This is a genomic window from Flagellimonas meridianipacifica (assembly GCF_003001695.1).
Lineage (GTDB): Bacteria > Bacteroidota > Bacteroidia > Flavobacteriales > Flavobacteriaceae > Flagellimonas > Flagellimonas meridianipacifica.
Map to the genome: position 1 here is coordinate 1,326,443 of NZ_PVYX01000001.1, position 115,343 is coordinate 1,441,785.

A 115,343-nucleotide genomic window follows, 5' to 3' on the forward strand; every position below is an offset into this window, starting at 1 on the left:
GAATGATGGCCGCAAGTCCTGACGGAAATGGTTTCAAGGCTATTTTTGAAAAGTTTAGCATCAAACATCTACCTGACTTAAAAAGGTTGGAATGGTTGGGAAACAATAAAGAATAATAATTGCCAACATTGTATATGAGATTATGCTTTCCTCTTCCTCTCCATATGTTTGATGAACTCCTCAAATTATAGAATGTAAAATGGTCGAATAGTGGTTCATATTAGTCCGATGTAATCAAAGGCTATATATTCCTATATTAGTTCTAACAATATTCATTTGTTGGCAACAATTAAAAATTTTATAACGGGAAATCTGAACAAAAATATAGAGGATCATTATCTCAAAGAGAATTTGTTCGAGGAGATATTAAATAGATTATTAGAACAAGGGATTGACCAAAGTTCAGTTAAAAGAGGTGATATTTCGTCGGTTGATGAATTCCATGTCAGAGGAGCCATGGTTTCTAAAGAACTGGCCCGGACAATCGATATTTGTGGCCTTAACGTGCTTGACGTTGGATGTGGACTGGGTGGTCCGTCACGTATGCTAGCAGATGAATTCAATTGCAAAGTAACCGGTATAAATCTTTCCAACGAGTTCATTAGAACGGCCAAAGCGTTATCCAGTTTGGTGAAACTTGACCACAAGACAAAATTTGTAGTTGGGGATGCACTAAGCCTTCCTTTTAACGATGGTTCCTTTAACGTGGTTTGGACCCAACATGTCCAGATGAATGTTCCCGATAAAGAAAAATTCTATTCGGAAATCAGACGAGTTTTAAAACCAGGGGGATATTTTCTGTACTATGACATTTTTAAATATAATGGCGAAGAAGTTCAGTATCCTATGCCTTGGGCCTCCTCTGCGGACCAAAGTTTCTTATTTAGGAGTACAGAGATGAATGAAATCCTAATTGAACTCGGTTTTGAGAAGTTGGTGATTACAGATCAAACAAAAGCAGGTATAGAGTTCTTCGAGGCACTCGTAACCAAGTTCAAAAAGTTCGGTCCACCCAAGATGGGATTAAATATTTTAATGGGGGAAAGTACCATACCTAAACTTCTAAATTTAATGAACCACTTGACCAGCGAAGCTTTGGCTCTTCAAAGCGGTATTTATAAATTAGAATAACTGTTGCCAACAAAGTATATAGTGATACGCAACATACGGGACCCGGCAGGCCACAATTTTTGCTAGTCACTTAAATTCAACCTTTTTAGGACAAGTCTAAACATGTACATTTTAAATTGTCATCCATGATTTTGAATGTTTTGTGTACATTTTAAAATATTACTGAATCTTTATAAGTAAATAAAAACCAGTTAGTTATAAAGAAATCTCGTTTTGACAGATGTACATTTTAATTTACCATTTACAATTCTATTATGTAAAATATCCCTCGACTTTTCGTCATTTATGGGAATGATGAACAGGTGTAAATGACAATTCTTTTGAATATTTCTTAGGAATTAAGTAGTCATAAACTGAAGTGGCCTTTTTGGCGAAGTTATTTTTCGATTTCGCTATCCATTTTCAATACAACTTCTATAATATGCATTATTCCTGAATATGAAACTTAGAATATAGCAGAACTTATTCACGGATTCCTCTGATCACAACTTTCCAAATGTCCTAAACTTAGCAAAACCAGGTTCTGGTTATGCGCATCAGTCGTTTACAATTGCTCTTTTTCGTTTATAAACTTATTTATGACATTCAAGGAATCTTCAGAATCTCGGCCAATCCAAAAAAGATGTCCCCATTCATTATTCAGTTCAACCAATGTTGAGTTATTTATCAATTCATGTGCATGAATAGCATGTTCAAGTGGAACACTATTGTCATACTTACTATGGATTACAAGGCATGGAGCTTGTATCTTCTTAATTGACTCACTACTTATGTTTTGATTTAAATCATTTAAGAACCCTCTTTTTGAGCGATAGGCTTTTAGTGCTAGAATGAGTTCATCAATATCCTTTTTTCCAAGCTTTTGGCTTGGAAAGGTAGAGAACTGGGAAAAAAAGCTTTTGGCAATTATTCTTGGAAAAACCTTTGAAAAAAATCTAACCATTCCCCAAGTTACTCCTTCTATTTTCGGGTGAAAGATTATTTGGGCCGTTTTGTAAATCTTGTCTTTTGAGTCGAGCCATTTTTTCGAAACTGCCGAAGCAAGTATCAACTTTTCAACATAGTCGGGATATTCTTCGGCCAGCTTGATTGCCGTCAATCCACCCGCAGAGATGCCATAGATTATGGCTTTTTCAATGGAAAGGAATTTCATCAATTCCACGATTAGTTGCGCAGCTTTACTCGGTGTTTGATTGCCCGCTAAAGGTGTATTTCCATAACCCGGCCGCGAAGGTGTGAGCAAACGAAATTTTGATAGATCAAAGCTTTTATGAGTAAGTGTTTCATAACAGTTTGAATGTCCACCATGAACAAAAACAATTGGGTGTCCATTTCCAACAGAGCGGTATTCTATAACCCCATGCCTTGTATGTATTATTGAACTACTCATTTTCTGTTTCTGTAAAGAAGTAAAACTAGTCTGTACCTGGCATATATTCGATGCTTGATTGAGATATTTTTTAAGAAGTTGAAAAATGTGCATTTCATCGAAAAAAAGTTCCAAATAAATCCGTAACCTCCCTAAATCCCGTAAGTTTTAAAAACCTACCTATGTCAAACTACCTTACTCTCCTAGGCTTTTTCGCGATTTGCTTTATTATAGGAAGCCTTTTTATTTATTTAAATGGCGATGAATCGGAAGATGGTTCTATCGAATAGATGTCGAAAATTCATGATGGCCCTAATCAACCTTTTCGGATAAAGTTGTCCTATTTTGAATTCTTTTACCAAGTACTGTGATTGAAATTGAACGGTATAAGCCATTGTCTAAAATATAACTCAATCAACCACGTTATAGTTTAGTCTTCCTCAAGACCTTGAATCAACCTACTTCCAAATGGATGCTAACCCAAAGAGAACCACTTTGATTTCATCCTTGGTCAGAATCTCCAAGGAATGTAAATGGCCTTTTCTGGTCGCCATGATGATTTTTGGAAATTTAATGGGCCAACAAAACCCCCAGTTTTCCCAATATCTACAGAATCCTTTTGTTATCAATCCGGCCATGACTGGGGTTGAAGACTATATAGACCTTACCGCTGCTTACCGAAACCAGTGGACAGGCTTTGATGGTGCTCCCAGAACGGCAACATTTAGTTTCAATGCCTCATTACATTTGTTAAAGGCCCAACTCCAAAGAAAAGAAGGCGAATCACATCAGGGCATAGGCGCTTTTATCTACACGGATGATACAGGGCCGATTAAGCAAAGCGGGTTTTACGGAAGCTATGCGTATCACCTAAAAGTTTCTTCGGACTGGTTTGTATCCATGGGTGCTTTTGTCGGTGCAAATCAGTTTCGATATGACGCAAGCGACGCAATCCTTTTACAAAACCCCAATGATATTTTAGTGAATAGTTTTTCGGATTTCAATTTTGATATGAGCCTAGGGCTTTATGCTTATTCAGAATATCTTTTCCTAGGAGTGGGAGCCAATCAGATATTTGATAATGAGATACCCTACGATGTTGACAATGGTATACTGACTACTGATGGCCGCTTACAGCGAAATTTTAATTTTTTGGTTGGAAGCCGAATCAATCTAAGTACTGACTGGCAAATTGTGCCATCAGCTTTGATCAAAACCGTATCCAATGCACCCCTTCAATGGGATTTGGGTACGAAGTTGGTCTATGATAACAAGTTATGGGGAGGTATCGCCTACCGTAACCAAGACGCGGTGGTCGGCTTTTTTGGATTACGGTTCTCGAAAAACTTCTTGGTAAGTTACTCCTACGATTGGTCGATGACCGAGTTCAGCGGGCAACAGTCAGGAACGCATGAGGTAATCCTCGGTTACCGTTTTGATTTTGGTGAACAAAAATGTGCATGTCCAAAATATTCCCTGTAGTATGATGTCAAACAAAAATAAAGTATTGCTGGGCCTTTGTCTGATTTTATGTACCGTGGTAGGCCATTCCCAAACGGATAATATGGATTTTGAGTTTGGAAACTTTGATAACTGGACTTTAGATATCGGTGTCCGAACCACTCCCAATAATGTGGACTGGAACGGTGCTCAGACCAATGAGCTCAATACCCAAATTCGTATCATGAACCCGAGTGTTCCACCAATTGATGAATACGGACTATTGTGCTCACCCTCTCTCAACATTCCAACGGTCTTTCCTATGGGAGCCTTTTCTGCCCGAATTGGTGACAACCCTGGTGGGCGAAGAGCAGCACGCATCAGCCGTACGTTCACTGTCACCCCTGATGAGTCTTACCTACAATATAGTTATGCGGTAATATTGGAAGAGCCTGGCCATACCCAAGAGAGCCAACCCAAGTTTGTGGTCAACATTAGGGACGACAATGGCAATATTGTCAATTGCGGTCAGTTCGAGGCCTTTGCGGGCCCAAACGCGGCAAGTCAGGGTTTTGTGGGATGTAACTATGACCGGGCCTATCGATGCGATTTCCCAATTAGTGACTGCTCGGATTCCAACGCTTTACCTGGTTTTAATTTCCCTGTTCAAATATTGCCATGGACCAGTGGAGGGGCAGATTTGACCCCCTTTATTGGCCAACAGATTACCATAGAGTTCATTGCATTGGACTGTATGCTTGGAGGCCATGGCGGAACAGCCTATGTTGAGGCAACTGTGGAACCTCTTGAGATACAGGTGGAGGGACTCTGTTCCATGGGCCCCAATAACATTACGCTTACGGCCCCAATTGGATTTTCAGCATATGAATGGTCCACGGGTGAAACTACAAGAAGCATTACCGTGAACGGGGCACAATTCGGGGACACTTTCTCTGTGGACTTGACGTCAAATACGGGCTGTGATACTTCTGCAAGTATTACCTTAGGTCCAGTTGCTGCTGCAACCATTGACCCCATACCAAACCAAGAAATTTGTGAGGGAGGGAGCGCTGTTATCTCTCCAACCGGAACCAATGTGGGTGATTTTTCATTTCCAGATATTGGGGTTACGGGTAACTCTGCCGTGGTATCTCCAACAACCACGACCACATATACGGTTATCGCCCGTGACGAAAATGGATGCGATGGGGAATCAACCACGGTCACCATAGATGTAATTCCATCCACAGAACCCCCTTTTCCAAACGCAGACTTTACCTTGGAACCGATTATCACCCAACAGTCAAATCCGTGTAACACGGTTCAGCTGAACAATCTATCAGGTTATTGTAAAAGTGATTTGACCTATCTTTGGGATTTTGGTGATGGCAGTCCTACAAGCACTGAACAGAATCCACAACACACATTTCCCACTACCAATACGCCAACAACATATTATGTGACCTTGACGGTCACCTCGGCCAGTGATGGTCTGAGCGATACCATGACCCTTCCATTCACCACCTCCACCATTTTACCGAATTTCTATCTTTTGGAGGACTGCGGGACAGTGACCGTCACCAACATAAGTACAATCTGTGGAGCAACTTTTGACAATTACCCTACCTTTTCCTATTCGTGGGATTTTGGGGATGGAACTCCTGTTGTTACCACCGATTCGGATACGGCTGAGTTCACCCATACATATACTGCTTCCGGTAATTATACCATAGAAGTAACAATGACGGACTCCAATAGTGGATTAGAGCTGACAGCAGAGCGACCGGTTAGGGTTACTGTGGGACTCCAGGCCGATTTTCAGTTTTATCCTGATTGCTACGACGTACAGTTTATAGATTTGTCCACCACTTGTGACCCAATTCAGACCTATTTGTGGGATTTTGGGGATGGCAATACCAGCAATGAAATGTCGCCATTGCATACCTATGCCACCGTGGGGCCTCATACAGTTACCTTGACCGTGAATGATGGGACGAATATTCTGAGTTATATGGAAACCGTTCTTCTTGACCCGGATAACCCAGCTGCGGAGTTTGATTTTAATGTAGTATGTGATGTGGTCACTTTTACTGATTTTTCAAATAGTTGTGTACCGCTTACTTACCAATGGGATTTTGGCGATGGTAGTGCAATTGACACTACAGAGGACCCCATTCACATCTTTGAATATGGGAACACGTATGATGTAACCCTTACCATCAATGATGGCACCCAGGACTATTCCATTACAAAGCAGATTTCAGTATTGAGTGCATTTGACTATCAAGACCCTCAGGATATGCAGGCTTGCTCGGATGTTGGTAACCCAGATTCTGGTGCTTTTGATTTCGCCCCGCAATCCGATTATATATTGGCCAATGTGGCCGCATCTGGACCTTTTGCTCCAGTGGTAACGTTTCATGGCACTCTTAACGATGCCGAGAACAATGCAAACTTACTTTTCAATGATTTTTCCAACACCGTAAATCCTCAAATCATTTATGCCCGTGTAGAAGACAGCCAAGGGTGTTTTCAGACATTCCCTTTCAGTCTAAGGGTAGATGTATCACCAGTGGTCAATGCTTTGGATGATGTGGAACTTTGCTATTTGAGGGAGAACAGCATTGGTTATGATCTTTCCCAGCTTAATGCAAGAGCCTTTGAAGGGTTGGACCAAAGCAACATTGAACTGACCTATCATCTTGATGAACAGGAAGCGCTTGATGATTTGAACAGTATTTTGAACATCGACCTTATTGCAGGTACCGATACACAAGTTTTTGTAAGGGCCGAAAATCGAGTAGCGCCTGAATGTTTCACTGTGAGTTCGGTCAACTTGCGAATGGATAATGAAAACACCGATGTGGAGGACAGGTGTATGCCCTTTTTCTCGAATACCATGACCCCGAACGGTGATGGGGCCAATGATGTTTTCTACATTGAGAACATAGAAACCTTTCCGAACAATCAGCTCACTATTTATAATCGCTGGGGGCATGTAGTATTTGAAAGAGCGGGTTACTCAAACGACTGGGAAGGCACATACAAGGGTAAACCTTTACCTGTAGGAACCTATTATTACTATATCAGATTGAATGACCCGGACAACCGTTCTCATTCCGGATATGTGACCATTTTGAGGTAACTCCCTTCCTTCATAAATACAATTCTTTAAGGTCAACTAGTGTTGAAGACCTAAGGTTTCTATGGTACTAAGGATGCCATCATGGTCATCATCAATAATTAAGGTACAGAACGTTAAAAGCCCATCACAACTTTAGGCTTTTCATTTTTACCTAAAGATGACTATGCAGGAGACATTTAGTATGACCAAAAATGTATTGATAAATATCAGATGAGTCCACACCAAGGGTTATTATATTTGATGGAACCTTTCTTTGTCTGATGTTGTTCGTAACCCTAATCGTTGTTTATATCCTTGTCTCCCTTGTATTGGTTATAGGCATATTGATAAATGGTGTTAGACCTGCTAAAACTTTGGCTTGGCTATTGGCAATATTTACCATACCCGTTGGTGGTATCTTGTTTTATCTCCTGTTGGGAAGAAATCGTAGAAAGAACAAATTGTTTCCATTGCAAAACGATTTCCTTAAGGAAATCAATTTTGATGATACCCCACCTGAAGATTCTCGTTTGGATATTGAGGGGAAGACAACGGAATTAATAAAAAGAACAAGCGATTATCCCTTAACTCAACGAAATAGGGTTACCATTCTTAATAATGGCCAAGAAACATTTGAGTCCATATTTTCTGCCTTAGAAATGGCAACAGGACATATCCATATTCAATACTACATTTTTGAGGAGGGCCAGTTGGCGAGTAGATTGTTAGAGGTTTTTAGAACAAAGGTTCAAGAAGGTGTTGAGGTTCGCCTTTTGTATGATGGTATTGGAAGTTATTCCTTAAGTAAAAGCTACATAAGGGCTCTGAAAAATACGGGTGTTGAGGTCCATCAGTTCCTTCCTTTTCGATTTGGCAGGTTTTTATCTTCACTCAATTATAGAAATCACAGAAAAATAATCATTGTTGACGGTGAAATAGGATTTACCGGAGGGATAAATATTTCCGATAAATATCTTCGGGGTGAAGATGTTGAAGGAAACTGGAGGGACACACATCTCAGAATAGATGGTGAAGCGGCTTTTTTACTGGATACGGTATTTGCTGTGGATTGGTATCTGGCTTCGGGTAATAAAGTGATTATCAAAAAGCAACCGAAAGATATACAAGTAAGTTCTGGAAACAATCTTGTACAAATAGTGCCCAGTGGCCCTGATGATGATTTCGCCACAATGGAACAGGTATATTTATCAATCATCAACAACGCCAAACAAAGTGTATTCATATACAACCCATACATCATCCCTAATTATGCAATGTTGCAAAGTTTGAAAACGGCTGCTTTAAGCGGATTGGATGTGAGATTGATAATGTCGGAGAGTACGGACATTAAACTTGTGGATTGGTGCGTACGGGCATATTTTGAATCGTATTTAAAGGCTGGAATCAAGCTTTATTTATATCCCAAAGGTTTTATGCACAGCAAGGTTGTGATTATTGACGATAACTTGGTCAGCGTGGGAACAGCAAACCTGGACGATAGAAGCTTACATCAGAATTATGAAGTAAATGCCCTGGTTTATGACAAACGGATTTGTCAACAAATGAAGGAACAGTTCTTAGTGGATTGTGAAAAATCCATTAGGTTGAATTATGAAGAGTATAAACAGAGAGGTTGGCCAACTAGGATACTGGAAGGGACGGCAAAACTGATGAGTCCGTTGTTATGAGATTATGGTTTCAAAGCCCAACTCGTTTCTGCATCCTTTGTTTTCTTCCCAACAATTGATGTTATAGATTGTGGTTTCAGCTATATTACCAATGGCTTCTTTGGTCATGAATGCTTGATGTGGGGTCAATAAAACATTTGGTAGTTCCAATAGTTCCAACAACAGAGGATCATTGATACCATTCTTGGTGTTGTCTCTAAAGAAAACACCCCTTTCGGATTCGTAAACATCCGTTGCGTAGGCTTTAAGCGTTCCATTTTTAAGTGCTTCAAGAAGTGCCCTGGTCTTCACAACTGCCCCTCTAGCCGTATTTACCAAAGTAGTTCCCTTCTTCATTTTTTGGAACAACTTTTCGTCAAACATATAATGGGTTTCATAGGTCAGTGGAACATTGATACTAATAATTGACGCAGTGCTACAGAGTGTATCCAAATCCATATATTCTAAATCGTATTCACTTTCCAAATAGTGGTTGACCTTGAGGTCATTGGCAATTACCTTACAACCAAAGGCGTGAAACAGTTTTACCAAAATAGAGCCAATTCTTCCTGTGCCCACCACACCAACTGTTTTACCATGAAGGTTACTTCCCATGAGTTGGTCCAGGAGAAAATTGTTATTGTTTACCTGGTTATTGGCTTGTATTATTTTTCTGTTCAACGCCAAAAGCAAGCCCATGGCATGCTCTGCAATGGCATGGGGAGAGTAGTCAGGAGCATTTGCCACCCTAAGTCCTATTCGTTTTGCTGATTTTAAACTCACGTTGTTGTAACCTGTCGACCTTAGACTGATAAATTTAACCCCAAGGTCCTTAAGTATTTCTAGGACAATTAAGGAAGCATCATCACCAGAAAAAATAGAGATTACATCGTAACCAGCAGCCAAAACCGCAGTTGTACTATCCAAAGATTCCTTGATAAACCTAACTTTATGCTTACCATCATTTGCTTTTAGCAATGGCTCTTTTTCAAATTCCTTTGTGCTATAAACCAGTAATTTCATTTGCGAGCTTTTTACGAAAGATTAAATCCTGCTCCTTTAAAGCGAACACCACCAGTTTCACATAGTCGTCCACAGTTTTATCAATATCCACCGGGTCCGTGATTTCTATATTTCCTCTCCAAATGAGTTGTCGCTCTTTGCCAAAACAAATACAGTATAAGGAGGTTTCGGCTTGATAGACGGTATATTCATCGTAATACCCATTCTCGTAATAAATGGATTGATGTTCCAAATAATCATAACTGAAGGTATCAAAGAACCTATCCGTGTCCGACATTCGTTTTTTGAATGACTGCTTATTTTCGGAACCAATAATCTTCGTGAACAGGATGGCATCAAAATCCTTGTTTAGAAGTTGTAGTTCAACTTCGGACAATTCTTCTTCGGATTTTTCTGAAGAGGTGAATTCTACATCAAAAAGGTCAATACTTCGGAAAGACTCTATATTTCTTTTGTCAAACTCCTTCTGGAGTTTGGTTTCAAACTTGACGCGTGCTTCCTCATTGGCGGTCATTCCCACAATCAATACTTTGTTGGCGTCGAATATTACGATTTCAGGGTTTTTCCAGTTGTTGACCAAACTGGTAGATGTACAACCCGATATAAGTATTGCCAGTATTGAAAGAAGTCTTTTCATGTTTATGGTATTTGGTTTATCTAGGTGGGTGCAATTGTTGCCCCTAGGTTAACTAAGCAGTTTTTTCTGCTTTTTCTTCTTCTTCATGATTTCAGATATCACCTTGAAGATATACGACTTGGCAACTTGATACTTTTCGAGGTGTGTTACCATCTCTTTAGCTAATCTTTTGTGCGTTTCCAAGTAGGCACTTTCCATTTTGATTTGATCAACATCATCAACCATAATGATTAATTGATTCTCATGCAATTGTATTTTTTTGTGTAATAGTTGTGTGTTTTTCTTAGAGGTAAGAAGCGCATCAAAAGAATCTTTCACCTGATTGAAAAAGTTACCATCCAGCAAATCCAGCGTATAATCCTTTACAACATTATCCAAGAACTGTTGTTCATCTTTGATAAATTCAAGTTGGGATAACCATCGCCTTGATTCCTTATGCATTTCATCCGCACTGAACCATTCTTGATAATGTTCTCTTCTATCGATTTTTTTCATGATTGCAAGATTTAGGCGGTAAATACCTTTATTCACCGCCTTGATTAATTAAACAACCTCAATAATGCGTTTGGGCTTTTCCTTCGCCTCTTCCATTTTTAAAAGGTGCATTTTCAAAATCCCGTCTTTATAGGTGGCTTTTACCTCTTTACTCTGATCTACCGCACTGGGAAGTTGCATACTTCGTCTAAAACTATTGTAGTTGAACTCCTGTCGAGTGTAAGCTTCTTCTTCTTTCGTTTCTTCTTTGGTTTTTTGAGCAGAGACTTCAAGAAGATCGTCTTTCATAGTGATTTCAAAATCCTTTTTATCGAAGCCCGGTGCCGCAAGTTCAATTTCGAAATCATCTTGACGTTCTTTAACGTTCATTGCCGGCAACGATTTTTCCAGATTAAAGAAATCATCGTTGATGAAGGTGTCGCGATTAAAAAAATCGACTAGGTTTTCATTCCAAGGGAATCTGTTTCTGTTAAATCTAACAAGTGACATAATTATAATATTTAAGATTAATGAATTTGATTTGGAACAATGTAAATCTTACTTAAGCTTCGGCAAATGATGTAAATCAACCCGAACACTTTTATGGCTACTTGGAAGGTTTCTTACGTTTCAAAATGGAACCCGCATAGTTGTAGATATCGGACTTCAATTTGATATAATCCGTAAGATGTTTGGACACTCGTTCGCTCAGTTCTTCGTGTTTTTGGTAATAGGCCGAATCACAAGCGGTAGTGGTACATTCCAAAATACCCCCTATAGTACTTTCGTGTTTATATATGAGCCCTTTTATTTTTTCCTTCTCCCGTATTGATTTTTTGTGCGCCACCTTGAAAAGTTCCAAACGTTCAAAAAGGTTTGGGGTTCGTGGTTCAAATACATAGGAGTGCAAAAGCCCATTTATAAAAGTCATTTCATCATCTATAAACTCAATATTGGACTTCCATTTTTGGAGATCGCAGTAAAGTTCTTCTGGTTTTTTTCCTTGATATGAAGCTTCTTTTTCCAAAACAGATGCAAATTGATTAATAGGAAATGTATTGAAAGAAGACCTCAAATAAAATGACGTAAATCATGACATTTCCCCAATACCTGTTAAAATTCAATCAAATGTTCAAGGTCTCCCTGGCAAGAGCTTTGAACTGGTTATGGGTCATGCTGTCAACCCTTTCATTGCTCTTGATTTTTTTGGCCAGGTCCGGGTTGTTCTCCTTGATATCACGAAAAAACCTATCAGCAGCCTCTGCTGGGCCAAAAAGTGCAATTTGGTCCGCATCCTTGATCAAATTGACAATGTTTTCAAAGTATCGTCTTAGCTGATGCTTTTCACGTTCAAGGTATTTGCTGTCCTGGACAACATCCTGGGGACCCCACTTGGTCTTTGATCGGGCTCCTCCTTTGGGGTTAAAGAATTCAAGTTCGGAAGCAATTGTTGAAGAGCGCTCCAAACCGTTCTCAAACACGACAAAATCGCACTTTTGTTTATCCATCCATATTCCAATTTTCTTCATCTTCTTGTGTTATTTGTTATCATTTAACTCTAGAATGGGAATTTTGGGGTTATACCCAATTTCTTTTACAAGCGGATTGGATAGAATGCTACCAAAAAACAGATGTCTGCGATTCATAAATGAAATCATATCACAATTCTTGCTTTCGACAAAAACGTTTATCCCCTTTGCCACATCCACTTCAGGTAAAAAATGAGATTCATAATCTGCTCCATGCAGTATATCCTCGAGGAGTTGTTTATTGGCTTCTTCCTTGGAACTCAACTTCCCATCCTTGTTCTTATCTATATGTACTACGTGAATCAAAGCGTCATGCAACTTGGCCACTTCCAATAGGTGTTTTATTTCACTTTTCTTGAATGCGGTTTTGTAGTCCGTTGGAAAAGCGATTGCTTTTGGGTTGCAATAGAAATGGCCCTCTGGGACCGCAATTACCGGACATACCTTTATTTTTTCCATTACGGAAACCGTGTTGGTGCCAAAAATCCGATTCTTGGCTGCGGTGACACCTTTTGTACCCATTACAATAATGTCAATGTCTTTTTTGGCAATTAGGTTTCTAATGGCTTCTACCAGACTATTAAGGGTGCAGATACTGTGAAATCTGTGTTTTGGATTTTCAGGATGAATCTCTATTTGAGCCATTAACTTTTTCATCCCGTCCTCAGAAGCCTTTTTTCCCATTTCATAAAAGCGTTCACCGGGCTCTGGCACCATCATACTATCCAGATTGTATCCTGAAACTTGGTATGCGTTCAGAAGATAGAAATCACAATCTATGTTCGCGTAAAGACCTTGGGCATACCTGATGGCATTAAGTGCATTTTTGGAATAATCCGTAGGAAGCAGAACTCTTTTGTTCATAGTCTTGACTTTTCATTAAAACTACTTCAGGCGTCTTTTGTCCACTATGATTTTAGTCAATTTGACTTAAAAAAGTTTTCGCTACGGATTGGTCAATCTTAATTATGGTACGGGAGTACCATAAACGGAACTATGGTATGAAAACCGATTTTCTTTATAATAGGTTCTATGAAAATGCGCTCCATGAATGTATGCTTGTTCCGAACCATAGTTAAAAGTTCTATGTTGTGTTCGGTTTCATAACTGTTTATAGCTTCAATTAATTCTTGATCGGGCAAATTATGGTACACGTAATCTGTACCCTTCATCTTGTTGAAAAGAGCCGTTTTGTTCTTTTCTTGCTCAGCAGTAAGTCCTTTGGGTACAGCGACATGCATGATATGAAGTTTTGAACCATGCAATTTCATTACATCCCGGAGAAAATGAAGGTCGGTAAAGTTAAAGTCGATTTCAAAATCTGTTGGAAGCAAAATGTTTTTCGGGGGCTTGAAAATACTTTCTTGTGGAATGACCAAAACCGGCGCCTTGGATTTTTTTATCACGTGCACGGCGTTCGAACCTAAGAAGATTTCCTTTGCACCTGTAGCGCCTTGGGTTCCCATTATAACCAAATCCACTGTTTTGTTCCCTACCATTTCAGATACTTCATCCACCAGATGATTAAAGGCCGAATGGATGATAAACGTGTGTCTGGGATTGTTGAATTTCGCTTCTATCTCTTCCCTTATTTTCTCCAAACGACTTTCTGTGTAATATTTGTAGTCATCCGGGAAGCCAATTTGACCGGGACTTCCAAGGGCATAATCTATACGGTAAATCGCAGGGGTGTAGACATGCATTAAATGGAATACACAAGTAGTGTCTTTATAAAGTTGGAGACCATATTCAATGGCGTTCTGTGCGTTTTCCGAAAAATCCGTGGGTAAGAGAATATTTAGCATGACTTCATATTTATATTTATAATCTCAAAAATAAATGGGCCGGACAAGGTCTGCCATGATATGTGTCAATCTAAAAAGGTATTTAAGAGCAAATAGTGAGATGATGCGAAAAAAGTTTGCCGAACAAAGGATATCGCGTAAAATGAATTTTTGTTCGCACTGACACAGGTCATTTTCCAGAACTTGAGGTCAACCTAATTTGTTCAAAAAGCCAAAAAAATGGAACAAATTGAAACAATCAGAAGCACTCTAAACCCAAAAAGGTCTACAATGGAGACTTCGAAAAAACTTGAAGACTTTAGGAAAAAGCTTGGTGAGCTACAGCTAATCCTCACCAATTATCTAAACATGAATTCTACCATACCTCATCTTGAGGCAACCCGCGAGATTGCATGGTCCATCCAAGAGCTTGGATTCAAACATAAATCTTTGGTGCAACAATTTTCGGATACCATTGGGACGGGCCGAAGCTTTTCTATTTTATCCCATAGACTTTCAGTTCTTGAATCAGAATCCTATTCTTTGGAAAGGGTATTGGATAGTTTGATTAAAACCTAACTTTGAACGGTTTCTATTCAAGACCACTTTAACTATCCCTCAAAATTAGGAAGTACTAACAAAGGAATTTCACTCTTAAAGCTTACTTTTTTGACTATGGGTTCCTGAGTTAACTGTTCAAAAAAGGTGTGCTTGTAATTTGTAAGAACAATGAGATCTGCTCCCTGTTCCTTTGAAAAGTCGCGAATGGCTTTGGAAACAGTGGTTTTGATAGCTTCTTTGTAGAAACTAAAGGGGATTTCACTAAAACGTTGTTTTAGGATTTGTTTGTTGGACCTTTGTATATCGTCTAGAACAAATTCTTGAGCTACATGAAAGATTTTGATTTCAGATTTCCAATGTGCCATCAGCTCTATTAGGGGTTCAAGGATACTTTTGGGAAAGAAATGTGCATACTCCGTGGGAAATACAACCGTTTCAAGTGACTTGAATTCAAATGAATTTGGCACGGCGAGCAGCATGCAATTTTTAATGTTTTTGAGTACCCTTACCGTATTGCTTCCCATAAATATTTCCTTGGCGCCACTTGCCCCTTTTGTACCCATTATTATACCATCAATGTCCAATTTCGAAATTTGCAGTTTTATGGTTTCCACCAATTCTCCTTGTATGGAATGGGTTTGAAAATGATGTTTTGTATTATGATGATTACGTTTGATATAGGACAATATCTTAGCAAGCTCTGTCTTGGAATGTTCAGCTAACGATTGTTGTGAATATCCAGTTCTTACGGAACTTTTAAAACCTGAAATATTTTGAATTTTTGGTTCGTAAGCATGCAATAAGTGGAAGGTGCATTCAAAATCCCCATAAAGTTTTATAGCGGTAAAAAACGCGTTCCATGCGTTTTCGGAAAAATCAGTGGGCATTAAAAGCTGTTTCATGTTTTCCAGTTTAAGTGTTTTCTGAAGTGTCCCTAATCACCAAAAAAGGCACGTTTGAGCTATATCCTATAGCATCAACATTTTGTTTGACAAGTAAGCGCTCAAGGAATGCATGCTTTTTATTCATCATAGCAATCAAATCTATTTGGTTGTCTTCCACGTAACTGTGGACAATATTGGGTTTGTACTGTTCAGTGATATCTTCAAACACTACTTTTCTTCCTTCAAAAAGTTTCCCCAAATGCTCTTTGTTCTGTAATTGGGCTGAAGATTTTTCATCCCCCTCAGCCGCATGTATAATATGTATTGTGGCATCCCATTTAATGGCCAACTCTTTCAAAAGGCCTATGTCTTTTGACTTGTATTTTCTGGCATAGTCCGTCGGGAACAGGATATGTTCTATGGATTTAAATTGATAGTTTTCAGGTATGGCCAAAACCGGAGTATTCGATTTTCGTATAACATGAACTGTATTGGAACCCAAGAAGAATTCTTTGGCACCAGAAGCTCCTTGAGTTCCCATAATGATCATGTCTATGTTTTCTTTGGAACAGATTTCCTGAACATGGTCCGTTAGGGTATTGAATGCCGATACGGTTTCATATTGATGCAATGGGTTTAGGTACTTTTTAGAGATATGGTCCAAAGTCCATTCCAAGCCTTCCAGAGAGGCATCAACCCCTTTATCAGGAATAGTGCTTACCGCAGGCCCCCCAATGAGGTAATCCAGACGGTAGAAATTTGGGGTATAAGTATTCAATATGTAGAACAGGCATTTCTCATTTTTAAAAAGTTCCAAACCATATAGTATGGCGTTAAGGGCATTTTTTGAAAAATCTGTTGGCAGGAGTATTTTTTTCATGACGTATGGGTTTATCTGGGCAGATTTTGCATTACCAGGAATGGAATTTTAATCTTAAGGCCCAGTTGGTCAATCGTAGAACTGTAAAGCATATCCTCAAAGAAAGAGTGTCTGGAATTTACCATTGTAAGCATATCCACGTCGTGTTCTTTTATATATTCCAATATGGTTTCAACTCTGTTTTTTACCGGAGCTGTTTCAAAAAATAGATAGGCTTTGGTCAGATTGCCTTTTAGAAAAAGCTGGTTGTCTACTTGGCGCGCACTCAAAACATTAAAATCTGATAGATATAGAAAGTGAATTTCTGATTTGAAGTTCCCTGCAAGCTCCGATAGCAACTTTAATTCCCTTCTTTTGAACGGGAGCATATAATCTGTAGGAAACAGAATGGCCTTGGGTTGTTTATACTCAAAATCAGATGGGACAGCGAGCACTGGACATTTTACATACTTGAACACCTCTATGGTATAGCTTCCGAAGGTTGTCTTGTGTGTACTGTTTTCACCATGGGTGCCCATAATGATGAGGTCCAGGTTATGTTTTTCAACCAAGTCATTTGCCGCATCCACTAGACTGTCGAAGGCGGCAACCGTAATAAACCTGTGCAACGGATTGGGAGGTGTCCCTTCAATAGAGGAGACCAAATTGGCAAGTTTTTTTTCAACCTTTGCGCGAATATCGCGTTCCAGGGTTTTTCGCTCTTCAACCGTTGTGGTTTGGTAGGGTCCATATACTTCTTCTGCAAAGGCATGCAAAAGATAAAACTCGGCTCGGGTGCACTTATACAGCTCTTGTGCATATTGTAAGGCCTGCAGTGCATTCTTGGAAAAATCAATTGGAATCAGGATTGTTTTCAAGGTCTAATTTTAACCTTAAAAATATGGGCCGGCCTTAAGACATAAAATGATATTCATCATTCATGGAACTCTGGATACTTGTTTCTGTTCATGCACCACGTAGAAGGGAACCGTGGTATGAAAACTGATTCTTTCCACAATGGAGTCAAAGAGAATTTGCTGTAAAAAATTTAAATTTTTGGCTACCATAATGATCATATCAACATCCCTGCTCTCTACAAAACACTGGATGGCCGCCTTTACTTTTCTATTGGTAATCGTATGAAAACTGTATCGCTCCAAAAATGATTCAATCAAGAAATCCTTCAGGTATTCTTTATTTTTCAGTTGTTCAGAATTCAACTCAGTATCTCTTTTTAATACGTTCATGACCCGTATTTTACCAAAATTCAATTTCAACATTTCCGAAATGGAATTCAAAATACCATGAGTATAAAAAATGTTGAAATCTGTAGGAAATGCTATCTCCGTGGGCGTTTGAAATGCCACATCCTTTGGAATCACCAAGGTGTTGCACTGTACTTTGGTAATCACATCACCAGCATTACTGCCCACTACTTTTTCGCGTAAGCCGGAAACACCTTTTGTGCCCATAACAATAAGATCAATTTGCTTTTCTTCAAATTGCTTCTTGATGGTCTCTATAAAAAACCCTTGTTCAACTACAAAGTTGAATCTGTGATTGGCACCATTGCTCCATTTTTTGGTCCGTGTGTTTAATTGTGACATATGGAGTTTGGATGCCTCGTATTTTTTGGAGGATGCTTCTTTTTTTTGAGGATTCAAGAGCGGCTCTACGTGAAGTAGGTAGAAGTTGCAATCGTGGTCTTTAAAGATGATTTGTGCGTATCGCAATGCATTTTCAGCATTTTCAGAAAAGTCTATTGGGACCAAAATATTCTTCATCACCAAGGGAATAACATCACTAATTTAAAGTGAGTCAGAATATTATGTAATGACAAATATCAGATAATGGGAACTTTAGAGGTTAAGAAAATTATTGAATATGCATCAGGGTTTCCCTATCCAATATTCTAATGTCCCTATTTTCTACCTCAATCAATCCTTCATGTTTGAAATCTGATAGGGTACGAATCAGGCTTTCCGTGGCCACCCCTGCCACATGGGCCAGGTCGCTACGGGTAATTTGCAAAGATTTTGTGGGACCTTTTCCCATAGCTTTTTCGAACTGTAATAAAGTTTGGGCGGTTTTCTTTCTTACAGAACTGTATGCCATTTGCAATAATTGCTTTTTTATCTCGGTAATGTTGCCAGCAAGCACCTCCATCAGCTCTAGAGAGACATTTTTATTATCCTCTAGAATGGTTCTGAGTTCTGATTTTGCTATACCGGCCATTTCAACATTTTCGATGGCCACTGCGTATTCTTGATGGGGTAGATTTTCCAACAGGGAAGTAAATCCCAAAAACTCATCAGCTCCATAGAGAGCGGTAATTAGTTCTTTGCCCTGTTCATCCAGCCTGTAGCATTTTACTACGCCCTTAAGTATTAAATAGATGGTGTTTGAATGCTCACCTTCACTGTAAATTGTTTCCTCTTTTTTAAATGAAACCATTCGACCATAATCATCAAAAAAGTTTTTCAACTGATGCAATGAGCGTATTTGGTTCTTTGTTCCTTGCTTTTGGTGTTTTAGTGATATTGAAGAATCAATAAGCTTTGCTTTTTGCAGTCGAGAGTGGATCGCGTTTAAAAGCTCTTCTTCTTCAAATGGTTTTGTTAAGTAGTCATCGGCTCCAAGATTCATACCCTTGCGTACGTCTTGCCGCTCCGTTTTTGCTGAAATAAAGATAAAGGGAATGTGCCTGGTCTCAGGATGCGAGGATAATTCTTCCAAAACACCATAACCATCAAGTTCGGGCATCATAATGTCGCACAGGATTATATCGGGCAATTCCTTTTTTGCAATATCCACAGCTATTTTCCCATGGGCTGCATCAAAAACTAAAAATCCGGATAAATCAAGAAGTTCAGCTATGTTCTCACGTAGTGATGCGTCGTCTTCTACAAGTAAAATCTTTTTCATGGGTCGCCTATTTAATGGGAATCTTTACCATAAAGGAAGAACCTTTGTCCAATTCACTTTCAAAAGCTACTGTTCCGCCAAGGTTGTTCATGTGCTGCTTTACAATATTCAACCCAATCCCTGTGCCTTGAGTGGTCAATACATTGCTTGCCCTAAAATACCTATCAAAAACAAAAGGTTGTTCTTCTTCGGGTATGCCCAGTCCTTGGTCTTTGACCTTTATCGTCAAGTGATTTTCGTCTTTTTCAACCAGAAGTTCAATATTTGTGTTTTCTGGTGAATATTTAATGGCATTGTGCAAAAGATTCGAAAGGGCTAAAACCATTATTTTCTCATCAAATGAAATGGAAATTCCATCGATGTCCTTGGGATAAATTATGTGTTGACCTTCCTTTAAAAGGGTATTTGCATTGTAAACAACCTCATTGATCACCTTGCTCAAAGAAAAGTTGGTTGAATTATACTTTACCTTATCGGAATCCAAACGCTCTATGGACAGAAAATCAGTAAGGATATTGTCTAGATACCTAACTTTTGTTTTAATGGTTTCGATATGCTTATCACGTTTGTCCTGTTGATCTCCCTCTGTATACTTTGATAAAAGGGATGTTGAGGTAAGTATACTTGTCAGGGGTGTTTTGAATTCATGGGATACCAGGGACAAAAACTTGGTCTTTAACTCGTTTAGTTTTTTCTCAGCCTTTAATGCTTCGCTAAGTTGCATGGTACGCTGCTCAACCTTGTTTTCAAGAGTCTGTGTATAGTTTTTGCGTTCCGTGATATCCAAAACAATAGCAACGCAAACCCTTTTCTTGCCTATGGAAGATAACTGTAAGTGTGCCTCCACGGGATAGGTAGAGCCATCTTTTCTTTGGTGGATAGTTTCGAACTCTATCTTTTCTTTGATGCCATTGAGCATAGGCCTAATCAAACGGGTCAAACTATCATGGGTGAGCTCGGGTTTTATATCCAGAATGGACTTCTCTTCCAACTCTTCAGCGGTATAGCCCAAGTTCAATCGAGCCCCATAATTCACATCAAAAAACCTAAAACTTTCTACATCAAACACGAATATTTCGTTGCGTGATTCATTGAAAATCCGATACCAGTGATTTATTGCCTGCTCTGCCCTTTTTCGTTCGGTTATGTCCACCACCAAGGCCATTATGTAATCCTTGCGAAGTAATTTAAAGGGATTCAAACCGATTTCGAGGGGAAATTTGGTACCATCTTTCCTAATCCCTTCAAGATCTAGCCCAAGTCCCATACTTCGCTTTTTGCCTTTGGCCAGAAAATCCTTAAAATGCGACTCATGGGGTGTTCTGCTGTTTGGAGGCAATAAAATACTAAGGCACTCACCGTTTAAACCCTCCTCTGCATATCCGAACATTGCATTGGCAACAGAATTGCTGGCAACAATGGTTTGTTTGTCATTAACTATAAGAATACCTTCCGAAATGGCCTCAGATAGGATTTTGAAAATACTGTTTTGCTCGAAGAGTTTCACCTCTTAAAGGTAGTTTAAATTGCTGATCTTGGTCATTTAACAATACATTCAAAGGTGATACATTGTACATGCAATACTAAATATAACGGTCATGATGGTTACCAACAAGAATATAGGAAAAACGTTTTATCAAAGTCTTGGAAAGCTGTTTTATGCTGTGGCAAAAGCGGACCACAGTGTCCACATAAAGGAGATAGACAGGCTTAAGGAAATGGTTAGAGAGCATTGGCTGGAGGTGGATGAAGTTGAGGATGAATACGGCACCGATGCGGCTTTTCAAATTGAGACTGTATTCGATTGGTTGCTGGAGAATGAAAAGGATGCGGTTGAGTGCTACGAAGATTTTGAAAGGTTTTACACGGACCATAAAGCTCGTTTTAATGATCAAATAAAATATTTGATCATGGCAACGGCTAGATCTATAGCCTCCGCATTTTCTGGAAGAAATAAGTCCGAATTGATTGCACTGGGGAGGTTGGAGCTACTCTTTAAAACCTGACTAAATCTTAATGGTCATTAAGGGTAGTTTTACCGTGTTGGCCATTTTTTCACCTATGCTCCCTTTAAAGAAATGGGCAATACCTTTTCGGCCATGCGTGGGGATCACTACCATATTTGCAGAAATGGATTCCGCAAAGTTGAATATGCCCTGCTCAACACTAAAATCATGATAGATGTTCACTTTGTGCGAGTTCCCGATTATCGATGTGAAATCAGCCACTTTTTCCGCAATTTGTCTGCTATTCAAAAAATTCGAACCCTCCGTATTAATATAAACTAGTTGGAGTTCAGCATTAAAAAGATTGGAAAAATCAAGTGCCTTTTGAAAGGCGGCACGATTTTCAGCTTCAAGATCGCAAGCGAAGACCACATTTTCTACTTTAAAGTCATGATGAGGTTTTTTAATGACCAACACAGGCACTTCTGCAGAACGGACCACTTTTTCCGTATTGGACCCAACAAATAGCCTGCTGAATCCCCGAGAACCGTGAGAGCCCATTACAATCAAATCTATTTGCTGTTCTTGTGCTACTTTGTTTACTTCCTCAAAAACCTTGTAGTTTTGAATAACCGTTTTTACAGGAATCCCCATTAAATAAGACTTGTTGGTGTATTCATTTATTTTTTCCTTGGCCAAATTCATATAATATTTGGCCTCTTCCTGTTCATACAATTCAGATTTGGCCAATACGGATTCCGAAACACCCATCATGTGAAAAATGGTAATAGTTCCGTTAAGTTTCCTGGCTAATTGGGCGGCGACCTCCAAAGCATATTCCGAGCAATCGGAAAAATCTACAGGGACCAATAATTGCTTCATTTCCATTTTTTTGGCGTTTTATCTAGGTTACTTAATAGAGACTCAACGCATTTTCGGTATGGGACATGTAGAGTTATTGAGTCTAAGAATACGTTGGATTAAAAGTAATAGTGGATTATGGTAGATACTATGACCCACGTCATTTTGTATGAAGTGTACTACTAGCATATTTGTTCTTAAAATACTAGGTTATGGCACTAAATTTCAATCAATATGCTTCGGAAGGTAACAAGTTCTTAAAGGAATATGCCAAACAGATGAATTTGGGAGATAATACGGATAAAGCAGGCAGAATATTGACTTCAGTTCTGTATGCTTTACGAGATATCATCCCAATTCAGGAGTCGTGTCAGTTTATGGCGCAATTGCCCATGTTCTTAAAAGGGGTTTATGTGCATGGCTGGAGTGTCGGAAAGAAAAAACCAAAAATCAAGCGTATGCCTGAGTTCATCGATTTAGTGCGCAAACACGACGGGGCAGCGGCAATAAATGATTTTGAGTATAGCGAGGAGGTAGCGGAACAATACATCAAAACAACCTTTATTTTTTTAAGAAAGTATGTATCTCTAGGTGAATTGGAGGATATACGGGATTCGCTGCCAAAAGATCTTAAGGATATGATCTACTCCAATATCATGTTTTAACAAAAAAATCAGAACAATGGAAATGAAAATCAAATCAACCTTAGCTGCATTCTTTGTGTTATCGGGTCTTATGGCTCAGTTGCCTGAAACTTTTGATAAAGTAGCACCATTTAACGAAGGTATGGCAGCGGTACAAAAAGGAGACGAATGGGCCTTTATTAATGATTCGGGAGCCCTTGCCATAGATTTCCGTAAGGATGTTCATTGGAATATGCAAGCAAAAAAACATTCAAATGGGATACATGCAATCGAATACCCACATTTTTCTGATGGCCTGTGCATGGTAATGACCTATGTTGAGGATATTCCCCTATATGGCTTTATAAACCCCAAAGGCGAATTGGCAATTGAACATCAGTTTTTAAATGTGAATCCCTTTAAAGATGGGTATACCATTGGCATTGTTTATGAGAAAGTATTGAGAGGACAGAACGAGTTTAAATTGAATATTTATGAATACAAGTTTCACGAGGTCTTGATGGATACTTCTGGTGATATTGTGAAATTTCTAAGAAGACGATATAATATTCAAATGAGAAAGGATAGGTACAAAGTGCCCATGATTAATTCTAAGCTGTTAAATAATCAGTTGATAGCTGTCAAAACCGATAATGAGTGGCAGATACAAAAGATAGATCTTTAGCTATCATTAAATCTTGACCCAAGTTTGATGCCTATTTGGCGGTTAATTTGTCAAGGAGCAGATACCAAACAACAAACGAAAGAAGTGTGAACTTTTGTATCATTGGTAATAGGTCTACCCAAAAATCAAGAAGGTACAAGAGGTTGTTGGAAGTGAGTGCAATCAAAAACAATATACCTGCCCATAATTGTTCGTAGCACCTGTTTTTCGCAAGGTCCAAACACACAAAAAGAACGGAAAAAATACCTGACATTCCTGAGAAAAAAATGATACGATCATGATTTCCGAAGGGTAGCAATAGCATCAAAAAAATGGAAAACAGACCAAGTCCATGCCAGATTATCTGATACCATCCAAAATTTGGTCTTAACACCGTAATCAGTTTTCTCCACAAGAACAACAATCCGAAACATATGGACCATAAGGCCACAACAGCAAACGGTCTGGCTGTATTTCTATATAGGCCTGGAATGCTGGGTTCAATCAAATCACATAGATAACCATCCCAAATTGAAATTGTATTATTTGGGGAAAGTAAAGCCAATGAATGAACATGAATAAGTATGGAAATTAAATAGAAAACAATGAAAACGGCCAAGGCCATTTTGGGAATGGTCTTTCTTGAAATAGAATTACGCCAAGAAAAAGTTTCCATAGGTTCTCAGGATTCTGGAAGGAACGTCTTCGGATAACTGGGGTGGCTATAAAAAAGAACAGGAGGTTTGCACCTCCTGTTCCGCTATGAAAAACCGATTTCATTTTTATACCATCACCCTGTTTTCAATACTCTGTTGCCAAAATACGTAAGACAAAGCATCAGTACTAGATGAGGTCAATTTTCCACTAGGCCTTTGTTCCTTATCGGTTCAAAGACCAACCGGTATGCGGATAAGCTACAATGAACTCTTCCTCTTTACACTGCCGTAAAGGTCATTCCGGTCTTTATCAAAAATTCTCATGAACGTCATTAATGGTGCTAAAATATAAAGAGTCCATAATACCTGAAATGACCTAGGTCAGTTTAAGAAAGAAATATTCAAAACCAATAATTCCTTTCAAACAATCCAATTAAACCGTTTCTTTTTCTGCCTGTTGTTTCTTGGTAACGATTTTTTCTATCAGTTCAGGAACTTTTTCAAAGGCCGCTGCAAGTCCATGGGATTTTCCTGCTTCCAAAAAAGATATTTCGTTATCCTTGGTTACCAAAAACCCAATAGGCTCAATACCCATTCCCGCACCCGCACCAAGACCCTCGCCTTTGCGTATTTTTCCATCAACGCCTTCGCCACCTCCAGAACCAAATCCCATACCCACTTTAATTACAGGTACGCATTTGAACTCGCCCAGTTGAAATTGCTCCCCAACTATGGTATCTGTGGTAGCTTCTGTTTTAATAAAATCCGTAATCTGTTTCAGTAATTCTTCAAATTGTAAATCCATGACTTTTTGTTTTATAATTAATAAATGATTTCAACAAGTGAATTGGCCTATTTTCTATCTGCAAAATCAGACCATTGGTATCTCTAAAATTGATTTGACAGGGCAATCCGTAAAAACTGATCAAAGCGAAAACCGGATATAGTTTGGCATTGGTTATATAATCCCCTGTATCGATATAAAGCCTAAATCTTTTGAGCCTAAAAGTTCTTAGCAATGCCATTATTTGGCCCAAAGACCACCCTCTTTTCTTGTCCTTCTTCTTCTTAACTCCTTTTCTTGTTTTTTGAACTTGTTTCTTTCTTTTGTCAAAAGGGGAAAAGTAACGGGTGAAAAAGAACACCTTCAATCCAATTTTTAGTATTGAATCCTTATCCTCCTCCAACCACATTCTTGCCAAACCTTTAAAGGTTATTTGGTACTGATTGTTGAAGGTGTTTATTGTCAACTCCATGGGCAGGAATAAAAAACCTATCAATACCAGAATAAACAAAGACAAAAGAATAAGGAATATCATGTCTTTTAAAGGCAAAAGAAGTATAATAATCACCCCTGCACAATGACTGTAATCATTTTACACCTTGTGTTTGGAAAGTAGTTTTGTCAAGGTCCATAAGTCATTTTTGTCATGAAAAAAGCACGCTTGTTCGTATGGTTTATTGCGTTCGGTATTGGGATTCTTTCCGCTCAAAAAAACACTTCCAAATTGCATCTGTTTGAAACAAAATTTGACATTAATACTGTTGAAACTGTAAATGGTGTGATACATACGGTTGAGACCATTTTGACTTCGGATAAGGACTATTGTTGTATACACCTTCAATTGGAAAACAATGAGGACAAAGTAAATATCCATGTGGGACCAGATTGGTATTTGGAGGAAAAGCGTTTTGAACTGAAAAGGGGAGATGTGCTACAGGTTACCGGTTCTAGAATCATCCATGAAAGAAAGGAGCTTATCATAGCCATGCAGATTGAAAAGAACGGAAGCATCCTTCCACTTAGAGATGAAAGAGGATGTCCCTTGTGGCAGGAATGTCGCAAGGACTCCACACCCAACTAATGCTTGAATTGAAAAGTTGAATGGTTATAATCCAAAACAGTAACAAAAGGACTTTTATGAGAACCATCAGTAAATACTACCTAGTTTGTTTTATTTCATTTTTATCTGTTGTTGGCTGTACAAAAAAAGACCAAAAAACATATCCACAAAAAGTACCGCTAACGGAATCGGTCTATGCTTCGGCAACCATTCAACCAGATAGCCTTTACGAGGCTTATTCTTCTGTATCGGGGATTTTAGATTACAACTTAGTGGAAGAGGGCGAAACGGTGAGAAAAGACCAGGCTATTGTCCAAATAGGGAATTTGGAAACTGAGATGAACAAGCGCAACGTTCAGTTATCATTAAGATTGGCACGTGATAATTATGAAGGGGAAGCGGCTATTTTGAGGGAAATTCAAGACGAAATCAAAACAGCACTTCTACAGCTTAAAAATGACTCCATAAATTACTTCAGGCAAAAAAATCTATGGGAGCAAAACATTGGTTCAAAGATTGAGTTTGACAATCGCCAATTGGCTTATGACCTTTCACAGAATACCCTAAGATTATTGAAAAGGAAATATGAGCGAACACAAAATGAATTGTCCACACAAGTGATGCAAGCTGAAAACGATGTTAAGGCCGCTCAGAAGATATCAAAGGATTTTACCATAGCTAGTAAGATTGATGGTACCGTTTATGCCCTTTATAAAAATCCAGGTGAAATTGTGAGTACAAATGAGCCAGTAGCAGCGGTAGGTCATAGCAATAGATTTCTTATAGAGTTGCTTGTGGATGAAGTCGATATCGTGAAATTGGATATAGGCCAAAAAACATGGATTTTATTGGATGCATATGGTAATCAGGTGTTTGAAGCGAAATTATCCAAGATTTATCCTAAGAAAGATGAAAGATCACAGACGTTCAAAGTAGAGGCCACGTTTTTAGTACCCCCTAAAAAACTCTACCCAGGTCTATCGGGTGAAGCAAATATTGTCATCGCGGAAAAGGACGAGACTTTGACCATAATGAAAGAATATCTAATAGATGGTTCCAGAGTACTAACTGATGAAGGAGAAATGCCGGTCAAAATTGGGATACAGAGTTTGGATAAGGTAGAGATACTGGATGGAATAGATGAGAATACGGTCATACTAAAACCCAACCGATGATAAACTGGAAGGTCATTTTAGAAATTGCCAAAACCCATTTGGTGACTAAGAAGAAGTCAACGATTACAGCAACTTTAGGGGTTACCTTTGGTATTGGTGCCTACATCACTTTAGTGAGCTTTATGACCGGTCTCAATGAATTGCTTGACGATCTAATCCTAAATCAAACGCCCCATATTCATATCTATAATGAAATAAAACCCTCGGAAAAACAGCCAATTACCCTTATTGAAAATTTGGATGGAGCTTTCAATGTGGTGCACTCGGTAAAACCAAAACAAGGGCAGCGAAAAATACATAACGCCCTGCCCATATTAAACTATTTGCGAAACGATGAAAATGTTAGAGGAGCTACTCCTCAGTTGCAGGTTCAAATATTTTATTTATCTGGATCCATTGAATTGGGAGGAAATCTTGTTGGTGTAGATATTATGGAAGAGGTACGACTTTCCAATATTCGGGACAATATAGTGGAAGGGAGTCCGGAAGCATTGAAAAATTCAGAAAATGGAATTCTTTTAGGAGCTGGGCTTGCAAAAAAAATGTCACTTTCTGTTGACGATAGGGTACAGGTCAGTACCGCTGAGGGGAATATTTTTCCTCTTAAAATAGTGGGCATCTATCAAAGTGGAATAGCAGAGATAGACAATATTCAAAGCTTTGCAAAATTAAAAACAGTGCAACGTGTTCTTGGGGAAGCCGAAAACTATGTGACCGATATCAATATTAAACTTTTCCAAATCAGTCAAGCAGAACAAATGGCCAATCGGTTGGAGAGACAATTTGATATTGAAGCCGTCGATATCAATGAAGCGAATGCACAATTTGAAACAGGGTCAAACATTAGAAACCTTATTACGTATGCGGTATCCGTTACTCTTTTGATAGTTGCAGGATTTGGTATCTACAACATTCTGAATATGCTGATTTATGAAAAAATGAAGGATATCGCCATTTTGAAAGCCACGGGTTTCTCAGGACGGGATGTTAAATACATCTTCATGAGCCAGGCCATAATAATTGGCTTTATCGGAGGGGTGTTGGGCCTGTGCATCGGATTTCTATTGTCTAAGCTTATTGATGGAGCCCCTTTTGAGACCGAAGCGTTACCTACAATTACCACCTATCCTGTAAACTACAAACTTGGTTACTACATGATTGGATTCTTTTTTGCTTTGTTATCAACGATTATTGCAGGGTATTTACCATCAAGAAAAGCGGGTCGCATTGATCCTGTTCAAATAATACGGGGAACATAAACAGTTTGATATGGGCCTTATTCTGGAAGCAAAAAACATAAATAAACATTTTTACAAGCCTAAGGATTTTCATGTGCTAAAGGACATTTCATTTGGTATTGAAGCAGGTGAATTTGTATCAATAATGGGTAAATCTGGTTCTGGTAAATCGACACTTCTGTATATACTTTCCACCATGGATACCGATTATTCGGGCTCACTATTTTTAAATGGGGGCTTGATTACGGGCAAAGAGCATCAAGAGCTTTCTAGAATACGAAATAAAAACATCGGTTTCGTATTTCAATTTCATTACTTGCTTTCGGAGTTCAGCGTTCTTGAGAATGTGATGCTTCCCGCAAAGAAACTTGCGGAAAAATCATATGATGAAATAGAGCATGATGCTCTTGAAAAGCTTAATATGCTTCACATCGGACATCTGGCTACTAAAAAAGCCTCTAGGATTTCTGGAGGGGAAAAGCAACGGGTGGCCATAGCACGGGCATTGATAAACAATCCTACTATTCTAATGGGAGATGAGCCAACGGGCAACTTGGATAGTTTTAATGCGGAAAACGTGTTTCAGATTTTTAAACAATTAAAGGAAGAACAGGCACTTTCCCTTCTGGTGGTTACACATGATGGTGATTTTGCAAAACGAACCGACCGCATCATCCAAATGGAGGATGGGCGCATTGTACATCAATAAACCAATTTAGTGCCTAGGAGGGCTTTTCAATTTATTGTTTGCTCTTTTAACATATCGTTGGAATCCTTAGCGTACATGTCCACTATACTTTCTTTGTTGAAGACCAGTAGGGGAATGGATACTTTGCCTTCTATGGTTTCTACGGTATCCTTGCAGAAAAGCCTATCAAAAAAAGAAGGTTGCTCACGTTCCATCATCACAAGCATTTCGGGGATTTCTTCCTTAATACTGTTATGAATCCCTGATTCCACGTCATCGGCATATTCAATAGAGAAAATAATCTCTGGATAGTCAATCCTTTTTAATACCTCCTCCTTAAACACTTCCATTTTCTTATCAACATTGACCTCTGTTTTGAGAGGAATGTGAAAGACCTTTATCAGTGCTCCATAAGATTCGACCAATTTAGCTACCCGCCTAAGGGCGAAGACATCCGTAGACTCAAAATCTGTTGCGTAAAGCACGGTGGAAATATCATGTAGATGATAGTCGTCTGGTAGAATGAGCAATGGAGATTTAAGTTTGTCCATTAAATTCTCAGCTATATTGCCAGTGAAGAATCCTCTTAAAGATTTTGTACTTTTGACTCCTACCATGACCAAATCGGCATTGATTTCTTCTACGGTTCTTAAAATAGCTTTTGAAATATTGGTGCTTTTTACCACATGAAAATCTGCATCCACAGCTCCAAGCTCATTTTTTAACTGATTTTCACAATACGTTTTAAGTACTTCAAGTTGGTCTAGAAAATAATTTTTTTCCAAAATACCCCTCGACCTAACATTAGCCGTTGTAAAGGGCTGTAGGTCATATACATGTAATATGTGCAGATCGGCGTTTAGTACCCTGCTCAGCCTATGGGCATATTTTAATGCTGCCGAGGTAGTTGGAGTACAATCTGTGGCATAGAGTAATGTTTTCATAACACTTGTCTTTGGATTTTCATAAAGTTATTTCATAGGAGTACCATGGCAAATGACCTAAGTCAGGGTTAATGGATTTGGATGAACCAGGGCCTTTTTCTGTCGAAAATACTAGAAGAACCTCTTTCTAGATGATGTAAATCATTTTCCGGGTGGAATACATTGGGTAGGTTGTTTAGCAATGGAAACCCTATTTGATGAGGTCCTGTATTGCAAAATCAAAGAAGAAATATGATAATTGGAAGGATAAAAGTAAAAGAGCTCTCAGGTCTCAAGTCGCCAAAGAAAGTGGAGAATAGGCTGAACGCTTTAGGACATATACAAAAGGTAAGGCTAGACTTGAATCATAACACAATATTTTTTGAATATTCCACATTTAGGGATTTGGATACCCTTATTTGCGAGCTAAGAAAAATGGGCCTGTTTGTGCTCCGTATTTATCCGAAAAGTAGGGTGATTGGGAGTACTAAGCTCAAAACTTGATATTGTTTTTCATATAACTCCATTCATTCTTTGTACTGAAATACTTATTCAGTTTTGTAATCAGTTATTTTACAATTGAAATATTCAAAGTCTCCTTCAACCAAATTCCAAGTGGCACTTAATTCTGTAGGTATCAACAGACCATCTTTTTGTTCATATGCATTAAACCTCCCTGTAAATTCTTCCAGCGAATCGCCTCTATAACGATGAGTAACAAAGCGGTCTATTAACCCCTTATCGTTGAAATAAAAGACACCTTCAGCAGAAGTATGGTTCTGCACTATTTTAGCTTTGACAGATTTATCATCAAGAATCTCCCAGTTTATGTTTTCATTGAGAAAACATATTGGGTATAGAGCCAATTCTCCGAGACACCTCGCTAGGGCACTTTGATGGGTTTTGGCTGAACTATCGGAACCTAGCGAAAAAGATCCTAGAAAACTCACGTTCGTCTCACCTTCACCTTCTATACTTTTGTCCATTACAAAAATGGGAAAGCTTCGTGCTGCCCAAACAAAACCCAAGGGTTTTGCGGACATGAACTGTTTTCCGGTGAAAGTCATCCAGCGTTTATTTTTTTCCTGTCTAATGTTTCCTGATTGTTTCAAAATAGCATGGCAATCCTTACACTTTCCCAATACACCAACTTTTAATACATATTGTCGCACAATTTGTGGTAAATGGTTGAGGTCTTCTTGGGTCACTGGTTTTTCGGTATTACCACTGAGATTGAAAAGAAATTCAACTTGTTTGTTTACACCTCTGTTAAAGTGATAATACGCGTAGAAAATGGCACCCGGTAATAGAAAAACAAATAAAAAGAACAGCAGTATAAAGAAAACACTCGTTTGGGGAGTTAGAAATATCATGAGGCAAGGGTTTTATCAATTGTAAAAGTGTTGGGTAAATATTCCAGGAATATCAAAAGCACATATTTTTCCGATCAGACCCACAAATCATTCTTCGTCCAAATTAACTCTGTTGGGATGGTAGAACAATGATTTTAATCAGCTGTTATTCATGGTATCTGTGGCATTTGTAAATCCTGAATAACAATGGTCCGAGGGCAATGGGCCTATTTAAAGAAAGACTTCCACTGATTTCCATCATTTTATAGACTCGCGTTTGACAATACATTTACAAGTATTCCAAAAACACAACCTAATATGAAAACAATTACACTTTTACTAACAGTACTTTGCACTATGTTTTCTTTTGGTCAAACAGAGAAGACAGGAGATATCTTAATTAATACTACCCAGACGGATGACACCTATTGGGCTGGGGAGAATATCAAGGTGAATTCAGTTGTTCAGGGTGACTTGGTAGTAGCTGGAGGAAACCTTGTAATAAATGACAGTATAAATGGAGACTTAATAGCTGCCGGCGGCGAACTATATGTAAATGGTTACATAGCGGATGATGCACGTCTGGCGGTGGGTAGAGTGACCATAAACTCAGAAATTGAAGATGACTTAATCGTCTTTGGTGGTGAAGTTATACTTACAGAAAATGCCAAAGTAAACGGCAATCTAAAGTGTTTTGGCGGAAACGTTGAAATAAATGGCGAGGTTAATGGAAAAGCCGAAATTAAGGGCACAGATATAAGCATCAACGGGATTTTCAATGAAACTTCAAAAATAATGGGCGAGGACTTTACCCTTGGACCTAATGCAAAATTCCACTCGAAAGTTGAGTATTGGAACAGTGATGGGGAAATAGACTTTAAGGAAGCGCTTGTTAACACGGAAGCTACGTTTAATGAAACACTTGGTGATGAAAACTCAGAGTTGTCGGCAACTACATTCGGTACAAAATCCCCATCACTATGGGTATTTTATATTTTATCCGCATTTCTGGTTATCCTCATACTACACTCACTTTTTAGAAATACATTTTCAGAAGCTGTTGAAGGTTTGGAAAAGAACTGGTTCAAAAGTTTTGGGATTGGCCTGATCTATCTGTTCGGTATTCCTTTGCTGATAATTCTCGCTTTCTTAATTGTTATCGGTATTCCCATTGGACTTTTTGCTACCGGTATTTTTTTGTTCAGCCTTCTGTTTGGTCATTTAATTGCTGCACTGTTGTTGGTTTACTACTACAAGCATAAAAAGACAAGAAAATGGAACTTTTGGGGTATTACCTTTCTTGCTTTATGTGTTGCCATAATACTCCGATTGTTCACTATGTTGCCTTATGTGGGCATATTGATTTCAGTGGTTATTCTATCAATTACTTACGGGGCACTGACTTTGAAGGTTATCAACTTCAAAATAGTACCGGTGAAAAAATAATAGTATGAATGAGGAACATCCCAATATCAGAATTCTAAACAAGTTCGACCCTGCCAATCCAAAAACCATTGCAAATTTGTTAGCTGAGGATTTTGTTTGGCACTATATTAACCCTGAGCTGCCCGATGTTCAAGGAGACTATCATGGCTCTTCGGGCTTGATTGATTTTTTTAAGAAATTGGCAGTTGGTACCAATGGTTCTTTTAAAGTAAACCCCTTATCAGCTTTTCCCATGGGGGATGAATTGGTCATTACACATGTTAAGGATACCATGATTTTGGATGGTGAATCCATGGAAATTGAAGCGGTTGTTTTATGGTGTATCATTGATGGTAAGATTAAAGAAGCATGGGATATACCTATATCGCATACAGCCACTTTCAAATAAATACAGGAAAGAGAGAATGAAACTTGTTCAGGTTACACTAGAGAATGCAATGAAAGATACCTTTTGTGTATTAATGAACAAAAAGATATGAATTTAGGGGCAAGCACAAAGTGTGAGAAAAGAATCGATGAAAAGGTCAGTTTGTTGTGAGTATTTTAAAATCCATCACTGTTTCATTTGTGTAGGTTTCCCCCGGCCTTAGGATACAACTTGGAAAGTGGGGGTTATTTGGGGCATCTGGATAGTTTTGGGTCTCAAAGCAAATGGCAGGAAACACACTGTAGGTCGCATCATCTTTAAAGTCCAAATTCGGAAGTTCAATGGGCGTATAGATAACCACTGCAGGCTGTTTCGAGAGCACTTTCATGCATATTCCGCTCTTTTCTGAATAGAGGGCTGCAGAAAAAGGTTTAGGGGGCATTATAAAAACATCGTCAAGCCCAGATGAAGGTATTTTTTTGATTTTAGCTTTTGTGTTAAAGTCATATTTTGTTTGCCTGCAATCCAATATTTTTCCGGTTGGAACCTTTCTGTCGTCCAACTCCAGTATTTTGTTGCTGTTAATCTGTAGAAAGTGTTCGGACACACTTCCTTCACCATTGAGATTGTAATAGGCATGGTTCGTTAGATTGAGCACTGTGGTTTGGTCGGTTGTGGCGGTATAAACAATTCGTAGTGCGTTCGATTCAAGAAGTTCGTATTCCACTGTGACTTTCATGTTCCCTGGATAGCCACCTTCCATGTGTTTGCTGAGCAGACCAAATTTTACATTGTTGCTGCGACTGTTTTTGGTAGAAACAACCTCCCAAAGTTTTTTGTCAAACCCTGTGCTGCCCCCATGTAAGTGCACTCCGTTTTCACTATCGACAGTGTATCTCTTCCCTTCCAACTTAAAGAATCCTTTGGATATCCGGCCGGCGTATCTGCCCACTGTGCATCCCAGATAAAGATTGTGCTTCTGAAACTCCGGGGATGCATAATCTTTAACATTGTCCAGTCCTACGACCACATTGACCAGGTCTTTGTTGCGGTTGGGTACTTTTAAAGAAATCAGGGTGGCGCCGTAACTACATACTTCCATTTCCATTCCCTTGGAATTGGCCAATTTGATTACTTCCATCATGATTGGTCTATTTTCCTGTATGACATAGGAGCATTGATTATCCAGTAAAGTACGTTAGAATTCCAATAACAATGACAACCAACAAAAACGAGAGCACCAAATCAATGGTATCATAGCTTTTCCTGGCCAATTGCTTATCATCTTCACCCAAGGTGCCAAAAGACAATCCTTTGATAGTTTTATAATCTGGAGCAGTTGTTGCCAATGAGACGCCTATGCACAAGGCCAAGGAAAAAATGAACATAAAAATGGCCATGTGGGCAAAGTTTATGGTCGCAAATGTATAAGCAAAACCAGAAGCCAACTGCTCCCCAGTTTGACGAAAATGTTCAATATCCGGTTGATAGTAAATCTCGGCACTTAATCTGGCGATAAGCAAAACCAAACCCGTCATTAGAGTGGTAATGGCGGCCGTTGAGTTCACTCTTTTCCAAACAATTCCAAGAAGGAAAACAGTCGTGACCGGAGGGGCAATGTACGATTGTACATTCTGCAAGTACTGGTACATAACACCACCTCCAATCTTTTCCATTATCGGAATCCAGAAAATACCAAGAACAACAATTACCGCCGTGGCGGTCTTACCGATTCGTAGGAGTTGTTTCTCCTCCTTGTCAGGCATTATCTTTTTATAAATGTCAATTGTAAAAATGGTGGAACATGAATTGAAAACTGATGCCAATGAGCTCATTAAAGCAGCAATTAGACCTCCGGCTACCAATCCTTTTAATCCGACAGGCAATAAGGTTTTTACCAACATGGGAAATGCTCGGTCCGCTTTTTCCACACTGAAGATTTCAGGATTTTGTATGGTCAAGGCAAAAGCTATGATTCCTGGAATAAGAAATATGAAAATGGGTAATAACTTCAAGTAAGCCCCAAAAATAGCCCCTCTTCGTCCTATTTTGATATTGTTTGCTGCCAGTGTTCTTTGCACAATGTATTGATCGGTGCACCAATACCAAATACCTACAATTGTACCTCCAATCAACAATCCGGTCCAGGGAAAATCTGGGTCACTCATGGGTCGCCACATATTGAAGTGTTCCGGACTTACTTCTTTCACCGTCTCGGTCATTGCAGACCACCCGCCGATTTCTTGCAGGCCCAATACCGTAATAATGATTGAACCCATAATTAAAATAATGGTTTGCAAGGTTTCAGTATAGATTACTGCCTTCATCCCACCTATTATAGTGTAGATTCCTGTAAAAATCACAATGCCAATTGCTCCACCCCAAAAGGAAACCCCCAATAGTTCAGATACTACAATACCACCTGCATAGATGGTTACCGAAACTTTGGTAATCACATAACCTACCAGCGAGAAAATGGATAAAAACCATCTTGACCGGCTATCGAACCTTTTCTCCAGAAACTCGGGCATGGTAAAAGCGCCACTTCGAATATAAAAAGGCAAGAATAGCCATCCCAAGAGCAGGACAATCCAAGCATGCAATTCGTAATGGGCCATGGGTGTTCCAGACTCAAAACCGGTACCCGCCAATCCTACAACATGTTCGGAACCAATATTGGACGCAAAGATGGAAGCTCCTATTACAAACCACCCTACATTTCTTCCTGCCAAAAAATAGTCTTCTGTGTCCTTGTTCTTTTGTAAGATTACCCAAATTGCAACCCCAACCAAAGCTAAAAAGTAGATACCTAAAACAATCCAATCCCCAAATTCAAGAACGGACTCCATGGACTATATGTATTGGTTGATGATATTCTCAAAGAGTTCTTGCTTTCCGCTGATCAAAGGCAGTTCGCCATTTTCTTTGGCGATGGAGTACAGGCTCTCAAAGTCAAGCACTCCCTTTTCAAAAGAAGCACCATTTCCCGAATCAAAAGAGGCATAACGTTTTTCAATTAATGTATTATAAGCGGAAGAATTGATAATTTTTTCTGCGGTCAATAGTGCCCTTGCAAAAACATCGGCTCCGCCAATGTGTGCTAAAAAGATATCCTCTGTGTCCGTAGAGTTTCGTCTTATTTTGGCATCAAAATTTATTCCGCCACCCTGTAACCCACCTGAATTCAAAAAAACCAACATGGCCTCTGTAGCTTCATAAATATTATTTGGAAACTGATCGGTATCCCATCCGTTTTGATAATCTCCACGGTTTGCATCTATGCTTCCCAGCATACCTGCATCCGCTGCCACCTGAAGCTCGTGTTGAAAGGTATGTTGCGCCAAGGTAGCATGGTTGACTTCAATGTTTATTTTGAAATCCTTGTCCAAACCATATTGCCTTAAAAATGCAATGGATGTTGCAGTATCAAAATCGTATTGATGTTTCATGGGCTCCATGGGCTTTGGCTCTATAAAAAAGGTTCCCGTAAAGCCTTGTAACCGGGCATAATCCCTAGCCTTTGTCAGAAACATGCCCATATGATCCAGCTCACGTTTCATATCTGTATTGAGCAAGCTCATATAGCCCTCTCTTCCGCCCCAAAACACATAATTTTCACCATTTAGAGCAATGGTAGCGTCCAATGCCAATTTTACTTGACCCGCTGCCCTGGCCAGAACATTGAATTCAGGATTGGTTGCGGCACCGTTCATATATCTGGGGTTGGAGAAACAGTTGGATGTGCCCCACAATAACTTGATACCTGTTTCCTGTTGTTTTTGCTTTAGATAGGATACAATGGTCGCCAAACGTTCTTCGGATTCGGTAAATGTGGCCCCTTCTCGAATTAAGTCATAATCATGGAAGCAGTAATAGTTGAAGCCCAACTTAGAAATGAATTCGAAAGCAGCATCCGCTTTCATTCTGGCGGCTTCTACGGCATCTTTGGGTTCATCCCATGCATATTGTTGTGTGCCGGGACCAAAAGGGTCTGCTCCTGTACCACAAAAGGAGTGCCAGTAGGCTACGGCAAACTTGAAATGCTCTGCCATGGTTTTACCCGCGACTACCTGTTCAGGATTATAGTACTTATAGGCCAAAGGATTGTCGGAATCCTTTCCCTCAAAATTTATTTTACCTATGGATTTGAAATATTCGCTAGTTGATGCCATTAGTCTTTTTGATTTTTTAGTATTGTATTTAATGTTGTTCTCCATCGCTCATAAGCTATGGAATAGTTCTGTTTTTCGGGATTAGGTTTAAAGGTTTGCACATAATCGTTTTGGGAAACCATGGTTCCAAAATCAAAAGCTCCATCCGCTTTTCCCGCGGCCCGTGCGGCTCCCACAGCACCCGTCGTATTGTAAATCTCAATTTCTTGATCAATCAATGTGGCAACGGTTTCCGAAAATATTTCTGATCGGAACAAATTGTCATTGCCGGCGCGAATTACATTGATTTGGGTATGGTCTTTCTTCAATATTTCCATACCGTACACAAAGGAAAAAGCTATGCCTTCCAAAGCAGCACGAAGAATATGCCCCTGACTATGTGTATTGAGATTCAGATTACTGATATGACTACCAATTGTTCTATTGTCAAACATCCTCTCGGCGCCGTTCCCAAAGGGAATGAGTTGAAGGTTGTCCGCACCTATTGGTATTTGGGAAGCATATGAGTTCATCACCTCATATGAATTTTCACTGAGGTTCAATAGGTCTTTTAACCATCGGTATTGGATTCCACATCCGTTTATGCAAAGTAACTTTCCAATTCTTGGTTTTTCAGGGGAGTGATTCACATGGGCAAAATTGTTCAATTTAATGCCTTCAGAAGCCTTCAAACTATCCGTAACGGCATACAAAACCCCAGATGTTCCGCCTGTGGTTGCTACTTCACCAGGCTCAAATACATTAAGAGATAAAGCATTATTGGGCTGGTCACCAGCTCGATATAAAATCGGAGTCCCTTTTTGTAAACCACTTTCCGCAGCGCCCTTATCCGAAACTTTGGATTGAACACCAAAGGTCTCTACTATTTGTGGGACAAGATTTTTATCTATTCCGTAGTGTTCAAGAACCATTTGGGCAGGCTCTGAATTTTTAAAATCCCACAAAATACCTTCAGATAAACCAGATATTGTAGTAGTGAAATCACCTGAAAACTTGTAGGCTATAAAATCTCCAGGCAACATAAACTTATGAATCTTATCGTAGTTTTCCGGTTCGTATTGTTTTACCCAAGCCAGTTTTGAAGCTGTAAAATTGGCCGGAGAGTTCAGCATGTGTCCCATACAGCGATCTTCGCTAATATTGGAAAAGGCTTGTTCACCAATAGAAACAGCTCTACTATCGCACCAAATGATAGAATTCCGAATCACATTTCCATCTGCATCAACTATGACCAAGCCATGCATTTGATACGCGATACCAATACCGTTAATGTCTTCGGCCTTGATTTTGTTTTCATTTAAAAGCCGCCTTGAAGCCGTGCAAATGTGTCTCCACCATACTTCAGGGTCCTGTTCCGCCCAATCCGTTTGATTGCTCACAATTTGCATCTCCTCATTGGGTTCCTGTAGGGTACAAATGGCCTTGCCTGTATTGGCATCCACTAACGAAGCCTTAATGGAAGAACTTCCTATGTCAAAACCGATGTAGAACATGCTGGTTTGGTTGCTTTTGGTTACAATATTTTAAAAGATAGGGGTATTCTCTAAATTTTTACCTTACTTCCTGAAACAATTAGTTTTTTAACTGCCACGGAACCCTTTTTTACCCGGTCTGCGGATGGTTGGGCACCGCCAATTGAAATTTCATACTCCTCAGGTTCCACAACTTTCTCGCCTGGCACCTTGAAGCTATTCGCTTTAATGCAAAAAACTATAGAAATGTAGCATGAACAATACTATATTTCTTACGGACAACCCTATCCTAAGGTAAAGCACAAATGGGAAGTAGTTATTGAACTTTTGAGCGCGATTGTTTTCAAATCAGTCAAGCGGAAAAGTAAGATCATATACGTCTCCAGCTTCATTTCTTTGAATAAAGTAAAAGATACGATCTTGGTAATTTATTTCCTCTTCCCGCTTGGTAAGAGTAATTGATAAATTACCCATGTTGTTTGTAGCATTGATTGAAAACCCTTTGGCATTCAGGTTTTCAATCACCCCTGAAGGGATTTCCAGATTTTGAAAAGGAATTGAGACAGAACTACTGTTGTCATCAATATAAAATCTCCTAAATAAAATTGGATTTGGCCCCGGGCCTTCTATGTCCTGAGTCAAAACATGACTGTCATAGTCTCCGGAAACGTTCACGATATCTCCTGTTTGATTGATGGTTAAACTTGGTATTAGTGGTTCAGAAAGACCTTTAAACGATGCAAACACTTCTCTTCCGTCATTAAAATCAATAAAAAGTCTTTGCCGCATTACTTCGTAATCCAGTATTATGGGAAAGCTGTAGGAAGTTGGATTTAACCCTCCTGATACGGAATATAGTTCGTGGTCATTGTCAGTCGAGTAACGTTCTATATTTAAATATCCATCCAAAAATAAGGTGTAACTTTCAGTATCAGGTGGAAGGTTATTCGTAACCCTATCTTCCTGAGATAGGGTGTTGAAATTGTTGAAACTAATCATAGTATCTTCAAATTCGGTCAAAATAAGATATCTGTATGAATCCAAATTTGATGTTGTAGGAGAGGAAGTGGAGTAAAGAAAAATGTTTTCTACTGCTTCTTTATCATAAGAGACGCTAGAACTAAGAAAGATATAATCTTTACTGTTGGCAGTAACTCTTGTATTAACAGGAATGTCACTTATATTCAAGTTGAAACTTTCGTTTCTCATAAAGGGCCTTCTATTTAGATTGAGAGTGCCCACTGCCTCCTCCACCGTCATAATTTCTATACCCGGCTCCAAACTAGCAAAAGACTGAGCATTGTTTATATTGGGAATTGTTCCTTTTCCTAAAAAGTATTGTGTGGCAACAATCTTTTGTCTGCTAAAATTTTCTGGCGCATAAAGTGTAATATCATCAACACTTTGAACCAACATGGAAGCAACCAATTCGCCAGTTTCTTCAGAGTTTATTGCCAAGTAAACATCTAAATTATCGGTAGGGAGTAAGAACAATTCCAATTCTGTTGACCGGAATAATAATTTCTTTAATTCAAAGGTCTCACTCTCGCTTCCCTGATTATCACTGTCATCAGTTGATTGTACGGTGATAGTTGTTTCTCCAGAAGGAAAATCAAAAGGGTCGAGTTCATAAGAGAACGACTTTTGGGTTGTGGTAAACACTTCATCTCCATTGACCAAGATAGCTGTATTTACATTGTTCGAAGCATCCGTAACTGTGACTTCTAGAGTTGTCAATACCTCTATAAGGTCTTGAAGTCCAGCAATCCTAATGGTAGGTGCTGTTGTGTCCTCTTCGCCTTGGGTTGGTGGATTTGGATTGGGGTTTGGATTGGAGTTAGGTTCAGGTTGGTCAGAATCACTAGAACAGCTTAAACATATTGCTAGAAACAGCAACAGGGAACATTTTTTCATGAGGCTATTGGTTTGTAAGATTAAGATAACTAAACCTAGACCCTCTTCCTATACTTTTCTATTAAAACCTAATTTTCCCTTTTTAAAGGAACCTTAAGAATACTGTGCAAAGCGGATATTTGTTTCCTACCTTAGCAAAAAGCTTTTCTATGGAGAAGAAAGTAAAACAGGTTTTTAAACAAGGAGCTATACCTCCAAGTTTCATTGCAGATTCCATTGCCAAACAGCAGTCAAAAACACAGATTGGGGCCCACGACATTTTCTTGGGGCAAGTACGGGCGGATATCATTGAAGGTAAAACGGTCACTGCCATTGAGTATACTGCCTATGAAGAAATGGCCAATCTTAAGTTCGATGAAATCAGGGAATCTACTTTTGAAAAGTTTGATATCAACTGCATTCACATTTATCATAGTATTGGTAAAGTAAGGGTTGGCGAGATTTGTCTGTTTGTTTTTGTTTCCTCTCCGCATAGGAAAACCGCCTTTGATGCCCTGCAATATGCGGTTGAAGAAATTAAGGCTGAGGTCCCGGTTTTTGGAAAGGAACTTTTTGAGGATGATTCCTATCAATGGAAAGTGAATACATAGACTTATGGTTGATATTACAGAAAAAAAATCTACACATCGTACCGCGATAGCACAAGCCATTGTAAAGGTAAGTTCCCAGGATACCATTGAGGCTATAGAGTCTGGTTCAGTTCCTAAAGGCAATGTGTTTTCCATGAGCAGAGCGGCGGGATTTTTAGGAGTGAAGAAAACAGCAGATTTACTTCCGGATTGCCATCCGCTACCTGTGGAGTTTTGCGGTATCGAGTTTCAAGTCGAAGATTTGGAGATTCAGGTTTTGGTGACCGTGAAAACTTTTTATAAAACGGGAGTAGAGGTTGAAGCTATGCACGGGGCCAGTGTGGTTGCGCTCAACATGTACGATATGCTAAAGCCGATTGATAAGGGTGTAGAGATTTATCATATCAAATTGCTAAAAAAAACCGGCGGAAAATCGGATATTGACAATAGTTGACTTTTGTCGAAAAAACTTCCAAACGAATTATTTTTTGTTCTAATTTTAGTTTGATTAGATAATTGGGCTTTAATCATGAACAACCTCAAGCGCGTAATTGTCGATTATAAGAAACTCACTCCCGAAGTGCTAAAACTCTTGGTGGAAAAATATCCGGATGGTTATGGAGACAATGACATCATCAATTTCAAAAACCATAAGGGGGAGAGCATTGAGGCCGTTGAAGTGTCTACGGAGGACACCAAGTATTTGGTGAAAATCAGCTCCAAATTGGAGTATACCATGGCCAACTTTGATGATACTGAGGAAAGTGGTATTCCAGAGCCAATGGATAAACTACCAGATTCTGAGTTTTCCGATTCAGAAGAGGAGTGACCTAATTTAAGAGGACTTGGCGCTTAGATTTTCCAACATTGCCTTAGTAGTGGCCGCCAAATCAAAATCGGGCTTCCATCCCCAATCATTCCTAGCTGCACTATCGTCAATGCTGCTGGGCCAAGAATCCGCTATTTGCTGCCTGAAGTCGCTAGCATAGGAAATCTCAAATTCCGGTATGTGTTCGCGAATTTGTCCCGCAATTTGTTTGGGGGTAAAACTCATGCTGCCCAAGTTATAGGATGATCGCACGGTAAGAGCATTGGAATCACTTTCCATAATAGTAATGGTGGCCCTAATGGCGTCTTCCATATACATCATAGGAAGTTGGGTGTCTTCAGAAAGAAAGCATTGATATTTTCCTGCGTTCAAGGCTTCATGGTAAATGTCAACAGCATAGTCCGTAGTTCCTCCTCCGGGCATGGTTTTCCAGCTAATTAGTCCTGGATAACGAAGACTTCTCACATCCACGCCAAACTTTTTGTGATAATACTCGCACCATCTTTCCCCCGACTGCTTGCTTATCCCATATACAGTACTGGGTTCCATTATTGTGTTTTGAGGGGTGTTTTGTTTTGGGGTGTTTGGCCCAAAAACTGCTATACTAGAAGGCCAAAAAATTTTATTGATTTTCCCTTCTTTAGCTAGATTGAGGACGTTGAACAAGGAATTCATATTCAGATTCCATGCCCTCATGGGAAATTTTTCCGCAGTGGCACTGAGCATGGCTGCCATCAGATATACTTCTTCTATTTCATAATGCATGATTACGTCCTCAATGGCTTCATAGTTAGTGGCGTCCAATAGTTCAAAAGGCCCTTTCGACATCAAAGATTCACTACCTTCCCTGATATCACTTGCCACGATGTTATTGGCTCCGTGTTTTGCGCGAAGTTCCATGGTAAGTTCCGTTCCAATTTGGCCACAAGCTCCCAAGATGAGGGTTGATTTTTGCATTGAAAAAATAGATTATTTGCGTTATCGGGTAAAGATAGCCTTTCTTAAAATTTGTACATTCGCTTATGCGAAAAACAAGAGCAATCATTATCCTATTGGTTGTATTGGGCTGCAAAGAAAAGCAAACTGTTGGGGCAGACTCACAAAGTGAATCACAAGAATTCAACTATCAAAAATTGCCTAAAAAATTGGAGGTAAGTGCAGAAGCTGCCATAATCTTGGATGAATGGCCAGAGTTTAAGGCATTGAACAGTAGTGTTGATGTCCTATATAAATCCACCAATAATGAGGATCTTAGTTTGGCCATTGACGATTTGTTGGAAAAAGAAAAAGAGCTTTCCGCCAGCACCTATCCCGAACCTTTTGATTCTTTTCAAATAAAAAGTAGGCAAAGGGTCTTTAGGACATTGCTTTTAAAAGTCAAGGCTAGTGTTTTGAATAAATCGGACACTACGGAACCCACGATCGAATTGCTTGAAGCTTATAATATTATTCGGGAACAGTTCAATAGTATACTTAGCAGCCAATTGGACACAAAACTAATTTTGGATGAAGAAGAGTAAATTAATTTTAGTATTGGTATTGACCGTTCCCTTTTTGGGAATTTCGCAGGATTCAGAAAAATCTGCGATTGGCATCCTCTTGGATGCTTGGCACAAAGCTGCTGCAGATGCCGATTATGAAGGGTATTTTTCCAAAATGACCGATGATGGGATTTTTATTGGTACGGATGCTACCGAGAATTGGCAGAACGAGGATTTTCGAGCATTTTCCAAACCCTATTTTGATAGGGGTAAGGCATGGGATTTTACCTCTGTGCAGCGAAATATCTATATAGGCGATTCCGGAAACATTGCTTGGTTCGACGAGCTATTGGATACTCAAATGGAGCTATGTCGTGGTTCAGGGGTTCTTAAAAAAGAAAATGGGCAATGGAAAATTGCTCACTATGTGCTTTCAATAGCTGTTCCCAATGAAAATGTCGCAGATTTGATAAAGCTTAAACAGAAAAAGGACAGTATCCTATTACTTCAACTTAAAAAATAAGGAGCACTTTAATTCTGTTCTCCCTCAGCCGTTTTTTCCTTTCTTGCCACCAAGGCTTGCTTGCTCAGACTGGCCAAGTTAAAATTAGGTTCGATTTTTAAGGCTTCATCAATGGATGCAATGGCAGTATCAATGTTGTTTTTATCCTTGTTGTAGACAACCAAACCCTGTAAATGGTAAAATGCCGCCTTTAATGCAACTTCATAGGGCTGTTGACGCTCGTAGAAAGCATATTTCATCTCATCTGTTGCATTGGCTATCCCATAATCTATATTGGTCGTGGCGCCCTCATTGTCACCCACTTGTATTTTTAAATCAGCTAACTCATATGCCAAGTACGCAGAAGGAGTTCGGGTAAACAATAATTCGAAATGCTCGATTGCTCTTTTGGGTTGATTCAGGGCTTTCAATGAAACAGCTTTCACTTGAACGGCCAAGTCGGAATCATCCGTTTTCTTTTCGATACCAATGGTATTCAAAGCCTGTAAGTGTTGATTATTGTTCATGTACACATAGGCCAGAGTGTCCTTTCTCTCTTTGGAAGGGGACAAGACATTCAGGTGAGTTAAAGCATTGATTATCCCATTTACATCTCCTTGTAAACGCATTTCATTGTAGAAGGCTCTATAATGGTCCGCTAAATTGGTATTGGACTGGGCAAATGAGTTAAGCCCCATCAAAAACAATACTGCCCAAAGAATATTTTTCATGTGTTCCCTTTTTTAGTGGGCCAAAACTAAAAAAATTATTGGTATACCTCTGTTAAAGAAGAGGCAAAGACCTATGGACTTTGCTTTTTTAAAGAAACATCTTTCTTTTTAACTCAATAAATGGCCATGAAAGTAATATCCTTATTGGAATATTGTTTGAGCAATCTTGCATAAAACGCCAGACTTTTTACATCTTTTGCAAGACAGGATTTTAGAAAAGAGGTAAGCTGTTCATAAAAGAGGTTGACCGGCATTGTAGAAACAACCGTGTTTATGGTTTTTGGATCATACTCCCTATCGTTCAGTACCACATCCATTTTTATCCGGTGCCGATGATAATCTATTTCGACATCTGCGGCATTATAGTATTTTCTTAAAATCGACTTGTGAAAGTCTTGACATCTTGAGGTTATGTTATGGTTTGTACTACTTTTTGTAATCAAATTCTCCATCTCCATCAAGATTCTTGTCGCTAATCTTGAATCTCCCATTACTTTATCACTTAATCTGGTGTAAAAGTAGGTATTACTCAACTTAACTTACTTGTAATCAGTGTTTTGTTAACTTAAAATTATCTTAATTGTTGCGAAATGCCAATTTTCTGTGGTCAATTAAGAGACTATTGAAGTGTAGAATTTATGGGATTTGTTAATAAAATTCCTACTTTTTACAATTCCTCGAATACTTTTCGATGTAATAGCCTCATATCCCGGTTTTGGAAGATTTCTTTTTATGGCTTCTTGGGTGTAATATTCTTTTTTGGTGGGATGTAAGGGATAGACCGCATTAAAAGTTTCATCCCAATATTCATTCTTGATAATGGTATGGATTATATGGATACAGTCATCAAGATGAATAAGATTAACCGGGTCGTTTCCATTGGTCAATCCTTGCTTTTTGGAAAGCATGGTAACCGGATGTCTGTTTGGGCCAATCAAACCACCAAAACGGATGATAGTTGTTTTGAATCTTTGGTCTTTTTTCAATAGGTCTTCGCAAACCAATAACTGTTTTCCTGATTCGGTTAGAGGTTGCGGTGTGGCATCCTCCGTTATTTCACCCGCAATGTTTCCATAGACCGAAGTGCTACTTGCAAAAACGATGTGTTCAACAGAACTGTCCATTAATTTTGAATGAAGAAGCTTTATTTTTTCCACATAGCTTTCGGCGTTTGATTTTCTTAGACGAGGAGGTACGTTGATTACAAGAACATCAACATTATCCAAGAAATCTTTTATTTCACCTTCAATTGAATCAGGATAAAGAGCTATTTGATAAGGCTCAATCCCACTTTGCTTGAGCAATTCCATTTTTGAAGCGGAAGTGGTAGTACCAAAAACCTTATAGCCCAATTCCACCAACTTCTGGGCCAAAGGAAGCCCTAACCAACCACATCCCAATACACCAACTGATTTATTCAAACTTTAAGGTTTTTATGATTAGAATGGCATCATTCAATACAAAAGGCATTGGAATGCTGTTTTTTGGTCGTTCTGGTACTGTGAACAAGGGGTTGGTCAATAAATCGTTGCTAGATTCGTAAAAGGTAAGCTCCAAAACAGAATCTTTTGGAAAACTGAGTTCCAATTCTGTATAGTCATTATCACTTATAAAATGGGTGGCCAATCGCTGTTTTCTCTTTTCTAGGTAATAACTTGAAAAGGGAAGGTTGTTTATTTTAGCTGAGTTTAGGTGTATCGGGTTTGTATAGGTATCCAACCGATTTACATCCCGCCTAGGTGTAAGGCACAGCTCCAAAACTCGTTCATTTCCTATGATTGTATCTCTAACGGTATCTATTAATGGACTTTCTATGGCCTTTATCTGGGTATTCTTCACATAAGTGAAATTAGAACGGTATTTACTGGGAATGGTTCTAAATTCATCTGGTTCCGGTTCTTTTTTGTCTTTTCCCAAATATTGGCTGTTCCACTCAATCAGGGAATGATCATAAGTGGCCCAGATGGCTTCATCTTTATCAACATCATGAACATACATCAAACTGCTAGGCTTTGGCCTTTCTTCCGTGAAATCGGATTGTATATGCCCCGAAATACTTAAAACAGCAAATAGGAATATGAACAGATAGGCAAATCGATTCTTATTTTTTAATTGGGCCAGATAGGGGAGTACCAAAAAGAATAATAAGGTGCAAAATAGAGTTGAGGCAATGAGCATTTTCAAACCAAGGCCGACGGGAAACATCTTAATGAATGGGGCATAAATGAAAATCGCCGGAAGGCTCAAAAAAATCAATAGAAAAGGATTGGGTTTTTCTTGCTTTATGTAGACAAGTAATGCCGCGAGAACTCCAAAAACGGGAATCACAAAAAAACTAGCCCCTTTTAGATAGAAAGCTACCAACCAACAAATTACCGTCCAAAGCAAAATGGGAAATACCAAAAGGTCTTGGGTTTTTGTCTTTCTGAACCTGTGATAGACCCAAAAACAAATGGCACAAGCCAAGAGAGTATAGATTGCAATATACGTATGACCGTTGTATGTGAAGCCGTGCAACATATCCTTAAATTCAGGATACCACCATGTAATAGCCGTCCAGGCAAAATATCCAAAGGCACCATTGATGATAAGAACAATAAGGGCTGGCAATATTCCCCTAAGAATTCCCTGTGTGGAGAATTGCTTTTTTCTGAACCCATAAATAAGCAGACCCATAAACAAAAGGCTCACAATCCATAGCATTGGGAAAATCCATTCGAATGGATAGGCAACGAGGCCGTAAAACGGAAGATTTACATAAATCAAGTCGTTCAGACTTTTAAGATTGGTCAAGTCGGCTTGGCTAAAATGGTCCAATAGTGGCATCAAATAGGAACCTTGATGGGCTAGTGTTTTTTTGTCCAATCGGTCATGAACGTCCAAAGCTGTGTGGTAGTCAAAATGATCATCGATAAAGGCAAAATTGAACCCCTCAATATCACCATCTTCTCTAAACACCGTTAAGTCTGTATCGTTGGGCAGCATTTTGTAAATGCTGTATGCCAAGGAGTTGGCAACAGGGAATTTGGGATTTGCTTTTATGAACTCATTAATTAACCGTGCATTGCCTCTATTGGTTTCTACTAGCATGTAACTTGGACCTCCGCTTCCTCGAGCCTCAAAGTTCAATACAAGTCCAACATCTTTAGCCCAAGGGTGCTCATTGACAAAAAGCTCAGCTCCATTGAGGCCAAGTTCCTCCGCATCGGTAATTAAAAGAATGATATCATTTTTTGGAACGCTTTCTTGGGCTAAATATGCTCGTATACCTTCCAAGATTGTGGCAACACCACTCCCAGCGTCACTAGCTCCAAAGGAGGAGTGAGGATGGCTATCGTAATGGGACATTAACAGTAGGGCTTTCCCTTCGGCAGTACCTTCAATACGCGCTAAAATATTTTTGGCCTTGGTCAATGTTGAGTTATCTCCAAGTACAAATCCTTCCTGTAGGGATGTTTTCAAGCCAAGTTTTTTAAGCTCCGAAATAATATAAGCCCTTACTCTTTCGTGTCCTGGAAAACCTAACGAATGAGGTTCCTTGGATAGATTTTCCACATGGAATAGAGCGCGGTCCGTAGAGAATTTAGAAGAAGCTACATCAATGTCTTTTTCATATTTTGGCATAAGGGACCTGAAGCTCCAATACACCGCTAGAAGCAGAAAAAAAAATGCCAGAGTTCCCGACCGTTTCATAGTAAGTTATGTTGGTAGCTAAATTTATGAAATTCTCAAAGGTTCTCACATTAGGCCTTAAAAATTTAAAAAATTCGCGGAATTTTCCTATATTTAATATTCAACCTTAAATAATAACCCTATGGCAATCAAGAGTTTTCAGGGTGCTCGGTCAAAGGAATCCGGGAAGAAAGAATTCAATGCACCTATTTTAGTAGAGGATTACATGACGAAAAAGTTGATTACTTTTTCTCCCGAACAATCCATTTTAGAAGTAATGGAAGCTTTTGCCAAACACCATATTTCAGGTGGCCCTGTTATGGATAAAAATGGGTTTTTGGTTGGGATTATTTCGGAAGCGGATTGTATGAAGCAAATCTCGGAAAGCCGATACTTCAATCAGCCTATTTTGGATAAAAGTGTTGAGAAGTACATGACCAAAAATGTACAAACCATACCTCACGATATGAGCATTTTTGACGCTGCGGGTGTCTTTGATAAGCACAACAGGCGTAGACTTCCGGTAATGAAGAACGATATTCTAGTAGGACAAATAAGCAGAAAGGATATTGTTATTGCCGCATTGAAACTAAATGCGCAAAACTGGAAATAGCTTTCTTATTCCCGCTTCACAATCATATACCTGTCGTTTTCCAAGGGTAGATATCCAAAGTCGTATAAAAAGTAATACGTGTTGCCTTTTTTGGTGGTATATAGATTGGTAAAATACTCAAAGTCAAAACCTTTGTCCATGAGTCGCATCTTGGTAGTTGTGGTTTTGCCATCTTTTAAAGGATGCCCACTTAGTATTCTATAATTTTTTCGGAGCTTGTTATTTATATTTCTTAGCAAGTTCTTGGTATCCTTGTTCATGCGATTGTTGTAGCTGTTTCTGCAGTGGTCTGAGCAGTACTTTTTATCTATCCTGCCAACTACTTTTTCGCCACACTCCAAGCAGGTTTTTTCCAACATGGTTAAGATTTAGGTAACCACAATATCGTATTTTTTTAATAAACCGATACTGTTCTCCTTACTGAAGCGTGCTTTTTTGAGGTGATTTTTCTCCGGGTCTATCTCAAAGTTGAAAGCTGTATTAAAATCCACTTTCTCCAAAATAGTTTGATAAAATATGGCCTTTTCCAAATTGCAATTATGAAATGTGGAGCCCGTAAGGTTGGTTTCGGTAAAATCAGTTTGCTCAAAACTACATTCTTTAAAACGGGTTTTTGAAAGGGAAAGTTCAAAAAAAGAGGCAAAACCAAGATTACAATTGGTAAAACCTATGGATAAAAACAGGGTGTCGCAGTCTTCAAAACGAAGTCCGATTAATTTGGAGTCTAAAAAGAAGCATTCCTTAAAAGTTGTGTGTTTGACATTGGCATTGGTCAAATCACAATCCACAAAATCACATTCCATGAAGGTTTGGTTGTCCAAAAAACCATTCGAGAATGTACAGTTACGAAAAACGCAATTTTCGTATTGAGCCTTTGGAAGAGGTGTTTGAGAGTAATCTTCACCTATATATTCCTTATCGGCAATAAACGGTTTTTGCATCGGGATGTGCTATTCTTTTAAAAGAATGGCTGGTAGTTTAAGTTCTTGAAAAAGGCTATTAAACTTAGCCATTTCATTACCCACTATTGCCTTCTTTTCATTTTCGAATGTACTCCATCTGCCCAAAAGGTCTTTAAGACGTTCCTTGGCGCCTTCGGTCACTTTGGGGTCAGCTACATCGACAAACCCCTTGAGATGCATGAAATCAGCATTCAACTGGTTGTGAAAATTAATCACATCCTGAAATGTTTTCTGATTGGGCTGGATAAGTTTTTCTTCCCAGATTTTTATTCTTTTTACCAAAGAGTCACCAAGTTTGATGAGTTCCTTTGCATTTTCATTCTCCTTTAATAAATCGTCATAGGCCAAGAGTTGTTTTTTTGCTGAACGCATTTGGTTCACCGCTTCGTGCATGGTGGTAATGGCATTTTCAATCTGATTTAGCATTTGCTGCTGTTCTGAATAATCCGATTGGCTCGCATTAATTTTTGGGTTTGCGAGCACCCTAGCTTCCGTTTCAACAGTTTCACCATCTAAAGTAAGGCGCAAAGTGTACGAGCCAGGGCCTACCCTTGAGCCATTGTAATTCCCGAAAACAAAAACCTTGTCTATGGCCGGTATCTGGTCCTTTCTGAAATCCCAAGCAAATCGGTTGAATCCTTTTTTTGATGGAAGGACAACAGGTTTTGGCGGTCCCCCTGGCCATGATTTAAAATCTTTGGGTTTTTTATTGGTAAGGGTTCGGATAACTTTACCATTTTGCAACACTTCAAGCTTCAAATCCAATGTATCCGCTTTTTTCGGGAGATAGTAATCAAAAATAACTCCCGTTTTCGGGTTTTGACCCAATCCTGGAATTGGCTTTTCAGGGCTACTTCCAAAAATGAGATAGGTGTCTTTTGGTGGAAATATGCTTAAACTGGTTTCGTTGCCAGTCGTATTTTGTATGGGTGATAAATCATCCAAAATCCAGAAAGAACGACCGGCCGTAGCTACAACAAGGTCGTTGTCTTGAATGATAAGGTCATTAATGGGAACCACAGGAAGATTCAACTGGAATTTTTGCCAGTTCAGACCATCATCGAAAGAAATGTAAAGTCCTGTTTCGGTACCAGCATATAGAAGTCCTTTTCGCTTTTTGTCTTCCCTAACCGCTCGGACAAAGGTATGTTTGTCTTCAATCCCGTTGGTGGTTTTTGTCCAGGTAGCACCGTAATCCGTGGTTTTGTAAACATAGGGTTTTAAATCCATAAACTTATATTTCATTACCGCTATGTATGCTGTGCTTGGATTGTGAGGAGACACCTCGATGCTGTTAATAATACTTTCCCCTAAATTGGGAGGGGTAATGTTTTCCCAAGAGTTACCTCCATTTTTGGTAATGTGTACAAAACCATCATCGGAACCGGCGTAAAGAACTCCTTCTTCATGGGGAGATTCCACTAGATACATTATGGTGTTATAGTTCTCACCTCCCGCGGCTTCATTGGTGTAAGGTCCGCCACCGGGACCTTGCTTCTCTTTATCGTTTCTGGTCAAATCCGGACTCACCACTTCCCAACTTTGTCCACCATCTTGTGTTTTGAACACCACATTTCCGGCGTGATAAATGGTATTTCTATCATGCGGAGAACTAATGATTGGTGCATTCCAATTATATCTGAACTTAAAGTCCTTAGGCACTTTGCCCAAACCCAATTCGGGATATTCTTTAATCGGTTTGCCTTCTCTCGAAGCCTTTACCCATTTTTCAATAATACCTTGATAACATCCACCATATACCACTTCTGGATTATCTGGATCAAACGCCAAATAAGCGCTTTCACATCCAGCAACAGAATACCAGTCTTTCCAATCAATACCTCTATCATTGGTTCTACTGGCTATGGCAATTGCAGAATTATCTTGTTGCCCACCGTATACGTTATAAGGAACCAAGTTGTCGGTTATTACCCTGTAGAATTGTGAGGTAGGTTGATTTTGTTGGGTGCTCCAGCTTTTTCCTCCATTATTAGAGACGTTGGCTCCTCCATCATTGGAATTTATCATCTTGGAGTTATCAAAAGGATGTATCCAAAGATGGTGGTTGTCACCATGTGGTGTCGGAAGCGGAGTAAATGTTTTGCCGCCATCAATGGATTTGGTTACAGGAGCATTGAGCACGTAAACCAGATTCTCATCCTGTGGGTCTGCGAAAATCTCCATGTAGTACCAAGAACGGGCAATGTTGATTCGGTTGGAGTTGACCTGTTTCCATTTTTTTCCAGCATCATCACTTCGATATACACCTCCTTTTTTCCCCTCGGCCTCAATTACGGCAAAAACGCGTTCTGGATTGGCTCTTGAAACAGAGATTCCTGCCTTTCCGAACTCCTTGGGTAATCCTTCTTTGAGTTGTTCCCAATTAGAACCACCGTCAACGGATTTATAGATTCCCGAATTTTCCCCTCCGGATTCAATTTTCCAAGGAAAACGCTGGTGTTGCCACATAGCGGCATAAAGAATCAAAGGATTCTTCATATCCATAGATAAAGATGAAGCACCGGTAATCGTATCTACAAAAAGGACACGCTCCCAAGTTTCCCCACCATCAAGTGAACGATAAATACCTCGCTGTTCGGATGGGCCATACTGAGCACCTTGTGCTGAAATGAATATAATGTCAGGATTGGTAGGGTGAATAATCACATCGGATATATGCCGGGTTTCATCAAGACCTATATGTTTCCAAGTTTTGCCTGCATCGGTTGATTTATAAACACCATCACCCATAGAAGTCATTACTCCCCGAGCAGCATGTTCGCCCATTCCCACAATCACAATGTTTGGATTGCTTTCTGAAACTGCTATTGCACCAACGGTTCCAGTGTTTAACTGGCCATCGGAGATATTTTTCCAGGTAATACCGTCATCCACAGTTTTCCAAATACCACCACCCGTTGAGCCCATATAATAGGTCATGGGTTGACCAACCACACCTGAGGAAGCTACACTTCTTCCTCCACGGAAAGGACCTATATTTCGCCATTTGAGACCGTGAAACATAGAATCTTGGAGAACGACTTTTGGAGAGGAAGCATTCCTTTTACGTCGTTGTGCTTCATGACTATTGGGTATTAAGAATAAAAGAACTAAGAGAAAAGAGAAAGGTTTCATTTGAGTTGGAATTAGTCCTTTGAAAGATACAAAACCCTAATCGATTTGTTAAAAGAAAGATAAAATCAATTTTTTATTTGGAACGAACGTTCTAAAATATATATGTTTGTATCGGAATGAACATTCCAAAATAAAAAACAACAAATAAAATTTAATATCATGAAAAAATTAGAAAACAAAGTAGCCATAGTTACAGGAGCAACCAGTGGTATGGGATTGCAAACTGCGAAAAAATACCTCGAAGAAGGTGCAAAAGTGGTTTTGACTGGAAGAAGTCAAGAAAAATTAGATGCCCTAAGAGGTGAATTGACGGGGGACTACCTATTGGTAAAAGCTGAAGCCTCGAGCACCGAGGACAGTAAAGATTTGATTGCCAAAACCGTTGAACACTTTGGTAAAATTGATGTTTTATTTCTAAATGCTGGAATTTTCAGGGTCGAAACCATTGATGGTTTAACCGAGGAAATTTTTGATGAAGTCTACAACATTAACGTTCGAGGTCCAATTTTTACAGTTCAAGCTGCGTATGACCATTTAAATGAAGGTGCAAGTATTATCTTCAACACCTCGGTGGTAAATATGAAAGGATTTGGAGGGATGACTGCATATGCCTCTAGTAAAGCCGCCTTGCGTTCCGTGGTTCGCACCTTAGCCTCCGAATTTGGTCCAAAGGGTATTCGAGTAAATGCAGTCTCACCTGGCCCCATAGACACCCCAATTTATGGAAAACACAATGTGCCACAAGAAAACATTGATGCCATGGCATCAAATTTCCCGTCCATGGTTTCATTGGGTAGATTTGGGAATGCTGATGAGATAGCCGCAACAGCATTGTTCTTGGCATCTTCTGATAGCAGTTACATCACGGGAGCTGAAATCCCAGTGGATGGTGGATTCGCACAGGTGTAGTTTTTTTCGATAAATTTGGAACAATTATTCCAATAAAAATGCCACGAACAAAACAATTTGACGAAAACAAAGTATTGAACAAGGCTATGGAACTCTTTTGGGAAAAAGGGTTCCATGCCACTTCAATGCAAGATTTAGTTTCTCATTTAGGGATTAATCGGGCAAGCTTGTACGATACTTTTGGTGGCAAGGAAGAGCTGTTCAATAGGGCTTTTCAAGAATATCGAAATTCATCTGGGGATGCTGTAAAGGGAATTTTGGCAGCTGAACCTTCGGTGAAGAAGGGCTTTCATAAACTGTTTGATTTTGCCATTGAAGAGGCCGTTGGAGATACTTCCCGTAAAGGATGTTTCGTCGTTAATACGGCAACAGAGCTTATACCAAATGATGGTGCAATGCATAGTATTCTCCAAAACCATATGAACAGTGTAGAGGAGCTGTTCGCAACGCATGTCCAAAAAGGAATTGACAGAGGTGAAATCGATGCCTCAAAAAATGCCAAAGACCTTGGATTGATGCTTTTTACGTTTTATAATGGGTTCAGAGTGGTCTCAAAAATAGATTCGGACCCAAAGAAACTACAACGAATGGTTGCCGCAGCATTGTCCGTTTTAGATTAGGGGTTAGATCCTAAACTTCAAGTGGTTTTACTTAAGTTTTTACCCGTTCATACCGAAAGATAACTTCTCTTTCCTTCCCACTCTCGCTTACCAAAACATGAAAGTTGACATGGTCCTTGTCCATTTTTTCGATGGTCATTCCCTCAAAATACACTTTGTTATCTTCAATTTTCACCAACTTGAAATCAACGGTCTCATCTTTTTCTTCCCATCCTTTAAGGTCGCCATTAAAATGTTTCAGTTGAAGTATCAGCGTCTCATTTTGTTGTAAAATATGTCCTATTTCGTAGAAGGTAACCTCCCCATCGTTCATTAGCCTAAAAACAAACATCATTGAATTTCCTTGGGGTGGACTCCATATCTCTTCGGTCATGCCGCCAAAAGCTTCGCCCTTCCAGTGGCCAGCCAACAAGGATACTTCACTTAAGGAAGCTTTAGGAGATTCTTGGTTTTTTTCGAGTTGTAAAGTTTGCTGGGCACTTAGACTCATGGTCATCATTAGTGCCAAAAATACATTGGTTTTCATCGTTGTCTTTTTTAAAAGACGAACGAACTTCTTTTAATTGGACAAAGCAAACTTTACATTGACCGAAGTCTGCACTTTGATTTGTTCAAAATCTATGTCGAGCGGCTCGGCTTCGGCCATATCCATGGCCATAGACTTCATTTCCATGCGAGGTGCTTGGGCCCTGGGGTAATAGGGTATGGAAGAGTCTACAATATGGATTGCATTACCAACTGTTTGGTTCAAGGGAGCAGTAAGGGCTTCAGCCTTTTTCTTAGCTTTTTTTACCGCCTTTGATTTTAATTCCAGTTCCAAGGCTTCCATTTTGGAATATTCTGTTTTTTCCAAATAGGTATTCGCAATTTTTAGTTTTTCAAGCGCTGCCAAGGCCTCTCCTGCCTCTTTGCCTGAGTATACCAAGAGGGAATAGCGTTTGCTTTTCAACACATCTTTTTGGCGTAGGAAATACTTCTTGAAATTGCTGCTCAAATCCTTGATGAATAATTGTTTGTCCAAATCAATTCCTAGTGAGCGAAATGCCTGTGCCATTTTATTTTCTTGTTCTTCAACCGACTTTCTTCCCTTGGAATCCTTTTCGGTAATCGTAATGCTCAAGTATATTTTGTCCGAGGTCACCAGTGTATCAACCCGGGCGGAAGTCTCTAGGTAGGGAATATCCAGAAAGCTTTTGGTCTGTCCATAAGAATGGAAAGTAATTACCAATAAAAATAGGGTAATGGTTAACTTTTTCATTGAGGTCAGGTTTTAAGATAAATACTGTAATGCTAAGTTACTCGATAGAGACCAAAGTCTGTGCCAGAAGTAAAAACATCTAAAAAATCATTATGTTCGTTTAGTGAGCTTTATGGCTACCTTAGTACAAATACCAATCAATGAAAGAAAACCTGATAAAAAAAGCCATCGAAGTTTTGGAAAACAATTGGCAAGGCGGCTTCACTATTCCTGCACAGGGATTGTACCCTTTTCAATGGAAATGGGATTCCGGATTTATTGCAGTGGGGTACGCCCATTATGATATGCAGAAGGCGATAAAGGAACTGGAGACGCTGTTGGATGCTCAATGGGATAATGGTTTCATTCCCCACATTGTATTCCATAATGATAGTGATACCTATTTTCCCGGGCCAGACTTTCACCAATCCCGATTGCATCCAAAAGCTTCAAAAAAATATCGTTCAACCGGAATGGTACAACCACCAGTTCTAGGTTTTGTTTTAGAACGAATGTATGATGTTGCAGAAGATAAAAGCACTATTTTGTCCCATTTGGATAGTCTCATTGATAAAGTTTACGATAATCACGTATACTTTTATGAAAATCGTGATATTCATAATGAAGGTTTAGTCTATATCTATCACAATTGGGAGTCTGGAACCGATAATTCCCCCATGTGGGATGACATCTGGCCTACTATGGATTCGCCCGATTACGAATTTGAACGTAGGGACACTACCCACGTAGACCCATCACAAAGACCCACAAAAAGAGAGTACGATCATTACCTGCACATCATCGAGATAGCAAAACAGCACGGGTATGACGATGCCAAAATTGCCGAACATTCCCCTTTTCTTGTTCAGGACCCCTTGTTCAACGCCATGTTGTTACGTTCCAACGAAGCATTGATTAGATTATATGGATTGCTGAACAGAGGTGTGGATGAAATAGCTTACTTACGGTCAAAGCATAGCTTGGGAATTGATAGCATGAACACTAAACTTTTTGATGAGAATTCAGGGGCCTATTTGCACTTTGATCTCCGTTCCAATAAATTGTTGCCTTACATTTCATCTTCCTCCTTTGCACCTTTGCATGCAGGAATTCCAACAAAGGAAATAGCTTCAAAGTTAGTGGAAACCCTTACAAATAAGTTTGGGGATAAAGGCAAACTTTTATGCGCTTCATTTGACCCTACACACGAAAAATTCAATCCGAAGAAGTATTGGAGAGGACCTATTTGGATAAATATGAATTGGATTGTATTTCAAGGGTTGAAACGATATGGATTTAAAGATTTGGCCGAAAGAGTAAGGAAGGATTCAATTGAACTTGTTGCAAACCACGGTTTCTATGAGTATTTTGATTGCAGAAAGAATCATCCAAATGCATATGGAGGGAATAATTTCTCCTGGACGGCAGCGCTTTTGATTGATTTATTGCATTCAGATTGATGCTTTCATACTAAGGAATAATTGTATAACCAACCAATACTACCTAAATGAACTACATTGACTACATCATTATTATTGTATATCTGGTTGCCTTTTTGGGCATAGGGTATCTCTTCAAGGAAAACAAAAGTTCAGGAGATTATTTTCTTGGGGGCCGCAGCATGGGGTGGCTTCCTTTGAGTCTTTCCACCATGGCAACCCAGCTTTCTGCCATTAGCTTTATTTCTGCGCCGGCATTTGTTGGACTCAAGGATGGCGGTGGACTGCAATGGCTCACTTACGAATTTGGTGTTCCCTTGGCCATGGCATTTCTTATGGTAGCTCTAATTCCGACCTTATATAAATCTGGAATTGTAAGTGTTTATGAATATCTGGAAAAACGTTTTGATGCTTCCTCAAGGTTATTGATAAGCTTTGTTTTTCAGATTAGCCGTTCGGTAGCTACAGGTGTAATGGTATATACGATGGCCTTGATTCTTCAGGCAACCGTTGGGGTCGATTTCTGGATTTCGGTTTTGATTATCGGTGTCATTACGCTCGTTTATTCATTTCAAGGGGGTATGAAAGCTGTTATTTGGGGGGATGTTATCCAAATGATCATTCTCTTTTTGGGAATCGTGATATGTTTGGCCTATGGTATAAGCGAATTGGGAGGATTTGATAATTTCTTGACCAATGTGGATAAGGAACGTATCACTGCGGTGGATTTCACCAAATGGGGCTTTAATAATGCTGATAAAAATGACGAGTTTGGTTTTTGGCCCATGATTATAGGTGGATTCTTTTTGTATGCATCCTATTACGGTACGGACCAAACTCAATCGCAACGACTGCTTTCTGCAAAAGGGATGCCTACCATTAAAAAGTTATTATTGGCCAACGGACTTTTTAGATTTCCTTTGACGCTTACGTATTGTATCATGGGATTGGTCCTAGGTACCTTGTTGGTCCAGGACTTAGGTTTTCAAGAAATGATGGAATCCGTGTATCAAGCCAATATAGATTCCTTGGAGGGAAAAAAAGCTGATTTAATGGTTCCTGTGTTCATTATTAATTATTTGCCAAATGGTATTATTGGGATTTTGATTGTAGCCATTATGTCGGCAGCCATGTCTTCTTTAAGTTCGACAGTGAATTCCCTTTCGGCCGTAACTATGGAAGATTTTGTGAAGCGCTTTAAACCGGAAATGACCGATTCTAAATACGTGCTAACATCAAGACTTCTATCTCTTTTTTGGGGATTGGTCTGTTTGTTCTTTGCGTTTTTTGCTGGGAATATTGAGGGGACTGTAATTGAGGTAATCAATAAGGTGAGTTCTGTTTTTTACGGACCCATTCTTGCAGGTTTCATGTTGGCCATCATGACCAAGAAAACCCATGCTCTAGGCGCGAATATAGGAATTGTGGTAGGGGTTTTGTTCAATATGTACCTGTGGTTGTATGTACCTGAAGTATTTTGGTTCTGGTGGAATGCCATCGGCTGTTTGGTCACTGTAGTTGTAGCCATGGTTGTCAGTGCCTTTATCAAGAGAAAGGTTAATGAAGGTTTGGAGGTCGTATATTCCCCCTCGAAAAAAGAAGTGGCACTTTTACTTGGATTTTTTGCTTTTATCGTGGTATTGAGCATTTATATGCCCAAACTTCTATCTTAATCTAAATGTATTTGGATAAAAAAAGTCACCCTAAACCGAACTATATTTGAATCCTATTGCAATTGGGAAATATGAAAGTACTTACTTGTAGAATAGTTGTTTTTTGTCTTGTTTTATTCATATCTATTTCCGCTTTCGGACAGAATGATAACCAAATCTATATTCAACCTCCATTTTTGACTGCTGGAGATACGGTCGCGATAGTAGCTCCGGCTGGCATTCTTAAAAACCGAGAAAAAAGCATTTCAAAAGCGATGGAGATTTTATCTTCATGGGGATTACACCCTATTTTAGGGAAACATCTATATGCCAAGAACAATCATTTTGCAGGTACCGATGCCCAAAGGGCGGAGGATTTTCAGAATGCCATGGACGACCCAAGTGTTAAAGCCATTTGGTGTGCTCGCGGTGGATATGGTTCCATGCGGATACTGGATAAACTGAATTTTTCAAATTTTGGGAAAAGTCCAAAATGGATAGTTGGTTTTTCAGATATTACCGCTTTTCATGGGAAACTTGATCAATTGGGAATTCAAAGTATGCATGGCATGATGGCCGCGGGCTTGGAATTAAGTGAAGAACTTTCTGATGATACGCAGGAAAACATCAATAGCCTGAAGAAAGCCCTTTTTGGAGAAGTATTACGATATGATTTGGATTCATCCCCTCACAACAAAAGAGGAATGGCAAAAGGGGTTTTGATAGGGGGTAACCTTTCCCTGCTCCAAGCCAGTCTCCAATCTGATGCTAACCTGGATACAGAGGGTAAAATTCTCTTTATTGAGGAGATAGGTGAGTACAGATACAGTATTGATAGGATGTTGTATAGTTTGAAGCGAGCAGGTTATTTTGATGGACTTGCGGCCTTAGTAGTTGGAGAAATAAGCAAGGTAAGAACCAATACAACTCCATTTGGGATGTCAAATGAAGAGCTTATTTTGGATGTGGTCAAGGAATGCGATTTCCCCGTACTTTTCCATTTTCCCGCTGGACATGGAGATGAAAATAGGACCATGATTTTTGGAGAGGAAGTAACTCTTGACGTGGGAGTGAAAAAATCCGTAGTAACCTTCGAGAAACAAAATTGATGAAGTTTGTCTTGGCACCAGATAAATACAAAGGTTCACTTTCTGGCGAAGAGTTTTGTGATGCTGTTGAATCTGGTTTGCTTAAGGTATTTCCTAAAGCTCAGGTTTTAAAAAAGCCTTTGGCTGATGGGGGAGATGGAACCCTTGAGGTAGTCAAGCATTATCTGAACGCCGAAATTGTATCAACGACTGTGCAGGACCCATTGTTTCGGGAAATTAAATCGGACTATCTTTTTTCGAAAGACAAGGGGGTTGCCTTTATCGAAATGTCCGAGGCTTCGGGATATAAATTATTGTCCAAAACAGAGTTGAATTGCATGAACACAACCTCTTTGGGTACTGGCGACCTCATTAAAGACGCTTTGGAAAAAGGTGCCAGAGAGATTGTTCTAGGAATTGGTGGTAGTGCAACCAATGATGGCGGAATTGGAATGGCTACGGCTTTGGGCTATCAATTTTTGGACTCAGATGGAAATGAAATCAAACCTATTGGAAAGAATCTAAGTGCCATAAGCCGAATTGATGGTACAAATATTCATCCCAAATTACAGGGAGTAGAGTTCAAAGTGGCTTGCGATGTGAAAAACCCCTTGCACGGGAAAGAAGGAGCTGCCTTTGTGTATGGCCCCCAAAAGGGAGCAACGCCGGAAGATGTCATCGCACTGGATAATGGACTTCAAAACTTTGCAAAGGTGGTCCATAAAGAGTTTGGAATAGATGTACAAAACATTCAAGGAGCTGGGGCAGCAGGGGGAATGGGAGCAGGAGCAGTTGTTTTTTTGAAGGCTTCCCTTGCTTCGGGCATTGATTTGATTAAGGAAATGGCTCAATTCGATGAAGCGATACAAGGTTCAGATTGGATTATTACTGGTGAGGGTCAATTGGATAAGCAAACTTTATCGGGTAAAACGATTGCCGGTGTACTGCAAGCTGCCAAAAACTATCAAATTCCCGTGGCCGCTTTTTGTGGTTCGGTTTCGGTCAGTATTGAAGATTTGGAAACTATGGGACTGGATTATGTAACCTCTATAATCAATCAACCGGGAACATTGCAGGAGGTAAAGGACAAAAGCTTTGAGAATTTAGTGTTGACCGCTTATAATTTTGCCAAAGTCTTGAGAGTGAAAGAAAATAATTCAATCAAAGGGTAACAAATCCGGTTCCAAAAAGTTCTTTTTGGCTTCAAGGGAAGTATAGATATCGAATCCGTAGTGGCTTGCCATCAAATCCTTGAAATTAAACTTTAGTCTTGGGTTCTCTATAATGAAGCTTTGGAAATCCGAGCAATTTGATTTCAACATAAAATGATAAACAGCACGTACGGCAGCAATGGTCAACGTTTTATTGAATTTATCTGGAACACCAAGTTTGGTGGTGTACCCTTGAATTTGATTTACAATATTGGAAATTGCTTTATCAATACCGTATTGGGTAATATGAATCCAAGCCAATCGAATATGGGCTTCATGTGTGAAAAGCTCTGGAGGCAATATGCCCGCTTCAAATTGTTTTTCGAACTCTGAATTTGTCATCGATTAGGGGTATTTTTTGTTCATTTTATATTCCAAAGACATTTTTACGGTTGGCCATTCGCTGTTTAAGATAGAAAAGATAACCGTATCTCTTATATTTCCCATCTTATCAATACGATGGTTTCGGATAATTCCATCCTGTTTGGCCCCCAATCTCAAAATCGCATTACGAGAAGGAAAATTAAAAAAGTTAGTCTTAAACTCTACGGCAATAGCATCCAAGGTTTCGAAAGCATGCTGGAGCAAGAGGTATTTGCTTTCCGTATTAATTCCTGTACGCTGAACCTTTTGGGCGTACCAGGTGTACCCAATTTCTACTCTGCGATTGGGAGCATCTACACTGCAATACCTTGTGGAGCCCACAAGCTTGCCAGATTTTTTTTCAATAATAACAAAAGGTTGGGCGAGACCTTCGGATTCCTGTTGTAAAGCAAAATCAACATATGCGTCAAGGCTATCTTTTGAAGGAACAGAAGTGTACCAAATTTCCCAAAGATTCCCATCCGAAGCGGCTTCCAAAATCTCTGATTTATACGATTCTGTAAGAGGAAGTAACTTTACTAGATTTCCTTCCAACTCAACTGGGTTCAACCATTTAGCCATAACCGTGATTTTGATAATCAAATATAATGTGATTTTAAAGTTGGTTGTTATCTGAATCTTACTTTTGAGATTATAAATCGTGAACTGTGCAACATGGGACAGAATATAGGATTGTTGACCTTAGTGGTGAGTGAGTATGATGAGGCCATTGAATTTTATACTCAAAAAATGGGTTTTGATTTAATTGAGGACACGGTCTTGTCTGAAGATAAGCGCTGGGTGGTGGTTAAACCAAAAGGCTCAAAGGGCAGTGGATTGCTTTTGGCCAAGGTAGCTAATCCGTTACAGGAAAAAAGCGTTGGCAATCAAACTGGAGGCAGGGTATTTTTGTTTTTGAACACAGATGATTTTTGGAGAGACTATAAAATTATGATTGAAAAAGGGATCACTTTTTTGGAAGAACCCCGGGAAGAAGCGTATGGGACTGTATCGGTTTTTGAAGATTTATATGGGAACAAATGGGATTTATTGGAGCTAAAAAAATAAGTTGAGAATTCCTACTTTCTATCTTTAAGCCTGTACATGAACTTATGGCCACTCCATTGGTCATCCACTGCGGCTACTTTCGTGTCTACAAGCCCACAATCCTGACCTGCCTTCATAACGGCAAACTTGTCAATCTCCGTTGGAATTTTTGAAGACTTTTTAGGCCAGCTTATCCAAAGAATACCGTTCTTTTTCAAATTGGGTTTTCCTATTTCAAGACTTGATTCCAATTCTTTGGGGGTTGTAGCAAAAATATGGATGAAATCAACTTCTACACTTTCTGAGGAATTAACCAAAACGACTTCATCTGGGAATTCATGGAAAAATTCAAAATAGGATTTAGGAGCATTAAAGACCTGAACCATAAATCCAGGTTTGATACCTAGTTTTTTAGCCAATGGGGTTCCAGAATAGCCGGCAGTACTCATTTGGTTAGGAGTTTTAAGGAAAATACAAAATATTTAGTCTTGGAGTAACCTCTTATTGAACGGAAGTTATTTTCTCCAAAAAGCGCTGTTTGTAAGTTCGCCCAATTGGTATTTTTTTTCCTTGTACCAAAATCACTTCATGGTTCCAAGATTCTATTTTTGCCATAGCCACTATAAAAGACCGATGAATTCTAACAAAACACTTGGGGTCTAACTTTTCCAGGGTGCTCTGAAGAGTTTGTTTGCTCGAGATGACTTTATCCTGCAGATATACATGAACGTAGTCCCCTTTACTTTCTATATAAAATATCTCGCTGGGGGATACAGGAACGTTTTTTCGTTGGGATTTAAAATAAATGGGCTTTACAACATTTCGAAAATCAACGTTTTCTGAGGACAATTTGTTGACTGCTTGCAAAAATCGGGGATACGATATCGGCTTCACCAGATAATCTACAATATTAAATTCATAACCCTGAAGGGCATATTGTGTGTAGGCTGTGGTTACAATTACCGAAGGTGGATTTATAAAACTTCTTAAAAAATCAAAACCCCGAATACTGGGAAGATGCAAATCCAAAAAAATAAGATCTACGGGATGGTCTTTTAGATTAACGTGGGCTTCCATAGCATTATAGCTGATTCCATCAAGCTCTAGATATGTAACCTGAGCTATGTAGTCCGCTAGAAGCTCTGCAGCTAGGGGTTCATCCTCTATGATATGACACTTGATTTTTTTCGCCAAGATCTAATGCTAGTTCAACTGAAAATGATTCGGAAGAAGGTACAACTTCCAATGAAAATACCTTATACTGTAATTCAAGCTGCCTTTTTAAATTATGTAAACCTATTCCCTTTTTGTTCATGGTTCTATTGAAATCCAGGGAGTTGACAACACTAAAAAAGAGATGGTCCCCACCCGTTAGACGTAGTATAAGCTTGATTTCCTTAGTACCAATGTTTTCTGAAGCCCCATGCTTAAAAGCATTTTCCACAAGCGGAAGTAAAAGTAGGGGTGCAATGGAAATCCCTTCGAGGTTTTTAGATATTTCAGTTTCTATTTTTAACTGGGGCCCAAATCTTAATTTTTCCAAATCAATGTAGTTGCGAATTAATTCAACCTCTTTTGAAAGCGGTATATAAGTTTCTGGAATTCCATAAAGCATAAACTTAAGCAGCTCAGAAAGTTTAAGAATGACCTCTGGCGTTTTTTCCGACTTTTTTCGGGATAAAGCATAAAGATTATTGAGTGTATTCAAAAGGAAATGTGGATTTGTCTGCTGTTTCAAGACTTTAAGCTCTACACTTAATTTCTGTTTTTCCAATTCTTTCTCCCTGTTTTTGGCAAGAGCCTGTTTTTGCAACAAAACCAATGCAGTTCCTATACCGGCTACCCATAACAAATCCATCATAGTTGATGACAGTCTAGGGAGTGTAAAAAGATTGCCATTTGATGCTAAATCACCCAATAGTTGGGATTGAACCACAAGAAATACGAACAATCTGTAAAGAGCGGCGGAGGCTCCTAGTCCCCCAAGAAAAAAGAAAATTTTTGTAATGGTTCCTCTATTGGTTGGCAACACCCAATAAGCCACCCAATAGGTAAAAAGCATTTTTGGAATCAAGGTACCCAACTGACTTATAAGAGCCATACGTACTACTGCATAAGCCCCCATGTAGTCGTATTTGGGATAGGTCCAAAGATATTCGTGATATACCTTTATGAAAATGTAAATAGCCCAAAAGGCAACATGCCAAAGGAAGAAAATATTGTTTTTATCTCTCATTTAAGATTTAAAGCTATTAAAAAAGCTTGCAGCACCCCTTAACTGAAGACAAACGACCGGATTAGGTAGACCAATGCAGCAGTGGAGAATAGTCCAAACTGTTTAACTCCCTAAATCACCAGTCTGTCATCTGTATATTATTTGTTTTCAATGTTTTACTTTAATTTATTGGATGCTAACCGGTATTATGGATTCATGAATAAGACGTTTCTAACTTTTTTGATGGTGTTTGGTCAAGTAATCAATATACTGGCTCAAGAACTGGATTATGATACTAAGGAGATGGAGATTGAGTCGGCCATATTGATGGAAAACCGAAAAATTCAATTCTATTATCCCAAGGAAAAGTCAGATGCGATGGTTGCTTTTTATGTGCTGGATGGCAATTGGAATCACGATTTAGTAAAAGGTACAATTGGACATTGGGTAAAATGGGATTTAATGCCCAAAGCAGTTGTAGTGAGTATAGATAATATGGGAAAAAGAACCCGAGATTTAACCCCAACTAAGGATGATGAGCGATTTCCAGGAAGTGGTGGAGCCAATTTATTTCTTCAATTTATTGCTGAAGAACTACAACCCAAGATTGAAGCAGAATTTGAAAATGTGCAGTACAAGGTTATCGTGGGCCATAGTTTTGGAGGATTATTCTCTTTGTTTACCCTAAAGAAGCAACCTGATTTGTTTGATGGCTACATTGCCATTAGCCCTTCCATATGGTGGAAGGATAAATATATGTATGGAGATTTTAACACTTCAGAAAGTGATAAAAACCTGTTTGTGCATATAACAGCCGGCACTGATGATCGTGGAAATACCCAAGCGAGTAAAGATTTTGTGGCTTGGTTGAAAAAGGAAGGAATTTCAAACAGCATGGAACTCCACTCTAATATTGTGGATGGGGAGGACCACTTCAGTAATGTGCCCATATCACTTCATTCAGCCCTAAAACTGCTATTCCCTAAACAAAAATGGAATTCGGAAGTAATCTCTGGCTACAATACTGGCGGCTTCACAGAAATGAAAAAAGGAGTTGATAAGCTAAAACAAGACTATGGGGTTCGATTTTTGTTTCCGCTGGATACCTTGCTTTCTAAAGCGCTAACCCTTCATCAAGAAGGTAAGTCCAATGAAGCAACTGTGTTGCTCGACTGGGTACAAACCCAACAAGAAAGCAACTATCAACCATCGTATTATTCAGGATATATCTTCAAAAGTTTAAAAGACAATCATCGGGCAATGGAAAGTTATCGGAACGCCCTACGTATAGGAGGCATGCCCGATAGGATGAAGACGGTTATAGAACGAGAGATAAATCAACTTCAATCATCAGTAAAAAAAGCAGCAAACTTCTCCACGCAACAGGTTGAGACCTCCATAGCTTTTGAACCGAATGAGACCATAGCCTACGTTTCTAGGCATGTTGGAAAATGGGGAAGCAGGGAAAATCCACCTTCAAAAATCTATAAGTATCGAAGTAAAAATGATGTGTGGAAACTAGAAGGTTTAACAAGTTTTAGTCTAGAGCACACTCAAGATAGTGACTCAGATATTTTTATTTCCTATGATGGTAGGGAAGCTTTTTTCGTTTCAACGCGAACGTATGATGGAAAGGAAGATGCCAATCCAGATATTTGGAAAAGCACATTCCAAGCGGGTATTTGGTCCAAGCCAGAACCGGTCAGGGAGGTTAATTCTTTGGGCTATGAAGCTAGTCCCGTAACAGACGCTATAGGAAACCTATATTTCAGTTCCATTCGAGATGGAGGGAAAGGTTTGGGGGATTTTTATGTGGCCAAACGAAATCCGGATGGAAGTTATAGTACACCTGAGCTTTTAAAAGGAGAGGTTAATGGCACTTCTGGCGAATGGAATCTGATGGTATCGCCAAAGGCGGACTGGATTTTGTTCGAATCTTCGGGTAGAGAGGGAGCACTATCAGGTTATGGAGATTTATACTTTTCTAAAAAGGAGGACAAAGGTTGGTCCAAACCCGAACATGTGAGAGAATTGAATACTACAGGCTCCGACCTGAACATTCGCTATTTACCGAACTCTAAGAGACTATTTTTTATCAGCAGTGAGCAGCTTGAAAATATAGATGCAGATGTCTACCAAGTTGATTTTGAAGTAATAGAACCGTACATAAACAAAATGAAGAAAAAATGAAACAACTGCTTATTACAGCATTTTTAGGGATGTTATGTTTGCTTACCTCGTGTTCGAATAAGAAGGTGTTTGATGAAGCGGAAGCACTAAAAGAGATTTATGCACTCCATAATGCACAACGAAAATATCATTTTGAAAAGGACTCAGTTTCCTTTGTTAATCAATTATCAGAGGATTACGTTGAAGTTAAGAATGGAATAGTATCCAGACCTAAACTAGAGGATAAGTTGAGTCGTTACCACAGCTATTTTTCCCAAGTAGAGTTTTTGAAATGGGACGACTTGCAAGAACCCATTATCCGATTTTCCGAAGATGGTTCCCTAGCATATACTGTTGTTGACAAAATTGTTAAAGTATCTTATAAAGACGAAAATGGAAACCAAGCTATAGGAGAAACACACTTTGCTTGGACAGCAATTTATCGCAAAACCTCAGATGGATGGAAGATTGAATGTGCCATATCAACTAACGAACCGATTTCTGATAATGAAGAAAATGAATAAGATTCTTGTTTTTTGGATTTGGTCCGTTATGTGCGTTGGTTATGGACAGACTCAAAAAGAGGATTACATCCTTAAGGAAAAAGATTTAATTCCCGAAGGAACTGCATACAATGCCGAAGCGGATGTAATCTATATTGGAAGTGTTTATAAACAAAAAGTGATAGGTATTGATTCTGTAGGTAGGGAATATAATGTGATAGAAAGCAAAGGCTTTGGGGTATTAAGTCCGATTGGGATGGAATATGTTGAAGATACCCAAACCTTATGGGTTTGTGGCGCGTTGGCTCCAATTGTGAATAAATCAGGAAGAAGTGAATGGGTTACAACCATTCTTTCATTTGATATGAAGTATGGGAGTCTTAAAAAGAAATATGAGGATTTGGGTTATCAAACCCCAACGTTTTTAAATGATTTAACTGTAACTCCAGAAGGAGTGGTGTATGCTACAGAAAGTGTGAATGGAGGAATTTTCAAAATTGATGTAACTACCGATACACTTGAAAAATGGGTAAATCTTGATGGATACACCTTTCCAAATGGAATAGTCTATGACGTACTGTCTAATAATTTATTCGTCGCAGTGGATCAAGGAATAATAAAAATTGACCCCACAACAAGGAAAGTACGATTACTAGAAGCCCAAGATGATATAAAGGCAGGAGGAATAGATGGCCTTTCCATATATGAAGATTATTTTATAGGGCACCAAAGTACCAAGGTCAGCAAGTTCTTTTTCAACTCACAAAAGACCAGACTAACTTCAGTTGAAATCCTGGATTCTGGGGACGAATTTGATTCCAGCACCACAGGCGAAATAGGAAACGGATACTATCATTACATAGTAAATTCACAGATTAGGAGTGGGGTAAATCAGAAGGAAAAACGCATCAAACCCTTAGATAGCCTTGAACCGGTGATTATTCGAAAGCTAAAACTCTAATGCCAACTTCCATGTAAAAACGAAAAGAATGAAAACACAAAGTATTTTGATTTGCTTATTTATAGGTTTCATGTTTTGGGGAAATGCGCAGGACAATTCCAAGATATCTACTATGGATTTTGTTCAAATCTTGAATGAAAACCGGGAAGAAACGCTCTACTATTTTCAAAACAATTGGAAAATTCTAAGAGAAATGGCAGTAAAAAGGGGCTATATCCATTCTTTTGATGTTCTTGAAACTCCTTTTAGCGAGGATGCCCCATTTGAGTTGATTTTGATAACGACCTACGAAAACAAAGAGCAATATAATGCGCGTGAAGAACATTTTCGCGAACTGATTGATGAGAAGGGTAAGTTGGATTTAATGAATGATAAAAAACCAGGAGAGTTCCGAAAAACTTTGTTTAACAAAGAAAATGTAACTCATTGGGATTCGTTGTGAAAATGTTGGACTTGTTACCGGTCTGTACCCAATTCTAAGAGGACAAGTAGTCCTTTTGACTTTCGTTGAGATAGATCGGGTAATGAAAATTGTCCAGCTTCCTTAACAGGTGCAATAGTCTTTTTTTCTCTTTCTCATTAAGACTTTGTGAAACTAGGTTTGCGGCCAATGGTGCCTTTTGGTAACCTCCCTCAACAGCCTCTTTTCCTTTTTCAGTTAGTCTTAAAAGCTTGCCCCTTTTATCATCTGGATTTGGAAATTCTTCAATGATTCCCTTTTTCAGAAGTCTTTTTATTACCCCCATTCCTGATGATTTGTCGTAAGCCATCATCCGGATTAGGTCAGTTTTGCCCACGGCTCCAGCTCCATCAAGTATGGCAGTAAACGCAAACTCCATGTCGGTGGAGAATGGCAACCCTTCCAAAGCCATTTTAATATAGGTGTTTGAATATCGGCTCAATCTTCCAATATGAGCGGCCAATTCTACTTCCATACTATGTCCCGTGATATGGAATTCTTCATCGGCTTCATCCGAAACATTATGCACTTCCATCCACTCCAAAAAGTTGTTGAGAGTACATGCCTTTTCGGGATTTTCTTCCCAAAAGGTACCTACCAACGAAACCAATACTTTGGTTAAGTTATACTTATCCATAAACAACTATTTAACACTAAATTAATTATAAATACTATTTTTTAATTGTTTTTTGTTTAATATTTGCAGAAATAATTTAAACAATTATGAAAAATTTCCAACCATTCGCATTTGTTTTACTCTTGCTTTTGCTATTCCAGTTTCATACTACACAGGCTCAAGTTACTGCAGATTTGTTTGGTAGCGTAACTGACAAAGTGGGACAACCCATTTTTGGAGCATCTGTTTACCTCGAAGGAACCGAAAAAGGAGCCCAAACCGATTTTGATGGCAAATATAAAATTACGGGAATTAGTCCGGGAACGTACAATCTAGTGGTCAGTTATATTGGATACGAAACCCAGACCCAATATAATGTGATAATCCGCTCTAAAGGAACTCCCAATTACAATTTTGTACTTCAAGAATCCGCTCAGCAGTTAGATGAAGTTGTTGTCTCTAACGCAAACAAGATAAGTAGGCCTCGGGAAACACCTTTGTCTACCCAATCTCTTTCGGCTGTAGAAATAGCCACGTATCCTGGTAGCAATAATGATGTGGTTCAGGTAGCCCAGACACTTCCGGGCGTCTCTCCATCAATTGGAGGTTTTCGGAATGATTTGATTATCCGCGGGGGTGCACCTAACGAGACAGTTTATTATTTGGATGGAATGGAAATCCCAAATGTCAATCATTTTGCCACTCAGGGAAGCGCAGGAGGACCCGTGGGACTAATTAATGTGTCCTTTATTGATAATGTAACCTTATCCACTTCAGCTTTTGGCTCCCAGTATGATAATCCTCTATCCGGCGTACTTCAGTTCAGTCAGCGCAATGGAAACAATAGAAATTTCAATGGTAATTTCAGAGTAAGTGCTAGTGAAGCTGCTTTGACCCTGGAAGGGCCTCTGTTTAAAAAAAATGCGGAAGAGTCTAAAACCACTTTCTTGGCTTCGGTAAGGCGAAGTTATCTGCAGTTTTTATTTGAGGCTATCGGTTTGCCTTTCCGTCCTAACTATTGGGATTACCAATATAAAATCAACCATAAGATAGATTCGTACAATGACATAAGCTTAATTGGGGTGGGCTCAATTGATGATTTTTCAGTTGAGGCCCCTGAGGACTTTGATGCTGAACAACAAGCGCAGTTGGAGCAGGCCCCATTTATTGAACAACGGACCAACGCTATTGGTGTTACCTGGAAGAATAGATTCAAGGATGGTAGCGGATTTATGGAGACCACTTTGAGCAATAATACCCTGGTCAATGATTTCACTCGATTTGAAGACCCGGAAAATGAGACGGGAATCATATTCAGAAACGACGCAACCGAATCCGAGACAAAACTTCGATATGCAATAACGAAGTTTATGGGAGACTGGAAATTGACCTCTGGATTCAATTTTCAATACTCGGATTATGAAAATGAAACCGTAAACCTTACCGATGGCATAGCCTTCAATACTGCTATCGATTTTTATAAATATGGTCTTTTTGCCAATGTGACGAGGTCCTTCTTTAATGATAAACTGGATGTTTCATTCGGCTTTAGATTGGATGATGATACTTTTACAGAAGAGGACAACCTACTTTCTACTTTTTCCCCAAGGTTGTCCCTTTCTTATGAATTCTCAGAAAACTGGAGAGTTAATGGGTCAGTTGGCAGGTATTTCAAAATACCTCCGTACACCATCCTTGGCTTTAGGGATAATGACCAAAATCTTGTCAATCAAAATGCCGAGTATACGTTGAGTGACCATTTTGTTCTGGGATTGCAACATTATTTTGGTCCTTCGTCCAGTATTTCTTTGGAAGGTTTCTATAAACGGTACGATGATTACCCAGTTTCCGTTTTGGACCAAGTTTCTTTGGCAAACAAGGGGGCCGACTTTGAAGTATTGGGTAGCGAGGATGTGGAAACGGTGGGAAGAGGTAGAAGCTATGGTGCTGAGCTTCAATTTCAGCAAAAATTATCGAATAACTTCTACGGAATTTTTGCCTACACTTGGTTCTATAGCGAATTTACCGGATTTGACAGAGACGTTTTTTTGCCTTCAGTTTGGGATAGTCGCCATCTGATTTCTTTCACAGGAGGTTACAAATTCAAGCGAAATTGGGAGCTAAGTGCGCGATACCGTTTTGCAGGAGAAACTCCTTTTGTTCCCACCGATTTGGAAGCCACCTTGGCCAACTACCCGGAAGTGATTTTGGATTACAACCGTTTGGGAGAGGAAAACTTGAATGTTTTTAGCCAGCTCGACCTAAGAATCGATAAAAAATGGAATTTTGAAAAATTGTCTCTTGATGTTTTTGTAGAGGCACAAAATGTGTTGGGTCAAAACATTCCACAACCTCCCGAATTTGGTCTAAATAGGGGGCTTGATGGTTCCATAGTGGAACCGCGAAGTCTGGTCGAGATTGAAAGTGACACAGGACAAATCATTCCAAGTATCGGTATTGTTTTGGATTTTTAAACGATTACATCCATTTACAAACGAAAGCAATTGATTACTGTACGATTTTAGCGTTTTCCACTTCATAGGTTTGCCCTGTCGAATGATGAAGTTCGATAGTATTAACTGTTTAACGCTAAAATTAAAAATCATGAATGCACTAAAAAACAAAGTACAGTTGATTGGAAATCTAGGAAATGATCCTGAAATTATTATCCTTGAAAATGGAAACAAACTGGCCAAATTTTCCATGGCCACAAATGAAAGCTACAAAAACTCAAAAGGGGAGCGGGTAACCGAAACCCAATGGCATAACGTAGTGGCATGGGGGAAAACCGCTGAAATAGTGGAAAACTATCTAACAAAAGGAAAGGAAGTAGCGGTTGAGGGTAAATTGACATCAAGGAGTTACGAAACCAAGGAAGGAGAAAAACGATACATCACAGAGATTCAATGTAAGGAATTGTTGATGTTGGATAAATGATGTAACGTAAATCATCGATAAAAGGGAGCAAATGCTCCCTTTTTCTTTTAAAATCAATGATTTAACGATAATTTATAATACAAAAAGGAAACCATTGGCCCAAATTATCGTCTATTTATAAAAGAAACGTAAAAATGAAACGGAGTTATTTGCTCTTACTAGTTCTTCTTCTTGGTTTTGCGAAGCAAAGCCAGGCTCAAAGGACTACGACCAACTCCAAATTACTGCGTTTCTATGAGAATTTAGCGGAACGCGATGCCGCCTATGAACAAGGCCTCCAATTGGACCATCAAGATGAGCTGGACTATTGGAACGATCAGGAAAACTTTGAACGTGAATTGGGAAAATCTAATTTTTCCTTCTATCTCGTATACATGAAGAGCAAAAAAGAAGCACACCGCAAGTATTTGAAGGAATGTGAGGGCTCTTGTGCCCATAGCGATGTATACTGGATTAAAATGAGAAACTATCTTTCAACACCGGACGCTTCAGACCTTTTTAAGGCAACCACAGACGTAGCTCAATCTACTTCCATTAAAAAATAAAAAAACCGCCTTTTGGCGGTTTTCTATGCAACTTTTTTCAGCAAATCATAGCAGGGACAACGCTTACATCGTTTGCTTTCTGACTTTTTATATTTTTTACAGCACCTGGTCTTACAGTTAGCAGGAGGTAGCTCTTTTAATATAGCTTTCTTTCCTTTTTTGCCGGCCTTTTTGTTTTTCCCCATCTGAATAAATCAGTGGGTCAAATATAGCTATTTTAAATTAATCTAAATAAATAGTTATTAACATTTATTCACCGGCCGTGTCGGAAGCAGCGCTCTCTACGGTTAGTTGCTGTATATCTCTGTCAAACAGGTAAAGTCCTCCTTTGTCATCACCGATAAGGTTGATTTTATCCAAAACCGTCCTAGCCAAAGCTTCTTCTTCCAACTGCTCGGCTACGTACCATTGTAGAAAATTATGAGTAGCATAATCTTTTTCATCCAAGGTGATGTGAACCAATTCGTTGATGCTTTGCGATACAAATACTTCGTGTTCGAATAATTTTTGCAACATCTTTTGGAGGGTGCCAAATTCAGTTTCTGGAGCTTTTAAGTCGGAAACCACGGCATGACCGCCTCTTTCATTTACGTATTTCACCAATTTGAGCATATGCATACGCTCTTCATCAGCGTGTCCGTACATGAAACCAGCTACACCTTCCAGTCCCTTTACTTCGGCCCAAGAGGCCATGGACAAATACACTTGTGATGACTCTGCTTCTATACGGATTTGCTTATTTAAAGCCTCTTCTAGTCTCTTTGATAGCATGTTCTTAATGTTTTATAACGTAAAATTACAAAACGCACTTGGTACTTAACGCTAGATTGATTCTTAATAGTCAGAATTGCACAGCCAATCCCATCGTTCCAGGACCAAAACTAAGATTCCAGCTTACTTTTTTTTGTTGGTCATTATATTTTTGGTCGTACTTGGAATCTAGATACTTATCGATTGATTCCACTATAAAAATGCTCAGCACGGTGCCAAAAGCCACATCCGATATCCAATGAAATCCATCATTAACTCTAGCTAAACCAGGGATTAAGCCTACAGTGTATATTCCTGCTTTTACCCATGGGCTTTTAAATTGTTTGGCAATGGCATAGGCGTTGCTGAAAGCTAGTATCGCATGTCCGGAAGGAAAGGAATCGTAATTGAAAACTCTATTTATGTTAAAAGGATCATACGTACTTGAGGAATCTCCACTTTTTGGACGCGCCCTTCCAATAATTCGCTTGCTTACCTGCTGCAAAAAGCCTCCAGCGGTAGCCGAAGCTATTAAAAGCACGCCTGTTCTCCTAAGTTTTTCATTTTTGGTAAATAGGCCGGCAAGATAAACACCACCAGTGAACATATAATTGTTCTCTGGATTACCATACTCAATTCCATAATTGACCAGAAAATCGGGAACATCATCTCTGAAACCATCTGCCCAATTGTCCAATTCATCATCAACAGTGAATAAAGCCAGAGTTCCAGCCGTCACATACCCAAAATTGGCCCATTGTTTTCCCTTCCAATGAAAAGGACGGCTGTAGGAATGACCGATACCACCAAATACGTTACCCATATCATAGGTGAAATTATTCCAAAGACTCTCTTTTTTATCAATTTTTAACTCCTGTCCGTTTAATTGAATTAAAGTTAACATGAGCAGTAATAGGGGCAATGATTTCATAAGGTTGAATAAAATGAACAGTAAATCTAAGTATAAATGTGTTGAGCTAAACGAAATGTATTAGCATGGGCTTCTATGATTATTTTTATTTCAGGAGAATATCCTCCACCCATACTACATTGGATGGGAATCCCCTTGTCAAAACAGGTCTGCAATACAAAACGATCACGTTCTTTACAACCTTCCAATGTCATTCCCAAAGTGCCCAACTTATCAGTTGATAGTATATCCACACCACACAAATAGAAAACAAAATCAGGTTTTAGCTTTTCTAGAAGTTCAGGTAAGACGTTTTTTAGTTTGATTAAGTATTCATCATCCCTAGTTGCCTTTTCCAAAGCAATATCCAAGTCAGATATTTCCTTTTTGAAGGGATAGTTGCCTCTTCCATGCATGGAGAAGGTGAAAACAGCATCGTCATCTTGAAAAATTTCTGCTGTTCCATTGCCTTGGTGTACATCTAAATCTACAATAAGAACCTTGTTAGCTAGGTTTTTTTTGATAAGATATCTAGCTCCAATTGCTTGGTCATTAAGCATGCAAAAAGCTTCTCCTCGATTAGAATAAGCGTGATGGGTTCCTCCAGCTATGTTCATGGCTACTCCGTGCTCCAGAGCGAACAGACAGCCCTTAATTGTTCCATCCGCGATGATACGTTCCCGTTCCACAAGTTCAGCACTTAATGGAAATCCAATCTTCCGTACTTCGCTGGGTTTTAAATTGAGTTGGGAAAGGTTTTGAAAATAGGTTTTATCATGGACAGCAAGAATTGCCGAATCATCGGGTAAAACAGGACTGAAGAAATTATCCTTTGTGCAGGTACCTTCATGTAACAGTTGCCTGGGAAGCAAGTCATATTTTTCCATAGGAAAGCGATGACCTTCAGGTAAGGGATGTTTATAAATGGGGTGATAGGCAATTTTTAGCATTTTGGTGTCAGTCTTTTTTATGCAAAGCCAATTGAATACGTTTTCGAGGTACATCTACATCCAAAACCTTAACTATAATTTGCTCATGAAGACTTACATGTTCATTTACGTCTTTAACATAGGAATCCGCTAGATTGGAAACATGGATAAGCCCGCTTTCCTTTATCCCAATATCCACAAAACAGCCAAAATTGGTGATGTTATTGACAATGCCTGGCAGCAACTGACCTACTTGTAAATCTGTAATCTGTCGTATGTTTTGATTGAAAGCGAAAACTTTGGCCTTTTCCCTTCGATCTAAACCGGGCTTTTCCAATTCTTCAAGAATATCTTGTAAAGTGGGGATACCAGTATTTTCATCGCAGTAGCGGGCAATGTCTATGCTTTGGAGGATAGATTTGTTTCCGATTATTTTGGATAGCGGGATTCCTTTATCTTTTGCCATCTTTTCCACTATACTATAGCTTTCAGGATGCACAGCTGAATCGTCCAAAGGATTTTCACCTTCTTTTATCCGTAGGAAACCTGCACCTTGCTCAAAAGCCTTCCCTCCAAGCCGAGGAACCTTTTTAATCTCTGTTCTACTTTTAAAAGCTCCATACTCGTTCCGATGGGCAACGATGTTCTCTGCTAGTTTTGGCCCAATGCCCGATACGTAACTGAGTAAAGGAACACTGGCCGTATTGATATTGACACCCACAGAGTTAACACAGCTTTCCACAACGGTTTCCAAGGAAGTTTTCAATCTGGATTGATCCACGTCATGTTGGTATTGTCCAACACCAATGGATTTAGCGTCTATTTTGACCAGTTCTGCAAGCGGGTCTGCCAGTCTTCTTCCAATGGAAACGGCTCCTCTAACCGTCACATCGTAGTTGGGAAATTCATCTCTGGCAATTTTTGATGCTGAATATATGGAAGCACCTGCTTCACTGACCACAAATACTTCAATGGGATTCTTAAAACGGATTCGTTTCACCAAGTGTTCGGTTTCGCGGGATGCGGTTCCATTACCAATGGCAATTGCTTCTATTTTATGGGCATCGACCAAAGAACTTATCTTTTTAATTGCCCCTGCAGAATCATTTTGTGGAGCATGTGGATATATGGTCTCGTTGTGTTTTAAATCACCCTGGGCATCCAAGCAAACTACTTTACAGCCTGTTCTAAAACCAGGGTCTATGGCCAAAATTCTTTTTGCACCAAGGGGTGCGCCAAGTAATAATTGTTTTAAGTTCTTGGAAAAAACCTGTATAGCTTCGGCATCTGCTTTTTCTTTTGCATTTTTTAGAAGTTCATTGGATAAAGAAGGAAATAAAAGCCGTTTGTATGCATCCGCTATGGCCATTTCAATTTGTGAAGCACAGGCATTATTTGATTTGAGTATTCTCCTTTCAATCTTATCCAATGCCCTGTCATCATCGATTTCGATTTTGACGCGAATGAATCCCTCTTTTTCCGCTCTTGAGATGGCCAAAAATCGATGTGAGGGGCACCGATTCAATAGTTCACTCCAATCGAAATAATCACGAAACTTCTGCGCTTTCTCATTGTCCTTTTTGGTTTTGATGACTTTGCAATTCAAAAGGGCATGTCGCTCCAATTGGTTTCGTAGCTGATTTCGTATATCGGTACGCTCATTAATCCATTCTGAGATGATATGTCTAGCGCCTTCAAGAGCTTCATCTTCATTTTGAACTTGGTTCGTAAGGTATTTGGAAGCGATGAACTCTATCTCATCACTTCGTTGTGTCATGATGATTTTAGCCAAAGGTTCCAAGCCATTTTTACGGGCAACCTCGGCTTTTGTTTTTTTACTTTTTTTGAATGGTATATAAAGGTCCTCTAGGCTATTGAGGTTCTCACAATCTTGCAATTTGGATTGGAGTTCTGGAGTTAATAGGCCTTGTTCTTTAATGGCTTTTATAATTGCCAACTTTCTTTTTTCCAAAGCTTCAAATTCAGCTTTGAATTTTACAATTTCCCCAATTTGAACCTCATCTAAATTGCCTGTACGTTCTTTACGATATCTGGAAATGAATGGAATGGTACAATCTTCATAGAGTAATGCAATTGTATTTTCCACACTTTTTTCAGAAAACTGTGTGCGTTTTAGGATAAAGCGGATGAGTTGCATGAACCAATATTGATTTGATTAACAAGGAACTAATTTATGCCCTCACCATTCTCAACACCATCTTCGTCTGGGTTGAGGAAGACCAATTTGCCAGCTTTGTTCTCAGTCATCAAAATCATGCCTTCGCTTTCCACACCGCGCAGTTTTCTTGGAGCTAAGTTGACCAAAACCGTAACTTTTTTCCCAACAATTTCTTCGGGTTTGAAGCTTTCTGCAATCCCGGAAACTATGGTTCGTGTATCCAGTCCTGTATCCACTTTTAATACTAAAAGTTTGTTCGCTTTGGGCATTTTTTCAGCTTCAACGATTGTTCCCACTCTCATGTCCATTTTGCTGAAATCATCAAAAGTGATAGTGTCTTTTTGAGGTATAATCTCTTTTTCCATCTGCGTATTGGCTTGTTTAGTGGCTTCAAGTTTGGCCAACTGAGCTTCTATTTCCTTATCCTCTATTTTACGGAACAGGAGCTCACTTTTATTAATTTGGAGTCCTGAAGGTAAGAGGGTTTCTTTGGTGCCAACCTCATCCCATGAGGTCTCTACTGAGCTTGAACTAACATTAAGAATGTTTTTAAGTCTTCCTGACGTGAAGGGCAAAAAAGGTTCGCTCAATACTGCAAGCCCAGTAGCGATTTGAAGCGCTACATACATTATGGTCTTGGTGCGATCTTCATCTGTTTTAATAAGTTTCCAAGGTTCTTCATCTGCCAAATACTTGTTGCCCAAACGAGCTAGGTTCATCAACTCTTGACTTGCTTCCCTAAATCTGTATCTATTCAAAGAATCTTCCAAGATTTTTGGGTACTCCGATAACGAAATCAGAGCTTGTTTATCTTGTTCGTTTAGCTCGTTAGGTTTTGGGACTATACCGTCATAGTATTTATGTGTTAATACCACTACACGATTAATGAAATTCCCAAAAATGGCAACCAATTCATTGTTGTTTCGCGCTTGAAAGTCCTTCCAGGTGAAATCATTGTCCTTGGTTTCCGGAGCATTTGCCGTGAGGGTATATCGTAAAACATCTTCCATATCCGGGAACTCTTCTAGATACTCATGCAACCAGACCGCCCAATTTTTTGAAGTAGATAGTTTGTTCCCCTCCAAGTTCAAAAATTCATTGGCCGGGACATTTTCCGGTAGCACAAACTCACCATGTGCTTTTAGCATGCTTGGAAATATAATGCAGTGGAAAACAATATTGTCCTTACCAATAAAATGAAGCAATTTGGTGTTCTTATTCTTCCAATAAGGTTCCCAATCTTTTCCTTCGCGTTCGGCCCACTCCTTTGTGGAAGAAATGTATCCTATTGGAGCATCAAACCAAACGTAGAGGACTTTCCCCTCAGCATCTTTTACAGGCACCGGAATTCCCCAGTCCAAATCCCGTGTTACGGCACGTGGTTTCAAACCATCATCAATCCATGATTTGCATTGTCCATATACGTTGGGTTTCCAATCATTTTTATGCCCCTCTATTATCCATTCCTTCAGGAAACCTTCATATCTATCCAAGGGAAGAAACCAATGTTTTGTTTTCTTAAGCGAGGGTTCGGTTCCAGTAATGGCAGATTTCGGATTAATAAGATCAGTGGCATTCAAGGATGAACCACAGTTTTCACATTGATCACCATAGGCTTCATGGTGTCCACATACAGGGCATGTACCCACAACAAAGCGATCTGCTAGGAATTGCTGTGCTTCTTCATCATACAGCTGTTCAGTGGTTTCCTCTATAAAATCTCCCTGATCATATAGTTTCTTGAAGAAGTCTGATGCGGTTTTATGATGTATTTCTGCTGAAGTTCTGGAATAGTTATCAAAAGTAATCCCAAAATCAACAAAGGATTGTTTTATAATTCCATGGTATTTGTCAATAATCTCTTTTGGAGATACGCCCTCTTTTTTAGCCTTCATAGGAATAGCCACACCGTGTTCGTCACTGCCACAGATAAAAGCAACATCATGCCCTTTTAAACGGAGAAAACGGGCATAGATATCCGCGGGAACATAAACTCCTGCCAAATGACCAATATGTATTGGGCCATTGGTGTATGGAAGAGCTGCAGTAAGGGTATACCTAGTAGGCGTATTGTCTTGAGACATATTGAAGCTTAATTAAGCCTCAAAAATACAGTTTTTGGTAGAAGCTGGGGAACTTATGCTCCTTAAATAAGAAACCTCCGAAAGGGCATTCCTAATATGGGGTGGGAATAGCACAATCGGAGGATTCCAGAGTGTTTGCTTATTGGAGTAAGCTTTACATAATCATTACGGATTTACTCATTCTTTCACCACCTACGGAAATTCGATAAATGTATTTTCCAGTGGAAAGACTATCTCTCATTCGCTCTCGAATGTTTATTTCTGCCGAACCTTCCAGCATCATTTCATTAAACACCGTACCTACTTTCTGACCCAAAATATTGAATAATTCAATATCCACATGAGCTGCAAAAGGCATTTCCAAGTAAATATGGGGTGCTCTTGAATTTGGGTAGTACGGTCTATGTACAATTGCAGTTTCGATGTCTGGGTTAGGGTTCATACCATCTTCACTTGGAGGAGTATCTGGCAACGTTGGTGGGTCATTATCCATTGCGATATCTGGGAAATCCACACCGCTACAATTGAATCCAAGGTTAACCGGGGCGTAAGGATGATCTAAAAGATGCTGCTCCACCAAAGGAATTGGCACACAGAGCCATTCGGCCAATACTGTGGCATATAAATCCCTAAAGTCCATGGTATAATCCAAGTTTCCACGACTATTTGGACTATCCAATGATGGGTGGTCACCAACAAAAGCACTTCCGTTAAGACCAGAACCAAAGAAAAGAGTAGGAGCTGCCTTACCATGGTCAGTACCCAATGAACCGTTCTCAAAAATTCGTCTACCGAATTCGGAGAAGGTCATACTCAATACCTGTTCGTCCTGTTGCGTGAAACCTAAGTCTTCATAGAAGTTGTTCACGGCAATAGACAAATTGGACATAAGACGCTCGTGGGCCAAAGGTTGGTTACCATGAGTATCAAAACCTCCCATGGAAATCATGTACACTTTTGTACCTAGATTACCTTTAATCAATCGAGCCAATAAAGCCAATTGTCTTGCAAAACCATTGTCTTGGTATTCTACTTGGTTTTGACCTCTTTCATACGCTTCGTTGATTTTTCCTGCATATTCATAAGTGGTATTGGCCACACCTCTTAAGAAACGCAACTGATCGCCATACATACAATCGCCAAAAGGAGCGTTTGCGATGTCATAAAAGAAACCGGTCTCAGCAATTTCCTCCAGCTGATCAATGTTGTTCGTTACGAAAGCATAATTCGTTTCTTCACCTTGGAAAACCAAGTTGGCAATACTTCCAATTTGAATAGCTGCCGGGGCTTCTGGTGGATTGATAAGATAGTCAGGATAACATTGTTCAAAATGTCTACCCATCCACCCAGTGTTCAAACCAGAAAAACCTGTTGTGGTCAAATCGGTGTTTGCATAAATGTCCGAGCCCGTAAAGTGGGATAAACTTTGGTTTTGGTATCCAACACCATGAACGGCTTTGAACTTTCCTTCTCCCCAAAGGGATTCCAAGGAATTCATATAGGTGGGTATACCAAAATCATCAGTAAGCTTTAATACTTTACTTTCTGGAATGTAGATGTTGGGACGGGCATTAGCATAAGTGTCATATTGCTGTACGGGGATTACAGTGCTTAAACCGTCGTTTCCTCCGGATAAGCGAATCAATACGAGAATATTATCTGTTTCAGCATCGGCAATCGCTGATGTCAAGCGAGATGGCGCTGATGCAGTCAATAAATTACTTCCAAGAAACATGGAACCAGAACCCGCTATCCCCAGGGCTTGGAGAAAGGATCTTCTGCTCCAGTTTTTGTGCTCCAAATCATGACCTTCATGTTCTAGGCCTTTATGAGGAGATGTATCGTGAGTGTGGTGAGTATCGCACATAATTGTAGGGGTTATTTAAGTTGAAATTCAGGTTCTCTTACCAAATACAGTAACAACAAGTATACTTGTGTGCCAGCGTCATCAAGGGTCATGTTCCAAGATCCTGTTTCGTAGACATTGTTGTCTTCATAAGGCTCCCGGAAAGCTATGATTGCCCTGTCGTAATCGGCATCGGTCAATAAACCTTTTGGTGTTAGCTTGTCTATTATGGCCCTTGCCACAACATTTGGATCTGTTTCCGTTGCACCATTAGCTCCAGTGGCTTCAATACCAAAGGTTCTAAACTGCTCTGGATCCGATTGGAAGAAAGCTTGGATATATACTTCTGAAGTCAACCAACGACCAATAATAAAATTGGTGTTTATCCATTCCCTGTCTCTTTGCCAACCCGCCACATCGAAAGGATCAAACATTTCTTGTCCAATCAATCTTGAAGAGTCAATAACGTTTTGGACTATGTTATCGTCATAGGTAAAATTGGTCTCTTTGATTAGGCCCAAATACAAGTCGAACGGACTTTTGATGATTACTCCAATGGCATCCTCATCAAAAAAGTGCTGACTTTTAAAAAGCTGTCGCATTACTGGCGCTAATTCAAAGTTATTGGCAACAAAAGTTGCGGCCAATCCTGAAATTATGGTCTGTGCATTACCCATTTCATCGTCTGAATCGGGATGCACAAAATATTCGTAAAGCTTTTTACATATAAAATTGGCTATTTCATTGGGACGTTCATTGAAAAGGATATCGATGGTATCATCATATCCCCAATTTCCAGTTTGCCCCAAAATGGTTTTATTATCCGTATTAAAGTCTTCGGGATTAAAAGTTACTTGGGTACAACCTACGTCTCCACGATTGGTATAACCGGATAAAGATTTAGCTGTCTCAATGATATCTTCTTCCGTGTAACCATTACCTTCACCCAAGGTAAATAGCTCATAAAGCTCACGGGCATAGTTTTCGTTGGGATTGTTACCTCGGTTTCTAGCACCATCAAGGTAATACAGCATGGCGCTAGTCAGTCCAATTTCGCTAACAAAAGTTTTGAAATTACCTAGCGCATTTCTTTGTAGACAGTTGATATAGTAATACAAAAAGGAATTACAACGATAAACGTCAATCTCAGTCACAAAGTGATTATGCCAAAAGAAACTGAGTCTATCCCTTAGATTATTGTCTAAAAGGGCGTTTCCATAGGCAGTTTCAAACTCTTCCTGCTGTGCGCGACGCACTTGACGTGCAAGGTCATCGTCTGCAGGATAGTCATCGTTATTCCAATCCGCCCAAAGAGGCGCTGGAATTACGGGAGCAGCCAAGGCTTGATCTACAAGATTGTCTACAAGAGCTTCTGCAGATTGTCCGACAGCAGCGTTAATGGTCTGGACCGAGGCACTAAAACCAAGCCTTCGGTACAAATGGGCAGCACGTAACTCATCCAATGGAGTTGTATACGGCGCCAAGGTTGAGGAATTACAATTGATAAAGTACTCCATAGCAATGTTCGGCGTTAAATAGGTCCATAGTTTTGGGGCAACTATATGTCTAGCTTAGCGTTGGTGTGGTTCTGATAAAGAGCTCACAAATTACAATGTTAACGTTATGATAAGGGTCAAGCACCAAATTTTTCGATGAAATGCATGCTTTTTTTTCTATTTTTCAAAATTTATGGGTCAACATAACGCTTTTGGGCACCAAGGAGAACGAATCGCCGCGAATTTTTTAAAGGAAAAAGGATACCAAATCCTTGAACAAAACTATAGATATGATAGGGCGGAAGTTGATATTCTTGCACAAAAAGAGGGTACTCTGGTCGTGGTCGAGGTAAAATCCAGAACTTCAGATTTCTTAGAAGACATATCACAAGTGATCAATCAAGGAAAAATAAAAAGACTGGTCAAAGCGGCAGACCACTATATACAGGAAAACAATTTGGATGTAGAAGTACGATTTGATGTAATCATTGTAAAGGGAGGTTCTAAGGGTTTTGAGGTAGAACATCTAGAAAGTGCTTTTCACTATTTCTAACTACTTGTGTTATTTGTAACAATTTGTTATTTTTGTTTGAAAAGCCAATCAGATGAAAACCATTTCCGCAGTTGTAGAACACTATATTAAGAAGAAACCCTTCCTTCAAAGTGCCCTAGCACAAGGAATAATTAACCTTACTTCTCTATCCAGGCAGATTAAACCAGAGATTTCAGAAGCGTTGGGAAAAGACGTAAAGGACGGTGCCGTGGTGATGGCCCTTAAACGCCTTTCAGATGATTTGGAATTCCGTGCCACCCACCGTATCGTTAAGGTGCTTAAGAACATTGGGGAAATTACAGTTCGGTCCAATCTTACCGATTACACCTTTCTTGCCTCAGATACCATATTGAGGCAACAGGCTCAATTATTGGAAGAGGTTAACGTGAACCAAGATGTTTTTTACACTTCTTCAAGAGGGGTAAACGAAATCAACATCGTTATCAGCAATACCATGGATGGCGTGGTTGAAAAATACTTTGCCAATGAGCGGTGCACACAAAAAGCTGAAAACCTCTCTTCAATCACGGTGAAATTACCAGCGGAAAATGTTTCGGTACCCGGAATCTACTATTTCATTTTTCAACGTTTGGCTTGGGAGGGCATCGTACTGTATGAAGTAATTTCCACGACCAATGAGTTTACTATTTTGGTGAATGAAGAACAGGTCGATGTTGCCTTTAAAACTATCAAAGACCTGAAATCATTGTAATACTCACTCCTTTATGGGTAGGTGTTTTTCATAGGTATTGTGTATGGCTAAAATCAAAAGGCCAAAAACAACCGCGGCTACAATTAAGACAGTGTTTACTATGCCATCCACTGAAAATGAGAGTCTGATAAGAATAGTGGAAATCACGAAGCCCGAATTCCGAATTACTTTATGGAACTTATCGGTATAGAAAAAAGATACCAACAATAAAATAACATCAACGATTATAAGAACGGTAAAGAATTCATCAAAAAAAACATTATTAATGTTTTTGATGGAGTCAATTTTCTTGTTCCCCACGAAAAGGGTTTCATAGGACCAGCTGCCCAAAGAGTATATGGCAAGAACCAAAAGAATGGGCACTAGACCTATTGCAATTATCTTTTTTAAGCTTATAAATTTTTCAACATTTACCGCCAAGGTGGGATTTTGAGCGGACATCTTTTTTCGGTTGGTATTCAATCTATAAAACCAGTAAAGCAGATAGAATAGCAAAAGCGAGGCGATGATATCGTATGTAAATTGAAGATCTTCCTTGAGGCTGAACCAATCAGAGCTTAACTTAAGATTGGATAAATCCTTGAACAGCCTACGAATAATTATTAGACTTATTATCTCATATTGTTTACTAATATAAGTGGTGATTGATCTAGGTAGGTAAAAAATGAGCAGATATACCTCATATAATAATATAAAAGAAAATGGAGTGTAGATGGCTCCTATGGGATTACCCAAAAGCTCAGATTGTATATTGAACAATGGCGTAAATTGGTTGACGTAAATCAAGACCAAATGCACGATAAAACTTAATATGGCAATTTTCAAGGTAAACCGCTCGAAGACTTCTTTGGTTCTATCTGAAAGTAAAAACTGGTAAAGAGAAGAAACCTTTTTTTGCACGGAGGTCATTGCTAAAAATAGGGATTATCATTTAAAGTGGGAAAATCACTTGGTGTAATGGGCTTTCCAACAGACTAAATTTGGAGGATTTTCGTTGTAATTAAAGATTTCTTGTACCCTTTTACATGAGAAAAAAAATCTTTTTTGGACTGTTAGCCGCTATGTTGATTTATGTGGGTTATCTGGTCTATCTTCTTGTGTTGTCCCCCAAGAACAACTTGCAATCCATTTATCTTATTCCGAAAGATGCAGTTTTTGTAGTTGAATCCGAAAAACCGGTCAAAAGTTGGAAAAAGATACGGGAAAGCGAAGCTTGGGAACATCTATTGAAAAACGATTATTTCTCAGAACTCACTTCCAATATCCAGGAAGTGGATACGGTATTCAATGATCAACGTAGATTGTTTGAATTTTTGGATGATCGTTCCTTGTTCATCTCAGTTCATATGATCTCTCCCAAGGATTATGGTATTTTCTATGTATTGGACCTAAAACGCATTGCCAAACTCAAATTGCTCAAAACGTATTTGAATACCTTATTGAACAACAACTACACCCTTAGTAAACGGAAGTATCATGAACATGAGATTTTGGAAATCTACGATCGCACAAGTAAGAAAACCATGTCTTTGGCCTTTATTAAAAATCAGTTGATAGCCTCTTACACCCATTCGTTGGTAGAAGCTTCAATAGACCAATACGAAGAGCCTGTTTTGGGGAGAAACCTGAACTTCATAGAAATCAATGAAAAAGTTGGGTTTGAAGATTTGTTTCGTGTGTATGTGCAATACAATTATTTGGATAACTATATCTCTGCATTTTCGGATAGACCCGGTGATTGGGTAAATCGGGTAAGTGAAAATTTTCTTTTTTCTGGGTTCCATTTCGACCTAGACAAAAATAACAGCCTGACTGCAAATGGATATACCAACATCAGCAATACCAATGAGAGCTATTTGGAAGCCTTGCAGAAGTCCGGTACAGCCAAAAGAAGTATTCCAAAAATTGCCCCTAAACGCACCGCACTATATTTAAGCTATGGGTTTGACAGTTTTTCTAAATTCTATGACAACTTTAAAGCGGTACAACAGGATGACCCCAAACAGTTTGAAGATTACCAAACGGGTATTGAAAAGCTGGAAAAATTCCTAAAAATCAATATTGAGGAGCATTTTATCAGTTGGATTGGTGATGAAATAGCCTTGCTTCAGATTGAATCCCAGATTTCGAAAGGTAAAAACGATATGGCCTTGGTATTAAAGACCAATGATAGTGACCATGCACGAACCAACTTGGGCTTTATCCTAGATCAAATCAGAAAAAAGACCCCGGTCAAATTTAAAACGGTGAGTTACAAACAGTACGAGATTAACTTCTTATCCATAAAAGGCTTTTTTAAGATTCTATTGGGTAACCGTTTCAAGGAATTGGACAAACCCTATTTTACCCTTATCGATGACTATGCGGTGTTCAGTAACAACCCAAACACGATAAAGAGCATCATAAATGATGTTATAGAAAAGCAAACCCTGTCAACTTCGAAAGATTTTAAAGCGTTTGAGAAACGTTTTGAAAAAAAGTCAAGCCTATTTCTATACAGCAACGTTCCTGTACTATATAATAATATGTATGCCCTGGCGGATGGAAAGACCAAATCACAAATGCGAAAAAACAAGGACTTCATTATTTGTTTTCCGCAGATTGGTCTTCAAATGAAACCTGAAGATGATGTATTTGAAAGCAGAATTGTTGTTGATTACAAGGATGTGGCAGAGGTGAAAGAAAGCTTTCAATTCCAGGAAGTGTCAAATACATCTAGGGATAAAGACCAAATTTCTAAAACCAAAGAAATCACAGAGGCTGTTTTTAATCTAAGACCTATTTATCCCAATGATTTGACGGCCAAAACTTTCAATAGAAAGTATGCTAATGGAACCATCCGATTCGAAGTAGAACTTAAAGATGGACTCAAGCATGGGCGCTACACCGAATACCATTCCAATGGAAAAGAAAAGATGACCGGCCGTTTCCGAAAGGATATTCAGGTAGGCACTTGGAGGTATTTTGATGCCAACGGAGAACTGGTATTGAAAAAAAGATTCTGAGGTTTTTCTAAGTCGATTGCCTTTCAATAATCACTAACTTCATGCACTTAAAAATTTTAAGCATGAAGTCCACACTTTTTTTAGTTCTTATCTTATTTCTTTGGTATCCATTGCAGGCACAAGATTCCTATTTTCCGGAACGCAACGCGGAATGGGCAACAATCAAGTCCAAAAGGTTTTCATACGATTCGCAGGCATTGGCCAAAGCAATTGCCTTTGCCAATGAAAACGAGTATTCTGGTTCCAAAGATTTGCGTAGAGCGATTTTAAAAGGATTTGAAAGAGAGCCGTTTCATGAGATTTTGGGACCAACCAAAAAACGTGGTGGTCCTGCCGGGATGATTTTAAAGGATGGGTATCTGGTTACCTCTTGGGGAGATACCCGACGTGTGGACATGACCTTTAGTGTGACCAAAAGCTTTTTGTCCACTATGGCCGGTTTGGCTTTCGACAAAGGGCTAATTTCAAACACAGAAGACAAAGTGGGCCAGTATGTTTGGGATGGTACTTTTGATGGGGCACATAATTCCAAAATCAATTGGGAGCATTTATTGCAACAAAATTCAGATTGGAGTGGGGAACTTTGGGGCATTAAAGATTGGGCCGATAGGCCTCCTCGAGAAGGAGGTCTGGACGATTGGAAATATAGAGAACTTCGCGAGCCTGGAACTGTAATGGAATACAATGATGTCCGTGTTAATGTATTGGCTTATTCATTAACACATGTATGGAGAAACCCAATGCCCAAGGTACTCAAAGAAAATCTGATGGATGCCATTGAAGCTTCAACTACTTGGAGGTGGTTTGGCTATGATCACGCTTGGACTACCATTGATGGTTTAAAAATGAAGTCAGTGACCGGAGGGGGGCACTCTGGAGCAGGGCTGTTCATTAGCACAGAAGATATGGCTCGATTTGGGTTGTTGTTTCAGAACAATGGGGTTTGGAATGGGAAACGTATGTTAAGTGAGACTTGGATTGAAAAAGCTACCACACCCTCAGTACCCAATGTAAATTATGGCTATATGTGGTGGTTAAACCAGAAAGAGGGCAATCGCTATTGGGAAGGTGTGCCCGAGCATGTGTTCTACGCCGCAGGTTTTGGAGGCAATTTCATTGTAGTGGACCAAGAGAAAGACCTAGTAATTGTGACACGCTGGTTGGAACCCAATAAAATTGGAAAGTTTGTAAAAATGGTTTATGATAGCATGTAATACAGTCTTACATGACCATCTCTCTTGGAGATTATACTATTGAGCTTCCGAAGAGACCTCTATGGGCACAATATCGTCTAGAAATAGCACATAATCTTTTTGAGCTAAATGCATAAAGTCAGTAGCGCTTTTATGTCCAGGATAAGAAACAAAATGATGGCTCTTTCTGGCATTGCGCCAAAAAAGTGCCCATGTAATCCCAGAATGGGCAAGTTGTTGGTCAATAACCTTAGTCCACCAATCGGATATGCGTACCTTTTCCAGTCCAGATTCTGTAAGAGCGTATAGTTTTTGTTTTTCCTTACCCAATTGTGCGATGACCTTAAGCCCATCGTTCAAATTTTTTGAAAAGGATTTTGCCGTCCAATGTTGATACAGGTCCATCCCTAAAATATCCACAACATCATCACCAGGATAGTATTCCAGATATGCCTCTCGATTATCGAAGGCATCAGGTGAATACGCGAACAACAGTTGGTCCACTGAAAATTCATGGGTAAGTAAATCAACGGTCTCACGCCAAAGCATTTTATACTCATCAGCCGAGCATTTGCCCTTGCCCCACCAGAACCAAGGTTTGTTCATTTCATGAAAAGGCCTGAAGATGATGGGTATTGGTCGGCCTTGGTCATCTTTTATGTCGTTAAAAAAACTGGCAATGGTAGCCAACCAGGTCTTGTAGGTTCTATGCAAGCGTCTCCCAGGCAGAAGTTTTTTTATGGGTTTACCCCTTCGATTCCAAGAATCTTCACCTGATATGGGGTTGCTGGCATGCCAACTAACTGTAACGATACCCCCTTTTTGATGTATTTTTTTTATCTGGTCTTGTATCAAAGCAAAAGGTACCGTATCCAGATTATATTCCCATTCCAACTCTAAATGGCCAATATCAAAACCATGCACAGCAGGATGTTGGCCAGTAATCTCGTGTACATCGGTTTTAAAAAGCGTTCCGTCATTTTTCCAGCCAATGCCATAAGCTGTGGCGTCTTGATGACCAAAGGCATAGCCTTTTTTGGTAGTTTCCTGGAGTCTTTTGTACAGGTTTTGTGCTTCAGGACTTATTTTACGCGGTTTGGTTGTTCTGATACTGACGGTATTTACTTTTTTTAAAGATTTACATGACCCCATCAACATAATAGAGCTTAGGCACAGAAGGCTGATTTTTAATATTGGACTTTTGATGTAGTACAGGGCGCTATATTTTCTGTAATTAAAAATACTTCTTTTTGAATTGTCCGTTATGCTGAAGGTTTGGTTAAAGCAAACTTAAAAGAGGCATTCCTTGAACACGGATTGAGAATCAATTTTATTCAGCTAACAAGATATCAGAAAAGCCAAACTGTATTGATTTTGATGAGTCTGAAGGATTATTGTACGTTTTGAATATCTGTTCTCCAACTTCAAAAGCTACAGGGTATTGAAAAATAGGCCCATCAAAACAAAAAGTGTGGAATTCCCCATTCTCCCCGCAGGGGTCAACATCTTTGGGTAGTGCATCCATGAGTTCCAGGGATAGCTCCTTTCCCAAAAAAGACTTATCCAGCTTGGAGTTGTTGATGCAGACAATGACCGCCTTAAATCCCAATTCAAGAAATTCTTGAAGCAAGACTTTGGTATCCTTTTTCCAAATTGGAAAAATAGGTTGAATACCAAATGGGCGAAGCATATCTTCTCGATACTTTTTCAAATCCTCAAGAAAAATATCCCCAAAAACGGTATGCGTATACCCTGCCGATTTAAGCTCCGAAACTTTGCTTTTCATCAAGGAATTGTACTCTTCCATAGACGGGTTTTCAGGAACCTGTAGTATATCCAATGAGATTCCAATGGCTTCAACTTGAGCTTCCAATACGTCTTTGCGCAAACCGTGCATGGAAACGCGGTTATAGTGTCCGTTTACCGTAGTTAAGAGACGGTCAATATTAGTATTTCGCTGCTGTATCAAATAATGTAGAGCCAGAGCAGAATCTTTCCCTGAGCTCCAATTGAAGTAGGTTTTTTGATTTTGGCTCATTCGCTCACGATTGAGAAGTCCTTTTTTGGTACAAGCGGATTCAAAACCTGAAGAACTTGCGAAATGGTATTGATTCCATCAAAAACCAATAGCAACCGTAATCCATTACGGGTCTCTTTTTCCTTCAGTTGGCAAGCTCTCGGATTTTTTTGAACGTACTGTAGCACATGTGTGAAAGCAGGGCTTTGATAAAAATCGGATTGCTGGTCAGAAATAAAATACCCTAAGAACTTTCCTTTTTTGAGAATGACTTTCTCCAATCCTATGCTATTGGCCATCCATTTTATGCGAACGGAATTCAATAGGTCTACTGCTTGACGGGGCAATTCACCAAAGCGGTCTACTAATTTGGTTTCAAATTCTTGCAAACCTTCTTTATTGGTTACTTCATTAAGTTGGGTGTACAAGTTCAACCGTTCCGTAATATTGTTTATATAATCATCTGGGAAAAGCAATTCAAAATCCGTGTCCAGTTGGGTTTCCTTGACATAGACTTTTTCTTTTTCACCCTCAACCTCATCGTACAATTCTTTAAATTCGTTCTCTTTTAATTCGTCAATCGCTTCGGTCAATATTTTCTGGTAAGTCTCAAAACCAATTTCATTGATAAAACCACTTTGTTCGCCACCCAACAAATCACCAGCACCTCGAATCTCTAAATCTTTCATAGCTATATTGAAACCACTCCCCAGTTCAGTGAACTGCTCCAAAGCTTCAATACGTTTTCGCGCCTCAGTGGTCATCACTTCATAGGGAGGGGTGATGAAAAAGCAGAACGCTTTTTTATTACTTCGCCCCACACGTCCGCGCATTTGGTGGAGATCACTTAGACCAAAATTATTGGCATTGTGTATAAAAATGGTATTCGCATTGGTCACATCCAGACCACTTTCTACAATAGTGGTGGAAACCAAAACGTCAAACTCCCCATTCATAAAAGCAAACATCAATTGTTCCAGCTTTTTACCCTCCATTTGGCCATGGCCAATCCTGATTTTAGCATCAGGAACCAGACGCTGAATCATACCTGCTACCTCTTGAATATTTTCTATACGGTTGTGGATAAAAAAGACCTGACCTCCCCGTTGAATTTCATAGGAAATGGCATCTCGGATAATCTCTTCATCCAAACGGATTACCCTGCTGTCAATTGGATAGCGATTAGGTGGCGGGGTATTGATAATGGAGAGGTCACGAGCGGCCATTAAACTGAACTGTAAGGTTCTAGGAATCGGCGTTGCCGTTAAAGTCAAGACATCCACATTTTCCTTAATGGATTTCAATTTATCCTTGACCGACACTCCAAATTTTTGTTCTTCGTCTACAATCAGAAGTCCCAAATCCTTGAACTGGACATTTTTATTGACCAGTTGATGCGTTCCAATAATGATATCGATTTTCCCTTGCGCCAATCGTTCCAAAATATCCCTTTTCTCTTTTGCTGTTCTAAATCGATTCAAATAATCTACGGTAACTGGAAGTTCTCCCAGTCTTTTTTTGAAGGTTTTGTTATGCTGGAACGCAAGTATTGTAGTGGGCACTAATATAGCTACTTGTTTGCCATTATCGACGGCTTTAAATGCAGCACGGATGGCTATTTCAGTTTTTCCAAAGCCTACGTCGCCACAGATAAGGCGGTCCATAGGGCGCTCGCTTTCCATGTCCCTTTTCACATCCAAGGTTGCCTTGCCCTGGTCTGGAGTGTCTTCATAAAGAAAGGAAGCTTCAAGCTCATGTTGCAGATAACTGTCCGGCGCATATTGAAAACCTTTTTCCATCCTCCTTTTGGCATATACCTTAATGAGGTCAAAAGCAATCTGTTTGACACGACTTTTGGTTTTCTGCTTCAGCTTTTTCCAAGCGGCAGAGCCAAGTTTATAGATTTTTGGAGCTGCACCATCCTTTCCGTTGTACTTGGAAATTTTATGCAATGAATGGATGCTTACATACAAAATGTCCCTATCTCCATAAAAAAGTTTAATGGCTTCCTGTTTTTTGCCTTCCACATCTATTTTTTGAAGCCCACCAAATTTTCCAATGCCATGGTCAATGTGGGTCACATAATCCCCAACTTCCAGTTTGGTGAGTTCTTTTAGGGTAATAGCCTGCTTTTTGGCATACCCATTTTTAAGGTGGAACTTATGGTAACGCTCAAAGATTTGATGGTCCGTGTAGCATGCCAGTTTTAAATCCTGGTCCAAAAACCCTTGGTAGAGCGGAAAAACAAGCGTTTGATAATGTACGTCCTCATCAACATCTTCAAAAATATCATGGAATCGTTTGGCCTGTTGTTCCGAAGCACAAAAAATGTAGTTCGTAAAACCTACTTCATGGTTTTCATTTAGATTTTCAATGAGCAGGTCAAACTTCTTATTAAACGAAGGTTGGGGTTTGGTTTGAAATGAAATGAAATCACCTTGAACCGGTTTCTGGGTCTCCCCACCAATTTGGACTAAAGTAAATTCCTGAAGTTGATTTTTCAAAAGCCCAGAAGTAACAAACAACTCCTCAGGTTTTGAATGTTTAAGCTCTCCTTGCAAGTTGGAGAAACTTTCTTCCGCCTTTTCAAAAAAGGAATCTATTCGGTTGTAAACCAGATTTAGATTTTTTGAAAAAATGACGGTTTTGGGAGCAATGTACTTCAAGAAACTTTCACGGGTTTCCTGCAAAAATTTGTTCTCCACATTGGGGATGATGGTAATACGCTTTACTTTTTCTGTAGACAGCTGCGTTTCCACATCAAAGGTTCGAATACTGTCCACTTCGTCCCCAAAAAACTCGATACGATAAGGCTCTTCATGCGAAAACGAAAAAACATCAACAATACCACCACGTACTGAAAACTCACCAGGTTCCGTAACAAAGTCAACCCGTTTGAATTGGTATTCGAAGAGGACCTCATTCAAAAAATCTAGAGAGAGGGTATCTTTCAGCTTAACTTTCAAGGTGTTTTTGTCCAACTGTTTTCGTGTGACCACTTTTTCAAAAAGCGCATCGGGATAGGTCACAATAATTGCTGGTTTCTTTCTCGAATTGATGCGATTGAGCACTTCAGCACGTAACAGAACATTCGCGTTATCGGTCTCTTCAATTTGATAAGGTCTGCGATAACTACCAGGATAAAACAATACATCTTGCTCGCCTACAAGCAGCTCTAAATCGTTGAGATAGTATGCCGCTTCCTCTTTATCATTCAATAGTAAAAGAAAAGGGGTTTCGGCAGATTTAAAGATGCTGGCTAAAGTGAAAGAAAGGGCAGAACCCGTAAGTCCTTCTAGTGATATATTTTGGGAATGGGATATAGCTTCCCCTAGTTTCCTTACTTGGGGAGACTCTTCAAATCGATTGGAAATGGACGATAGGGACAATCGAAAAAATTTGTGGCAAATATAGGATGGTAAATTGCTTTATTCAAAACATAGATTGCTTTGCCTTTCCGAAATATTCTGAAAACTAACTGGGGTTTGGTCTTAAGAATACTTCAAAAGAGCCATCGGTAAGTTCTACGGTATATTTTTCTCCACTGAAATCTGCTTCGAGAACGAAACTAAATGTGCCAATGATACGCCTTAAATCATCAAGTTCTTCGTACAAAGTAACTTCCAATCCACCACTTACAAGTGGGCTTTGCAAGCCATCAAAGGTATTTATACCAACAGTTGAAAAGTCTTCGTCAAAATCAGGTAATTGAAGCTGTATCCAGTTTAGGTCATAATTGCCAATACCGGTTATCAATTCTGTAGTAGATAAAAAAATCTGACTGGATTGCTCTGCTGGGACATGACATCCAAACTCGTTGTCCGCAAAAGAAAAGAGATTGTTTGAAAGGTCAGAATAAAATCCAGAAATCAACTCAAAATCACTCGAAGCATCATGATTATAGGTGACTGCTCCAGCAGGAAAATTAGCTGTAATTGTAGCTTTCATGGACGAAGTAGGTCTTGTAGTCCCTTCATAGGTATCAAACTCCACCGGTACAAAGCGATCCTTACCATTCCAGTTATAGCGTTGCAAAGGAAGAAATAGGGTATCGTTCTTAATTTCATAAATAGAATCTAAAGGGGATTCACATAAATCTGATTTTAGAAAAGTCAGAATATTATCCGAAACCGAAATTTCATCACTTTCAATTTCAAGTTTTTCAAACTTTCCTGTGAGTTGATTTTTTCGGTAATAGGAAATTGAACCCAAAGAATCCAATGTGAAACTCATAGCAACATCTTCACTGCCGAAATCTACATTTCTCCAACTTCCAATCAGTGATAGGTCCGAAATGGTTTCGATAGTTTCATTTTCTTCAGAACCTTCTTGGTTTTCATCTTCATCATTTTGTGATACGGTCATTTGGTCCGGTTGTGATTCCTCTGTGTCTGACTCACAACTAATCGATAGGAAAACAAATGAAAACAACACAATTGCATATAAAGCTCTCAGGGTTTTAAAATTCAGCATGAGGGTGAAAATTTTTAACAAAAGATAAGGTTTTACATAAAATAATCAGGGGTGTTACATTTAAATCTTTACTACTTCATCTTCGACTATTACAAAAACCTCATCATTCTTTTTGGGTTGAAGCACATGCGTTCCCGTAAATTTCCCAAAAGCAGGCAAAATCATTTGGAAATCTGTTTTAAAAAAACAAGGGAGTTTCAATCGTTGCCGCCCAAAGCCTTGAAGTCGTACCGCAGGGTGAATGTGCCCACAAAAATTGAAGTACTCTTCCCGTTCCGCAGGATGGTGGGTTAAAAGAAAATTTTCTAAAAGCAATTCCTCAAAAATAGGTATGCCCAATTGTTCGAACTTATGGGGAGAAATAATATCGTGATTCCCTGAAACCAATATAATTTCAGAAGGGGTTTTAGCAACCCAATTTTCAAATAGTTCCCATTCTTTGTTGAGTGAGGAATGGAACAAATCACCCAAAAAACAAATTTGAAATGGGTTGAAGTGGTTGACGATTTCATCCAACAAAACATAGTTTTTATGCACTGCTTTTCTTGGGACGGCAGCTCCAAACTTTCTAAAATGCGCCACCTTGCCCAAGTGGACATCGCTGATGAGTAAAAGCGACTTTTTTCTCCAAAAGACACCTCCAATGGGATGAAGAGTGAAGTGCTCATTTTTTATTTGAAGTGGTCTTGTCATTGGGGCCTCTGGATATTGACTAGCTATATTCTCTACTGCCAAAAGCTAATCATACTGGTAGCTTTAAGTAAAACAGACTGAACTTGATTCAAATGCTGTTTCCGATTAAAGGGTCAGGAAAGCTTTGGCAAAAAGGTTCAAAAACAAAGTTTTCTTGCGGCGTTCTAATTAGACATAAAAATCCACGTAGAAGAAAAACGCTCTCATCCTGAATCGTGATTCTATATTCGTAACTCCCTTCAGGAAGGTTTTCTCCTCTAAAGACTGTTGTCAAATTACCAGAAGCATAATCTTCGGACTCATAGACCATTTGGCCATTGAGCCGAAAAATTTCAACTCTATGATTTTCATACTGTTGAATATTGGCAATTGCGAAAAAATCGTTTAAACCATCATCATTTGGAGTAAACCAATTGAAAACTGTTATATCATCTAGAGTATCAAATTCAGGAAAATTTTCTAGGTTATTAACATTTCCATCAATTTGATTAGAACAACATATAAATCCACCATCTGAGGAATCATCATTTTGACAGGAAAAAAGAATCAAAAAAAGAAATGAATAAGCACTGAACTTGGATTTAGGCATATTTTGTTTTCAAATAAAGGTATACTATTTCTGCAGAATCTTGGTCATCCTCTTAATCCGATCAGCCAATTTTTCATTGGATAGTTTTTCCCGTAATCTATCGGTAATGATTGGAAAAGAAAAAGGCGTGGGGTTGGTGCATTGCTTCCAAACGATTTCCTGTTGGGCAATTCGTTCCAAGGCCAATCGCAAACGACCCTCCTCCAACTGGTGTTCAAAGGTTTCGGTAAAGGCTTGTTGAAACATGAGGTTGTCCGGTTCAAAATCACGGAACACATCAAAAAGCAATTGCGAACTGCTTTGCAGATGTTTCATTTTGATACCTTTTTCAGGATAGCCCGTAAATACCATTCCACTTATTACAGCAATGTCCCGAAACTTACGTCTTGCCATTTCATTGGAGTTCAAACTCTTTTGGAGATCGGAGAGCATATAATCCGTACTAAATAAATTATTGTCAATCACAGCTTGTATATCGATTGGCTTATCCGAAAGCATTTCGAAACCATAATCATTAAAGGCCAGCGAACAGGTAATCGGGGTCAAGAGGCTAATTCGGTAAGAAAGTAAACTACTCATTGCCTCATGGACTGCACGTCCTTCAAAGGGGTAAAAAATATGGTGGTATCCATCTCGGGTCTTAAACGTTTCAATCAAAAACTCATCTGGTTTGGGAACTATACTTTCTTCCCGTTGTTTCTGAAACATGGGTAAAAGCGCCTTGATTTCGTTCGATTGTTTTTTCATTTCTGGGTCTGCGGTATACAGTTCTTCTCTTAGCAGTTTTGACATTTGCGCCGAAAAACTTAAACGCCCTCCCATCCATGACGGTACCTTATTGGTCCGTTTGGTAGAGTTTCGTACATAGGCTTGCATACCCTTTATACGTATGAATTCCAGATTTCTTCCTGCAAAGGTGAATACATCCCCAGCGGTAAGCTTAGAGATAAAATATTCTTCGATGGAACCAATGTATCCTCCCTTCTGGTAACGCACTGCTATGGATGCATCACCCACTATGGTACCTATTTGAAAACGATGGCGCATGGCGATGCCCTTGTTGTTCACCTTAAATTTACCATCAGATTCTACTTCCACTTTTTTGTACTCATCATAGGTTTTCAAACTCTGACTTCCCATTACCAAAAAATTCAACAACCATTGCCATTCATCTTCAGTGATACCTTGGTAGCAAAAGGTTTGTTTGATTTCTGGGAAAATTTCATCCGGATAAAACCCATCAGAAACTGCTAGGGTTGTCAAATATTGAATCAGAACATCGTAACTGTTCAAAAAAGGAAGCCGGTCTTCCACGGCACTCTCCTTTACTGCCACCTGAAGAGCAGAAGCTTCAATCAATTCCATGGCATGGGTGGGTAAAAAATAAATCACACTTTCGTTGCCCGGTCTGTGGCCACTTCTGCCAGCTCGTTGTAGAAACCGAGCTACGCCTTTAGGCCCACCAATTTGGATTACAGTCTCTACGGGAGCAAAATCAACCCCCAAATCCAGACTTGAGGTACATACCACAGCTTTGAGACTTTCATTTCGAATGGCCTGTTCCACCCAAATTCGGGTCTCTTTGTTGACACTCCCATGGTGCATGGCAATTTCACCGGCGTACTCCGGATGTTTTTCCAATATTTTTTGAAACCAGATTTCGCATTGACTTCTGGTATTGGTAAACAAAAGTGTGGTCTTACTGTTGTTGATGATGGGAACCACCTCTTCCAGGAGATGAAGGCCCAAGTGACCTCTCCAGGGGAAGGTTTCCATTTGCTCAGGAATGATACTTTTTACGGTGATTTTCTTGTTGAGTTTGGCTTGGACCAGCACCGAATTTTCAAAAGCTTGTGAAGTAGGGCCCAAAAGGACTTCCCTAGCCTGTTCTAAATTGCCAATGGTAGCGGAAATACTCCAAATTCGAAGGTCTTTACAAACTGTTTTTAAACGGGATAACCCCAATTCCATTTGAATACCACGCTTGGTGCCCAGGAGCTCGTGCCATTCATCCACAACGATGGCTGAACAGTCTTGAAAAACTTTGGCATACCCTTTCGAAGCAAGCAAAAGTTGAAGACTTTCTGGAGTGGTAATCAACAAATCGGGCATGGTGGTTCTTTGTCGGGCTCTTTCTTTAGTGGATGTGTCCCCTGTTCGAATACCAACTGTCATTTGCGTCTCTAGGTCGTTGGCCACACGTTCTGCGGATTGTTTGATTTCTTGGGATAAGGCGCGTAGTGGGGTAATCCAAATGGCCTTCAATCCTTTTTTATGTTTGGTCTTATAATCAGGGTACTTATTTATGTGATTTAAGATAATAGGAAACCATAGGGCATATGTTTTCCCACTCCCTGTAGGTGCATTTAACAAACCGTGCTTGCCTCCAAGAAATGCTTTCCATGTTTTTTTCTGAAATGGGAAGGGATTCCAACCTTGCTGGGTAAACCAGTTTTCTGCTATTTCAAAAAGTTGTTTTTGTGTCATGAATTACGAGTGAAGCGAAGTAATCTGTTGCATTTTTTAGTCAAAATTGCCATTCCAAAGACAGGTCATGCCATTCCGGGTTAATTGAATTTATTAAAGCTTCTTTACGTTTCCTATTCCCAGCTTTTAGTTGCTTTTCTCTCCTAAAAGCATCTTTCACATCTCCAAAAGTTTCAAAGTACACTAAAAATGTGCAATTGTATCGTTTGGTAAAAGCGTTTGGATGAATACCTTTTTTGTGTTCTGCTATTCTTCTTTCCAAGTCATTTGTAGCACCTACGTACAGCACGGTCTTGTTTTTATTGGTAAGAATGTAACAATATTCTTGGTTCATTGCGCCTTCATTTATGGGATTCCTTCACTGCGTTCGGAATTAGTGACCTTAAATCTTCCAAAGTGTTGGCTTCTTCAATCTTTTTGTCCTTTCTCCACTTAAGAATGCGAGGGAAACGGGTGGCCACACCACTCTTATGGCGTTTGGACAGTGCAATTCCTTCGAATGCAATTTCAAAAACATGATGCGGAGTTACACTTCGCACTGGCCCAAAGCGTTCCAATGTATTTTTCTTTATCCAAGCATCCACTTCCCGGAATTCAGTATCGGTAAGTCCGGAATAGGCTTTGGCGAACGTGACCAATTCTTTTTCTCCATCCTCGTTGGTTTGCCAAAGTGCAAAGGTATAATCCGTGAAAAGGTTACTTCGTCTGCCGTGTCCACGCATGGCATAGGTAAGCACAGCATCGATGGTCAAAGGTTCAACTTTCCACTTCCACCAATCTCCTTTTTTACGACCCACCTGATACGGAGAATGGTTATGTTTTAGCATCAAACCTTCACTTCGCATTTCACGGGAGCGCGCCCTTTCCTTGGTGACTTCGTCCCATGATTTAAATTGGAGTCGTTCAGATAATAAAAACGAATTCTCGATTGCTCGGGATTTGGTTTTTTCCTTATTTAGCTGTTCCAATAGCTGCCTACGTTCCAAATAGTTTTTACTTCGGATGTCTTTGCCGTCCCACTCCAGAAGATCATAGGCCTTTAAAATAACCGGAGTTTTCTCAAGAAGGGATTTGGATACGGTCTTGCGACCAATTCGGGTTTGTAAATCATTGAAAGTCCCAATTTCACCATTGGGATAGGGTAGAAGCTCCCCATCCAATACGGTTCCATTTGGGATGTTCCCAATAAATTTTTGAAACTCCGGATACTTGTCGGTAACCAACTCCTCACCTCGACTCCATATAAAGATTTCGTCATTGCGAACAATAACCTGTGCACGAATCCCATCCCATTTGTGTTCTGCAGACCAATTGGATACACTTCCTAAATCTTCAGGTGTTTCTTCTAGGGCGTAAGCCAAATAAAAGGGGTAGGGTTTGGAGAGATAATCACTTTCTTTTTCTTCCAAAATCAAATCTTGAAAGGATATGGTGCTCGGGTTCCAATTGCCCATGAGTTTGTAAGCCAAGACGTCTTCATCCAGTTGCGTAGCTTTGGCCAATGCCTTGGTCATAAGTTTTTGACTTACCCCAATCCGGAACCCTCCGGTAATCAACTTGGTAAAAACAAATCTCTCATAATAATTGAGCTGTTCCCAGTTATAAAAAAGATATGTCTTTTTCTCATCTTCAGTTTTGGGCTTTAAGGCAATCATTTCATCTAAAAAATGGGTTAATGATTTTTCGGTAGAATTTGTAGAAGATGGAATAATCAATGCAATCGTCTCCGCCAAATCCCCAACAATATGATAGCTTTCCTCAAATAGCCAAAGTGGAATATTCGCCAGTTCAGCAGCCCATTCCCTTAGTAAGGTGGTGTTTACGGGTCTTGGTGGTCTTCGATGGGATAAAATGGCAATGGTCCAAACCTTATCCGTATCATTTGCCATTACAAAATATTCGGCCAATGCTTTTACCTTTTCATTGGTCTTGTTGGTACTGTCCAACGTTTTGATGAGCTCTGCAAATCTTTTCACGACACCTCTACATTTTCAGTTTCAGAAGCGCTGATTTCGCTGATTTCGCCTTCGTATTGGGTACTTTCAGTTCGGGCGTCGTATCCCAGTTCCCCCAGGTATCTGGAAAAAATCTCGGTGTAGCCGTGGGTGCAAATCACCTTTTCTGCACCGGTAGCTTTAATGCTTTCCAAAAGACCGCTCCAGTCACAATGGTCGCTCAGTACAAAACCTTTGTCAATGGCACGTCTTCTTCGGGCCCCTCGAAAGGCCATCCACCCACTGGCCGTTGCGGTTACAAAAGGAACCATTTTACGTATCCAAGTACTTCCATGAGCAGATGGTGGGGCAACAACCATGTTTCCTCGAAGTTCTTCCTTTTTGGTTTCACGAGTTATCAAATAGGTTTCTGGCAAATCAACCAAAGGGCGTACAACGTTGGTCATATTTTCTACCGCACCATGTGTATATATTTTTCCAATAGAAGTATCCAAGTGTTTCAATAATCGCTGCGCTTTTCCCAAACTGTAGCCAAAAAGAACGGAGGTTTTTCCTTCAGCTTGGTTTTGTGACCACCATGCATTGATTTCATTGAAGACTTCACTCTGCGGCAACCATTTAAAAGCGGGCAAACCAAAAGTACATTCAGTGATGAACGTATGGCACTTTACATTTTCGTATGGGGTACATAATCCATCATCCTCAATTTTATAGTCCCCGGTAAACACCCAGACCTCGCCCTTATGCTCCACTCGAATTTGTGAGGAGCCGATAATATGCCCTGCGGGATGCAAGCTGAATTTAACCCCATTGATTAGAAAAGTTTCTCCCCAGTCTTTTCCCGAAACGGTAATATGCCCCAACCTATGTTTGATAATAGGAATGTTGCGATGGTGAGTTATATACTGTTTGTGTCCCCAACGACTATGATCCGAATGCCCATGGGATATTATCGCCTTATCCACAGGTCTCCACGGGTCCAAATATACTTTGGCGGCTTCACAATAGATTCCCTTTTCGGTAAATTGAAGTAAAGGTGATTTCATAGCTCATGAAAAATACGAATTTCTTTTGGGGATATGTTACCTTGGTTTCTCAGGTAAAAATTATATTTGCGAACAAACTTTAAAGTATGCCCATTCTAGATTTATACGAGCACGGAGAAAAGAGAAAAAATTTAGCTCATTTTGCCACCTTAGCTACTCTGGCGACCATAGATGGCGAGGTAAATGAAAAGGAAAAAGCGATTCTGGATAAGTTTGCTTTTAGATTGAATATCTCCGAAGCCGAATATAAAGAGGTAATGAAAAAGGAGAATAAATACCCTATTGAAACTCCCCATACTTCAGAAAAAAGATTGATGCGACTTTTTGATTTCTTTAAAATGGTTTTTGCCGATCAGATTATCGAAGATGAGCAAATGAACTTGATAGAAAGGTATGCCATTGGTTTGGGATATTCCCAAGAAGATGCCAAAGCATTAATCAAAAAATCGTATGATATTTTCCATGGCAGAATTGATTTTGAAGCTTTTCAATATCTGTTGAACCGTTAGGCTTGTGCTGCCATAAATTCTTCCGCTTTTTCTACCATCTTTCTACTTCCGCAGAAGAAAGGAACCCGTTGATGTAACTCCGTGGGTTGGATGTCCATTATAGGTCCAAAACCATCACTTGCTTTGCCATTGGCCTGTTCTGCCAAAAAAGCCATTGGGTTACACTCATAAAGCAAGCGCAATTTTCCGTTATACGCTTTACTACTTTTGGGATACATGTAGATTCCGCCCTTGATCATATTCCGGTGAAAATCGGAAACCAAAGAACCAATGTATCTTGAGGTGTAAGGACGATCTCCTTCCTCCATTTGACAGTATTTGATATAGTTCTTGACGCCTTGCGGAAAATGAGTATAATTCCCTTCATTTACGGAATAAATCTTACCGGTTTCTGGAAACTGCATATTGGGATGAGAAAGATAAAAAGTTCCCAGTGCGGGATTCAAGGTAAAGCCATTTACCCCGTGACCTGTAGTATAAACCAGCATGGTGGAAGTACCATAAATAAAATATCCTGCAGCTATTTGATTTCGTCCTGGTTGAAGAAAATCTTCCAAAGTTACAGGTGTACCAACCGGGGTTACACGGCGGTAGATGGAAAATATGGTTCCCACGGAAACATTGACATCAATATTTGAAGACCCGTCCAATGGATCTATCAAGACCACATATTTGTTTTGATGCTTTTCATCAAAACTGTTTATACTAATAAAATCATCTTCTTCCTCTGAGGCAATTCCACAAACAATTTCGCGATTCTTTAGGGTCTGAATGAATTTTTCATTGGCCAGAACATCCAACTTTTGTTGATTTTCACCCTGAATATTCACATCGCCAGCGGTACCAATAATGTCTACCAATCCCGCTTTGTTCACTTCATGGTTTACCACCTTTGCCGCCAATCTTATGCCATTGAGCAGTCGGGAGAGTTCCCCGGAAGTGTATTGAAAATAGTTCTGATTGGCTATAATAAATTCTCCTAGTGTGCGGTGTTGTTTTTCGAACATTGAGAACTGTTTTATTTAAAAACAAATATCGGGTATTTTGTGATACTACATCGTTTTCGGCAAACTTTAAATTTAGATATTTATAACTTTGTGTTTTATTTATAACAATATGAATTTATCAATCAGAGATGCCAAAGAAGAGGACATGGCGCAAGTCTTGGCATTGGTGCAGGAACTTGCAGATTTTGAAAAAGAATTGGATGCCGTGGAGGTCAATTTGACGGATTTAAAGGAGCATGGTTTTGGCAATAACCCATTATTTCATTGCTTTGTGGCCGAAAATGAGCAGAGTATTGTGGGAATAGCTTTGGTTTATCCAAGGTATTCCACATGGAAAGGCCCTGTAATACATTTGGAAGATTTGATAGTAACTCAAAGCATGCGAGGAAAAGGAGTAGGTTCTGCATTGCTGGACGAAGTGGTGAAGTATGGCGAATCTTTGGGGGTGAAAAGAATCTCGTGGGAGGTTTTGGACTGGAATGAACCTGCCATTACATTTTATGAGAGCAAAGGGGCTAGGATAATGCGAGATTGGGATGTGGTGCAATTGGATGAAAACGGCATACAGAATTATTTGAATAATCTAAGTTGATTTTTAATAATGCGAATATTTAAGTTTGGTGGGGCATCAGTAAAAGATGCAGATGGAGTAAGAAATGTGGTTAGAGTACTCCAGGAGGTTGGATTTGAAGATACCTTGGTGGTAATCTCCGCCATGGGCAAAACCACCAATGCAATGGAGTCTTTAGTAGCTGCTTATTTTGAGGATAAGAGAAGGATATCTATTGTGCTTGAAGAGATTAAGGACTATCATCAAAGTATAATTTCTGAGCTTTTTGAAGATGAAAAAAATCCCATCTATGAAAAAGTACAGCTACTTTTTGAAGAAGTTAAAGGATTCTTGACTTGGAACAAGTCGCCCAAATATGCCTTTGTCTATGATCAAGTAGTAGGATACGGTGAGTTGATATCGACATCCATTGTAAGTGCTTACCTGAATCAGGAAGGCCTGACCAATACGTGGCATGACGTACGTGAATTAATCAAAACGGATAACTCGTATCGAGATGCCCATGTAAACTGGGAAAGAACTGAAAACGAGGTAAAATCCAGGGTGGATATGTCCAAATTGAATATAACCCAGGGATTTTTGGGAAGCGACGATAACAACTTCACCACCACACTGGGGAGGGAGGGCTCTGATTACACTGCGGCTATACTGGCCTATTGCCTAAACGCAAATTCTGTGACTATTTGGAAAGATGTTCCAGGAGTCTTGAATGCCGACCCAAGAAATTTTGAAGAAACTCAACTTTTGGATGAGATTTCTTATCGAGAAGCCATCGAATTGGCATTTTATGGAGCCTCCGTCATTCACCCAAAAACACTTCAGCCTCTTCAGCGAAAGGAAATTCCGCTGCATGTTAAATCCTTCGTGAATCCATCGGGCAATGGCACCAAGGTAAGCACCGGGAAAGGGATTTCTCCGGTTATTCCTTGTTTTATTGTGAAGAAAAATCAGGTTTTATTGAAATTATCCACATTGGATTTCTCATTTATCGTAGAGGACAACATCAGTGAAATCTTCAAACTTTTCCATGACCACAGATTAAAGGTGGACCTAATCCAAAATTCCGCTATTAGTTTTTCAGTTTGTTTGGACAACAAATTTGGTGGACTTCAAACCATTTTGGAAGAGCTTGAACAGAAATTCAAAGTGATATGTCATGAAGACGTTTCTTTGTACACCATCCGTCATTTTAATGACGCCGCCGTTAAATCCCTTCAAAATGGAAAGTCGGTGTTGGTGGAGCAACGAGGTAGGGAAACCGTGCAGCTTGTGGTAAAATAAATCAGACCTAACATTTGTTTGTTTCCTTATTTAGGCAATTTGCTATCTTTACTTTTACCTAATTGATAAAGTATGGGGTTGGTTTCTGCCAAGGAAGTAGCTAAAGTAATAGGAGTCAATCGATATGGTTTTATTGGTACGTTCATAGGCTGGTTGTTGATGGTGGTCACAAAGATTACTACTATGAACAGCTTCTATTCCAAAAACAAAAATCTTTCAGGGACTGAGTTTTTGGATTCCATTCTTGAACATTATGAGATAGATTTTGAGATTCCTGAAGAGGATTTGAAAAGACTTCCCAAAACCGGACCCTACATCACTATAAGTAATCACCCTCTAGGTGGAATTGATGGGGTTCTTTTGCTAAAGCTGATGCTTAAAGAACGCGAAGATTTTAAGATAATCGCTAATTTCCTGTTACAGCGCATCGCTCCATTGAAACCTTTCATAATGCCCGTAAATCCTTTCGAAAATCATAAGGATGCTAAAAGTAGTGTGATGGGTTTTAAAACGGCATTGACCCATTTAAGAGACGGCCACCCCCTAGGAATTTTTCCAGCTGGCGAGGTTTCCACATACAGGGATGGTAAATTGGTTGTGGACAGACCTTGGGAAGAAGCGGCCATTAAATTAATTCGAAAGGCGGAAGTCCCTGTTGTTCCTATTTATTTTCATGCCAGAAACAGTCGACTTTTCTATCGTCTATCAAAAATTAATGATGTTTTTAGAACTGCAAAATTGCCATCAGAGCTAACTACCCAAAGCAGAAGGCCAATCAAAGTTAGGGTGGGTCAACCCATATCCGTAGCTTCTCAAAAAGAGGAGGAAACCTTGGAAGGTTTTACCGAATTACTTCGGAAGAAAACCTATTTGTTGGCCAATGCTTTTGAAAAAGAGCGGCTTATTGATAAGGTTCCCACAACCTTGAAAATCCCAAAAGCCCCAAAGAAGATTGCTTCGGCGGTGCGGGTTGAGGTCTTGGAAGGTGAGATTGAAAAGTTACGGGAAAAGGATTGTAGGTTACTGCAGAGCAAGAATTATGAGGTGTATTTGGCCCAAGAAAAGGAAATGCCGTTTATCCTTAAAGAAATAGGCCGGCAACGGGAGATAACATTTCGTGAAGTAGGCGAGGGTACCAATAACCCTATAGATTTGGACCAATTTGATTCGTATTATCACCATCTGTTTCTTTGGGATGATGAAGAAAAGGCCATAGTAGGGGCATATAGAATGGGACTGGGCAGTCATATTTTCAAAAACTATGGCATTGACGGATTCTATCTTCAGGACCTGTTCCGGTTTGAACCAGAATTATATGATATGATGAGCAAGTCCATTGAAATGGGGCGGGCATACATAGTAAAGGAATACCAACAGAAACCAATGCCTTTATTTTTACTTTGGAAAGGTATCGTACATACAACCTTACGATTCCCTGAGCATAAATATTTGATTGGAGGCGTGAGTATAAGCAACCAATTTTCCAATTTTTCAAAATCCCTGATGATTGAATTCATGAAATCCAATTATTGGGATCCCTATGTGGCACAATACATCCGTCCCAAAAAAGAATTCAAAGTACAGCTGAAGGACGCGGACAAGGAGTTCGTTTTCGATGAAACCCAAGCGGACCTAAATAAATTTGATAGATTGATAAGCGAAGTTGAACCCGGCAGTTTAAGGTTACCGGTGCTTATAAAAAAGTATATCAAGCAAAATGCAAAGGTAGTTGCGTTTAATGTAGACCCGCTCTTTAACAATTCAGTAGATGGATTGATGTACATTAAGATTGCCGATTTGCCTGAAAGTACGGTAAAACCGGTTATGGAAGAATTTCAGGCAGAGCTGGAACGGAAAACCGTGTAGCATGGGAACAAGAATTTTGCTTTTTACCCTTTGCTCTTTTATGATTACGTTTGAGTCCTTACTTGCACAGGATTATCTTACCGGTCAGGTAATCAGTGCCTCTTCAAATGAACCACTTTCCCACGTATCCATTTTTTACGATGGTACTACGCTCGGAACTACGACTAATGAGGCCGGGTTTTTTGAAATAAGATGGGTAAAAGGTCTTTCATCCCCTTTGATAATAAGTTTTATCGGTTTTGAGAGCATTGAAATTGATGAAATAGAGTCCTCAGATTTAGGTGTGCTAAAACTGAAACCAAAAACTGTTGAGCTTAACGAGGTGGTTTTGGAAGAAGATATTTGGAGCAGGGAAAAGAAACTTGCCATCTTCTTGGAAGAATTTCTTGGAACTACAAAAGCCGGTTTGGAATCAACCATTATGAACCCAGAGGCTTTGATACTTAGGTTTTCAAGTGCAGAAAAAACACTTTATGCTTTTTCAGATAAACCATTACTTATTACAAACCCTTATTTGGGTTATTCAATAAGTTGCGTGTTGGAAAATTACGAAACCAAGTTTGTGGATATTGATGAAAAAAGGCCGGATGTAGAGGTTACAATTTTTTCTACCAGAACCCTTTTTAGTGAAAACAAGGGAAAAAAGATTGACAAAAGAAGAAGAAAGGCCTATGAAGGCTCCGTGCTTCATTTTATGCGGTCTCTTGCCAGCAAGGACCTTGAAAAACAAGGGTTTAGAGTGTTCAGTGGCGGATTTCAGATTGACCCTTATAGCAGACTAAAGCTCAAAAGCTTGAAGTTATATACAGAAGTAACAGTTCTTAAAAAAATACTGTATATCCAATTTGAAAACAGGAAAAATTCGTTGATGAAATCGGAATCATCCATTTTTTTTATTGATGATTACGGGAATCATAGACCAACCAAGAGTGTCCTTTTTGGTGGTGAAATGGGCACCTATAGACTGGCAAACCTACTGCCCTTAGATTATCGCCCTGTAGACTAATTGGTCAGCTCCTCTTTTACAAATTCATACATAAAATCTTTGATTTCCTCCCTGGTTTTCAAAAAGGCTTCATGGATTTCTTCCCTGGTTCCTTTAACCTTAGAAGGGTCTGAAAAATTGTGGTGAATTCGTTCTGCATTTTTTGAAGGGATAAATGGACAGTTTTCCTTGGCATGATCGCAAACTGTAATGATATAATCCCATTCTATGCCTTCATATTCATCCACGTGGTTTGAAGTATGGTTGGAAATATCAATTCCATCTTCTTCCATTATGGAAACCGCTCCTGGGTTCAATCCATGGGTTTCTATTCCCGCGCTATATACGTTGGCCAAAGAATCTTGGAAATAATTCAGATAGCCATGTGCCATTTGACTTCTACAGGAATTACCTGTGCAAAGAACCAATACGTTTTTCATTATACTGTTGATTTGATGATTAATCTATACCTATTTTATCGCTTCGTTTTTCGAATAGAAAATTGTCCTTCCAGATTCCATGGATTTTGGCAACACGTTCGCGTTTGCCAATAAACCTAAACCCCACTTTTTCATGAAGTGCAATGCTGGGCTGATTTTCTGGAAAAATTCCTGATTGAATGGTCCAAAATCCGGCCTCTTCACTTTCTGTGACCAACTGTTTCAGGAGAGCTTTGCCGACACCTTTGCCTCTGCTATTCTCACCGATATATACGCTAACTTCTCCAACCCCTCCATAAACACATCTGCTCGATACAGGTGACAGGGCCGCCCATCCCAAAATTAGCCCACCATCTTCAGCTACCAATCTGCAGGAGTCTACATGTGCATTATCCCAACTTTCATAAGAAGGAACTTGCTGCTCAAATGTGGCAAAACCAGTTTCTATACCTTCAGAATAAATGCGGGCCACTTGGTCCCAATCAGAAGCGTGCATGCTACGAATCTTCATGATGTCGCAAATTTAACAACAACCACTGCCAGGAGCACATGAACTTACTGTTGTTTTTAAGTTATTTTCTTCAACAGTTTCAGGAACCCCACAGGTGTCTTTTGCTTTGCAATCGGTTTTTTGTACAGAAAGCAAAAACTTAAGCGCATCCTCGGTAACGGAATAGCCGGAAACATAAAGTTGTGCGGTATGAAACTCATTGTTGCTATATTCCAGTTTAAGTTCGGCATCCTTAACCATAGGTTTTATGCGATTTACCTTGTTTAAAATCCCCAAGGCTTTCGAGGCGGACATAAATTCTGTTTTACCCAGCTCTGAAGGACTTTCCCACAATTGGACTACCGTTTCTTTCCAAAAATCGGTTCCAGTTCCACAGTCTACAGAGTCAACGGTGATGTTCTTTACCTCGGTGATGTGATAATTGGCCTTTACCAAAGCGCCCGGTTTGTATTCGAACAATAGACTTTTTTGTCTGTTTTCTTGTAATACGGATAAAAATTCTTGAGTGTTCATAGATTAACAACAGTTAAGGTTAATATTGGAAAAGAAATTATTGAAAGCTTGCTGTAGTTCCAACCATCTTTCTTGGTCAATACAGTAGCACAAGTTTTTACCTTCGTAAGTTCCCTTGAGCAAGCCAATTTTTTTGATTTCATTGAGATGCTGGGAAATTGTAGGTTGGGCCAAACCTATTTCATCCACTAAATCATTGCAAATACAGCCTTCTTGTTTACTTATGTATTCCAAAATGGCAATACGTGCAGGATGAGCTAAAACTTTGGCCGCTTGAGCCAATTCATTTTGTTGGATGGAAAAGATATGTGTTTTGGAACTACCCAATGTGATTTAAATTTAATATTGCAATATTACGATAATAATATGAAATAAAAAAGCCAGAGGAATTTTTCTGGCTTTTCCGATTCTTAGAACCAAGGTTTTTTGCCCGCTTGATAGGTGTTATAGAATTCTTCATCCGACTTGGTCAAATAAATGATTCCTTCAATAAGCCCGATAAGGCCCGTTGCCCAAACCAAGAATACACCTACTCCAACACATGTAAGCACCATACCTACAACTGTTATGCCCAACAAGATGAAGCCTTCTTTTTGATACCCTAAAATGAATTTGTGGATTCCCAGTGAACCCACAATAATTGCAAGAATGCCTACAAGGATTTTTTTATTTTCCCCTTGAGTGGCACCTTTCAATCCTTCGCCAAATTCTTTGGCCGTCTCTTTGGCTTCTTTACTAAAGTCACTAGCTGCTTCCTTGGCATCTTCAGCAGCATCTTTCGCAGCTTCTTTGGCTTTGTCAAAAGCTTCTTCTGCCTTATCTCCTAAATCTTTTTTTTCTTCAGACATGGTATTTTATTTTTTGTTGGTTGTACATGCCTAAAAATAAACATTATTTTGCTTGTTAAAGGAAAGCTTTATCAACAGGTTCCCAAAGTTCAATTTTATTCCCTTCAGGGTCTAGAATCCATCCGAACTTGCCATAATCGTATTCCTCAACTTTATCGATTACCGTAACCCCTTCAGATTTTAATACTTCCAATAGCTCTTTGAGGTTTTCCACCCTAAAGTTCATCATAAACTGCTTTTCGCTAGGACTGAAATATTCCGTGTCTTCCTTGAAAGGGCTCCACTGCGTCATACAGTCTTTTCCATCTTTATCCTTCCACCAAAAACTCCATCCGTAATTGTCCACAGGTATGCCTAAATGTGTCTTGTACCAAGTTTTGATGTGATCAGGGTCTTTGGACTTAAAGAAAAATCCTCCTATTCCGGTTACTCTATTTTTCATTTTTTGATGTTCTTTTCATATAAATTAATCCAATCTTCAGGGGTCATTTTTTGACATAGCTCTGCAATAAGTTTATACGGAATGTTTTCCATTTTCTTGAATCTGATACAGCTCTTACCCATATCCAATTTGGTCTTCACGTATTTTGGATACTCGCCCACAAACCAATCCAATAGTTTTTTATCCGCATATATCCCTGAATGGTACAAAGCCACAAAGTTCTTCTGTGAAGCAATATTGATAAAGGGTAACGGCAGTTTTGGGTCACAATGATATCCATTCGGATAAAGGGAATGGGGTACAACATAACCTATCATTTTATAGCTAATGCATTCTTCAAAGCCCTTCGGCAAATTTTCTTTAATGGACTTTCTTAATATGGATACTGCTTCCTTTCTTTCTTGTGGAAGTTTGGCAATGTATTCATCCGGAGTTTTTGCATCTATGGTCATGGTAAAATTATTTTCGTTGCAATATCAGTGCAGAAAGTAATGAAACAATAAATCCGATTACAAAAACGGTTAAGGCCATGAACAGAAATGTCATTAAAGGATTGGCAAAGAGTTCTTTTTGGGCATCCATCTCCGCCTTTTTTACCTCAAATTCTTCGGCAGGCATGGTTTCTTCCATGGTTTTAAGGGTTTGCGAGTAGTATGTGTCCATAAAGTCAGGATTCAAAACCTCTGTATAGATGACATCCAAAACCCCAAACACCAATGCAGTGATAAGACTTATGAGTAGACCGATGACCAACGCGTTTTTGAAACTGACCTTTCCTTCATTTTCTTTATCCCTATAATGCTTGATTCCAAAAAAGACAAAGCTTAAAGACAAAATCATGGATAGGTATCCAAGAGCTTCTTGGGTTGATAAAGGCAAATCATCAAGGACAAACCAACTGACCAAAAAAAGGCCACAAATGGCTATCGCTCCATATATACCATATTTGATTACTGTTTTTTTCATACGGTTCGGTTTTAAGTTTGGTCCAAAGGTAGAAGAGGAGGTAGTTTTGGAACTCATACTAAAGTACCAAAAGTGTGGTACTTTGGTACAAAAAGGGCTATTCCGTAATGATTTTAAGCTCTTTTGCCTTTTGGATGGCCTGGGTTCTGCGTTTTACATCCAATTTTACCAACAAATTCGAGACATGGGTTTTGATGGTGCTTTCGGAAAGATGTAGTTTTTCTCCTATTTCTCTGTTGGATAGTCCTTTTATCACTTGTTCCAATACCTCATATTCTCTTTTGCTTATACCAAGGTCTTCCAATTTCTTAAGGTCTATTGGAATAGGTTTTGAACCATCTTTTGTAAGTCCCTTTTTATTGATGTAAACACCGATAACGAAAAACAAAACGGCAATAATGGAAATCAACAGTTCAATGTTGAGATTCCCAGACCGATAGGAATACTCGCTTAATTTGAATAGAACTAGGAGGGCGATTATAAGGGAAGAAAAAACGAATACGGTTTTTTTCACACCATAAATTTAACAAAAGCGCTCTTTGATTTTATCGACTATGGTTTGGGCCAGCTTTTCCTTGCTTTCAAAGGTCCAGCCTGCCACATGCGGCGATAGCATGACATTCTTGGCCTTTCTCAAATATTTAAAAGCCTTTGGCTTTTGCAAGAACATATTTTCAAAGGACTTTTTCTCATACTCCAAAACATCCAAACCAGCGCCCAATACCTTTCCAGTCTTTAGGCCTTTTACTAAATCTTCCGTTACTACGCATTTGCCCCGGGCGGTATTTATAAACCAGAAAGGCTTGTGAAACCCTTCAATGAAATCTTTATTTATCATACCCAAAGTAGACTCGGTTTGGGGGACGTGTAGGCTAACAACGTCTGATTTTTGTTGGAACTCCATAATCCCGACCTGTCTTGCATTTTCATCTCCAACACCTCCGATTATGTCATAGCAGATAATCTCAACATCAAAGCCCCTTAGCTTTTTGGCAAAAGCCTTGCCCATATTTCCATAGCCCAATATACCCACTGTCTTACCATCCAATTCCACACCCCTGTTTCCTTCTCTGTCCCACTTTCCCTTTCTAACTTCTCGATGTGCTTTGTTCAATTTGTTTAGCAAGGACAGTAACATGCCAAGAGCATGCTCACCCACTGCATTTCGGTTTCCTTCAGGTGCAGAAGCAAGGAAGATGTCTTTTTGTTTTGCATATTTTGTGTCAATATTCTCCAGTCCGGCACCAACACGACCAATGAACTTTAAGTTTGTGGCTCTATCCAAAAAACTTTGGTCCAGAGTAAACCTACTGCGAATTATCACACCATCATATTCATGTATCTTCTTTTCTATCTCTTCTTTAGAGGAGGTATAATCTTCATGGTTTTCAAAGCCGAGTGCCGCCAACTGATCTATTAAAAGAGGGTGGTTGGTATCCAGGTGGAGTACTTTCATAAAAAATGCGTCTTGTCGCAATTTACAATTTCCGAATAAATTTCAAATGCCAAATAATTGGAAGAGTTACTATATACATTCGGTCGAAATTTGAATAAACACGACTTAAATTGCAGAATTGATTCATAGCGATGGTTAATTTCAATTCAATAGACCTTGTGGTACTGCTAAACAATGTTCAAAGGTCTTTTTTTGACAATTACTTTGCCAATACTTCATCAAAAAAGAACCGGCCTACAATAATTCAATTACCGAAACAAAATGGAGGTATAGTTTGTTCCGCTGTATACATTGGGGCGATTGGCCTTGGTTTTCCTTTTAAACTAGCGGTAAACTTTAAAGAAAAACCTCATGAAAACAATCAAACTCAATTCATTAAAGGGAATCATGGTTTTTTCCATTTCCCTACTTTTTTTATCATCATGTACAGATGATTTTATCGGAAAGATTTCCGAAAAAGCCTCAGTGGAAACCGTAGTGCCCAACTTCGCAGGTAATGATGGTGTTTCCATCGACAGACAGGGAAATGTATTGACAAGTAATTTTGGCAACTTTTCGGGAACGGAAGTTTTTCGTACCATGCCGAGAACTGGAGAATTCGAGGTTGCCGTGGATAGTGTTTTTGCACCTACTGGAAACGCAGTAGACCGACGCGGGAACATTATCGTAGTAAACAATATCCGCTTTACGGCTCAAAATGATGGTAGTACCGAAGCAGATGTGTTAAAAGTAGCTCCAGATGGTACCCGAACCGTGCTGGCGACCTTACCTGGGTTTCCTGCCGGCCTCACCTTGGACCACAAGGGCAACGCCTATGTTACAAACCTCAATCTTCCCGTGGTACATAAGGTCACCCCTCAAGGTGAGGTAAGTATTTATGCAGAAGATGCTCGGATAGCGGGTTCTATAGGGCTAGATTTTGATAATAAAGGTAATCTGTATATAGGTAATTTTGCATCAGGGGAAATAATCAAGGTATCAGTAAGTGGTACCTTAGAATCCCTGGCCACCCTGCCAACCGTGGTTGAAGGTTTTGTGTTGGGTTATTTAACCCATTTTGCGGGATCCCTTTTTGTAACCGCCATTGGAGAAAATGTAATCTATAGAGTTACCTTGTCGGGAGATATTTCAGTGTTTGCAGGTACCGGTGAATTGGGCGCAACAGATGGGTCTTTGGAAGAGGCCTCTTTTAATGCTCCCAACGGAATAGCGGTAGACCCCTTGAGAAGGATAATTTATATCTCCGAATTTGGAGCAGGTGGTGGATTGAGGTCGATTAAACTTAAGTAGTGTGACCAGTTGTTGAGGAACACCGGTGGTTTTTTTAAAAATCACTGGTGTTCTATTTTTTTATGATTTAGGAGCGGTTATATTTTCGGGTATTCCGTTTGGGTCATTTCATGTTGGACGTTACCTGTATGGGCTGTATCAAGTTTTTCAAACAATAATAAATGCACTTCTTCCCCGTCTTTGGTGGAAGGGCAGTGTTCCACTCCTTTGGGTACAACAATAATCTCTCCTTCTTTCACTTCTTCCGTTCTGTCCCGAAACTTCATATACAGCGTCCCTTTCAGGACCTGAAAAAGTTCATCTTCATTGTCATGTGAATGCCAAACAAATTCTCCCTGTACTTTGGCCAAGATTACCTGCATGTCATCCACCGTGGCAATTTGGTGGGGATGCCATTGTTTTGAAAAGGCAGCATGTTTTTCCTTTAGATTGATAGGTTTCATACAATAAGCTGATTTAGATTCCTAAAATAATTTTTGCAATCCAGAAATAGATAAGGATTCCGAAAATATCATTACTGGTGGTAA

Annotated in this window: 119 protein-coding genes (2 of these 119 running past the window's edge); 45 read left to right on the forward strand and 74 right to left on the reverse strand. The window is 39.4% G+C overall.

What is annotated here, in order from left to right; all coding sequences use genetic code 11:
• Positions 1–116: the final stretch of a DUF1349 domain-containing protein gene (locus tag CLV81_RS05990; RefSeq protein WP_245911932.1), read on the forward strand. The gene continues 463 nt to the left of window position 1, outside the view; 116 of the gene's 579 nt are visible here — the last part of the coding sequence; the start codon falls outside the window, past its left edge; it ends in the stop codon at positions 114–116.
• Between the two features lie 163 nt (positions 117–279).
• Positions 280–1,131 carry a class I SAM-dependent methyltransferase gene (locus CLV81_RS05995; RefSeq protein ID WP_245911934.1) on the forward strand — a complete coding sequence of 284 codons (852 nt, stop codon included), beginning with the start codon at positions 280–282 and terminating at the stop codon, positions 1,129–1,131.
• Positions 1,132–1,675: 544 nt separating this feature from the next.
• On the opposite strand, the gene CLV81_RS06000 is transcribed toward CLV81_RS05995, so the two are convergent.
• On the reverse strand, positions 1,676–2,521 hold the full coding sequence (locus CLV81_RS06000; protein WP_158259077.1) for an alpha/beta fold hydrolase: 846 nt from the start codon (positions 2,519–2,521) through the stop codon (positions 1,676–1,678).
• Positions 2,522–2,968: 447 nt separating this feature from the next.
• Here CLV81_RS06000 and CLV81_RS06005 point away from each other — a divergent pair, with 447 nt between their 5' ends.
• The 3 genes from CLV81_RS06005 (at position 2,969) to cls (ending at position 8,752) form a co-directional block, all read left to right on the forward strand.
• Positions 2,969–3,982, forward strand: a complete 1,014-nt coding sequence (locus CLV81_RS06005) for a PorP/SprF family type IX secretion system membrane protein (protein ID WP_106144127.1) — start codon at positions 2,969–2,971, stop codon at positions 3,980–3,982.
• Between the two features lies 1 nt (position 3,983).
• On the forward strand, positions 3,984–7,085 hold the full coding sequence (locus tag CLV81_RS06010) for a PKD domain-containing protein (RefSeq protein ID WP_146129838.1): 3,102 nt from the start codon (positions 3,984–3,986) through the stop codon (positions 7,083–7,085).
• 260 nt (positions 7,086–7,345) lie between these two features.
• Positions 7,346–8,752: a cardiolipin synthase gene (cls, locus tag CLV81_RS06015; RefSeq protein WP_106144129.1), complete on the forward strand. Its 1,407-nt coding sequence runs from the start codon at positions 7,346–7,348 to the stop codon at positions 8,750–8,752.
• Here the strand turns inward: cls and CLV81_RS06020 are convergent.
• The 8 genes from CLV81_RS06020 to CLV81_RS06055 form a co-directional block, all read right to left on the reverse strand.
• Entirely contained in the window at positions 8,747–9,754 is a 1,008-nt protein-coding gene (locus tag CLV81_RS06020; protein WP_106144130.1) for an NAD(P)-dependent oxidoreductase, read from the reverse strand. The genes cls and CLV81_RS06020 overlap by 6 nt on opposite strands.
• Positions 9,735–10,391 carry a hypothetical protein gene (locus CLV81_RS06025; protein ID WP_106144131.1) on the reverse strand — a complete coding sequence of 219 codons (657 nt, stop codon included), beginning with the start codon at positions 10,389–10,391 and terminating at the stop codon, positions 9,735–9,737. Before CLV81_RS06025 ends, CLV81_RS06020 begins: the two co-directional genes overlap by 20 nt.
• 48 nt (positions 10,392–10,439) lie before the next feature.
• Positions 10,440–10,886 (reverse strand): hypothetical protein, encoded by a 447-nt coding sequence (locus CLV81_RS06030; protein ID WP_106144132.1) that lies wholly within the window; start codon positions 10,884–10,886, stop codon positions 10,440–10,442.
• A gap of 48 nt (positions 10,887–10,934) precedes the next feature.
• The gene (locus CLV81_RS06035; protein ID WP_106144133.1) at positions 10,935–11,375 is read right to left on the reverse strand and encodes an Hsp20/alpha crystallin family protein; all 441 of its coding nucleotides are present in this window, start codon (positions 11,373–11,375) and stop codon (positions 10,935–10,937) included.
• A 97-nt stretch (positions 11,376–11,472) separates the two neighbouring features.
• Positions 11,473–11,892 (reverse strand): hypothetical protein, encoded by a 420-nt coding sequence (locus CLV81_RS06040; protein WP_146129839.1) that lies wholly within the window; start codon positions 11,890–11,892, stop codon positions 11,473–11,475.
• Between the two features lie 97 nt (positions 11,893–11,989).
• Positions 11,990–12,394: a hypothetical protein gene (locus tag CLV81_RS06045; RefSeq protein WP_106144135.1), complete on the reverse strand. Its 405-nt coding sequence runs from the start codon at positions 12,392–12,394 to the stop codon at positions 11,990–11,992.
• A gap of 9 nt (positions 12,395–12,403) precedes the next feature.
• Positions 12,404–13,258: a universal stress protein gene (locus tag CLV81_RS06050; RefSeq protein WP_106144136.1), complete on the reverse strand. Its 855-nt coding sequence runs from the start codon at positions 13,256–13,258 to the stop codon at positions 12,404–12,406.
• A 98-nt stretch (positions 13,259–13,356) separates the two neighbouring features.
• Positions 13,357–14,199, reverse strand: coding sequence for a universal stress protein (locus tag CLV81_RS06055; RefSeq protein ID WP_106144137.1), 843 nt, complete (start codon positions 14,197–14,199; stop codon positions 13,357–13,359).
• A gap of 219 nt (positions 14,200–14,418) precedes the next feature.
• Here CLV81_RS06055 and CLV81_RS06060 point away from each other — a divergent pair, with 219 nt between their 5' ends.
• A complete protein-coding gene (locus tag CLV81_RS06060; protein ID WP_106144138.1) occupies positions 14,419–14,757 on the forward strand; it encodes a hypothetical protein in 339 nt (112 codons plus the stop codon).
• Positions 14,758–14,789: 32 nt separating this feature from the next.
• On the opposite strand, the gene CLV81_RS06065 is transcribed toward CLV81_RS06060, so the two are convergent.
• The 6 genes from CLV81_RS06065 to CLV81_RS06090 all read right to left on the reverse strand — a co-directional run bounded on the left by CLV81_RS06065 (position 14,790) and on the right by CLV81_RS06090 (position 20,914).
• A complete protein-coding gene (locus CLV81_RS06065; protein WP_106144139.1) occupies positions 14,790–15,641 on the reverse strand; it encodes a universal stress protein in 852 nt (283 codons plus the stop codon).
• A gap of 10 nt (positions 15,642–15,651) precedes the next feature.
• Positions 15,652–16,503 carry a universal stress protein gene (locus CLV81_RS06070; protein ID WP_106144140.1) on the reverse strand — a complete coding sequence of 284 codons (852 nt, stop codon included), beginning with the start codon at positions 16,501–16,503 and terminating at the stop codon, positions 15,652–15,654.
• An 11-nt stretch (positions 16,504–16,514) separates the two neighbouring features.
• Complete coding sequence (locus CLV81_RS06075) at positions 16,515–17,360, reverse strand: universal stress protein (protein ID WP_106144141.1); 846 nt, start codon at positions 17,358–17,360, stop codon at positions 16,515–16,517.
• 60 nt (positions 17,361–17,420) lie between these two features.
• The gene (locus CLV81_RS06080; protein WP_106144142.1) at positions 17,421–18,266 is read right to left on the reverse strand and encodes a universal stress protein; all 846 of its coding nucleotides are present in this window, start codon (positions 18,264–18,266) and stop codon (positions 17,421–17,423) included.
• Between the two features lie 91 nt (positions 18,267–18,357).
• Positions 18,358–19,407 carry a response regulator gene (locus CLV81_RS06085; RefSeq protein WP_106144143.1) on the reverse strand — a complete coding sequence of 350 codons (1,050 nt, stop codon included), beginning with the start codon at positions 19,405–19,407 and terminating at the stop codon, positions 18,358–18,360.
• A gap of 7 nt (positions 19,408–19,414) precedes the next feature.
• A complete protein-coding gene (locus CLV81_RS06090) occupies positions 19,415–20,914 on the reverse strand; it encodes a sensor histidine kinase (protein ID WP_245911936.1) in 1,500 nt (499 codons plus the stop codon).
• A 91-nt stretch (positions 20,915–21,005) separates the two neighbouring features.
• Between CLV81_RS06090 and CLV81_RS06095 the strand changes: the two genes are divergently transcribed.
• Positions 21,006–21,413 carry a hypothetical protein gene (locus CLV81_RS06095; RefSeq protein WP_106144144.1) on the forward strand — a complete coding sequence of 136 codons (408 nt, stop codon included), beginning with the start codon at positions 21,006–21,008 and terminating at the stop codon, positions 21,411–21,413.
• Here the strand turns inward: CLV81_RS06095 and CLV81_RS06100 are convergent, their stop codons facing one another.
• Complete coding sequence (locus CLV81_RS06100) at positions 21,414–22,235, reverse strand: universal stress protein (RefSeq protein WP_106144926.1); 822 nt, start codon at positions 22,233–22,235, stop codon at positions 21,414–21,416.
• 191 nt (positions 22,236–22,426) lie between these two features.
• Between CLV81_RS06100 and CLV81_RS06105 the strand changes: the two genes are divergently transcribed.
• Both CLV81_RS06105 and CLV81_RS06110 read left to right on the forward strand, forming a co-directional pair.
• Positions 22,427–22,879, forward strand: coding sequence for a DUF2267 domain-containing protein (locus tag CLV81_RS06105; RefSeq protein WP_106144145.1), 453 nt, complete (start codon positions 22,427–22,429; stop codon positions 22,877–22,879).
• 22 nt (positions 22,880–22,901) lie between these two features.
• Entirely contained in the window at positions 22,902–23,522 is a 621-nt protein-coding gene (locus CLV81_RS06110; protein WP_158259078.1) for a WG repeat-containing protein, read from the forward strand.
• 31 nt (positions 23,523–23,553) lie between these two features.
• Here the strand turns inward: CLV81_RS06110 and CLV81_RS06115 are convergent, their stop codons facing one another.
• The 3 genes from CLV81_RS06115 to CLV81_RS06125 form a co-directional block, all read right to left on the reverse strand.
• Complete coding sequence (locus CLV81_RS06115; protein WP_106144147.1) at positions 23,554–24,177, reverse strand: hypothetical protein; 624 nt, start codon at positions 24,175–24,177, stop codon at positions 23,554–23,556.
• A 413-nt stretch (positions 24,178–24,590) separates the two neighbouring features.
• On the reverse strand, positions 24,591–24,962 hold the full coding sequence (locus tag CLV81_RS06120) for a GerW family sporulation protein (protein ID WP_106144148.1): 372 nt from the start codon (positions 24,960–24,962) through the stop codon (positions 24,591–24,593).
• Positions 24,946–25,476 carry a hypothetical protein gene (locus CLV81_RS06125; RefSeq protein WP_106144149.1) on the reverse strand — a complete coding sequence of 177 codons (531 nt, stop codon included), beginning with the start codon at positions 25,474–25,476 and terminating at the stop codon, positions 24,946–24,948. The genes CLV81_RS06120 and CLV81_RS06125 overlap by 17 nt, the downstream gene beginning before the upstream one ends.
• Positions 25,477–25,587: 111 nt before the next feature.
• Between CLV81_RS06125 and CLV81_RS06130 the strand changes: the two genes are divergently transcribed.
• The 4 genes from CLV81_RS06130 to CLV81_RS06145 are packed head-to-tail and all read left to right on the forward strand — an operon-like array spanning position 25,588 to position 29,123.
• Positions 25,588–26,022, forward strand: a complete 435-nt coding sequence (locus tag CLV81_RS06130) for a MamS/MamX family magnetosome protein (protein WP_106144150.1) — start codon at positions 25,588–25,590, stop codon at positions 26,020–26,022.
• A 56-nt stretch (positions 26,023–26,078) separates the two neighbouring features.
• Positions 26,079–27,176: an efflux RND transporter periplasmic adaptor subunit gene (locus CLV81_RS06135; RefSeq protein WP_106144151.1), complete on the forward strand. Its 1,098-nt coding sequence runs from the start codon at positions 26,079–26,081 to the stop codon at positions 27,174–27,176.
• Complete coding sequence (locus CLV81_RS06140; RefSeq protein ID WP_106144152.1) at positions 27,173–28,435, forward strand: ABC transporter permease; 1,263 nt, start codon at positions 27,173–27,175, stop codon at positions 28,433–28,435. Before CLV81_RS06135 ends, CLV81_RS06140 begins: the two co-directional genes overlap by 4 nt.
• A 10-nt stretch (positions 28,436–28,445) precedes the next feature.
• Complete coding sequence (locus CLV81_RS06145; RefSeq protein ID WP_106144153.1) at positions 28,446–29,123, forward strand: ABC transporter ATP-binding protein; 678 nt, start codon at positions 28,446–28,448, stop codon at positions 29,121–29,123.
• A gap of 26 nt (positions 29,124–29,149) precedes the next feature.
• Here the strand turns inward: CLV81_RS06145 and CLV81_RS06150 are convergent, their stop codons facing one another.
• Both CLV81_RS06150 and CLV81_RS06160 read right to left on the reverse strand, forming a co-directional pair.
• Entirely contained in the window at positions 29,150–30,046 is an 897-nt protein-coding gene (locus tag CLV81_RS06150; protein WP_106144154.1) for a universal stress protein, read from the reverse strand.
• Between the two features lie 527 nt (positions 30,047–30,573).
• Entirely contained in the window at positions 30,574–31,398 is an 825-nt protein-coding gene (locus CLV81_RS06160) for a DUF6544 family protein (RefSeq protein ID WP_106144156.1), read from the reverse strand.
• A gap of 297 nt (positions 31,399–31,695) precedes the next feature.
• Here CLV81_RS06160 and CLV81_RS06165 point away from each other — a divergent pair, with 297 nt between their 5' ends.
• Complete coding sequence (locus CLV81_RS06165; RefSeq protein ID WP_146129840.1) at positions 31,696–32,823, forward strand: bactofilin family protein; 1,128 nt, start codon at positions 31,696–31,698, stop codon at positions 32,821–32,823.
• 4 nt (positions 32,824–32,827) lie between these two features.
• Entirely contained in the window at positions 32,828–33,211 is a 384-nt protein-coding gene (locus tag CLV81_RS06170; protein ID WP_106144158.1) for a nuclear transport factor 2 family protein, read from the forward strand.
• A gap of 136 nt (positions 33,212–33,347) precedes the next feature.
• Here CLV81_RS06170 and CLV81_RS06175 read toward each other — a convergent pair whose 3' ends face one another.
• The 6 genes from CLV81_RS06175 to CLV81_RS06195 form a co-directional block, all read right to left on the reverse strand.
• A complete protein-coding gene (locus CLV81_RS06175) occupies positions 33,348–34,334 on the reverse strand; it encodes an aldose epimerase family protein (protein ID WP_106144159.1) in 987 nt (328 codons plus the stop codon).
• A gap of 37 nt (positions 34,335–34,371) precedes the next feature.
• The gene (locus CLV81_RS06180; protein WP_106144160.1) at positions 34,372–36,039 is read right to left on the reverse strand and encodes a sodium:solute symporter; all 1,668 of its coding nucleotides are present in this window, start codon (positions 36,037–36,039) and stop codon (positions 34,372–34,374) included.
• Positions 36,040–36,042: 3 nt separating this feature from the next.
• The gene (xylA, locus tag CLV81_RS06185) at positions 36,043–37,362 is read right to left on the reverse strand and encodes a xylose isomerase (RefSeq protein WP_106144927.1); all 1,320 of its coding nucleotides are present in this window, start codon (positions 37,360–37,362) and stop codon (positions 36,043–36,045) included.
• Positions 37,362–38,855, reverse strand: a complete 1,494-nt coding sequence (locus tag CLV81_RS06190) for a xylulokinase (RefSeq protein WP_106144161.1) — start codon at positions 38,853–38,855, stop codon at positions 37,362–37,364. Before CLV81_RS06190 ends, xylA begins: the two co-directional genes overlap by 1 nt.
• Before the next feature lie 50 nt (positions 38,856–38,905).
• Positions 38,906–39,043: a hypothetical protein gene (locus CLV81_RS20530; protein WP_158259079.1), complete on the reverse strand. Its 138-nt coding sequence runs from the start codon at positions 39,041–39,043 to the stop codon at positions 38,906–38,908.
• 139 nt (positions 39,044–39,182) lie between these two features.
• Complete coding sequence (locus CLV81_RS06195; protein WP_106144162.1) at positions 39,183–40,748, reverse strand: hypothetical protein; 1,566 nt, start codon at positions 40,746–40,748, stop codon at positions 39,183–39,185.
• 149 nt (positions 40,749–40,897) lie between these two features.
• On the opposite strand from CLV81_RS06195, the gene CLV81_RS06200 reads away from it, so the two are divergent.
• The 3 genes from CLV81_RS06200 (at position 40,898) to CLV81_RS06210 (ending at position 42,146) form a co-directional block, all read left to right on the forward strand.
• Complete coding sequence (locus CLV81_RS06200; RefSeq protein WP_106144928.1) at positions 40,898–41,338, forward strand: molybdenum cofactor biosynthesis protein MoaE; 441 nt, start codon at positions 40,898–40,900, stop codon at positions 41,336–41,338.
• Positions 41,339–41,342: 4 nt separating this feature from the next.
• Positions 41,343–41,771 (forward strand): cyclic pyranopterin monophosphate synthase MoaC, encoded by a 429-nt coding sequence (gene moaC / locus CLV81_RS06205; protein WP_106144163.1) that lies wholly within the window; start codon positions 41,343–41,345, stop codon positions 41,769–41,771.
• 75 nt (positions 41,772–41,846) lie between these two features.
• The gene (locus CLV81_RS06210; RefSeq protein ID WP_106144164.1) at positions 41,847–42,146 is read left to right on the forward strand and encodes a hypothetical protein; all 300 of its coding nucleotides are present in this window, start codon (positions 41,847–41,849) and stop codon (positions 42,144–42,146) included.
• A 6-nt stretch (positions 42,147–42,152) separates the two neighbouring features.
• Here the strand turns inward: CLV81_RS06210 and CLV81_RS06215 are convergent, their stop codons facing one another.
• Positions 42,153–43,103, reverse strand: coding sequence for an NAD-dependent epimerase/dehydratase family protein (locus CLV81_RS06215; RefSeq protein ID WP_106144165.1), 951 nt, complete (start codon positions 43,101–43,103; stop codon positions 42,153–42,155).
• 65 nt (positions 43,104–43,168) lie between these two features.
• On the opposite strand from CLV81_RS06215, the gene CLV81_RS06220 reads away from it, so the two are divergent.
• The gene (locus CLV81_RS06220; RefSeq protein WP_106144166.1) at positions 43,169–43,666 is read left to right on the forward strand and encodes a hypothetical protein; all 498 of its coding nucleotides are present in this window, start codon (positions 43,169–43,171) and stop codon (positions 43,664–43,666) included.
• A complete protein-coding gene (locus tag CLV81_RS06225) occupies positions 43,653–44,150 on the forward strand; it encodes a nuclear transport factor 2 family protein (RefSeq protein ID WP_106144167.1) in 498 nt (165 codons plus the stop codon). Before CLV81_RS06220 ends, CLV81_RS06225 begins: the two co-directional genes overlap by 14 nt.
• 8 nt (positions 44,151–44,158) lie before the next feature.
• Here the strand turns inward: CLV81_RS06225 and CLV81_RS06230 are convergent, their stop codons facing one another.
• From CLV81_RS06230 to CLV81_RS06245, 4 genes are all read right to left on the reverse strand, one after another.
• The gene (locus CLV81_RS06230; protein ID WP_106144168.1) at positions 44,159–44,860 is read right to left on the reverse strand and encodes a tetratricopeptide repeat protein; all 702 of its coding nucleotides are present in this window, start codon (positions 44,858–44,860) and stop codon (positions 44,159–44,161) included.
• A 113-nt stretch (positions 44,861–44,973) separates the two neighbouring features.
• On the reverse strand, positions 44,974–45,393 hold the full coding sequence (locus CLV81_RS06235) for a hypothetical protein (RefSeq protein WP_245911938.1): 420 nt from the start codon (positions 45,391–45,393) through the stop codon (positions 44,974–44,976).
• 78 nt (positions 45,394–45,471) lie between these two features.
• Positions 45,472–46,281, reverse strand: coding sequence for an SDR family oxidoreductase (locus CLV81_RS06240; RefSeq protein ID WP_106144170.1), 810 nt, complete (start codon positions 46,279–46,281; stop codon positions 45,472–45,474).
• Positions 46,274–48,553 carry a M28 family peptidase gene (locus CLV81_RS06245; RefSeq protein WP_106144171.1) on the reverse strand — a complete coding sequence of 760 codons (2,280 nt, stop codon included), beginning with the start codon at positions 48,551–48,553 and terminating at the stop codon, positions 46,274–46,276. Before CLV81_RS06245 ends, CLV81_RS06240 begins: the two co-directional genes overlap by 8 nt.
• 121 nt (positions 48,554–48,674) lie before the next feature.
• Here CLV81_RS06245 and CLV81_RS06250 point away from each other — a divergent pair, with 121 nt between their 5' ends.
• Positions 48,675–49,145 carry a CBS domain-containing protein gene (locus CLV81_RS06250; protein WP_106144172.1) on the forward strand — a complete coding sequence of 157 codons (471 nt, stop codon included), beginning with the start codon at positions 48,675–48,677 and terminating at the stop codon, positions 49,143–49,145.
• A gap of 5 nt (positions 49,146–49,150) precedes the next feature.
• On the opposite strand, the gene CLV81_RS06255 is transcribed toward CLV81_RS06250, so the two are convergent.
• Genes CLV81_RS06255 through CLV81_RS06265 form a run of 3 tightly spaced genes read right to left on the reverse strand, consistent with a single transcriptional unit; the run spans position 49,151 to position 53,242 of the window.
• Positions 49,151–49,504, reverse strand: coding sequence for a hypothetical protein (locus CLV81_RS06255; RefSeq protein ID WP_106144173.1), 354 nt, complete (start codon positions 49,502–49,504; stop codon positions 49,151–49,153).
• Positions 49,505–49,513: 9 nt separating this feature from the next.
• Positions 49,514–50,086: a pentapeptide repeat-containing protein gene (locus CLV81_RS06260; RefSeq protein ID WP_106144174.1), complete on the reverse strand. Its 573-nt coding sequence runs from the start codon at positions 50,084–50,086 to the stop codon at positions 49,514–49,516.
• A gap of 9 nt (positions 50,087–50,095) precedes the next feature.
• Entirely contained in the window at positions 50,096–53,242 is a 3,147-nt protein-coding gene (locus CLV81_RS06265; RefSeq protein WP_106144175.1) for a VPS10 domain-containing protein, read from the reverse strand.
• Positions 53,243–53,401: 159 nt separating this feature from the next.
• Between CLV81_RS06265 and CLV81_RS06270 the strand changes: the two genes are divergently transcribed.
• Together CLV81_RS06270 and CLV81_RS06275 are read left to right on the forward strand one after the other, a co-directional pair.
• Positions 53,402–54,151 (forward strand): SDR family NAD(P)-dependent oxidoreductase, encoded by a 750-nt coding sequence (locus CLV81_RS06270; protein ID WP_106144176.1) that lies wholly within the window; start codon positions 53,402–53,404, stop codon positions 54,149–54,151.
• A 38-nt stretch (positions 54,152–54,189) separates the two neighbouring features.
• Positions 54,190–54,771, forward strand: a complete 582-nt coding sequence (locus CLV81_RS06275; RefSeq protein ID WP_106144177.1) for a TetR/AcrR family transcriptional regulator — start codon at positions 54,190–54,192, stop codon at positions 54,769–54,771.
• A 31-nt stretch (positions 54,772–54,802) separates the two neighbouring features.
• On the opposite strand, the gene CLV81_RS06280 is transcribed toward CLV81_RS06275, so the two are convergent.
• Positions 54,803–55,297, reverse strand: coding sequence for a DUF6265 family protein (locus CLV81_RS06280; protein ID WP_106144178.1), 495 nt, complete (start codon positions 55,295–55,297; stop codon positions 54,803–54,805).
• A gap of 33 nt (positions 55,298–55,330) precedes the next feature.
• Positions 55,331–56,029 (reverse strand): SIMPL domain-containing protein, encoded by a 699-nt coding sequence (locus CLV81_RS06285; protein ID WP_106144179.1) that lies wholly within the window; start codon positions 56,027–56,029, stop codon positions 55,331–55,333.
• 140 nt (positions 56,030–56,169) lie between these two features.
• On the opposite strand from CLV81_RS06285, the gene CLV81_RS06290 reads away from it, so the two are divergent.
• From CLV81_RS06290 to CLV81_RS06305, 4 genes are all read left to right on the forward strand, one after another.
• Positions 56,170–57,468, forward strand: coding sequence for an MGH1-like glycoside hydrolase domain-containing protein (locus CLV81_RS06290; RefSeq protein ID WP_106144180.1), 1,299 nt, complete (start codon positions 56,170–56,172; stop codon positions 57,466–57,468).
• A gap of 47 nt (positions 57,469–57,515) precedes the next feature.
• The gene (locus CLV81_RS06295; RefSeq protein ID WP_106144181.1) at positions 57,516–59,120 is read left to right on the forward strand and encodes a sodium:solute symporter family protein; all 1,605 of its coding nucleotides are present in this window, start codon (positions 57,516–57,518) and stop codon (positions 59,118–59,120) included.
• 71 nt (positions 59,121–59,191) lie between these two features.
• Positions 59,192–60,208 (forward strand): S66 peptidase family protein, encoded by a 1,017-nt coding sequence (locus CLV81_RS06300; RefSeq protein WP_106144182.1) that lies wholly within the window; start codon positions 59,192–59,194, stop codon positions 60,206–60,208.
• Positions 60,208–61,359, forward strand: a complete 1,152-nt coding sequence (locus CLV81_RS06305) for a glycerate kinase (RefSeq protein WP_106144183.1) — start codon at positions 60,208–60,210, stop codon at positions 61,357–61,359. Before CLV81_RS06300 ends, CLV81_RS06305 begins: the two co-directional genes overlap by 1 nt.
• Here the strand turns inward: CLV81_RS06305 and CLV81_RS06310 are convergent.
• Together CLV81_RS06310 and CLV81_RS06315 are read right to left on the reverse strand one after the other, a co-directional pair.
• A complete protein-coding gene (locus CLV81_RS06310; RefSeq protein ID WP_106144184.1) occupies positions 61,345–61,740 on the reverse strand; it encodes a hypothetical protein in 396 nt (131 codons plus the stop codon). The genes CLV81_RS06305 and CLV81_RS06310 overlap by 15 nt on opposite strands.
• Positions 61,741–61,743: 3 nt before the next feature.
• The gene (locus CLV81_RS06315; protein ID WP_106144185.1) at positions 61,744–62,343 is read right to left on the reverse strand and encodes a GNAT family N-acetyltransferase; all 600 of its coding nucleotides are present in this window, start codon (positions 62,341–62,343) and stop codon (positions 61,744–61,746) included.
• 93 nt (positions 62,344–62,436) lie between these two features.
• Here CLV81_RS06315 and CLV81_RS06320 point away from each other — a divergent pair, with 93 nt between their 5' ends.
• Positions 62,437–62,829: a VOC family protein gene (locus tag CLV81_RS06320; protein WP_106144186.1), complete on the forward strand. Its 393-nt coding sequence runs from the start codon at positions 62,437–62,439 to the stop codon at positions 62,827–62,829.
• A gap of 11 nt (positions 62,830–62,840) precedes the next feature.
• Here the strand turns inward: CLV81_RS06320 and CLV81_RS06325 are convergent, their stop codons facing one another.
• The 3 genes from CLV81_RS06325 to CLV81_RS06335 are packed head-to-tail and all read right to left on the reverse strand — an operon-like array spanning position 62,841 to position 65,044.
• Positions 62,841–63,257: a DUF3052 family protein gene (locus tag CLV81_RS06325; RefSeq protein ID WP_106144187.1), complete on the reverse strand. Its 417-nt coding sequence runs from the start codon at positions 63,255–63,257 to the stop codon at positions 62,841–62,843.
• Positions 63,258–63,309: 52 nt separating this feature from the next.
• Positions 63,310–64,002 carry a LytR/AlgR family response regulator transcription factor gene (locus tag CLV81_RS06330; protein ID WP_106144188.1) on the reverse strand — a complete coding sequence of 231 codons (693 nt, stop codon included), beginning with the start codon at positions 64,000–64,002 and terminating at the stop codon, positions 63,310–63,312.
• Entirely contained in the window at positions 63,965–65,044 is a 1,080-nt protein-coding gene (locus tag CLV81_RS06335) for a sensor histidine kinase (RefSeq protein ID WP_106144189.1), read from the reverse strand. Before CLV81_RS06335 ends, CLV81_RS06330 begins: the two co-directional genes overlap by 38 nt.
• A gap of 195 nt (positions 65,045–65,239) precedes the next feature.
• Here CLV81_RS06335 and CLV81_RS06340 point away from each other — a divergent pair, with 195 nt between their 5' ends.
• From CLV81_RS06340 to CLV81_RS06355, 4 genes are read left to right on the forward strand one after another with little or no spacing between them, the layout of a single operon-like run.
• Positions 65,240–67,213, forward strand: a complete 1,974-nt coding sequence (locus CLV81_RS06340) for an alpha/beta hydrolase-fold protein (protein ID WP_158259080.1) — start codon at positions 65,240–65,242, stop codon at positions 67,211–67,213.
• A complete protein-coding gene (locus tag CLV81_RS06345) occupies positions 67,210–67,716 on the forward strand; it encodes a nuclear transport factor 2 family protein (RefSeq protein ID WP_146129841.1) in 507 nt (168 codons plus the stop codon). Before CLV81_RS06340 ends, CLV81_RS06345 begins: the two co-directional genes overlap by 4 nt.
• Entirely contained in the window at positions 67,709–68,656 is a 948-nt protein-coding gene (locus tag CLV81_RS06350; protein ID WP_146129842.1) for an NHL repeat-containing protein, read from the forward strand. Before CLV81_RS06345 ends, CLV81_RS06350 begins: the two co-directional genes overlap by 8 nt.
• Before the next feature lie 28 nt (positions 68,657–68,684).
• Positions 68,685–69,098, forward strand: coding sequence for a hypothetical protein (locus CLV81_RS06355; RefSeq protein ID WP_106144193.1), 414 nt, complete (start codon positions 68,685–68,687; stop codon positions 69,096–69,098).
• A gap of 34 nt (positions 69,099–69,132) precedes the next feature.
• Here the strand turns inward: CLV81_RS06355 and CLV81_RS06360 are convergent, their stop codons facing one another.
• The gene (locus CLV81_RS06360; protein WP_106144194.1) at positions 69,133–69,753 is read right to left on the reverse strand and encodes a MarR family winged helix-turn-helix transcriptional regulator; all 621 of its coding nucleotides are present in this window, start codon (positions 69,751–69,753) and stop codon (positions 69,133–69,135) included.
• Between the two features lie 86 nt (positions 69,754–69,839).
• Here CLV81_RS06360 and CLV81_RS06365 point away from each other — a divergent pair, with 86 nt between their 5' ends.
• From CLV81_RS06365 to CLV81_RS06375, 3 genes are all read left to right on the forward strand, one after another.
• On the forward strand, positions 69,840–72,206 hold the full coding sequence (locus CLV81_RS06365; RefSeq protein ID WP_106144195.1) for a TonB-dependent receptor: 2,367 nt from the start codon (positions 69,840–69,842) through the stop codon (positions 72,204–72,206).
• A 130-nt stretch (positions 72,207–72,336) separates the two neighbouring features.
• A complete protein-coding gene (locus tag CLV81_RS06370; RefSeq protein WP_106144929.1) occupies positions 72,337–72,669 on the forward strand; it encodes a single-stranded DNA-binding protein in 333 nt (110 codons plus the stop codon).
• A 134-nt stretch (positions 72,670–72,803) separates the two neighbouring features.
• Entirely contained in the window at positions 72,804–73,214 is a 411-nt protein-coding gene (locus tag CLV81_RS06375; RefSeq protein ID WP_106144196.1) for a hypothetical protein, read from the forward strand.
• Between the two features lie 249 nt (positions 73,215–73,463).
• Here CLV81_RS06375 and CLV81_RS06380 read toward each other — a convergent pair whose 3' ends face one another.
• The 7 genes from CLV81_RS06380 to CLV81_RS06410 all read right to left on the reverse strand — a co-directional run bounded on the left by CLV81_RS06380 (position 73,464) and on the right by CLV81_RS06410 (position 83,429).
• Positions 73,464–73,985 carry a ferritin gene (locus CLV81_RS06380; protein ID WP_106144197.1) on the reverse strand — a complete coding sequence of 174 codons (522 nt, stop codon included), beginning with the start codon at positions 73,983–73,985 and terminating at the stop codon, positions 73,464–73,466.
• A 70-nt stretch (positions 73,986–74,055) separates the two neighbouring features.
• A complete protein-coding gene (locus CLV81_RS06385; protein WP_106144198.1) occupies positions 74,056–74,895 on the reverse strand; it encodes a phosphatase PAP2 family protein in 840 nt (279 codons plus the stop codon).
• 26 nt (positions 74,896–74,921) lie between these two features.
• Positions 74,922–75,824, reverse strand: a complete 903-nt coding sequence (locus tag CLV81_RS06390) for a histone deacetylase family protein (protein ID WP_106144930.1) — start codon at positions 75,822–75,824, stop codon at positions 74,922–74,924.
• Positions 75,825–75,831: 7 nt separating this feature from the next.
• Positions 75,832–77,961, reverse strand: a complete 2,130-nt coding sequence (locus tag CLV81_RS06395) for a Tex family protein (RefSeq protein ID WP_106144199.1) — start codon at positions 77,959–77,961, stop codon at positions 75,832–75,834.
• Positions 77,962–77,990: 29 nt separating this feature from the next.
• Positions 77,991–80,066, reverse strand: coding sequence for a methionine--tRNA ligase (metG, locus tag CLV81_RS06400; protein ID WP_106144200.1), 2,076 nt, complete (start codon positions 80,064–80,066; stop codon positions 77,991–77,993).
• 154 nt (positions 80,067–80,220) lie between these two features.
• Positions 80,221–81,933 carry a DUF1501 domain-containing protein gene (locus CLV81_RS06405; RefSeq protein ID WP_106144201.1) on the reverse strand — a complete coding sequence of 571 codons (1,713 nt, stop codon included), beginning with the start codon at positions 81,931–81,933 and terminating at the stop codon, positions 80,221–80,223.
• Positions 81,934–81,944: 11 nt separating this feature from the next.
• Complete coding sequence (locus tag CLV81_RS06410; protein ID WP_106144202.1) at positions 81,945–83,429, reverse strand: DUF1800 domain-containing protein; 1,485 nt, start codon at positions 83,427–83,429, stop codon at positions 81,945–81,947.
• A gap of 172 nt (positions 83,430–83,601) precedes the next feature.
• On the opposite strand from CLV81_RS06410, the gene CLV81_RS06415 reads away from it, so the two are divergent.
• Both CLV81_RS06415 and CLV81_RS06420 read left to right on the forward strand, forming a co-directional pair.
• Positions 83,602–83,961, forward strand: a complete 360-nt coding sequence (locus CLV81_RS06415) for a YraN family protein (RefSeq protein WP_106144203.1) — start codon at positions 83,602–83,604, stop codon at positions 83,959–83,961.
• A gap of 52 nt (positions 83,962–84,013) precedes the next feature.
• Complete coding sequence (locus CLV81_RS06420; protein WP_106144204.1) at positions 84,014–84,673, forward strand: aspartate kinase; 660 nt, start codon at positions 84,014–84,016, stop codon at positions 84,671–84,673.
• Between the two features lie 3 nt (positions 84,674–84,676).
• Here the strand turns inward: CLV81_RS06420 and CLV81_RS06425 are convergent, their stop codons facing one another.
• Positions 84,677–85,582 (reverse strand): hypothetical protein, encoded by a 906-nt coding sequence (locus tag CLV81_RS06425; RefSeq protein WP_106144205.1) that lies wholly within the window; start codon positions 85,580–85,582, stop codon positions 84,677–84,679.
• A gap of 116 nt (positions 85,583–85,698) precedes the next feature.
• Here CLV81_RS06425 and CLV81_RS06430 point away from each other — a divergent pair, with 116 nt between their 5' ends.
• Positions 85,699–87,678, forward strand: coding sequence for a DUF3352 domain-containing protein (locus CLV81_RS06430; protein ID WP_106144206.1), 1,980 nt, complete (start codon positions 85,699–85,701; stop codon positions 87,676–87,678).
• Positions 87,679–87,740: 62 nt separating this feature from the next.
• Positions 87,741–88,892, forward strand: a complete 1,152-nt coding sequence (locus tag CLV81_RS06435) for a serine hydrolase domain-containing protein (RefSeq protein ID WP_106144931.1) — start codon at positions 87,741–87,743, stop codon at positions 88,890–88,892.
• A 36-nt stretch (positions 88,893–88,928) separates the two neighbouring features.
• Here the strand turns inward: CLV81_RS06435 and CLV81_RS06440 are convergent, their stop codons facing one another.
• From CLV81_RS06440 to CLV81_RS06485, 10 genes are all read right to left on the reverse strand, one after another.
• A complete protein-coding gene (locus CLV81_RS06440; RefSeq protein ID WP_158259081.1) occupies positions 88,929–90,023 on the reverse strand; it encodes a glycoside hydrolase family 26 protein in 1,095 nt (364 codons plus the stop codon).
• Positions 90,024–90,201: 178 nt separating this feature from the next.
• On the reverse strand, positions 90,202–90,909 hold the full coding sequence (locus CLV81_RS06445; RefSeq protein WP_106144208.1) for a Dph6-related ATP pyrophosphatase: 708 nt from the start codon (positions 90,907–90,909) through the stop codon (positions 90,202–90,204).
• Complete coding sequence (gene mfd / locus CLV81_RS06450; RefSeq protein WP_106144209.1) at positions 90,906–94,277, reverse strand: transcription-repair coupling factor; 3,372 nt, start codon at positions 94,275–94,277, stop codon at positions 90,906–90,908. Before mfd ends, CLV81_RS06445 begins: the two co-directional genes overlap by 4 nt.
• Before the next feature lie 85 nt (positions 94,278–94,362).
• Complete coding sequence (locus tag CLV81_RS06455) at positions 94,363–95,361, reverse strand: hypothetical protein (RefSeq protein ID WP_106144210.1); 999 nt, start codon at positions 95,359–95,361, stop codon at positions 94,363–94,365.
• A gap of 60 nt (positions 95,362–95,421) precedes the next feature.
• On the reverse strand, positions 95,422–96,054 hold the full coding sequence (gene pdeM / locus CLV81_RS06460; protein ID WP_106144932.1) for a ligase-associated DNA damage response endonuclease PdeM: 633 nt from the start codon (positions 96,052–96,054) through the stop codon (positions 95,422–95,424).
• A gap of 88 nt (positions 96,055–96,142) precedes the next feature.
• Complete coding sequence (locus CLV81_RS06465) at positions 96,143–96,643, reverse strand: T9SS type B sorting domain-containing protein (RefSeq protein ID WP_106144211.1); 501 nt, start codon at positions 96,641–96,643, stop codon at positions 96,143–96,145.
• Between the two features lie 24 nt (positions 96,644–96,667).
• Positions 96,668–99,130 carry a ligase-associated DNA damage response DEXH box helicase gene (locus CLV81_RS06470; RefSeq protein ID WP_106144212.1) on the reverse strand — a complete coding sequence of 821 codons (2,463 nt, stop codon included), beginning with the start codon at positions 99,128–99,130 and terminating at the stop codon, positions 96,668–96,670.
• A 40-nt stretch (positions 99,131–99,170) separates the two neighbouring features.
• Positions 99,171–99,464 carry a GIY-YIG nuclease family protein gene (locus CLV81_RS06475; RefSeq protein ID WP_106144213.1) on the reverse strand — a complete coding sequence of 98 codons (294 nt, stop codon included), beginning with the start codon at positions 99,462–99,464 and terminating at the stop codon, positions 99,171–99,173.
• A 7-nt stretch (positions 99,465–99,471) separates the two neighbouring features.
• Entirely contained in the window at positions 99,472–101,106 is a 1,635-nt protein-coding gene (locus CLV81_RS06480) for an ATP-dependent DNA ligase (RefSeq protein WP_106144214.1), read from the reverse strand.
• Entirely contained in the window at positions 101,103–102,131 is a 1,029-nt protein-coding gene (locus CLV81_RS06485; protein WP_106144215.1) for a ligase-associated DNA damage response exonuclease, read from the reverse strand. Before CLV81_RS06485 ends, CLV81_RS06480 begins: the two co-directional genes overlap by 4 nt.
• 86 nt (positions 102,132–102,217) lie before the next feature.
• Here CLV81_RS06485 and CLV81_RS06490 point away from each other — a divergent pair, with 86 nt between their 5' ends.
• Positions 102,218–102,640, forward strand: a complete 423-nt coding sequence (locus CLV81_RS06490) for a tellurite resistance TerB family protein (RefSeq protein ID WP_106144216.1) — start codon at positions 102,218–102,220, stop codon at positions 102,638–102,640.
• Here CLV81_RS06490 and fbp read toward each other — a convergent pair.
• The gene (gene fbp, locus CLV81_RS06495; protein ID WP_106144217.1) at positions 102,637–103,647 is read right to left on the reverse strand and encodes a class 1 fructose-bisphosphatase; all 1,011 of its coding nucleotides are present in this window, start codon (positions 103,645–103,647) and stop codon (positions 102,637–102,639) included. The two genes, CLV81_RS06490 and fbp, sit on opposite strands and share 4 nt — an antisense overlap.
• Positions 103,648–103,756: 109 nt before the next feature.
• On the opposite strand from fbp, the gene CLV81_RS06500 reads away from it, so the two are divergent.
• From CLV81_RS06500 to CLV81_RS06515, 4 genes are all read left to right on the forward strand, one after another.
• Positions 103,757–104,239 carry a GNAT family N-acetyltransferase gene (locus tag CLV81_RS06500; RefSeq protein WP_106144218.1) on the forward strand — a complete coding sequence of 161 codons (483 nt, stop codon included), beginning with the start codon at positions 103,757–103,759 and terminating at the stop codon, positions 104,237–104,239.
• 9 nt (positions 104,240–104,248) lie between these two features.
• Entirely contained in the window at positions 104,249–105,499 is a 1,251-nt protein-coding gene (locus tag CLV81_RS06505) for an aspartate kinase (protein WP_106144219.1), read from the forward strand.
• A gap of 72 nt (positions 105,500–105,571) precedes the next feature.
• Positions 105,572–107,365 carry a GNAT family N-acyltransferase gene (locus tag CLV81_RS06510; protein WP_106144220.1) on the forward strand — a complete coding sequence of 598 codons (1,794 nt, stop codon included), beginning with the start codon at positions 105,572–105,574 and terminating at the stop codon, positions 107,363–107,365.
• A 1-nt stretch (position 107,366) separates the two neighbouring features.
• Complete coding sequence (locus tag CLV81_RS06515) at positions 107,367–108,371, forward strand: carboxypeptidase-like regulatory domain-containing protein (RefSeq protein WP_106144221.1); 1,005 nt, start codon at positions 107,367–107,369, stop codon at positions 108,369–108,371.
• Here the strand turns inward: CLV81_RS06515 and CLV81_RS06520 are convergent.
• The 10 genes from CLV81_RS06520 to CLV81_RS06565 form a co-directional block, all read right to left on the reverse strand.
• Positions 108,368–108,790: an arsenate reductase ArsC gene (locus tag CLV81_RS06520; RefSeq protein WP_106144222.1), complete on the reverse strand. Its 423-nt coding sequence runs from the start codon at positions 108,788–108,790 to the stop codon at positions 108,368–108,370. The genes CLV81_RS06515 and CLV81_RS06520 overlap by 4 nt on opposite strands.
• Positions 108,791–108,809: 19 nt before the next feature.
• Entirely contained in the window at positions 108,810–109,301 is a 492-nt protein-coding gene (locus tag CLV81_RS06525; RefSeq protein ID WP_106144223.1) for a GNAT family N-acetyltransferase, read from the reverse strand.
• A gap of 12 nt (positions 109,302–109,313) precedes the next feature.
• Entirely contained in the window at positions 109,314–109,814 is a 501-nt protein-coding gene (locus CLV81_RS06530; RefSeq protein ID WP_106144224.1) for a DUF6428 family protein, read from the reverse strand.
• A gap of 3 nt (positions 109,815–109,817) precedes the next feature.
• Positions 109,818–110,141, reverse strand: coding sequence for an ArsR/SmtB family transcription factor (locus CLV81_RS06535; RefSeq protein ID WP_106144225.1), 324 nt, complete (start codon positions 110,139–110,141; stop codon positions 109,818–109,820).
• Between the two features lie 83 nt (positions 110,142–110,224).
• A complete protein-coding gene (locus CLV81_RS06540) occupies positions 110,225–110,662 on the reverse strand; it encodes a TM2 domain-containing protein (RefSeq protein WP_106144226.1) in 438 nt (145 codons plus the stop codon).
• Between the two features lie 55 nt (positions 110,663–110,717).
• Complete coding sequence (locus CLV81_RS06545; RefSeq protein WP_106144227.1) at positions 110,718–111,104, reverse strand: VOC family protein; 387 nt, start codon at positions 111,102–111,104, stop codon at positions 110,718–110,720.
• Complete coding sequence (locus tag CLV81_RS06550) at positions 111,101–111,556, reverse strand: DUF1801 domain-containing protein (RefSeq protein ID WP_106144228.1); 456 nt, start codon at positions 111,554–111,556, stop codon at positions 111,101–111,103. Before CLV81_RS06550 ends, CLV81_RS06545 begins: the two co-directional genes overlap by 4 nt.
• A 7-nt stretch (positions 111,557–111,563) precedes the next feature.
• The gene (locus CLV81_RS06555; RefSeq protein ID WP_158259082.1) at positions 111,564–112,070 is read right to left on the reverse strand and encodes a DUF4199 domain-containing protein; all 507 of its coding nucleotides are present in this window, start codon (positions 112,068–112,070) and stop codon (positions 111,564–111,566) included.
• Between the two features lie 97 nt (positions 112,071–112,167).
• Entirely contained in the window at positions 112,168–112,584 is a 417-nt protein-coding gene (locus tag CLV81_RS06560) for a response regulator transcription factor (RefSeq protein ID WP_106144230.1), read from the reverse strand.
• A gap of 9 nt (positions 112,585–112,593) precedes the next feature.
• The gene (locus CLV81_RS06565) at positions 112,594–113,526 is read right to left on the reverse strand and encodes a 2-hydroxyacid dehydrogenase (protein ID WP_106144231.1); all 933 of its coding nucleotides are present in this window, start codon (positions 113,524–113,526) and stop codon (positions 112,594–112,596) included.
• A 351-nt stretch (positions 113,527–113,877) separates the two neighbouring features.
• Here CLV81_RS06565 and CLV81_RS06575 point away from each other — a divergent pair, with 351 nt between their 5' ends.
• Positions 113,878–114,816, forward strand: a complete 939-nt coding sequence (locus tag CLV81_RS06575) for an NHL repeat-containing protein (RefSeq protein WP_146129843.1) — start codon at positions 113,878–113,880, stop codon at positions 114,814–114,816.
• Between the two features lie 77 nt (positions 114,817–114,893).
• Here the strand turns inward: CLV81_RS06575 and CLV81_RS06580 are convergent, their stop codons facing one another.
• Both CLV81_RS06580 and mgtE read right to left on the reverse strand, forming a co-directional pair.
• The gene (locus CLV81_RS06580) at positions 114,894–115,259 is read right to left on the reverse strand and encodes a cupin domain-containing protein (protein WP_106144234.1); all 366 of its coding nucleotides are present in this window, start codon (positions 115,257–115,259) and stop codon (positions 114,894–114,896) included.
• Between the two features lie 13 nt (positions 115,260–115,272).
• Positions 115,273–115,343: the final stretch of a magnesium transporter gene (mgtE, locus tag CLV81_RS06585; protein WP_106144235.1), read on the reverse strand. Its footprint extends 1,282 nt past the window's final position; the window shows 71 of its 1,353 coding nt (coding positions 1,283–1,353); the start codon falls outside the window, past its right edge; the stop codon is at positions 115,273–115,275.

Excerpts from the sequence above, each read along its gene's own strand:
- CLV81_RS06140 (WP_106144152.1), top strand. The coding sequence starts at position 27,173 with ATGATAAACTGGAAGGTCATTTTAGAAATTGCCAAAACCCATTTGGTG.
- CLV81_RS06515 (WP_106144221.1), top strand. The coding sequence starts at position 107,367 with ATGGGAACAAGAATTTTGCTTTTTACCCTTTGCTCTTTTATGATTACG.
- CLV81_RS06165 (WP_146129840.1), top strand. The coding sequence starts at position 31,696 with ATGAAAACAATTACACTTTTACTAACAGTACTTTGCACTATGTTTTCT.
- CLV81_RS06145 (WP_106144153.1), top strand. The coding sequence starts at position 28,446 with ATGGGCCTTATTCTGGAAGCAAAAAACATAAATAAACATTTTTACAAG.
- CLV81_RS06410 (WP_106144202.1), bottom strand. The coding sequence starts at position 83,429 with ATGGAGTACTTTATCAATTGTAATTCCTCAACCTTGGCGCCGTATACA.
- CLV81_RS06025 (WP_106144131.1), bottom strand. The coding sequence starts at position 10,391 with ATGAAAAGACTTCTTTCAATACTGGCAATACTTATATCGGGTTGTACA.
- CLV81_RS06325 (WP_106144187.1), bottom strand. The coding sequence starts at position 63,257 with ATGAGTACTGCCGGCTATTCTGGAACCCCATTGGCTAAAAAACTAGGT.
- CLV81_RS06180 (WP_106144160.1), bottom strand. The coding sequence starts at position 36,039 with ATGGAGTCCGTTCTTGAATTTGGGGATTGGATTGTTTTAGGTATCTAC.
- CLV81_RS06030 (WP_106144132.1), bottom strand. The coding sequence starts at position 10,886 with ATGAAAAAAATCGATAGAAGAGAACATTATCAAGAATGGTTCAGTGCG.
- CLV81_RS06455 (WP_106144210.1), bottom strand. The coding sequence starts at position 95,361 with ATGCTGAATTTTAAAACCCTGAGAGCTTTATATGCAATTGTGTTGTTT.
- CLV81_RS06260 (WP_106144174.1), bottom strand. The coding sequence starts at position 50,086 with ATGCAAAAACCGTTTATTGCCGATAAGGAATATATAGGTGAAGATTAC.
- CLV81_RS06435 (WP_106144931.1), top strand. The coding sequence starts at position 87,741 with ATGAAGTCCACACTTTTTTTAGTTCTTATCTTATTTCTTTGGTATCCA.
- CLV81_RS06320 (WP_106144186.1), top strand. The coding sequence starts at position 62,437 with ATGGGACAGAATATAGGATTGTTGACCTTAGTGGTGAGTGAGTATGAT.
- CLV81_RS06215 (WP_106144165.1), bottom strand. The coding sequence starts at position 43,103 with ATGCAAAAATCAACCCTCATCTTGGGAGCTTGTGGCCAAATTGGAACG.
- CLV81_RS06575 (WP_146129843.1), top strand. The coding sequence starts at position 113,878 with ATGAAAACAATCAAACTCAATTCATTAAAGGGAATCATGGTTTTTTCC.
- CLV81_RS06335 (WP_106144189.1), bottom strand. The coding sequence starts at position 65,044 with ATGAGAGATAAAAACAATATTTTCTTCCTTTGGCATGTTGCCTTTTGG.
- CLV81_RS06010 (WP_146129838.1), top strand. The coding sequence starts at position 3,984 with ATGATGTCAAACAAAAATAAAGTATTGCTGGGCCTTTGTCTGATTTTA.
- CLV81_RS06270 (WP_106144176.1), top strand. The coding sequence starts at position 53,402 with ATGAAAAAATTAGAAAACAAAGTAGCCATAGTTACAGGAGCAACCAGT.
- CLV81_RS06415 (WP_106144203.1), top strand. The coding sequence starts at position 83,602 with ATGGGTCAACATAACGCTTTTGGGCACCAAGGAGAACGAATCGCCGCG.
- CLV81_RS06305 (WP_106144183.1), top strand. The coding sequence starts at position 60,208 with ATGAAGTTTGTCTTGGCACCAGATAAATACAAAGGTTCACTTTCTGGC.
- CLV81_RS06080 (WP_106144142.1), bottom strand. The coding sequence starts at position 18,266 with ATGAAGAATATTTTGGTCCCAATAGACTTTTCTGAAAATGCTGAAAAT.
- CLV81_RS06375 (WP_106144196.1), top strand. The coding sequence starts at position 72,804 with ATGAAACGGAGTTATTTGCTCTTACTAGTTCTTCTTCTTGGTTTTGCG.
- CLV81_RS06195 (WP_106144162.1), bottom strand. The coding sequence starts at position 40,748 with ATGAAAAAATGTTCCCTGTTGCTGTTTCTAGCAATATGTTTAAGCTGT.
- CLV81_RS06530 (WP_106144224.1), bottom strand. The coding sequence starts at position 109,814 with ATGAACACTCAAGAATTTTTATCCGTATTACAAGAAAACAGACAAAAA.
- CLV81_RS06020 (WP_106144130.1), bottom strand. The coding sequence starts at position 9,754 with ATGAAATTACTGGTTTATAGCACAAAGGAATTTGAAAAAGAGCCATTG.
- CLV81_RS06500 (WP_106144218.1), top strand. The coding sequence starts at position 103,757 with ATGAATTTATCAATCAGAGATGCCAAAGAAGAGGACATGGCGCAAGTC.
- CLV81_RS06135 (WP_106144151.1), top strand. The coding sequence starts at position 26,079 with ATGAGAACCATCAGTAAATACTACCTAGTTTGTTTTATTTCATTTTTA.
- pdeM (WP_106144932.1), bottom strand. The coding sequence starts at position 96,054 with ATGACAAGACCACTTCAAATAAAAAATGAGCACTTCACTCTTCATCCC.
- CLV81_RS06525 (WP_106144223.1), bottom strand. The coding sequence starts at position 109,301 with ATGAAGATTCGTAGCATGCACGCTTCTGATTGGGACCAAGTGGCCCGC.
- CLV81_RS06345 (WP_146129841.1), top strand. The coding sequence starts at position 67,210 with ATGAAACAACTGCTTATTACAGCATTTTTAGGGATGTTATGTTTGCTT.
- CLV81_RS06440 (WP_158259081.1), bottom strand. The coding sequence starts at position 90,023 with ATGGGGTCATGTAAATCTTTAAAAAAAGTAAATACCGTCAGTATCAGA.
- CLV81_RS06540 (WP_106144226.1), bottom strand. The coding sequence starts at position 110,662 with ATGTCTGAAGAAAAAAAAGATTTAGGAGATAAGGCAGAAGAAGCTTTT.
- CLV81_RS06060 (WP_106144138.1), top strand. The coding sequence starts at position 14,419 with ATGGAACAAATTGAAACAATCAGAAGCACTCTAAACCCAAAAAGGTCT.
- CLV81_RS06475 (WP_106144213.1), bottom strand. The coding sequence starts at position 99,464 with ATGAACCAAGAATATTGTTACATTCTTACCAATAAAAACAAGACCGTG.
- CLV81_RS06355 (WP_106144193.1), top strand. The coding sequence starts at position 68,685 with ATGAAAACACAAAGTATTTTGATTTGCTTATTTATAGGTTTCATGTTT.
- CLV81_RS06110 (WP_158259078.1), top strand. The coding sequence starts at position 22,902 with ATGAAAATCAAATCAACCTTAGCTGCATTCTTTGTGTTATCGGGTCTT.
- CLV81_RS06130 (WP_106144150.1), top strand. The coding sequence starts at position 25,588 with ATGAAAAAAGCACGCTTGTTCGTATGGTTTATTGCGTTCGGTATTGGG.
- CLV81_RS06095 (WP_106144144.1), top strand. The coding sequence starts at position 21,006 with ATGATGGTTACCAACAAGAATATAGGAAAAACGTTTTATCAAAGTCTT.
- xylA (WP_106144927.1), bottom strand. The coding sequence starts at position 37,362 with ATGGCATCAACTAGCGAATATTTCAAATCCATAGGTAAAATAAATTTT.
- CLV81_RS06085 (WP_106144143.1), bottom strand. The coding sequence starts at position 19,407 with ATGAAAAAGATTTTACTTGTAGAAGACGACGCATCACTACGTGAGAAC.
- CLV81_RS06285 (WP_106144179.1), bottom strand. The coding sequence starts at position 56,029 with ATGAAAAAGTTAACCATTACCCTATTTTTATTGGTAATTACTTTCCAT.
- CLV81_RS06255 (WP_106144173.1), bottom strand. The coding sequence starts at position 49,504 with ATGTTGGAAAAAACCTGCTTGGAGTGTGGCGAAAAAGTAGTTGGCAGG.
- metG (WP_106144200.1), bottom strand. The coding sequence starts at position 80,066 with ATGTCTCAAGACAATACGCCTACTAGGTATACCCTTACTGCAGCTCTT.
- CLV81_RS06000 (WP_158259077.1), bottom strand. The coding sequence starts at position 2,521 with ATGAGTAGTTCAATAATACATACAAGGCATGGGGTTATAGAATACCGC.
- CLV81_RS06275 (WP_106144177.1), top strand. The coding sequence starts at position 54,190 with ATGCCACGAACAAAACAATTTGACGAAAACAAAGTATTGAACAAGGCT.
- CLV81_RS06430 (WP_106144206.1), top strand. The coding sequence starts at position 85,699 with ATGAGAAAAAAAATCTTTTTTGGACTGTTAGCCGCTATGTTGATTTAT.
- CLV81_RS06050 (WP_106144136.1), bottom strand. The coding sequence starts at position 13,258 with ATGAACAAAAGAGTTCTGCTTCCTACGGATTATTCCAAAAATGCACTT.
- CLV81_RS06370 (WP_106144929.1), top strand. The coding sequence starts at position 72,337 with ATGAATGCACTAAAAAACAAAGTACAGTTGATTGGAAATCTAGGAAAT.
- CLV81_RS06200 (WP_106144928.1), top strand. The coding sequence starts at position 40,898 with ATGGAGAAGAAAGTAAAACAGGTTTTTAAACAAGGAGCTATACCTCCA.
- CLV81_RS06290 (WP_106144180.1), top strand. The coding sequence starts at position 56,170 with ATGAAAGAAAACCTGATAAAAAAAGCCATCGAAGTTTTGGAAAACAAT.
- CLV81_RS06170 (WP_106144158.1), top strand. The coding sequence starts at position 32,828 with ATGAATGAGGAACATCCCAATATCAGAATTCTAAACAAGTTCGACCCT.
- CLV81_RS06365 (WP_106144195.1), top strand. The coding sequence starts at position 69,840 with ATGAAAAATTTCCAACCATTCGCATTTGTTTTACTCTTGCTTTTGCTA.
- CLV81_RS06360 (WP_106144194.1), bottom strand. The coding sequence starts at position 69,753 with ATGGATAAGTATAACTTAACCAAAGTATTGGTTTCGTTGGTAGGTACC.
- CLV81_RS06425 (WP_106144205.1), bottom strand. The coding sequence starts at position 85,582 with ATGACCTCCGTGCAAAAAAAGGTTTCTTCTCTTTACCAGTTTTTACTT.
- CLV81_RS06245 (WP_106144171.1), bottom strand. The coding sequence starts at position 48,553 with ATGAAACGGTCGGGAACTCTGGCATTTTTTTTTCTGCTTCTAGCGGTG.
- CLV81_RS06420 (WP_106144204.1), top strand. The coding sequence starts at position 84,014 with ATGAAAACCATTTCCGCAGTTGTAGAACACTATATTAAGAAGAAACCC.
- CLV81_RS06385 (WP_106144198.1), bottom strand. The coding sequence starts at position 74,895 with ATGAAATCATTGCCCCTATTACTGCTCATGTTAACTTTAATTCAATTA.
- fbp (WP_106144217.1), bottom strand. The coding sequence starts at position 103,647 with ATGTTCGAAAAACAACACCGCACACTAGGAGAATTTATTATAGCCAAT.
- CLV81_RS06230 (WP_106144168.1), bottom strand. The coding sequence starts at position 44,860 with ATGAAAAATATTCTTTGGGCAGTATTGTTTTTGATGGGGCTTAACTCA.
- CLV81_RS06445 (WP_106144208.1), bottom strand. The coding sequence starts at position 90,909 with ATGAGCCAAAATCAAAAAACCTACTTCAATTGGAGCTCAGGGAAAGAT.
- CLV81_RS06510 (WP_106144220.1), top strand. The coding sequence starts at position 105,572 with ATGGGGTTGGTTTCTGCCAAGGAAGTAGCTAAAGTAATAGGAGTCAAT.
- CLV81_RS06045 (WP_106144135.1), bottom strand. The coding sequence starts at position 12,394 with ATGAAGAAAATTGGAATATGGATGGATAAACAAAAGTGCGATTTTGTC.
- CLV81_RS06070 (WP_106144140.1), bottom strand. The coding sequence starts at position 16,503 with ATGAAAAAAATACTCCTGCCAACAGATTTTTCAAAAAATGCCCTTAAC.
- CLV81_RS06005 (WP_106144127.1), top strand. The coding sequence starts at position 2,969 with ATGGATGCTAACCCAAAGAGAACCACTTTGATTTCATCCTTGGTCAGA.
- CLV81_RS06315 (WP_106144185.1), bottom strand. The coding sequence starts at position 62,343 with ATGGCTAAATGGTTGAACCCAGTTGAGTTGGAAGGAAATCTAGTAAAG.
- CLV81_RS06115 (WP_106144147.1), bottom strand. The coding sequence starts at position 24,177 with ATGGAAACTTTTTCTTGGCGTAATTCTATTTCAAGAAAGACCATTCCC.
- CLV81_RS06555 (WP_158259082.1), bottom strand. The coding sequence starts at position 112,070 with ATGAAAAAAACAGTAATCAAATATGGTATATATGGAGCGATAGCCATT.
- CLV81_RS06520 (WP_106144222.1), bottom strand. The coding sequence starts at position 108,790 with ATGAAAAACGTATTGGTTCTTTGCACAGGTAATTCCTGTAGAAGTCAA.
- CLV81_RS06250 (WP_106144172.1), top strand. The coding sequence starts at position 48,675 with ATGGCAATCAAGAGTTTTCAGGGTGCTCGGTCAAAGGAATCCGGGAAG.
- CLV81_RS06105 (WP_106144145.1), top strand. The coding sequence starts at position 22,427 with ATGGCACTAAATTTCAATCAATATGCTTCGGAAGGTAACAAGTTCTTA.
- CLV81_RS06580 (WP_106144234.1), bottom strand. The coding sequence starts at position 115,259 with ATGAAACCTATCAATCTAAAGGAAAAACATGCTGCCTTTTCAAAACAA.
- CLV81_RS06225 (WP_106144167.1), top strand. The coding sequence starts at position 43,653 with ATGAAGAAGAGTAAATTAATTTTAGTATTGGTATTGACCGTTCCCTTT.
- CLV81_RS06490 (WP_106144216.1), top strand. The coding sequence starts at position 102,218 with ATGCCCATTCTAGATTTATACGAGCACGGAGAAAAGAGAAAAAATTTA.
- CLV81_RS06340 (WP_158259080.1), top strand. The coding sequence starts at position 65,240 with ATGAATAAGACGTTTCTAACTTTTTTGATGGTGTTTGGTCAAGTAATC.
- CLV81_RS06565 (WP_106144231.1), bottom strand. The coding sequence starts at position 113,526 with ATGAAAGTACTCCACCTGGATACCAACCACCCTCTTTTAATAGATCAG.
- CLV81_RS06350 (WP_146129842.1), top strand. The coding sequence starts at position 67,709 with ATGAATAAGATTCTTGTTTTTTGGATTTGGTCCGTTATGTGCGTTGGT.
- CLV81_RS06395 (WP_106144199.1), bottom strand. The coding sequence starts at position 77,961 with ATGCAACTCATCCGCTTTATCCTAAAACGCACACAGTTTTCTGAAAAA.
- CLV81_RS06175 (WP_106144159.1), bottom strand. The coding sequence starts at position 34,334 with ATGATGGAAGTAATCAAATTGGCCAATTCCAAGGGAATGGAAATGGAA.
- CLV81_RS06390 (WP_106144930.1), bottom strand. The coding sequence starts at position 75,824 with ATGCTAAAAATTGCCTATCACCCCATTTATAAACATCCCTTACCTGAA.
- CLV81_RS06550 (WP_106144228.1), bottom strand. The coding sequence starts at position 111,556 with ATGACCATAGATGCAAAAACTCCGGATGAATACATTGCCAAACTTCCA.
- CLV81_RS06295 (WP_106144181.1), top strand. The coding sequence starts at position 57,516 with ATGAACTACATTGACTACATCATTATTATTGTATATCTGGTTGCCTTT.
- CLV81_RS06405 (WP_106144201.1), bottom strand. The coding sequence starts at position 81,933 with ATGTGCGATACTCACCACACTCACGATACATCTCCTCATAAAGGCCTA.
- CLV81_RS06380 (WP_106144197.1), bottom strand. The coding sequence starts at position 73,985 with ATGCTATCAAAGAGACTAGAAGAGGCTTTAAATAAGCAAATCCGTATA.
- CLV81_RS06160 (WP_106144156.1), bottom strand. The coding sequence starts at position 31,398 with ATGATATTTCTAACTCCCCAAACGAGTGTTTTCTTTATACTGCTGTTC.
- CLV81_RS06150 (WP_106144154.1), bottom strand. The coding sequence starts at position 30,046 with ATGAAAACATTACTCTATGCCACAGATTGTACTCCAACTACCTCGGCA.
- CLV81_RS06210 (WP_106144164.1), top strand. The coding sequence starts at position 41,847 with ATGAACAACCTCAAGCGCGTAATTGTCGATTATAAGAAACTCACTCCC.
- CLV81_RS06125 (WP_106144149.1), bottom strand. The coding sequence starts at position 25,476 with ATGATATTCCTTATTCTTTTGTCTTTGTTTATTCTGGTATTGATAGGT.
- cls (WP_106144129.1), top strand. The coding sequence starts at position 7,346 with ATGTTGTTCGTAACCCTAATCGTTGTTTATATCCTTGTCTCCCTTGTA.
- CLV81_RS06485 (WP_106144215.1), bottom strand. The coding sequence starts at position 102,131 with ATGAAATCACCTTTACTTCAATTTACCGAAAAGGGAATCTATTGTGAA.
- CLV81_RS06120 (WP_106144148.1), bottom strand. The coding sequence starts at position 24,962 with ATGGATTTACAATTTGAAGAATTACTGAAACAGATTACGGATTTTATT.
- CLV81_RS06470 (WP_106144212.1), bottom strand. The coding sequence starts at position 99,130 with ATGACACAAAAACAACTTTTTGAAATAGCAGAAAACTGGTTTACCCAG.
- CLV81_RS06465 (WP_106144211.1), bottom strand. The coding sequence starts at position 96,643 with ATGCCTAAATCCAAGTTCAGTGCTTATTCATTTCTTTTTTTGATTCTT.
- CLV81_RS06505 (WP_106144219.1), top strand. The coding sequence starts at position 104,249 with ATGCGAATATTTAAGTTTGGTGGGGCATCAGTAAAAGATGCAGATGGA.
- CLV81_RS06545 (WP_106144227.1), bottom strand. The coding sequence starts at position 111,104 with ATGAAAAATAGAGTAACCGGAATAGGAGGATTTTTCTTTAAGTCCAAA.
- CLV81_RS06300 (WP_106144182.1), top strand. The coding sequence starts at position 59,192 with ATGAAAGTACTTACTTGTAGAATAGTTGTTTTTTGTCTTGTTTTATTC.
- CLV81_RS06065 (WP_106144139.1), bottom strand. The coding sequence starts at position 15,641 with ATGAAACAGCTTTTAATGCCCACTGATTTTTCCGAAAACGCATGGAAC.
- CLV81_RS06220 (WP_106144166.1), top strand. The coding sequence starts at position 43,169 with ATGCGAAAAACAAGAGCAATCATTATCCTATTGGTTGTATTGGGCTGC.
- CLV81_RS06055 (WP_106144137.1), bottom strand. The coding sequence starts at position 14,199 with ATGCTAAATATTCTCTTACCCACGGATTTTTCGGAAAACGCACAGAAC.
- moaC (WP_106144163.1), top strand. The coding sequence starts at position 41,343 with ATGGTTGATATTACAGAAAAAAAATCTACACATCGTACCGCGATAGCA.
- CLV81_RS06035 (WP_106144133.1), bottom strand. The coding sequence starts at position 11,375 with ATGTCACTTGTTAGATTTAACAGAAACAGATTCCCTTGGAATGAAAAC.
- CLV81_RS06100 (WP_106144926.1), bottom strand. The coding sequence starts at position 22,235 with ATGAAGCAATTATTGGTCCCTGTAGATTTTTCCGATTGCTCGGAATAT.
- CLV81_RS06280 (WP_106144178.1), bottom strand. The coding sequence starts at position 55,297 with ATGAAAACCAATGTATTTTTGGCACTAATGATGACCATGAGTCTAAGT.
- CLV81_RS06310 (WP_106144184.1), bottom strand. The coding sequence starts at position 61,740 with ATGACAAATTCAGAGTTCGAAAAACAATTTGAAGCGGGCATATTGCCT.
- CLV81_RS06190 (WP_106144161.1), bottom strand. The coding sequence starts at position 38,855 with ATGTTCTACATCGGTTTTGACATAGGAAGTTCTTCCATTAAGGCTTCG.
- CLV81_RS06265 (WP_106144175.1), bottom strand. The coding sequence starts at position 53,242 with ATGAAACCTTTCTCTTTTCTCTTAGTTCTTTTATTCTTAATACCCAAT.